Source organism: Nocardiopsis algeriensis (genome assembly GCF_014203695.1).
GTDB lineage: Bacteria > Actinomycetota > Actinomycetes > Streptosporangiales > Streptosporangiaceae > Nocardiopsis > Nocardiopsis algeriensis.
The window spans coordinates 1-115,343 of the sequence record NZ_JACHJO010000007.1 but is presented as its reverse complement, the minus strand read 5'-3'; the positions used below and the strand labels follow the sequence as shown (position 1 = coordinate 115,343).

Below are 115,343 nucleotides of genomic sequence, written 5' to 3'. Positions count from 1 at the left end.
GCGCATGTGCTGGAAGACCACCTCCGCGGTGCCGATGCGGGGGTAGAGGGTCAGTGCCCACCGCTTGTGCGAGGACGTCGCCTGGTCCCAGGTGCGCAGGAAACAGCTCGTCTCGGTCCCGTCCCCCCAGTGCAGGGAACCGCCGAGAGCGGTCCAGCCGTCGATGAGGGCCAGGACCGCCCGCGCCTCCTCGGGCGAGCGGCTGTCCAGCAGCTGTTCGCGGAAGCCGTGCTCGCGCTCCACCGCCTTGTCGATGTCCAGACCCAGCAACTCGGCCAGCGCGGCAGCGGAGACGAAGCGGTCACGGAGCATTCCGGCCCGCTCGGCGGCGGAGGTGTCCGGGAAGACGCGGTGCCGATGCGCCGTGCCCTCGTGCTTGCCCAGATAGGCGACCACCGTCGCGGTCCTGGCCCCGGCCAGCAGCGCCAGTTCCCGGTGCGTGGTCCAGTTCCCCGAGGACACCATGGCCAGGGCCTCGCCTATGCGCTCCCCAGCCGATTCCTCCAGCAGCCCGGCGTCCTGCTCGGCACCCAGCGGGGCCGGCCACAGAGACAGGGCCCGCTCCGCCAACCGGGCCTTCCCGTCTCCTCTGCTGCCAGGTCGGTGGCGGTCTGCTCGGTCAGATCGTCCCAGAGCCGCTCCAGCTCCTCCTTCCCCCACGAGTAGGGGCGCTGGTACAGCGGGACCTGGAACTGCTTGGAGCCCTCGACGAGTTTCTGGAAGGTGGTCTCGCTTGCCTTCATACACACGCATTCTCTTGCAGGGGCGAACCGGGGGATTCAGTCGGCGGCCAGCCTGTTTCGGGGAAGCGGCACCGGCCACCACAAGCGACGAGGAACTTTTCCCGCAGGAATGTCGAGGCCGGACCGGAACCGGTCCCGACATTCCTGAGGCCGCCCGGAGCCTCAGACGACCTCGCCGACGAAGTAGACGGTCTCGCGCACGTAGTCGTCCATCTCCTCCCAGTCGCTGAGGGTCAGCTCCACCTGGAGGTAGGACTCCTCCTCCGGGAGCGCGCAGCCGTAGCCGGCGGTGGCGGTGCGCCCGTCCATCACCGCGGAGGTGAACCCCGAGCCGGTGTCGTCGGTGTAGACGTCCTCGGCGGTGCGGCCCTCCTCGCCGACCTGGCAGTACACCGAGACGTAGCTGAGGTCGACGGGACCGCCGGTGCCGTTGTCGAACTGGATGTCGAAGTACACGTACGGGGAGTTCTCGGGGATGTCCCATTCGCCGGTGACGCGGCGCTCGACGCCCGACAGGCGGACCTTGAGACCGTCGGCATAGGTGTACTCGGAGTCGAACTCCTCCTCCACGGCGCTGGGCGCGGCCTCCTCGGCGGTCTCCTGCGGGGCCTCTCCGGCGGCCTCGGACTCCTGGACCGGATTGAGCTCCACGACCTGGTCGGGGTCGGGCGCGGAGGCGCAGCCGGTGGCGAGAGCGGCCAGGGACAGGGCGCCGGAGAGGGCGGGCTTGATGCTGTTCACGGGGAGATCCTCCGTCGGTGGGAAGTGGCGGCCGGCCGGCTGTGGCCGTCGGGCTCCGGGAGCGCTGCGGCGGTGCCCGGCGGAGTTCAGCATGCGCCTGCGCACGCGAGAGGCACGACATCTCCGAACGACAAGAGGGGTTGTCAGATGTTCAAAGGCCAGGAGAGGGCCTTGCGCGCACATGCGCGGTGCTGAGAGCAGTGCGCATGTGCACGAACCAGAATCTGTCGGATCGCCGCTGCCGACGCCGTCGGCAGTGTCCCTGAGGTGCCTCGAAGCCTTCGGAGAGCGTCCCCTGCCGGTGCTGATCGGTATTTTTCGAAGGGACGGCAGGTTCTGGGAGTGCCAAGGTCGCAGTCCACCGCGGCGGGTGTGTCGGGGAGCGCAGGAGAAGGGCGTCGGGCCGACTTCCTTCAGGAAGGTTCTGGACCGTGGTCGAAGGCCCCGGCGGTTCCTCTCGGGACGGGTGGCACACCCGCGCTTCCCGGGTGACCGACGTAACATCGAGCATCCGTTGTGGAATGACAGGACGACCCGATGCGGCGGGCTCTGGAACAGCTTCTTCGGGAACCCGCTGCCACGGGGGCGCGCGGCGGGAGGACCACCGCGAGGCTGCGGCCGGACTCGATGGCGCGCAGCCCCGATGGGAACATCTGTGTGCCCCGACCGGCCGCGGGCACCTCGGCCAGGTCAGAGGACGGTTCCCGGGCGGTTCCCCGCGCGGGCCCGCACCGGGGTTTCGTGCGGCTCTCCCGAGACGGCGGGGTCGTTGAAGCGGAAGCCCACGCCGCGGACGGTGACAATCCAGTGCGGCGCCCCGAGCTTCTTGCGCAGGCTGCTCACGTGGGTGTCGATCGTTCGACTGGCCAAGGGGGTGACCTCTTCGTGTACGACGGTGAACTGCCATACCCGGCGGAGGAGCTCGGCGCGGGAGAAGAGGGAGTCCGGGTGGGACGCCAGCAGGTGGAGCAGCTCGAACTCCTTGCGCGTCGCCTTGACCGACCGGTCGCCCACCCGCACCTCCCGGGTCGTGGGGTGGATCGACAGCTCACCAAAGGCGAGCACCGACGAGGAGGAGACCCGGGAACGCCTGAGCAGGGCGCTGACCCGCGCCACGAACTCCCGACTGGAATAAGGCTTGTCGATACAGTCGTCGCATCCTCCTTCCAGTGCCAGGATCCGGTTCATCTCCGACGACGTGAACCCGATCATGGGAATGTCGCTCGCTTTGCGGATCTCACGGCAAAGGGTCAGGCCGTCGAAATCCTCAAGATCGAAGTCGACGAGAACCAACTGGGATTCTTCATGCCTGGACATGGCCTCTTCGCCGGTCGAGACCAATTCGCTTTCAAATCCGTGTCTTCGCAGATCCTTGAGTATCTCATCGCGGCCCTCGCAGTCCGAGACCACCAGGACAGGAGGGCCGCCCAGGATCGTGTTTAACCTTTTCCCTGTCATGAAAAACGTCCATTCAGTTCAACTACACCGACGCGAGCAAAGGGTGAACTGACGACATCAATTGTAATTATATTATATATAATTCTTTCGCAGCGGAAGGCGGGCCTTACTTTTTTACCATGGTGCACGGTCGGCTGTAAAGGGGCTTTCGGCAGGCTCGCTGTCATAGCTTCACAGCAATACCCCAGCTCAAAGGTTTACCGACTCGCAGGGCCGCGGCTTTTGTCGATAGGCCTACAGGAGGGCCGGGCGCAGGTGCGCGTAGGCCCAGGCCGCCAATGGGCTGGGCGTCGTGGTGACCACGTCCCGCGGCTGCTCGGGAACCAGATCGCGGGTGCCCGCCGTCATGCCCACGATGCCCTCGACCGCCCCATCCGGCAGACCGGCCGAGCGCAGCACACCGCGCAGATCGTCATCGTTCACGCACCGCACCCGGATGTCCCGTCCGAGGACCTCGCTGAGGATCGCGGCGATGCTCCGGTAGCTCAGGTCCTCCGGGCCGTGGACCGCCTGGATTCCTTGTCCTGCCCACTCGTCGTTGAGCAGACGAGCCGCGGCGACCTCCCCGATGTCGCGGGGATCGACCCAGGGCATGGGCCGGTCGGGGTCGGCCGTTGTGGTGAGTACGCCGCCCGCCAGCGAGTCGGCGATGGCCAGCAGATTGGTGAAGAAGTAACCACAGCGCAGGTGGAGCACGTCGGCCCCGGTGGCCTCGAACCGTTCCTCGATCGCGGCGAGGCCGTCGATATGACCGGCGCCGCCCCGCTTCTCGGCGCCCACACTACTCAGCAGCACGATCCGGTCGACCTCGCCCGACTCCGTCGCCCGCGCGACCGCTTCGGCGGTCCGCAGTGAAGCCGTGACCGGTTCCGGACACGTGTGCGGCGTCGGATCGACCCACAAGACGCTCCGGGCTCCTGCGACCGCGGCGCGGACGAAGGCGGCGTCGGTGAGGTCGCCCTGCTCGACCTCGACACGCCGGCGGGTCTCCTCCCCGAGCCGGCCCGGCTCGCGCACCAACACCCTGGGACGGACACCGGCCTGTATCAGCAGCCGCACCACGTGCGAGCCGACATGCCCCGTGGGCGTTGTCACAACGATCGTCATACCAGTGAACTTTCTTTGAAGAGCCGGCGAGGAGTCCGTCCTCGTAGTCGTGCGGGCCGGGACCGAGCAACGTCCTCCGAACCACCGGACAAACACGTCAATTGTGTGGAAACTCGGTTGACGGAGGTGGCTGAGCCGGTCAGAATCCTACCGATTGACCTGCTGATTCGCTGGGATATCAGTGAAGTCGAGCCACCCCATTCGGGGCAGGGTGGTACTGCTGTGCACACCGGTGCGACAGGCTTCAACCGAGCCCTCGGCGCCGCTGTCGCTCCGGGCTCCTTCGAGTGATCGGTGAGGGCCGGCGGCCAAAAGACTTTAAAAACAGTTTGAGAGCATCTGAGTGTCTCCCATGTCCCTGCCCGGATATTATTCGCCGGGACCAAGGAACGGAAATCTTCTCGAAGAGGATTGCATGCTGGAGACAAATGCCAGTTCATCCGATGAGGTCATCGGATTTGATTCGTCCACGAGAAAATGGATGACCGCTGAATCCGATAAAGGGGGCCCGGGGTTCGCCCCGATTCCTCCGCTGGAAGGTGTCCTGGCGGTCGACGACGCGTCCCGGAACGCGGTTGCCGTCGATCTGGGGAACATCTCCTACGAGAAACCGAGCGCGGTCCTGCGCCCCCGATCGGCACACGACGTGGCCGCGATGGTCGCGTTCTGCCGGGAGCAGGGAATCTCGGTGGCCGGCCGCGGCCAGGCGCACACCACCTTCGGCCAAGGGCTCTCGAACGGACTGGTGATCGAGAACCGCTGCCTGGACCGCATCCGCTTCCTCAGTCCGGACTCGGCGGAGGTCGATGCCGGTGTTCTGTGGAAGGACCTGACCAGAGCGGCATACGAGAGCTCGCCGAGACGGACGCCCCCGGTTCTCACCGGCTACACCGGACTCACCGTGGGCGGGACCCTGTCGGTGGGCGGGGTCGGAGGAATCTTTGGCGGTCTGCGCACCGGGCTGCAGATCGACCACGTGCGTGAACTGGAGGTTGTCACCGGGACCGGGGCCGTCGAGCGCTGCTCCCCGGGGCAGAAGAGCGACCTGTTCGAGGCGATGCTCGGCGGACTCGGCCAGTGCGGCATCATCACCAAGGCGACCGTCGACCTCGTTCCCGCCAGGGAGCGGGCACGCACCTACGTGTTCGGCCACACCGACGCCGGCGCGTTCTTCCGCGACCTTCGCGCGGTCATCGACCGCGACGGCGTCGACCACGTCTACGCCGAGTTTGTCGCGCCCGGCGCGTCCCCGAGTTTCACACTGTTCGCGACGACGTTCTACGACCTCTCCGCTCCACCGGACGACCAGGAGATCCTGGACGGTCTGGAAGCGGCGCCGGAGGTCAGGGACCGGGACTACATGGACCATGTGCTCTCGATCGACAACGTCATCGACCCGCTGTGCGAGACCGTGGGCTGGGACCGGCTCGTCAAACCGTGGTTCGACACCTGGCTGCCGGGATCGAAGCTGGAGGACTTCTTCGCCGACGTCCTCCCGACCCTGACCCCCCGCGACATCGGCCCCTACGGAGCCGGACTGATCTATCCGCAGCGGCGAGCGCACGCCAGGCGTCCCCTTCCGCGCGTGCCCGAACCCGACGGATCGGAGTGGCTGTTCGCCGTAGACATCAACACCGTCTCCGAGACCCCCGACCCCGAACCCGGCTTCGTCGATTCCATGCTCGCGCGCAACAGGCGCTTGATGGCCCGGACACGGGAGCGGCACGGCGGCGTGCTCTACCCGATCGGTTCGGTGCCCCTGACCCGACAGGAGTGGCGCGAGCACTACGGCGATGCGTGGGAGGACTTCCACGCGGCGAAGGAACGGTACGACCCCGACCGCGTCCTCACGTCCGGCCCCGGCATCTTCGAGGCCCCGGAAACCGCCGGGGAGGTGTGAGGGCATGGTTTCCCGACCGGAGCTCATCGGGGACCTCGGAGCGGTCTCCAGCACCTCACCGCTGGCCTCCAGCGCCGCGATGGCCGTCCTGGAGCAGGGCGGCAACGCTTTCGACGCAGCTGTCGCGGGCGGGCTGGTCCTCCAGGTGGTCGAGCCGCACTCCAACGGTCCCGGCGGCGACGTCGCGATCATCGCTCAGCGCTCGGGTGAGGAGAACGCCTCCGTCATCTGCGGGCAGGGGCCGATGCCGGGCAAGGCAGACCTGACGCACTTCACCGGCCTGGGCCTGCGCCAGATCCCGGGGTCCGGGCTTCTTCCGGCCACCGTCCCCGGCGCCATGGGCGCCTGGCTGCGTTTGCTCGCCGACTTCGGCAAGCTCCCCCTGGAGACGGTGGCCGACCCGGCGATCGGATACGCCACACGCGGTTACCCGGTCATGGCCGACACGGCGAAGGCGATCGGCGCGCTCGTGCCGCTGTTCGAGGACGAGTGGGCCTCCTCCGGCAAGACCTACCTGGTCGGCGGCCGCGCCCCGGCGGCCGGGGAACGACTCGCCAACCCGGACCTGGCCTCTGTGCTGCGCCGGCTCGTCAGCGAGGCCCGGGCGGGGAGCGCGGATCGGGACGCGCAGATCGAAAAGGCCGGACGCGTGTTCTACGAGGGCTTCGTGGCGGAGGCCATCGACGGGTTCGTCACCTCGACCGAAGTACTCGACGCGTCCGGGCATCGGAACAAGGGGCTGCTCACCGGCGACGACCTCGCCGCGTGGCGGGCCGACGTCGAGCCCGCGCTCCGCGGTGACTACCACGGACTGACCGTCAACAAGCCGGGCCCCTGGTCCCAGGGGCCGGTCTTCCTCCAGCAGCTGGCCCTCCTGGAGGCCCATGACCTGCGCTCGTCGGCCCCGGACGGCGCCGAGTACGTCCACCTGCTGACGGAGGCGGCCAAGCTCGCCTTCGCGGACAGGGAGGCGTGGTACGGGGATCCCGCCACCCATCCCGACCCGCCGCTCACCACTCTGCTCTCGCCGGAGTACAACGCCACCAGAAGACTGCTCATCGGAGACCGGGCGAACCCGTCCCCCGCCCCGGGTGTCTTGGGAGGCCGGACCTCCGAAGTGCCGGTGGTCGAGCCCGATCCGGTTCCGGACTGGGGCGGCGACTGGATGGACCAGTTGCAGAGCGGGATGCCCACGGTCGTCCTGCGGGCCACGCTGGACCCCGGCGACACGTGTGCGCTCGTGGTGGCCGACCGGCACGGGAACCTCGTCGCCGCGGTTCCCAGCGGGGGCTGGCTCAAGAGTTCCCCCGTCATCCCCGGTCTCGGCTTCCCGCTCGGTACGCGGGGACAGACCATGTGGCTGGTGGAGGGACACCCGAACGCGGTCGCCGGGGGCAAGCGTCCCCGCACGACACTGAGTCCGACCCTGGTCTCCCGGGACGGGCGTCCGTACCTGGCCTTCGGCACCCCCGGGGGCGACCGCCAGGACCAGTGGACCCTGGAAACCTTCCTGGCCGTGGCCGAATTCGGGGCGGACCTCCAGCAGAGCACAGAGGTACCCCTCTTCCACACCGACCACTTCCCGTCGTCGTTCACCCCTCGCAGCCGCCGGCACGGGACCTTGGTGGTGGAGGCCGGGATCGGATCCGAAGCCGTGGCCGAGCTCCGGCGCCGGGGACACGTGGTCGACGTGGTCCCCGAGATGTCCATGGGCGCCAAGGCCTGCATCGTGGGCGTGGGGCGGGACGGGTTCTTGCGTGCGGGCGCGGGGCCGCGCGGGCGCCAAGCCTACGCGGTGTGCCGCTGACGTTCCCCCGGTCGACCGCGGTCTCGAAGCGCAACGGGGCGGTGGGGACGGTCACCCGTCCCCACCGCCCCGCGCCTGCGCAGCCCGCTTCGCCCGGGCGGTCCCGGTTACCGAGCGGTCAGCTCATAGAAACACGTGCGCGGCCCGGCAACGGCGTTGGTGATGACGCGCTTGCAGCGCAACCGCGACCTTCGGAACACGTCCAGCCATGCCGTCCGGTTCCGCGGGATGCCCTGGCCGGTCAGCACGTGCACGAGGAAGAAGTCGGAGTCGTTCTCCCGGTTGTCGTAGCGGAGTTCCGGTTCTCCGAGCAGGAACACCTTGTCCTCGGTCAGCACGTCGGCGAGCCGGTTCAGAACCTCGATCACCGCGTCCTCCCCGTCCCGGAAGAGCTCGTGCATCACCCCGACCCCGACGAGCACATCGGCGGCCGCCGCCTTCTCGGACCAGGTGTCGGGTGAGAAGGCGTCGGCCACCTCGAAGCTCGTGCGGTCCGCGAGCCCGTCCCTTGCGCTGTCGGCCCGAGCGTTCTCGATGGCGGCGGGGGAGATGTCGATTCCCACGCCGGACAGCTCGGGCAGCCGTGCGCACAGACGAAGGATCAAGGATCCGTCCCCGCACCCGATGTCCAGGATCCGGCGCGGTTGCCGCTCCGCGATGGCCTCGGCGACGAGCCCGACGTAGGACACCGTGGCGACGGTTCCGGAGTGCCGGCTCAGCGCACCGCCCGCTCGGACCACGTCCCGCCCGTACTCGGCCTTGTTCGTGATCAGATCGGTGATCCGGGCGGTGACGGGTGCGTAGGCCTCGAGGTAGAAGCCGAGCCGCGCCAGTGAGATCTCGCTGGTGAGCAAAGTGCCTTTGGGAGAGAGCCGGTAGCGCCCGTCCCTCCGGTCGAGGACACCGCACAGCCGCAGATACTCGATGAATCCCTGGCCGGTATCGGTCGCGCTCCCGCCGAGGATCTCCGCCGCCGACGCCCACTCCTCGGCGCGCAGCCGTTCGAGGCATCCGGATTCGACAAAGGCGTAGAGTGACATGCACAGATGCATCGAGCTTATCAATTCCGGCATGCCGGACATGTGATAGGAATGCCACGAGTCGACCTGGTCTTCATTCCATATTTCGACGAGATCCGGCGCGTCCAATTGAAACTCCTCAAGGGAAATGCGAGTCGGGTTTCCACCCTTCCGCCAATGGCTGCTGGGCTCGATGGTAGTTTTCGCAGAAAAAGAGGACAAGCAGAGATCCGAAAAATAAAATTCATCGATTCTTGAAAAGCGTGTGTAGGTCCTCGGGGCCGCCGCCGTCGCATCTCAGGAGAACACAGTTCTCCGAGCGCGGGGTCACACGGCTCACCTGGCCGGACCGCGGCCGAAGGAATCCTTGAGAATATCTTCAGTTCCCTTGATGGAACCTGCCCGGCCGGAAAGGAAAGGATGGCCCTGTGGTCCACCCCTTCGATCCCCTCTGAGGAGGTCCTCGACCGATGAAGGCTCTGGTGCTGGCCGGCGGGTCGGGATCGCGACTGCGCCCCATCACCCACACCTCTGCGAAACAGCTTGTCCCGGTCGCCAACAAACCCGTGCTGTTCTACGGTCTGGAGTCGATCGCCGAGGCCGGTGTGCGTGAGGTCGGGATCGTGACCGGCAGCACGGCCGTCGAGATCAAGAACGCCGTCGGGGACGGGAGCGGTTTCGGTCTCGATGTCACCTATCTGCGGCAGGAGGCCCCGCTTGGGCTGGCACACGGTGTGCTCATCGCCCGCGAATACCTGGGCGACGACGATTTCGTCATGTACCTGGGCGACAACTTCATCGTCGGCGGCTTCGCCGAGCTGGCCGCCCGATTCCGGCGTCACCGTCCCGCGGCCCAGCTCATGCTGACCCGCACCAGCACGCCCCAGGCGTTCGGGGTGGCCGAACTGGACTCCGCCGGGCAGGTGGTGGGCCTGGAAGAGAAACCGGTGCGTCCGAAGAGCGACCTCGCGCTGGCCGGGGTGTACATGTTCACGCCCGCCGTGCACGGAATCATCGAGAACCTCAAGCCCTCGGGGCGCGGCGAGCTGGAGATCACCGATGCCATCCAGGGGCTGATCGATGCGGGCGAGCGGGTGGACTCCGCCATGATCACCGGTTACTGGAAGGACACCGGGAACGTGGACGACATGCTGGAGGTGAACCGGAAGGTGCTGGAGACACTGGAGCCGCGGAACTCGGGTACTGTCACCGACAGCGAACTGGTCGGGAGAGTGACGGTGGCCGAGGGCGCCCGGGTGGTCCGCTCACGCATCGTCGGTCCCGTGATCGTGGGGCCGGACACGGTCGTCCGCGACTCCTACATCGGGCCGTTCACGTCCGTCGAGGGCGGTTGCCGGATCGACGCGAGCGAGATCGAGTACTCGATCGTTCTCCGCGGTGCCTCGATCCAGGGGATGCGCCGCATCGAGCGATCTCTGATCGGCCGGGAGACGCAGATCGTCCCCGCCTCTCCCACGCCGAGAGCCCACCGGCTCGTGCTCGGCGACCACAGCCAAGTGCGAATCAGCACCTGAGCCGTCTCGGTCCCTTCCCCACCGCCCGCCCCGTGTCACCGGGCCGGCCCCTGCCCCAACAGAGGAGCGAAGAAGAAGCGATGAGAATTCTGGTCACCGGCGGCGCGGGTTTTATCGGCTCACACTTCGTGCGCATGCTGCTCGATCCGCGATCCGAGTTCCGCGTCCGGGGCCCGGTCACGGTACTCGACAAGCTGACCTATGCGGGGAGGAGGTCGAACCTGGACGCGGTCACGGAACGGATCGACTTCGTACAGGGCGACATCTGCGACGCGGACCTGCTCGCCCGGCTCCTTCCGGGACACGATGCGGTGGTCAACTTCGCCGCTGAGTCGCATGTGGACCGCTCCATCGCGGACGGCACGGAGTTCGCCCGCACGAACGTGCTCGGCGTTCAGACGCTGATGCAGTCCTGCCTCGAAGCCGGGGTCCGCAAGGTCGTCCATGTCTCCACGGACGAGGTGTACGGGAGCATCGCCGACGGGAGCTGGAGCGAGGACGCGCCGCTCGACCCCCGTTCCCCCTACTCGGCGACGAAGGCGGGGGGAGATCTCGTCGCCCTGGCCTACGCCCGCACCCACGGCCTGCCGGTGTGCATCACCCGCTGCGGCAACAACTACGGTCCCCGCCAGTACCCGGAGAAGGTCGTCCCGCTCTTCATCACCAACCTGATCCAAGGCCGCCCCGTCCCTTTGTACGGGGACGGGCGGAACGTCCGCGACTGGATACACGTGGACGACCACTGCCGGGGCATCCGCGTGGTGCTGGAGCGCGGCTCCCCAGGCGAGGTGTACCACATCGGCGGCATCGCCGAACTCACCAACCTCGAACTCACCCAGCGGCTGCTCACAGCCTTCGGTGCGACCTGGGACCGGGTGGAGTGGGTCCCCGACCGCAAGGGCCACGACCACCGCTACTGCCTGGCGGACGACAAGCTGCGCGCCTTGGGCTACGCGCCGACGATCGACTTCGAGCGAGGGTTGGCCGAGGTGATCGACTGGTACCGCGCCAACCCCTCGTGGTGGGAACCGCTGCGGAGCGCCATGGCGGCGCCGCGTCACCGGCCGGCCGTCGGTTCGCCGTAGTGGCGCAGGCACGTCCGGTACTCGGGCAGGAGCCCCTGCTGTCGTGCCGAGCGCAGGCCGGGGGCCAGCGCGTCCTTGTCCGACAGGATCGGTTCGACGTCGTCAGGCCAGGTGATCCCGATCTCCGGGTCGAGCGGGTGCACGCCGTGCTCGCGCTGCGGGGCGTAGGCCTGTGAGCACAGGTAGACCATGGTGCTGTGCTCGGAGAGTGCGACGTAGGCATGCCCGAGCCCTTCCCTGAGGAAGACACCCCGGTAGGCTCCCTCGCCCAGGCGCACCGACGCCCAGTCCCCGAACGTCGGCGACCCCGTCCGCAGGTCCACGATCACGTCCAGGACCGTCCCCGAGACACACACCACGTACTTGGCCTGGCCTGGGGGGACGTCGGCGTAGTGGATGCCGCGCAGGACGCCGCGGACGTTCGTCGCGCAGCTGGCCTGCTCCAGGCGGAACCGGACGCCGGTGTGCTCAGACAGCTCCTCGCTTCTCAGCAGCTCCAGGAAGTCCCCCCGCCGGTCCCGGTGCACGTCGGGGGTGAGGACGAAGGCGCCGGATATGCCCAGGCTCTCGATCACCGGACACCGCCCGGCTGTCGGGCAGCGGTGCCGGACGGGCTGAGTCCGCCCTCACGGACTCTGGCGTATTCGCCGATGATCTGCTCCCTTTCCCGGTGGAGGTCGCGCCCCGCGCACAACCCGTCCAGCACCGCGTTCGACTCGCGGTACATGCGTCGGGCCTCGTCGTAGGGGACGGACGTGAACGCCACCAGCTGGTAGAGCGGCGTATACAGATCGGGATGCTCCTCGTGGAGACGCCTCTCCAGCGATTTGCGGGCCAGGAAGGCCGGATCGTCGACGTGGGAGGACAGTTCCGCCAGGTTGTCCAGGGACAACCGGGCGAGCGCGTGCCCCGGCGCGACCCGCGCTCTGCTGTACTCCTCGGCGACGAGTTCCGTGACCGCGGCGATCTCGCTCTCCCCGGTGACGCGGAACTTCCCCAGGAGGGCGGCCAGGGTCGCGGCGTCCTCGAAACTGCAGTTGACCCCCTGGCCGTAGAACGGGACGACCGCGTGGGCGGCATCTCCCACGAGCACCGTGCGGCGGTAGTGGTAGGGCGAGCAGTCGACCGTGTACAGCCGTGCGGGCAGCCGCGCCATGAGGCCGCTTCCGACCCGGTTCATCCGGTCGAACACGTCCGGGAACTCGGTGGAGCAGTAGCCGCGGACCGCCTCGGCCGAGTCGAGCCCGGTGAAGTGGGACCGCCGCTCACTTCCGACCATCGGTTTGAACAAGCTCGTCGTGAACGTCCGATCGCGGTTGGGCATGGCCTGGAGGAAGTGGTCGCCCCGCGGCCACAGGTGCAACCCGCTCGGGTCCGCGTCCGTGTAGTCCATGGTGATCTCCGCGTGCCCGTGCGCGATGGACCTGCGGGTGACCTGCATGTGCCGCGGAGCGGAGGCGGCGATGGCGCCGCGGACGGCGCTGTTGGCGCCGTCGCAGCCGATGAGGAGGTCCCCCTCGTGCCGGGTCCTGCGGCCGTCCTTGTCGCGGACCGTCACCGCAGGTCGGACCGCGTCCACACCGACGCACTCGCGCCCGTAGTGGATCCGGGCCCCGGCCCGGACCGCCTGGTCGCGCAGCAGCTCCTGGAGGACCTGGCGGGGGATGGACAGCAGGTGGTGCGCGTCCGCCGTCCCGTACCGCTGGGTGGAGATCGCACCGTCGCGGTGGTGGATGATCCGCTTGGTCAGCACCGTGCCCCGGTGGTAGAGGCGGCGCTTGACCGGGTGGGGAAGTCCCGAGAGCCCGCGCGAGGTGAGGGTGAGATTGAAGGAGTGGCCGGAGCCGACCGGGCCGGAAGCAGACGTCCGCTCGAAGAGGTCGACCTCGATCCCCTGGCCCCGGAGCAGGACGGCCAGAGCGCATCCGACCGGCCCCGCGCCGACGATCACCACCGAGTACTCGCGTTCCTCAGCCATGCCTCTCCTTCCGCCGGTCCTTCTCCGGCAAGGGGACCGCCCCATGGGAGCGGAAGTACGCGAACATCCGGCTGATCCATCCCGTGTCCTCGACGGGTACCGAGCACCCCAGGTCGGTCAGGCGCCGGCGTGTCCTCTCGTTGCCGAAGGCGTGGTCGCCGAGTCGCATCACACCCTCGCGCATGAACGGCACCAGCGAGCCGAGCCCCTCCTCGCGGGCATCGGATTCGGCCCGCTGTTCCAGAGCGGCCATCCAGTCCGCGCGGGTGACCGGCTCGACCCTGTACCCCTCCGCGCGGACGGTCTCGATGATCGCCGGCCACGAGAGCCCTCGGTCGTGGAACAGGTGCCAGTTGGCGTTGTCGGGCCCGGCGGACGAGAGGCGCACGATCGCCCGGGCCACGTAGTCCACCGGCAGCAGATCGACGTGCGGCGCCTGCACGATGTCCTCGGGGTAGCGGCCGAGAAGGGCGAAACTCTTCATCTGGAGCCAGAAGAAGTCGTCGTGCCGACAGGCCCCGGTGCCTTCGTGGCCCCCGATGCGGCCGACGCGGTGCAGCGTGACCGGTAGTCCGGCCTCCCTGGCCCGCAGAGCCAGGTGTTCGGCCACCCACTTGCTCTGCGAGTATCCGATGCCCAGCGACTCGGGGTCCCCGGGGACCGCGTCCTCGGTCACACGGCCGGAGGTCGAGTCGGGGGGAAAGACCCCCATCGTCGAGACCAGCCGCAGCGGTGTGCGGTTGACCGCGCAGAGGCCGAGCAGCGTCCGCAGTCCGTCGACGTTCGCGCGCCTGACCGTGTGGTAGGGAACGGCGAAGTTGATGTGCGCGGCGGCGTGGTAGACCTCGTCCACCGAGCGCGCCAACAGTTCGTACCCCTCTCCCAGTCCGAGCCAGGGCTTCGACAGGTCGCCCAGGACAACCTCCACCCCGTCGATCCCGGAGGTGTCCAGGGCGAATTTCTCGAACGCCGCGGACAGGCGCCACCGGGCCTGCTGTTCCGTGTCCGCGCGGACGAGGCAGCGGACCCGCCGTCCGGCCCGCTGCAGTTCGCCGAGCAGATGGCTGCCGAGGAATCCGGTGGCACCGGTCAGCAGGACCGTCCCGTCGGTCGGCCCTCGCCCGGGCGGGACCGAGAAGTCGCGCAGGCGCGCGTCGTCGCGCAGCACCGCCCCCGTCGTCCGGTCGCCGGTGCCTTCACCGTCCACCAGGCACCCCGCCATGCCGCGCAGGGTGGGGGTGCTGAGCAGAGCCGACAGAGCGATGTCCGCGCCGAAGCGACGCCGGACCAGCCGGTGCAGGCGGGCCGCCAGCATCGAGTGCCCGCCGAGCAGGAAGAAGTCGTCATCCGGGGTCTCGGGTGGGAACCCGAGCAGTTCCGTCCACACCTCGGCCATGGCGAGCATGTGCCGGGCCATCGGGGTGTCCCTGCCGACCGCTTCCTCCAGAGTCGGGCGCGACCGGTCGGAGCCCATGGCGGAGTTCTCGGCCTGCCGGTCCTGCCATTGCTCCAGGGCCCGGCGGTCCATCTTCCCGGTCGAGGTCAAGGGGATGCCGTCGATTCGGGTGAGGGTGGCCGGGACCATGTAGCCGGGGAGCACCTTCCCGAGCCTTGCCCGCCAGTCGGGCGGTGGTTCGGCACCTGATTGCACGAACGCGTGCAGCCTCCGCTCGCCTCCCGACGTCCGGGCCACCACCGCGGCCATGTTCGTGTCCAGCACGCGTTCGATCGCGGACTCCACCTCGCCCGGTTCGACCCGGTACCCCCGGATCTTGATCTGGTCGTCGACCCGGCCCCGGTAGTGCAGGCGTCCATCGGGCGCCAGCACCACCACGTCGCCGGTCCGGTACATCCGCTGCCCGGCCGGCCCGAAGGGGTCGGGCCGCATCGCCTTGTCGGTCCTCTCGGGCAGGTTGAGGTAGCCAGGCGAGACCACCGGCCCCGCGATGCACAGCTCCCCCTCGACACCGAAGGGGGCCAAGCGGTCGCCGTCGACGAGGACGCGGGCGTCGACCCCGGGAACGAGGCCCCCGATCGGCGGCATCGTGGGCCATGTGTCGGGATCGGGGTCCAGGGTCTCGGCCGTGCACCAGTGCGCCTCGGAGGGGCCGTAGGCGTTGATCAGCCGCGCGTGCGGCAGCGCTCGGAACATTGCCCGCAAGTCGTCGGTGACGACCAGACGTTCGCCTGTGACGTACACCTCGCGCAGGTCCGGCAGCGGAACGGAGGAGGCCCGCAGGACCGCGGCGAGTTCGCGGAGCGCCACGTAGGGGAAGAACGCCCGCTCGATCCGCTGTTCGGCGAGCTGCGCGGCGAGGGTGTCGAAATCGGTCCTGGCATGGGCGGGCGGGACGACCAGGGTGCCTCCCGTGCACAGGGAACCGACGAGTTCCAGCGCGAAGACGTCGAAGGCGGGAGACATGTACTGGAGCGTGCGCATCCGCCGCCGGGAGGACATCCACTCCTGGCAGTGCACGAGATTGGCCAGCGTGGCCTCGGTGATCACCACGCCCTTGGGTCGGCCGGTGGAGCCCGAGGTGTAGACGATGTACGCGGTGTCGTCGGGCCCCTTGCGCCCGGGGCCGACGAGGCCGTCGGGACCGCCGTCGAGGTCGTCGGGGGCGAGGATCTCCAGCTCCGCGGGAAGGTCCGTGCCGGACAGGTCGATGCGGGGGTCGCGGACGAGGATCGCGGCGCCGCTGTCGCCGATGGCGAAGCGCAGCCGTTCCACCGGGTTCCCCGGGTCGAGGGCGACGTAGCTTCCCCCGGCCCGCAGAATCCCGAGGACCGTTGTCACCAGGTCGGCCCCGGGGTGCAGGAGGACAGCGACCGGCGTGCCCGAACGCACTCCTCGCGCGACCAGGCCCGCCGCCGAGGACCGGACCCGGTCGTCGAGTTCGGCGTAGGTGAGGACGACACCGTCGGCGACCAGGGCGGGCCGGTCGGGGCCGGCCTTGGCGGCCGCGGCGAAGAGGCCGTCGGTCAGTTCGGTGCCGAGCTCGGGGGCGTCGTCCTGTCGCGAGCAGGCCGCGATGACCGCGGCCTCCTCTTCCTCGCCCATCCACGGCAGCTCACGGACCGGTGCGTCCGGCCCGGCGAGCACGTCCTCGACGAGCCGCCGGAGCCGCTTGGCGAGGTGGTCCACGAACGCGGCGCCGTCGTCGGTGGTCGAGGTGTGCTCCAGGACGAGCGTCTTGCGGTCGGGAGCCTCGTCGACGATGAGCGCCAGGTCGTACTTGGCACCACCCGAGGTGTACTCCCACGTCGTCACCCCCCATTCGCGGAGGTCGAGGCCGCGCGCGTCGGCCGGCATGACGGTGATCATCGCGTTGAACAGCTCGCCGGTGCCGTCCCGGTGGCTGCCGCTGTCGCGGAGGCCGGCGACCACGGACTCCAGTGGGGTGTAGCGGTGCCGGAGCACGTCGAGCACCTCGTCTCTGACGGCTCGGAGCACGTCGTGGACGGTGTCCCGGTCCGTCAGGCGGTGGCGGAGCACGACGGTGTTGGTCAGGTGTCCGACGACCTCGGCGGTCTCGCTCCCCTCGCGCACGGAGAGCGGCATGCCCAGCAGGACATCGTCCCGGCGGGTCTGCCGATGCAACAGCAAGAAGTACACGGCGATGAAGAACATGCTGGTGGTGAGGCCCTTCGCAGCGCAGAGCGCCTGGACCCGCGTGATCAGCTCCGGGCCGAGGACCGTCCGGGCAGAGGTGCTGTAGAGCTCCCGTTCCCCCGTCAGGGTGATGGGCGCGGCCGCGGGCGCGTCGGCGAGTTTCTCCCGCCAATGGTCCAGGGTCTTGGAGGCCACCCCCGACTCCGCGGCGTCCGCCAGGCGCTCACGCCACCGGGCGTAGGCCTCAACCGACTGCCGCAGCACCGGAGGCCGGGGCCCGTGGCCGTGCGCCAGGGCCGCGTAGGCCGCTTCGACCTGGCGCAGGTAGGGCTTCCACGACATCCCGTCGAAGACGGTGTGGTGGACGTTGAACACGAGCAGGCTCGTCCCCCGGGAGAGGAGGCGAAGGTGGCGGACGCGCGCAAGCGGTCCCGCCTGCAGGTCGAAGACGGTCCGGGCGACCTCGTCCACCTGCGCGTCGATCCACTCCTGCGGATCGGGTTCGTCCGAGTCCCGCAGTTCGATGATCGGATCCAGGCGGTCGTGCACGACCTGCCGAAGATCGCCGTCCGGGTCCATCTCGAATGTCGTACGCAGGGAGAGCTGCTCGCCGTGGACCGCGCGCACGGCGGCCGCGAAGTGCTCGTCGTCCAGCAGGACGGGGAGCCGCAGAATCAGGGGCTGGTTGTACGCCGTGGGGTCGTCGGTGCCGTAGGTGCTGGCGAACCACAGCCCGGCCTGTACCGGCGACGGAGGGAACGTCTGTCTTCCGATGCCCGTCATCTGGAGCCACCTCCACGGCGCTCGGCCCGGATCCGGTCGGCGATACCGGCCACCGTGCCGGCGTCGAGGAGATCGCCGGGAGACAGCGCGACACCGACCACGTCGTCGAGCCGGGACCCGAGGTCGATCAGATGCAGCGAGGTGACCCCGGCGTCGAGGAGTGCGTCGTCGATGCCGAGCTGCGGGTGGTCCATCACGGCGGCCAGCGTCGACCGGACGGTCTCGGCGAGTTCGTCACGCGGGACCTGTTCCGTGCTCCGCCCCGCCCCCTGCCCGGAGGCGAGCCGTTCGCGCAGCTCGCTCCGGTCGATCTTGCCGTTGGCGTTGAGGGGGAAGGAATCGAGGACCGTCACGGTCGACGGAACCATGTGGTCGGGCAACTTCTCCCGGAGGTGAGCCGTGAGGGCGTGCTCATCGACACCGCCCCGGCCGCCGACTCCGGAAACGGCGGTGCACCACAGCACGAGCCGTTCCGCGGCCTCCTCGCCGGCGGGGGCCTGGACGACCGCTCGGGCCACGCCCGGGAAGGCCTCGGCGGTCAGCTCGACGTGGCGGGGCTCCACCCGGAACCCCCGGACCTTCAGCATCTGGTCGGCGCGCCCGCCGAGCACGATCTCGCCCTCTTCGGTCCACTTGGCCAGATCCCCGGTGCGCAGCAGCCTCCGGCCGCCGTGCCGAACGAACTTCTCCTCGGTCAGCTCACGGTCGCCGAGGTAGCCCAGGGCGAGGCCGTCTCCGGCTATGCAGAACTCACCGATCCGACCGGGCGGGCACTCCTCGAAGTGCTCGTCGCGGACGGACAGCTCCACGGTGGGCATCGGACGGCCGACGGGGACCTCTCCCGTGGACAGGTCCGCCTCGGTGACCCGGTGCACCGCTGTGAGCGCGGAGTTCTCCGTGCAGCCGAAGGCGTTGAACAGAGCACCCTCCATCACGCCGAGGGCGCGTCTCATGTGCTCGGCGGACGGGAAGTCCCCGCTGACGATCACCCACCTGGCTTGGGCCAGGGTCTGCGGATGGTGTTCGACCAGCAGGTTGAAGAGCCCGACGGGCAGGTTCAGCACCGTGGTCCGGTCGCGGGTGATCAGCTCGGCCAGCTCCCGCAGGGCGGGAAGCTCCTGCGGGGCGACCATGAGCCTTCCGCCGCGCAGGAGGCAAGTCCAGATATCGGTGGTCGACGCCGCGAAGCTCGGTTGTGCGAGTTGCAGGAACCGGTCACCCGGGCCGGGGGTGTACTCGGACAGATACCGGGAGACCCGGGCGATCCCCCGGTGCGCGATCACGACGCCCTTGGGCACCCCGGTCGATCCGGAGGTGAACAGGACGAAGGCCGGGGCGTCCGCACCCAGCTCGACCGGAGGCGCCCCGGCCGGGAGCTCGGCGGCCTCGGCCAGCAGGTCGGCGGCCGACAGCGTCTCCTTCCACGGTGCCTCCTCCGGGTCAGAGCCGACAACCATGAGCACGGGGTCGGCGGCCTCGTGCATCCGCGCCTTGTAGTCGTGCGGGTGGACGGGGTTGAAGGGGACCACGACGAGCCCGGCCTTGAGAATGCCCAGGAAGAGCTGGTACGTGGCCAGGCTCCGATCGAGGTGGACGCCCACGTGCTGTCCCGGCCGCAGGCCGCGGTTGGCCAGGGCTCGGGCGATCCGGTCGGTGCCCGCGTCCAGTTCTCCGTATGTCAGAGTCCGCACGCCGTCCGTGATCGCTTCGCGGTGCGCGTGGTCTCGCGCCGTCCGTACGAACGCATCGGTGATCGTCTCCGCGGTGAGGTTCTCCGGCGGTCCGGACACGGTCGTCGAAGGCATCCCCACTGCTTCGTCACGGCTCTGCTCGACTTCGTCCATGCGATCAGCTCAGCTCCTTGGCCAGATACCGTCCGGTCAGGCTGTCCTGGGCATCGGCCAGATCCTCCGGCCGGCCGGTGAAGACGATGCTGCCGCCGTCGTGCCCCGCCTCCGGGCCCAGGTCGATCACCCAGTCGGCGAGCCGCACGACGTCGAGGTCGTGCTCGATGACGATCACCGTGTTGCCCGCGTCGATGATCCGGTGGAAGAGGGCGACGAGGTTGCGCACGTCGGCCATGTGCAGGCCGGAGGTCGGCTCGTCGAAGACGAAGATCCGCCCGTTGTCGGTGAGGCGGCTCGCCAGCTTCACGCGCTGGCGCTCACCGCCGGAGAGCTCCGACAGCGGCCGGCCGAGGGTGAGATAGCCCAGCCCCACATCCACGAAGGCGTTCAACCGATCCCGGACCGTTCCGCCGATCTGCTCGACGGCCTCCTCCACGGTCGTCTCCAGCATCTGGGTGATCGTGCGGCCGTACAGCCGGTACTGCAGCACGTCGGGGTGGTAGCGCCCGCCACCGCACGTCTCGCACGTGACGGTGACAGGGTCGAGATAGGCCATGTCGCTGGTCACGGTCCCGCGCCCCTTGCAGGTGGGGCAGGCACCCTCCGCGTTGAAACTGAACAGGCCGGGGCTGACCCCGTGCACCCGCGCGAATTCGCGGCGGATGTGGTCCCAGATCTTGGCGTAGGTCGCAGGGGTCGACCGGGGGTTGATACCGACCGCGCTCTGGTCGATGACGACGACGCCGGGGTGCTGCTGGGGCAGCACCTTCGTGGCCAGTGAGCTCTTCCCCGACCCGGCGACCCCGGTCACGGCCGTGAGGACCCCCAGGGGGAAGTCGACGTCGACGTCGCGCAGGTTGTGCAGGTTGGCCGACCGGACCGCCAGGCAGGCGTCGAAACGGCGCGATCTGGAGGCCGGGAGCGGTTCACGCAGACCCCGGCCGGTGGCGGTACCGCTCGCGGCGAGTTCGGCCGGCGTGCCCTCGAACACGACCGATCCGCCGTGCTTGCCCGCGCCGGGGCCGATGTCGATCACGTGGTCGGCGGCCTCGATGACCGCGCGGTTGTGCTCGACGACGAGAACGATGTTGCCCTTGTCCCGCAGCTGGTACAGCAGCGCGATCAGCCGCTCGACGTCACGCGGGTGCAGGCCGGTGCTGGGCTCGTCGAAGACGTAGGTCATGCCGGTCAGGCTCGATCCGAGGTGGCGCACGGTCTTCAGACGCTGCGCCTCGCCGCCGCTGAGGGTGAGAGAGGACCGGTCGAGGGAGAGGTAGCCCAGCCCGACCGTCTCCATCCGCCGCAGCGCCGCGATCGGCTGCGCCAGGAGCGAGGCGTCGCCGATGGCGGTCTCCATCGCGACGAGCGTGTCCAGCAGGTCGGTCACCTGCATCGCCGACAGGTCGGCGATGTTGCGTCCGTCGATGCGCGAGTCGAGGGCCGCCCGGCACAGCCGCGTGCCTGCGCAGGCGGTGCAGACCGCCATGTCGACGACCCTCTCGACGTGCTTGCGCTCCTTGGCCTTGAGCGAGTCCAGTCCGGGCTTGACGAACCGCCGCGTGAAGCGGTCCACCAATCCTTCGTAGTCGTTCACCGCCACGTTGCCGAGGTCGTCGAGCCGGTCGGTCCGGAAGCCGCCGCCGTACAGCAGGAGCTCCAGCTTCTCCTCGGGGTAGTCCTTCAGTGGGAGGTCGGCGTCGAACAGGGGCTCACCGAGGCGGGAGCTGGGCTGCTCGACGTGGAAGTGGGCCGTCGCGTAGCGCTTCCAGTAGTTCGTGCCGACAGCGAAACTCGGGTGCTGGATCGCCCCCTCGTTCAGCGATTTGGACCGGTCCAGCAGCCGGTCGACGTCCAGGGTCAGCACCTGGCCCAGCCCGTCGCACTCGGGACACATCCCCTCCGGTGCGTTGAACGAGTAGGCGGTCGACTCGCCCGCGCTGGGGCTCCCGTGCCGGGAGAACAGGACGCGCAGCATCGGCTGGACCTCGGTGAGGGTGCCGACCGTGGAGCGCGCGTTGCGGCCCAGGCCGCGCTGGTCGACGACGATGGCCGGGGCGAGGTTCTCGATGTACTCGAAGTCGGGGCGCTCGAACTTCGGCAGCCGGTTGCGGATGAAGAGCGGGAACACCTCGTTGAGCTGCCGCTGTGATTCCTTGGCGATCGTCTCGAACACCAGCGACGACTTCCCCGACCCCGATACCCCGGTGACCACGGTCAATGCGGGGGAGGGGATGCTCACGGTGACGCCGTTCAGGTTGTTCTCACGGGCTCCGTGGACGACGAGCGGCGGCCTCGTACCTTTCACCGCGTTCCACTTCCTTTCCTGGGTTCTCACTGGCTGTTCACCGGGTCGGTGGCTCCGAACCCGGTCGTCACGGTGGGGTTGACGTTCCGCCGACACGTCCGAAGCGCCCTCCCCTCGTCAGAAGACCCGCCGCGAAGCGGCTCAGCGGCAGGTCGAACACATCGTCCACCCGGGAGAACCATTCGGCGCTGATCCTGCCCAGGCCCTGGAACTGCTCGACGACCGGCCGACGGGTCTCCTCGTACAAGGAAAGGGCCCGGTGGAGGCTGCCGGCGGCGGCCAGGCTCTCCACCAGGACCACGGCGTCCTCGAAAGCCAGGTGCGTACCGCTGCCGATCGAGTAGTGCACCGTGTGTGCCGAGTCGCCGACCAGCACGATGTTGCCGCGGGACCACGACCGCACCGTCCGTTCCCGGAACCTCCGCCAGACGGAGTTGTCCCGCGCCGGATCGGGGCGAACGGGAAGGCCGAAAAGGGCCGTGAGGTCGGTCGGTGTGCGCGCTCGCCGCCCTTCGACCAGAAAAGTACCGGCGGAGTCACTGAAAGGATACGCGTGCGCCATGTAACAGCCGTCGACAGTCGATTCGGCCAGGAAGGTCAGCGTGTCGAGGGACTGGGCGGTGCCGAGCCAGGCATAGGGCGGGCCGATCTCTTCGACAGTGGTGACGAAACCGGCCTGGTGTGCCTGCGAGCCCGCGCCGTCCGCGCAGACCACGAGATCGTACGAGCTCGCAAGAGCGGGCAGTTTCGGCGCCTCACGTTCGCGGAGAACCACCCCCTGCGCGTCGCATTCCCGCCACAGAAGCCTGTTCAGGGTGGAACGCGCGATCGCCGCCATCGGCGGGGTCGCCGTCATCCACCGTTCGCGGTTCCGGCTGACGCAGGTCTTCTCCCAGCGGGCCAGATGGGGGGAGACTGCGTCCGCCAGGCGTGGCACGGTGCGGCGGAGGAGGTCGAGCACTTCCGGGGGGAGGATGACGCCGAAGCCCGCGGTACCTTTCCGGTTTCGCTCCCATACGACGGCGTGGTCCGCCACACCGCGCTGCTTGAGCAGCAGCCCGGTGAGCAGACCGGCGGGGCCCCCGCCGATGATCGCGACTCTCACGGCCTTGCCCCGCTCCGCTCACCGACGACGGCCGAGAGCCGTGCGGCCACGTCGGCAGCCGACGGCATCTTCTCCATCTCGTGCCGGATCGCGACCGCGGCCTTGCGCTTGGCCGAGGAGGAGAGCACGTCGGTGGCCGCCCGGGTGAGTTCCTCGGTGTCCAGCGCGTTCAGGTCGAGCACCGTGCCCGCGCCGCACGCCTGCACCGCTTGGCCGTTGCTCATACTGACCGTTCCGGGCATGGGGATCGCCACCTGCGGCAGGCCCGCGGCGAACGATGTCAGCACGGTCCCCGAGCCGCCGTGGTGGACGATCGCGTCCGCGTGGTCGAGGGTGAACTTCAGCGGCAGCCACCGCTCGATCCGCACCCAGGGGGGGAGCGGCTCGGGCAGGCGGTCCAGGACCGCGCCGCCGGAGAGGATCACCGCTTCGCAGCCTGTCCCGTCCAGGGCCTCGATGATGCGGCGGTAGGTGTCCCCGCGCCGGGCCTGGGCTTCGGTGGACCCGCAGGTCAGTACCACCCGCGGCGCCTCGCGTTCGCCGAGCAGCCACGGGGGCACGTCGGCGGCGCCGTTGAAGGACCCGTACCTCATGTCCAGCCGGTGACGCGGGGTCCCGTTGGTCCAGGGCAGCTCGGCGAAGTTCGGCAGCGACGGCGGCAGCACGTCCACCTCGACCTCCGCCTCCGGGACGCGGTCGGGAAGGTCGTCGCGCTCGGCCAGTATGTGCTCCAGGGCCGGGGCGAACGTGGGGAGCGGGGTTCCGTAGCCGTGCAGCACCCCCACGGCCCCGAGCGCGTGGGCCGCGACCAGGCCGCAGGCGTGGATACCCGGGTACACGACGGCTTGCGCGCCCCACCGCCGGCCGATCCGGAGCAGGTCGTCCAGCATGCGCAGCCCCACATCGCCGAAGTGGGCGCCGTGGACCCGCAGGGCCTCCGGGTCGTCCGCCGCGTGCCCGGACCCTCCGCTCACGATGACGTCGAGCAGCCGGTCGTAGGGCTCTCGGGCGTCGAGCCGCCCGCCCGCGTCGATGGTGGTGAGACCGGCGCGGCGGGCGGCGTCGGCGGCCGGGCCGGTGGTGGCGACCAGGACGTCGTGGCCGTCCAGGACGAGCTGCTGGGCCAGCGGGACCAGCGGCAGGACGTGGGCCACGACCGGCATTGACGTGAACAGGTACTTCATGAGGGGGAGGTCACCCTTCCTAGGTGATCCAGGCTGAGCCGACCGAAACCGGTCGCGGGGTCGGCCAGGTCCAGCGGCAGGTCGAAGTGGTCCCGGTCGGGGACGACGTGGGAGGCGACCGGGAGGGCCGAGGAGGCGAGGTGGGCCTCGTAGGCGCTCTGCTGGCGCAGGTAGGTGCGGGTCTCGTGCCGGCCCGCGGCGAGAAGGACCGAGTCGCACCGTGGTGCGGGCATCCGCAGGGGACTGCACTCCTCCGCGGTCGCACGGGTCAGCCCGAGGGCGTCGTTGACGTAGGTGTCCGGGATCTCCGTCAGGTCGTACAGGCCGCTCATCAGCAGGGCGCTCCGTGCGCGGGGCGTCGCGGGGTCGGCCAGCGCGCACGCGAGCAGGTGCGCGCCCGCGCTGCTGCCCGCGACGTGGACCCGGCCGGGGTCCACGCCGTAGGACCGCCCGCGGTCGGCGATCCAGGTCAGGGCCCGCCGCACCGAGAGAATCATGTCCGGCAGAGTCCGCTCCGGTGCCAGGCCGTAGCCGACGGCGACATAGGCGAAGCCTTGGGACACGGCGTTCTCGGCGGCGAAGCACGCGTCGTCGATGCCGGATTCCTGCCAGTGCCCGCCGTGCACGAACACGAGGGCGGGGTTGCCGGAACCGTCGGCCGGGAACACGTGGCACGTCTCGCCGGGCCGATCACCGTACGGTACGGACTCCTCGGCCCTGAGCCTGCGCCGGGCGGTGTCCCCGCGCTCCCGGTACAGGCGCAGGGACCGCTCCGGTTCGCGCGCGGCCGAACTCGGGGAGTATTCGAGGTCGAGGCGGTCAGACGGCATCGGGCTTGCGTCCCTCGATGACGCCGTGCGGCGTCCAGCCGTTGCTGCGGATGCGCATGATGTCGACGAACCCCGTCTCCTTCAACCAGGCCTCGTGCTCGCACCACCGGTAGATGGTCGCCTCCTCGGTGGGCAGCGTCGCGAAGTAGACGCTGTCCAGGGCCGCGTAGAGCGGTCCGCGTCCGTCGTCGTCGGCGAACGCGTTGAAGACCGCGACCCTTCCGCCGGGCCGCAGTGTGTCGTGCGCCTTCTTGAGCAGTTCCCGGTTCTGCTCCGGGGACCAGATGACGAACTGGTGCGCGAACAGGACCAGGTCCGCCCCGCTCGGCAGGGGGTCGGAGAACATGTCGCCGACGACGACGTCGATGCGGTCGGAGAGCCCGGCGGCCCGGATGTTGTCCCTGGCCACCTCGATGGCGCCCTCCAGGTCGAAGACCGTCACCCTCAGGTGGGGGTGGGAGCGGGCCAGCGCGATGGCGTTGACCGCGTCACCGCCGCCGACGTCGAGCACCGTCGCCGTGTCGCGGTAGTCGACCTGGTCCAGCAGCACCGGGTTGGACAGCTCGGACCACGAGTGCATCCCCCGGAAGAACAGGTTCTCCAGCTCGGGGGACTGCTCCAGCCGGGTGTACAGGTCGTTCCCCGTACCGGGCAGGTGCTTGAGCCCCTCGTTCTCCCCGCTGCGCAGCGATTGCGCGTACTCCGTCGCCGGAAGGTAGGAGAGCCGCTGCTGGAAGTCGAGGATGTTGCGGATCAGCGGCCACGTGCCGTCCTCGATCGCCTCGCGCAGCGGAGCGCTCGGTGTGTACACCCCGTCCGCGCGGTCGGTGAGTCCGAGCGAGGTCGTGCCGAACAGCAGCTTGCGCGCCGATCTCACGGGCAGGCGCAGCCCTTCGGCGACCTGCTCGCAGGTCGACGGGCCGTTCAGGGTGAGATACTCGAACAGCTGGAGTTCGGAGGCCGCGTGCAACTGCTGGAACGCGGAGAACCCGAAGATCAGCGGAACGAGGGACTTGAGGTCGGCCTTTCCGGTCATGCCTCGGCTCCGATCAGTTCGACACTCTCTTTCTCGCCGACGAGCCGGGGCTCCGGGATCGGGACGAGGAACCGTCCGCCCTTCGCGAGGAAGTCGCTCTCCTTGAGGAGGATCTCCGCGCAGTAGTTCCACGCGAGCATCACGTACACGTCCGGTGGCCGCTGGGCGGCCTCCTCCGGCGAGATCACCGCGACACCGAGACCGGGGATCAGGGTCCCCTGCTTGGCCGGTGTGGTGTCCGTGCAGTACGCGAGCGAGGAGGCCGGGATCTCGCTGGTCGTCAGCAGCGTCACCCCCTTGGCCGACGCTCCGTATCCGGCGACGACGCATCCGTCGGCCACCAGCTCCTCGATCGAGGTACGCAGGGAGACCCGGAGCCCGTCGACGGCCGCGGCGAACTCGTCATAGGTTCCATCGCGGCCCATCCCTGCGGTCTCTTCGAGCCGGAGCATCGACTCGACGCACTCGGTGTCCGTCTCCCGGGCAGAGTCCGCATGCGTCGCCGTGACAACGATCGAGCCGCCGTGCACCTCGAACCGATCCACTCCCACGATCCGCAGCCCGCCCCGCTCCAGCAGCCGGCGCAGGGTGCCGACGAGGAAGTACGACAGGTGCTCGTGGTACACGGTGTCGAACGCCCGGCGCGACATCAGTTCGACGAGATAGGGCACTTCGAAGGCGAAGATCCCGTCCGGAGCCAGGAGCTCGCGCACCCCGCGCACGAGGTCTTGGACGTCGTCGACGTGCGCGACGACATGGCGGGCCAGGATCAGGTCCGCGGGGCCCCGCTCGCCGCGTACCTCCCGGGCCACGTCCGACGTGAAGAAGTCCGTGCGGGTGTCGATGCCTCTCGCGCGAGCCTGCTCGGTGATGTTCCGCGCTGGGTCGATCCCCAGCAGCGAGCAGCCGGACCCCTCGAACTTGGCGAGCTGGTCCCCGTTGTTGCTGCCGATCTCGACGACGAAGGAGGCCGGGCCGAGCGCGAGTTCACGCCGGAAGCGCTCGGCGAGCTCCTCCATGTGCTCCTGGATCGTCCGCGAGGGCGAGCTCACGTAGTAGTACTGGTCATAGAGGTCTCCCGCGTCGATCACGTGGGTCAGCGACGTGAGGCGGCATGCCCGGCACGACCTCAGAACGAGGGGGAAGACCTGCTCCGGGGCCGAGGGGTCCGTCACGAACGCGTTCGCCGGCGGGACCCGCCCGAGGTCGAGGAAGGTGTGCCAGTCCTGTGCGCCGCAGACCCGGCACACTTCCACCGAAGATGAACGGCTCGATGTCATTGTCTCTCCGCTTCTGGAGGTCATGGCGTGAAGGACATGACCGCGTCGATCACGCGGCGCTGGTATTCCGGTGTCATCCCCGAGTGCAGGGGGAGGCGGGCGAGTCGCCGGGGGAGGGCGGCGGCGACCTGGCACCCGTGGGGGGCGATCCGGCCGAAGCGGCGTCCGGCCGGGCTGTCGTGCAGGGCGCGGTAGTGGACCGTCGCGGTGACCTGCCGGCTCGCCAGGTGATCCAGGAGGGCGTCCCTGGCCTCCTCGGTGGGCAGGACGAGGTAGTACACGTGCGCGGAGTGCGTGGTACCCGGCGGAACGTGCGGTGTCTTCACCCCGTGCCGCCCCGCCCAGTCCGCCAGCTCCTCGTCGTAGGCCCGCCAGTACCGGTGCCTGCGGGCCTGGACCTGGTCGAAGGTCTCCAACTGGGCGGCGAGCAGTGCGGCCGACAGCTCGTTGAGCATGTAGCTCGACCCGAGGTCGACCCACTGGTACTCCTTGACGAGCCCCTGGAACAGGCGGTGCCGGTCGGTGCCCCGGTCCTGGATCGTCCGCGCCCGCTCGACGTCCTCGGGGTCGTTGACCAGCAGCGCCCCGCCCTTGGCGCAGTGCACGTTCTTCGTGGCGTGGAAGCTGAGCGCTCCGAACCGGCCGAACCCGCCCGCGGGCCGTCCGCGGTAGGTGCTGCCCAGGGCCTGTGCCGAGTCCTCCACCACGGAGAGGCCGTGCCTTTCGGCGACGGCCAGGATCGGTGCCATGTCGCAGGGGACCCCGGCGTAGTGCAGCACGGCGATCGCCTTCGTGCGTTCGGTGACCGCCGCCTCGATGTGATCGGCCCGGACGTTGAGGGTGTCGGGGTGGCAGTCGGCGTACACCAGGCGGGCGCCGCGCAGGGCGAAGGCGCTTGCGGTCGGAGCGTAGGAGAACGCGGGGACGACGACCTCGTCCCCGGGTTCGAGGTCGAGCGCGAGCGCGCTCATCTCCAGCGCGTGCGTGCACGAGGGGGTGAGCAGGATCGAGTGGGCACCGGTGACCCCGCGCAGGAAGGCCGTGGCCTGCTCGGTGTACCGACCGTTCCCGTCCAGTCTTCCCGTCTCCAGGACGTCCTGGATGTAGGCCAGCTGGTTCGGCGCCACGTGGGGTTCGCTGAAGGGCGGTGCCCCGGTGGAGATCGCGTTCATCGGACGAGCTCCATCAGGGTGAAGTCGATGGTGATGTTCCCCTGGTCGTCCGAAGCGCGCTGGAACACCGTGCCGGCCCCGATCTGCTCGTAGGGGGCCGCGAAGCTCGCGTCACGGAACAGCCGGAGGGTGAAACCGCGGCGGGCGGCGATGCTCTCGACCTCGCCCACGTCGCCCATCGCCGCGCTGAAGCCGAGGAAGGCCCGGCCGTCCTCGGCCAGATGCTGCCCGAGGCCGAGGAAGAAGCGGTCGTGGAGCCGGTAGCCGGGGTCGAAGAAATGGTCGGTGAGGTAGTCGTCCTCACTCGTGCGCGAGATCGGGGCGTTGATGAAGGGCGAGTTCCAGAAGACCAGGTCGAACCGCTGCTCCGGTTCGACCTCCGCGAAGAGATCGCTGCGCAGGGCGGTGACCCGGTCCGCCACGCCGTGCCGGGAGGCGTTGAGCCGGACGCTCTCCACGGCGTGCGGATTGATGTCGACCGCCAGTACCCGGGGGCATCCCGACAGCGCGGCGCTGATCGCGGCCACCCCGCAGCCGGCGCCCATCTCCAGCATCGATGCGACCCCGGCGTACGGGAGCCAGTCGGTGAAGAGCTCGGTGGCGGTGTTGTACTCGCTTCCGACGACGCCGGCGAGCTGGTGCCACTCCCTGCCCCCCAGGGTGAACACCCTGTCCTCCATGCACTGCTCCCGTGCCTTGTGCAGCGCGTCGATCGCCATCTCCCTGCCGAGCTCGTTCATGGCGTCCTTCCTTGCTCGGGGTCCTCCAGACGGGTCCGGAACGTCCACAGCTCCGGGAAGAACCGGTGCTCGTTGACCTCCCGCAGCCAGGCGGCACCGTCCGTTCCGCCGGTACCGCCCTTGCCGCCGAGCATCCGCTCGACCACGAGCAGGTGCGTGGCCCGCCATCGCGAGAACTGGTAGGCGACTTCGAGCAGGCACTCCGCTAGTCGGTGGGGGCCCCGGTGGCGCCGCGGATCGCCGTAGACCTCCAGCCACACGTCCTCGACACCGGTGCTCGGTTCGTGCTGCCGGTCCGGCGGCCGTCGCAGGCAGGGCTCTGGCACCGCGAAGCCCTGCCGGGCCAGGTGGCCCAGTGCCGCGTCGTACAGCGACGGCTTCGCCAGTTCCGCCCGCACCTGCTCGGGCCCCGCGCGCAGGGCGGCCCGGGTGTGCCGCTCGGGCCGGTTCCCCATGACGAACTCCAGGGTCCGGTAGACGAAGGACTGCACGCCCGAAGCGTCGTTGAGGACGTGCCGGAACGCGACGAACTCGTCCGCGGACATCCCGTTCATGGACTCCCAGCAGGCCGTGAGGACGCCCTGGCTCCGGACCGCTCGCGCCAGGGCCGAGCAGGCGCCGTCGAGGTCGTCGTCACCGAGCGCGGTCCTGGCCGCGTCGAGATCGCTGATCACCACGCGGAAGAGCAGTTCCTTGACGTGGCTGATCAGGAGGAAGCTCAGCTCACCCCGCACATCGCTCCGCGGACGCTGGAGCTCGTGCAGCTCCTCCATGCGCGCGTACGAGACGTACTCGGGTACTGCGGTCATCGTGATCCCTCCAGGACGTGAACGAGTTCCCGAGCCGCGTGCCACACCTGGACGTGGCTCACGTACAACGGGGCGAAGGCGATCCGGATCAGGTCGGGCGGACGGGAGTCGAGGAGCAGGCCGCGTTCGGCCAGCTCGTGCTCGACCTTCGCCGCGTCGGGCACGCTCAGCGCCAGGTGTCCGCCGCGGCGGGAAGCGTCTCTGGGAGAGACGAGCCGCGCGAGGAGACCGGGGGAGCGTTCCCCGACACACGCGAGGAAGAAGTCCGACAGCGAACGGCTGCGCCGGCTGAGCGCCTCGATCCCCGCCCGGGTCAGCGGCCCCAGGGCATGATGCAGCGCGACGAGACCGAGCAGGGGCGGCGTTCCGGTCCGGGCGCGGTCGATGCCCTTGGCGGGAACGAAGTCGGGGGACATCTCGAAGGGCGCCGCGTGGCCGTGCCACCCCGACAGGGGCAGGTCCACGGCGGAGTGCAACCGCTCCGCGGCGTAGAGGTAGGCCGGCGCTCCGGGGCCTCCGCCCAGGTACTTGTACCCGCAGCCGACCGCCAGGTCGACGCGGTTGTCGTCGACGTCGGTCGGCAGGACCCCGGCCGCGTGGCTGAGGTCCCACACCGACACCGCCCCCGCGGCACGGCAGAGAGCGGTCGTCGGTCCGATCTCGCGGAGTTCGCCGGTGCGGAAGTCCACCGGGGCCGCGATCGCGGCGGCGATCTGCGACCCGCGGGTCCTGAGGGCCTCGTCGAATCCGGCCGTCGGCTCGACGAGCAGCCGGCGGCCGAGCAGGCGCGCCACGGACCGCGCGACGTACAGGTCCGTGGGGAACGCGCCGGCCTCGATCAGCAGGACCGGCCGGTCCTCCCGCAGGCGGCAGGCGGCCGTCACCGCGTTGAACAGCGTCGTCGACGTGGTCTCCCCCGCGACGACGGTCTGCCCCGGCCGGGCCCCCAGCAGCTCTCCGATCGCGTCGCCGACGGTGCGCGGCAGGTCGAGCCAGCCGTCGGCGAACCACCCCTGCACCTGCCGGGGCGCCCACTGGCCGTCCACCACCCGTCCGAGCTCATCCAGCAGGCCTGCGCGGGGAGGTCCCAGCGAATTCCCGTTCAGGTGCACAAGGCCACCCGTGAAGAACTCGTGTATACATTCTGAAAGCGGATCCTGGATATCTCGACGTTCGGCCTCGTCGAGTCCTTCGCGCATGTCCCCCCTTTCAGGGTTTGCCCCGGCGGCAGATTTCTTCCCTGCCGTACGAACGTAGCCTCTCAAGAGGAGAAGGCGCCATCAAAGATTGATCAGCCCATTGTCAGAGATTCCTTGAAGCTCTGGGCAGGGGCCGGCTCCGCGGATGTCCGGTCAGCGGGAGCTCCGACCTGTACGGATGTCCGGGGGTGGAGCCGGACGCCGTGCGAGGGGAGGCCGTGGGGCCGGCCTGACCTGGCAACTCCCCTCTGTGCTCGGAAAGTTTGAGGTCCTCTGAATATCTTCTGATTGCCGACCCGGTTGGGCTCGTCGAATATGAGACGGGAGCATCTCCGACCATGGGAGCTTCATGAACGGAAGCGAAATTGCACCGAAGTTCAACCACATAGCCATCCAGACCGATGACGTCGACTCGACGATCCGTTGGTACGAGGATTTCCTGGGTGTCACCGTGGAATGGGAAATCGACACGTTCTCCTCGCTCACCCTCGAACGACTCCCCGGGATCAGGAAGCTGGTGGAACTGAAGGCGGGGGAGGTTCGGTTCCACGTCTTCGACCGGAGCGATCACTCGCGGAGCGGACCGCCGCCCCTGGACTTCCAGTTCCAGCACGTGGGGATCGAGGTGGACGAGCCGGCGCATCTCGTGGAACTGCGGGAGCGCTGGCTGCGGGTCCGTGAGTCCGACACGGGGATCCGCTGGAACCGGGACGAGCCCCCGTCGGAGATCGTGGTCGACTCGGACGGGATGCAGAGCCTCTACGTACTCGATCCGAACGGGCTCGAGATCGAGTTCATCCACTTTCCGAAGAGGAAGACATGAGAGCACCGGACGAACAGGGAGCCTTCCTGCCGCGGATGCTCTTCCTACCCCCGACCGGACACGGCTACGGCGAGGACGACGGCGCCCCCGCTGCCGTCGGTGCTCTCGCGGGGGAGGAGTACGACCTGTTCGGCCCCGCCTGCGAGGACGGGACCGGCCTTTTCTGGTACCGGTGGATAACGGGGCACCAGGTCTCGTTCCTCCTGTGGAGGCTGCTGGGCGACGCTCTCGAACGCAGCACCCACAGGGCGCCGACGCACCGCGAACGCGAGGCTATGGCGGCGTGCGTGGACGGGTACAGCGCGATGCTGCTCTACTCCGCCACCGTCCCCCGCGAGCACTACCACACGCACATCCGCGTGCGCATGGCGCTCCAGCATCCCGCCTTCAGCGGGGCCTGGGCCTCCGACTACCGTCCGCTCCGCCCGCTCTTCCGGGCGAGGTTCCCCTGGCAGTCGGACCCCTCGTGCAAGGCCCTGCGCGAGGCGATCGCCTTCAACCACGCGATGCACGCCCGTATCGCCGACCACCTCGTTCCGGACGGGCAGTCACTGCTCCAGCAGCACCCTGGCGGAACCGGCGTGTCGGGGGAGGCGGAGGACCTGTTCGACAACTTCTTCATGACCGTCCGGCGCCCGGTCGGCCGCTCCGCCCTCATCCGCCAGCTGAACTCGCGGATCGCGGGGATCGCCGCCGACCTCGCCCGCAACGGCCTGTACCCCCAGGTCGAAGGAGAGCATCACCCGGTCGTTCCGGAGTCGTCGGGCGACGCGCTGGAGCACCTGGCCGTGAGCGTGCTCCGCCTCTCGCATCGGGCCGCCCTGCTCTCGGTCGGCACGGAGAGCCCGCTGGAGGAAGCCCACCTATGAAGCACGGCATCGTACTGCTGCCCGAGCACGAGTGGAAGGTCGCCGCGGAGAGGTGGCGCGCCGCCGAGGAGATCGGGTACCACCACGCGTGGACCTACGACCATCTGATGTGGCGCTGGTTCGCGGACCGTCCGTGGTACGGCTCGGTGCCCACCCTGGCCGCGGCGGCCACCGTCACCGGCACCATCGGGCTCGGGACACTGGTGGCGACGCCGAACTTCCGTCACCCCGCGGTCTTCGCCAAAGACCTGGCGACACTCGACGACATCGCCGGGGGCCGCCTCGTCTGCGGGTTGGGGTCGGGCGCCCCCGGGTTCGACGCGGCCCTCCTGGGCCGGCCCGAACTCTCCCCGCGCGAGCGGGCCGAGCGGTTCGAGGAGTTCGTCGGCCTGCTCGACGCGCTGCTGACCGGAGGGGACCTGGATCGGACCTCGCACTGGTACACGGTGAGCGGGGCGACCTTCCACCCGCGGGCCGGGCAGCGGCCCCGCCTGCCCTTCGCCATCGCGGCGGCCGGTCCGCGGGGCATGGCGCTCACCGCCCGGTTCGGGCGGTACTGGGTCACCAGCGGACCACCGAACGATTTCCACTCGCGTCCTCTGCGCGAGATCGTCCCGGTGCTCCGGAAGCAGATGAGCCGCCTCGACTCGGCCTGCGAGCGCGAGGGGCGCGACCCCGCGGACGTGCGCCGGCTGTTCGTGGCCGACGCGTCGGCGGGTGGCGTCACCGCTTCCCTGACGGCCTACGAGGACGCCACGAGCGCACTTGAGGCCCTGGGGTTCACCGACCTCGTCGTCCACTGGCCCCGGCCGGACCACCCCTACCAAGGTGACGAACGGGTGGTCCTGGACTTCGCCCGCAACAACCTGGGCGGGAGGCCGTGATGGCCCGCGCCAGGGTCGACATGTTCGGCTCCTCCCCCGGCATGGGGAGCGCGCTGGACGTGCTCGTGCCGGACGGGTTGCAGCCCTGGGACGAGACGGCGGTGGCCGCGCACGCGCGCGACACCGACGCGCACGAGACCGCGCTGGTGACCTCGTGCGCGGAACGCACCTTCGAGACCAGGATCTTCCACCCTGACGGGGAGAGCCCCTTCGGCACGCACTCCCTGGCTGGGGTGGCCGCCCACCTGGTCGCGAGCGGCCGGCTGAGGCCCGGTTCCGATCCGGTGGCGCGGAGCACCCCCGACGGCCTCCAACGGGTCTGGACCGACGGGCACCGCGTCCGGGTGCCGTTCCACGGGCCTGCGGTCCACCACGGCGTCTCGATCGGCCCCGGCCTCGTCTCCCGGTACGCCGACCGGGCGATCGAGTCGGGGGTCGGGCGCCGGTTCACCCTCGTCCGCGTCGACGAGGACCCGCGGAACCTCCCCGCCCCCGACCTGCGGCTGATGCGGGAATCGGGCCTTTCCGATCTCACGCTCTTCCGCTGGGACCGCGACCGCCGGCACGTGTCGGCGCGGGTCTTCGCACCCGGGTTCGGATTCCCTGAGGACTCCGGCTGCCTGCCCGCTGCCAGTGCCCTCGCGGTCGCCGTGCTGAGCCTCGACCCCGCCTCGCACGGAGTGCCCATGGTGGTGACCCAGGTGACCGCGCGCGGCACCGCATCGGTCTTCGACTGCGTGGGCTCTGTCGTCGGCGGCACCGCCGACCTGGAGGTGGCGGGGAAGGTCTGGGCCGTGGACCGGTGGTGACCCCGCGGCCCGGAACTGGGGCCGGCCGCGAGGGCGCCTTCCCTCGCACCTCGACCCGAGCTCTTCCGCTGCCGCCGCACACGGGTGCGGCGGCAGCGGGGGCCTCCGGCGATGGCCCGGGGCAGGGCGGGGGCGTCCGAGGGGGCGCTCCGGGCCCGGCCCGGCCGCACGCTGCCCGCACGGGGAAACTCCGCGACGGCCTGGCCGAGACCGGCGATACGGCCGGAGCCGTCCCCGCACAGCGGGGCAGAGGACCGGACACGTACAGCAGGGCCTTCAGACCGGTGCCGGGGTCGTTGCCGGACACGGCCAGGAGCGCCTTCCCGCCGGACCCGACGGCCTCCCGGCCCCGCCGCGCGGCGCTCGCGCTCGTCCTCCCGCGGTGGGCGCCGCGGTCCCCGCGAACTTCTCCATCTGCCGGATGACGTCCTCGATCGCCTTCTTCTCCTGGTCGGGCGGGTAGTCGAACTTGGCCAGCAGCCGGTGCACCCGGTTGCGCAGCTTGGCCCGCACCGGCTTGCGCGAGAGCCAATCGGTGCTCAGGTTCCTCTCCACGTCCCGCACCAGGGCACGGGCGATCTCGGCGAGCACCTCGCCCTCCATCAGCCTCTTGGTGCTCCCGACGGCACACACCGCGTCGTAGAAGGCCAGCTCCTTGTAGTTGAGCGGCGGGTCGAACCGCTCACCCCGGCTGAACTCGGACATGGCCTCCTGCGCCAGCGCGAACAGCTCGGCCAGCACCCGGCGCTGGTGAGCTGCTCGCGCATGTAGCGCAGCATGAGCGCCTCCAGGCGCTCGGTGAAGCACTCACGGCTGATCGCGTTGTGCCGGGTGGCCTCGCGCGTCTTCTCCTGGGCCAGGCGGTGCAGCGCCTCCACGACCAGATGGGGCGTCTCCGACTCCTGGAGGCGTCGCAACTGGACCTCGTTGAACCGGGTGACGTTCAGCCGCCCCAACCCCGCCTCCGCGTACAGGTCGGTGATCTCCTCGGCGTTCACCGCCGAGGCCGCCAGCTGCGACAGGTACCGGCTGATCTCGGCGGGCAGGGCCTCCCCGCGCGTCTCCCGGTCGGCGGCCTCGATCTTGACCACCCAGGCGCGCACCTCCACGAAGAAAGCGATGTCGCGCCGCCAGTGCTCCACCTCCACGAACCGCTCGGCCAGTTCCGCGCTCATCGAGCACAGCTGGTAGTAGCGCTCCAACCGGGTGGCGCTCTCGCGGAAGCGCTCCGACAGCGACTTCCCGTCCCCGTCCTCCGGTTTGTGCCGGGCCGGGGGCGAGACGAGGTGGTCGGCGACCGTCTTCAGGGCCCGCAGCCGCGCGCCCTTGTCCTCGACCTCCAGCAGGCGCCGCCACCCCACCCCCGACAGCAGCCCGCAGATGACCTCGGCATCGACGAGTTGCGCGAGGAACAGCAGGCGATCATCGAGCTCGGTGAGAGCATGCCCGGCAGCGCTTTCGCGAACCTTGCCGCGGAGGTGCGCCGAGGTGGCTTGTGGCCCCGGAGCGATCTGCGCACCCCCATGGTGCTCGACACGGACATCGGCGGGGACCCCGATGACGCCATCGCGCTCGCCGCAGCAGCACGTGTGGTCCCGGATCTCTCTTTGGTCCTGATCAACGACGAGACCGGCGGAGACATCCCCTACGGGGGAAGGGCGCGTTTCGCCCGGGTCCTCCTGGACGAACTGGGGCGGGGAGACGTCACCGTGGTGTCGGGCCACAGTGTCGGTGGTACTCGGTACTTCTGCGTCGACCCCCTTGTGCCAGCAGCGGTTCCTTTCCGGCCCGCAGGCGTCGTGGCCTCGTGGAAGAGCTTCTGAACAGTACTCAGGGGCCTTTTCGCTGGGTGGGTATGGGAGCGTTCAGCAACCTGGCCAAGGTGCTGGAAGAGATCCCTGGAGCAGGGGAGAGGCTGCTGGTCACCCAGATGGGTGGTGCTGTCGACTACCGCGATCCCTCACGTGCCGAACACAACGTGCGCATGGACGTCGCCTCCGCTCACACGGTGTTCAAGGTAGTGAGGGAGGGACTGCTTCCGGAGATCAGCCTGGTGACATCGGATGTCACGTTCCGGAGCGAGATCCAGGTGACCAGGGAGAGCACGCTCTACTCGCTCCTGTCCGCAGGAACGGGCTGGAAGCTCCTGTTTCGGGAACACTTGGACCTCTGATTCTCCGCGTTCCACCCGGGGAGCATCCAGCACGATTCCCTCACCTTCACGGCGGCGCTCCGCACGCCCTTCGTCAACCTCGACCTGGCCACTGTCTCTCTGGACGACGCGGGGCGGATGTCCCTGGACGACACAGGAACCGAGATCTGGATGAGTTCCTCGGCGAAGTACCCGGCTTTCAACTCCTGGCTCGAGAGAGCTCTCTTCGAGACGGAGTAGAAGATTGCCATGCTCCGACGGCCCCCCGGTTGAGATGCCTTGCCCGTAGGCATCTGAGTGCCATTAGGGTGAGGACGGCACAGAGCAGGAGGGAAGGGATGGCGTGGGGTCGATGAGCGGTACGCCCTCACAGATCGGTGAGTACACGGTCGACCGCGAGCTCGGCTCCGGCGGCATGGGCGAGGTCTACCTCGCCTACTCGCCCGCCGGCGACCCCGTCGCTGTCAAGTTGATCCGTGCCGACCGCCTGGACCCCGTGGCCCGCAAGCGCTTCGAGCGGGAAGCGGAGATGGCCAGGACGGTTGTGGGCACCAACCGGGTGGCGCGCTTCCTGACGGCCGACCCCTACGCGCAGCGTCCCTGGATGGCCATGGAGTACGTCCCCGGCCAGACCCTGCTCGACCACGTCGGGCAGCACGGCCCCCTCTGTGTCAGGCTCAAGTGGGACACAAGGGGATAAAATTCGCTAACTAGCACAAGTAGGGCGAGGACAGGTAGCAACCACGGTGACGATGACCAGCCACGACCTCCAGGCCGCAGACGAGGGGCCACGAACCGACCGGCCCAAACGCCGGACCTTCACCCCCGCCTACAAACTGCGGATTCTTCAGACCTACGACAGCACCCCCGCCGGTGAGAAGGGTGCGCTGCTGCGCCAGGAAGGGCTCTACGACTCCAGCATCCAGTTGTGGCGCCGACAGCGCGATGCCGGCGAACTGACCACCTCCTCAGCAGGCAAGCCGGCCCCCGCGAAGAAGAAAACACCCGAACAAGCTGAGCTGGAACAGCTACGCAAGGAAAAAGCACGACTGGAGCGCGCCAACGCCCGGATGTCCAAGAAGCTGCAGCAGACCGAGGCCGCCATGGAAATCCTGGGAAAAGCACACGCGCTCTTGGAAATGGTGTCCGAGAGCGCGGATTCGGAGAACTCGTAGCCGAGATCCGCCAGGATGTCCGCACCCAGCTTGAACCGCTTGTCGGAACCAAGGCCTCGTGCCGCCTGTCAGGAATCAACCGCTCGACCCATTACCGGCACCGCACCCCCGCACCGAAAGCACCGGAAAAGACGCCGCGTTCCGTACCGCCGAACCGGCTCTCACCTGCTGAAGTGATCTCAGTGAGTTTGCTTCTCGATATTGGTCAGAGCCAGCGCGGCTTGCACGATCGCGCCGATTTTGGACGGGCTCATCGTGGTGTGGCGCAGCACTCTCCACCGTCCGGTCAGGACCGCCATCGCGCGCTCGCCGATGCACCGCAGGCCGCGTAGCAGCCGGTTGTAGGTCCGGTCATCGACGTGCCAGCGATGCTCGTCGACCTCGGGCGGACGTTTGATCGGCGTGCGCACCCCCACACCAGCGCCCTCGTAGCCGGGGTCGGCCAGCACTACCACCCCGTCGGCCGTGGCCTTGTGCATGAGCGGGAACACGTGCCGGCGTGCGGCGGTGATGTCGGGCGTGGACCCGGGCTCGACGTCGGATACCCATAGCGGTTCTCCTCGGGCATCGGAAAGGAACTGGATATTGCCGCCGTGGCGGTGTTTGTGGCCGCTGTACCAGAGGTCGCTTCGGCCGGTGGGGCCAGGCTCCGAACAGCGGTCGGAAGGAAACAGTTTTCCGTCCAGGATCAGGGGGTCGTCGGGGGTGGTGCGGGCGTGTTCGAGGACCTGGTGCAGGTCGGGGGCTTGGTCGGCGAGCACGTCGATGCCCTCGTCGACGTAGCGGTAGCCGGTGGCCCGGGAGATGCGGTTGTCCCTGGCCAGGGCGTCGATGGCGGTGCCGTCGCGAAACCACCGCAAGACCAGAACTGCCTGTTTGTAGCAGGTCAGGGCGCGGGTGCCCGTGCGGGTGCCGCGGCGTTGGCGTTCGGCGTTCAGCAGGGCTGAAAGGTGCCAAACGGTGGTCTGGTCCACGTCGAGGGTGGCAGTATAGGGAACCACGTGGAGCCTTTCAGGTGGTCCGGTGGAGATTCGACACCTCGCCTTCTACCTGGGGCTCCACGTCTGTGTCAGGGGAACGGAAATTCACCCATGGATGCACTTCTCGTCTTTATTGCCGGTTTTCTACTGCTTCCCGGCTGCTGAGATCACCTCGCTGAGAGCCAACACATCATCGCAGTGCTCAACAGCGAGCGGTTCCGGGACAAGGCGCCCCGGCAGGTATGGGCCGCACTGCTGGACGAGGGCGTCTACCTGTGCTCGGTCTCCACGATGTACCGCCTGCTGCGGGCCCAGGGCCAGACCCGGGAGCGCCGGGCCCAGGCCAGCCATCCGGCCAAGAAGAAACCGCAGCTGATGGCCCGCGTACCGAACCAGGTGTGGAGCTGGGACATCACGAAGCTGCGCGGTCCTGGGCCGGGGCGGTTCTTCGACCTGTACGTCATGATCGACATCTACTCCCGGTACGTGGTGCACTGGGAGGTCCACTCCAGCGAATCGGGAGAGATCGCCAGAGAGTTCATGGAGAACTCTATCCGCGCCAACGCAGGGATCGCGGCCGAGACGATTCATTCCGACCGCGGCAGTGCGATGACGTCGCAGTCGGTGGCTGAGCTGCTGTCCATGCTCGGGATCACCAAGTCGCATTCTCGGCCGAAAACCAGCAACGACAACCCCTACAGCGAAGCTCAGTTCAAGACGCTCAAGTACTGTCCGGTGTTTCCCGGCAGGTTCGGGTCCATGCAGGATGCCCGGCAGTTCTGTCGGTCCTTCTTCGAGTACTACAACTTCAAGCATTACCATTCTGGGATCGGGCTGCACACGCCTTTCACGGTCCATATCGGTACCGCGCATGCGATCCAGCACAAGCGGGCCCAGACGGTCGAGGTGTTTCGGGCGGCCAACCCGCAGCGGTTCACCAGCCGGCCTGTGTTGCCCGGTCTTCCCCCGGTCGCGTGGATCAACGAGCCCAGCGAGCAGGACTCTGCTGAACAGCGCGCTTCTGACCTGCGGGAAGCTGCTTAGAGATCACTGCTCCGTGTCCGATTCGACTTGACACATTCCGGAACCCCGTGGAGGAGGAGAGGGCCGCCAACACCGATTTCCGGTCGGTGGAGCTGTCTTCGCAGCGCCTGGTGGACGTGGTGCTGGACCGGTGCCGGTTCAGGGGGGCACGGCTGACGGGGGTGTCCTTGGTCCGGGTGTCGCTCTGGGACGTGCCCTTCGAGGGATGTCAGTTCGACTACGCCACCTGGGCGCAGGTCAGGGCCATGGGTGATGTGGCGTTCGCGGGCTGCTCTTTTGCGGAAGCGGTGTTCGAGGGGTGAGACCTGCGGAACGCGGTCTTCGACGACTGCGCTCTTGGTGTGGAGCTGCAGGGAACCTTCGTGACTGGCGCTGACGTGCGGGGGTGCGACTTGTCGGTGCCGGCGTCGCTGCGGGGCACGACGGTGGCGGTGGGACAACTGCGCCAGCTGAGCGAGGTCATGGTTCGCGACTTGGATCCGACGGTGACGGAAGTACTGTTCCAGCCGCTCGTCGGGAGTGGCGAGGACCTTGTCCAGGGGCAGGTGGGGTTGTGCCAGATCGGTGGGAACGGCGCTTCCGCTGCGGTCCTGGCTGTTATGGCGACAGGATGCTCTGACGGCAGAGCCCGGTCGTGGTCTACGGGGACTACAACCGGGCTCTGCTGGTGTGCGGGGCTACTGGAGAGCGGCGTGGAGGAAGCCGGCCCACTCGTCGGCAGGGAAGGGGAGGTGTCCGGCGTTGGGGTGCTTGGAGTCGCGGATAGCGGCACCACAGGGCAGGTCGGCGACTTCGACGCAGTTCTGGTTCTGGGCGCTGTAGCTGCTCTTCCGGAAGTTGGCGGGGATGTGGGCGACTTCGACGCAGTTCTGGGCGTGCCCGCTGTAGCTGCTCTTGCGGAAGTTAAGGACGGTGGTCATGAGGGCTCTCTAGGGACTTCATGATGCTGGTGATGAGATCAGCGGATTGCACTGTGCTCAAGGCTGAACCTTGGATGTCACTGAAGGTAACACTGTGCGCCTCCACTTCATCTTGCTCCTCCAGGAAGAGCCCGTTGGAGGCTGTGTCGATATACACGATGGGAAGGTCTAGAGGGTCAGGGAACTCAAGGACGGTGAAAGGGGCGCACAAGCCAGCATGAGAGCCGGCGTTGGCAGGAAGCACTTGGACATCGATGTTGGGCATCTGTGCCATGTGGTGCAGATGCCCAAGCTGTGCCTTAAGGATCTCCTTGCTGCCGATTTCCCTGCGAAGAGCGTTCTCCTCGATGATCGCTCGGAACCGAGCAGGGTTGTGCCGGACCAAGATCTCTCTTCGGGCCATGCGAGCTTCAGCTTTCTTCCTGAGGATCTCGGAGTCTGTGAAGCGTCCTCCTCTCAGCAGGGCCTCAGCGTACGCAGGTGTTTGCAGCAGACCTGGGATCATCTGTGTCTCAAAGGTGCGGATCACGGATGCTTCGGCTTCGAAGTCAGGTAGGGCCCGCTCCGTGAAGACCTCCTTGTACTTGGACCACCAGCCGCGCTGGCGGGCGTCCTTTGCGAGCGCCTGCATGGCTGCACGTTTGTCTCGATCGATGATCCCGTAGAGATCCATCAGCTTGTCGAGATCGTCTGCTTTGATGCGCTTAGTCTCTGTTGTCTCCATTTTGGAGACTTTCCCAGAACTCCACTTCAGCTGATTGCCAACCTGGGTAGCGGTGTAGCCAGCTGATTCTCGAGCTTGACGGAGCATCGTTGCCAGGCGGCGCAAGCGAAGAGTGGGACTGTTCGGAGGGGTCATGGCAGCACTCTAACGAAAATTTTTGGGAAAGTAGAGATCTCGCTTGAAAACTCTACGATTTCTAGTTAGCTTTGAGGTGTAGCAAGTAATCATCTGGTCACACAAAGTCTGTGCTGGTCAGGCTACGCCTTGCCCGTTCCGCGCATCACGGCAACCGTGAGACTCCTTCAACGGGCCTGTTCAACCCCTGTTCATGCATGCCAAGGAGTGCATACGCCATGCCTTTGACCACCCGTGCCCCGATGCCCGAGCTGGGCCAGGCCACCGTCCCGCTCTCGTGCTTCATCCGCTCCGCGCACCGCCACTACTTCTCCGGGCGGGCGGAGCGGCCCGGTTACCGGATGCGCCACTACGAGTTCGCCGGCACCCCCGCGGTGATGCCGCTGGTGCGCGCGTTCCTGGACACCTGCGCCGCCGACCAGAGCAGCGACTACCGCTACCTGTTCACCCTGCTGGGCTCGGAACTGGCCACGAACGCCCTGCGGCACTCCCTCTCAGGGCGGCCGGGCGGCAGCTACGTCCTCAAAGTCGAGCGCAACCGCGAAGGTCTGCGTCTGACCTGCCGTGACCTGGGCGGGCTGTGTGAGCGCGATGTTCACCTGGCCCCCAGCCCCGACGGTCTGGACCTGGGCGCTGAGTCCGGGCGGGGGCTGGCTCTGGTGGACGCCCTGGCTTCCGAGTGGGGTGACAACGGCAACGCCCAGTACCGCAGCGTCTGGTTCTACCTGGCCTACGACCTGGCCGGAAGTTCCTGGAACACCCTCACCACCAGCTGAGCTGCTCACGCTGCACATGTCGATGACATGAGACGGGCCCAGGAGAGCGCGGCAACGCTTCTCCCGGGCCCTGAATCCCCCAAAACCCAAACCACACATACAGGATGGAAAAGAGGATCTGATGCAGAATCCTATCCCCGCCCCGCGCCCGGCTGTCGACCCCCGGCCCGAGCCCACCCAGCTGCCCTGGCGCCGCCCCCTCCCCGGGCCCGTCTGCCCGGTGTGCGGCCACCCCTCCTGCCGGCGCCGACGCGCCCAGCAGCTGCCCCGCCTGGGTGGCCACCGCGCCGAATACGCCCGCGAACACGCCCACGCTGCCGCGCTCCAGCGCCAGTACCGGCACCTGATCGTCTACTACGGCGAGGCCACCCAGTCCTTCTGGGCCATCACCCCCACCGGTCTGATCGAAGGCCGTGACATCGATGCCCTCCTGTTGGCGCTGTGGCCGCACATTCAGGGGTCTGCTGTTCGAGGTGGTTTCCAGAGGCAGGTGGCAGGAGGGGCCGGGGTGGTGGCCGCCGCCTGACAAGAAAAAGCAGCCTGCGGCGGGGAGTAGGTTCTGGGGGCGTGGAGCCTTTTAGACTGGTCAGTGGCCGGGTCGGCGGGTAAGTCTGTGGGGCTTGTCGTGCTTTATTCCTTTTGTTTGTTGGTGTCTGTTTTTCGCAAACTTGCAAAATCAGGCATCCTGGCGGGGTAAAGGCGCAGGTCAGCAAGACTGCTCCCCGCGCACACGGGGATGGACCCTCGACGTCCTGCTCAGACACCTGGGTGTTCTCCTGCCCCCCGTGCACGCGGGGATGGACCCGTGGCGGTGAACGACTACGAGGGATTGGTGGACTGCTCCCCGCGCACGTGGGGATGGACCCAAGCCGGCCGAGTATGTAGAAGAGATGGTCGAGCTGCTCCCCGCGCACGCGGGGATAGATCTGAACCTGCCTGGAACAGGGAGTCCCCGGCTCTCGTCTAGGTCGGGACTTGCATGGGATCGGCGAAGTGGAGGAGAAGGAGCCGGTACGCCCTCATGAAGTGCTGTCTCCAGCAAAGGCCCAGCTCGCCGGGCCGTGCCTCGGCAGACGGCGGAGAGGCTTCTGGGCTGGAACCAGAGGAGATTCCCTCGGAGTCTTGTGCGCGGGTGGAATTTTCGGGGTCTTTCCGGAGCAGGAGGAAGAACTGTGCGCGCGGAGGAATGACGGCTTTCTTTTCCTTTGCGCATGCTTTCGGTCCGGCGGGAACCGATGTTTGGTGTCCGGCACATGTGGAGGGCCGGGGCGTCGGCGTGTTCGACCAGGTGCCGCGGGCTTCCCAGGGCAGTCTGTTTCCGGTGGGGATAACCGTGGTTTCGGTCCGCGCCTATGTCAACGTGGTTTGTGGTGTGCCAGGGGAATTGGTAAATTCCCTGGAGTCGCTGCGGGGCGAAAAAGCCCCGCTCGAATTCCTTTTGCGGAAATGGACAGGCACCCCCCGTCATGCGTCGTTCCCTGACCCGTGCGACGGCGGCTTGTGCAGCTTCGGCCCTGGCCCTGGCGCTGTGGGCGGCTGCCCCCGTCGCGGCAGCCGAGGAGCCCCCCTCGGCCGGCGCTCCCATCGCGGCCGCCGAGAGCCCTCACGGGCAGCACCCGGGGAACGGTGCGGGAACGACCCCGGCCGACGACCGGCCCGGCCCCGCGCACGCGGACGGCGAAGCGGTCGAGATCGGCAGCGACTCCTGGACCTACGTGGACCGCGCCTTCCCCGACAAGGCCTACGACGGCACCGAGTCCGCCAGCGTGGGCACGGGCCGCCTCGCCTGGGACCGCGTCTACACCCGCCGCGCCCTGTTCCGCTTCCCGGTCGACGCCGGCGCCCCCGTCGACTCCGCCGTGCTGCGCGTCGAAACCGTGTGGTCCTACGACTGCCACAGCGACGCCCACGTCCAGCTGCACCAGGTCGAACCCTTCGGCAGCGGCACCACCTGGAACGACCAGCCGGCCGAACGCGCCCTGCTCGACACCCGCAGTGTCCGCGGCGGCCGCTCCTCCTGCCCCGTGAGCGGCGGGGTGGAGTTCGACGTGACCGAGGCCTACCGGCAGGCCGCGGCAGAGGGCGAGTCCTTCCTCCACCTGCGGCTCAAGGAACGCGACGAGTCCGGAAGCGCGGGCTGGCGCCGCTTCGGCGCCGGAGACACCGGACCGGTACTGGTGATCGAGCCCGGAACGGCTCCGGCCCCGGACCCCGGCGCGTCCGCCGAATCCTCCGACGCCCCCCGACAGGTCGCCGACCGACCCCAGGAGCTCGCCACCGCAGGCCCTGCAGACCGGACCCCGGCCCAGCCTGCGACGACCCCTCCCCGCCGGGGCACCGCCCCTGGGTTCACCGGGACCGAGAACGTCCACATCCGCCCCCCGGCCCCCGCCGACCCGCACCGGAACGGAGGTGGGCAGGCCCGTTCGACAAGGTGGGATCGGACCGGCAGCCCGACCGCTCCGGAGCACGGCCGGCAGCAGGACGGGGACGTGCCGCACAGGCCCCGCGGCCCTCCGGCACCTTCCCGGTCGGGCACCGCGCAACGCTGCCCTGACCACACGACACCGGTGGAACGGCGACGTCACCGTCTCCTCCCGGTGCGGCCTTCGGCAGGGCGAAGGAGCGCACCGGCGGCAACCCGAGGGGATGCGGGTGAGCCGATCCCGGAACGTCGAGGTGAGCGACGCTTCGAGGACGGCCGGCCGGGGAGCCGCAGCACGCCGCAACGGCCGAGCAGGGCACTGGGCCGACAGCGGCGGCAGCGCGGCACCCGAGAGGAAGGTCCGTCCGCCGCCGACACCGGGAACGTCCGTACGGCAGGGCCGGGCGGGGCCCTGCCGACGGAGACCGCGGCGGTCCGGATCCCCCCGTGTGGGTGGGCACCACACGGGGGACCGGGCCGCCGCCGACCACCGCACCCCAGGTGCGGTGCTGCCCCGAACACGGGCACCTGTCCGCCACACCCCGTCGCTTACGCAGGTCACGGGCCTTCCCTCCCTAGGCTGGGCGCTGAGCCCCCTCGTCTACCGGGAAGGCTGGAGTGGCGGAGCGAATGAACGACGACAACATGCTCTGGACCGGTTCGGACCTGCCCTCCGAGGAGCAGGAACGGCTCCTGCCCGCGCACATCGGACTGGGCGCGGAACCGGACGAGGCCATGGAGCGGTTCGCCCGCCTCGCCGCACGCCTGCTCGGAGTCCCGGCGGCGCTCGTCTCGGTCGTAGAAGGCCACGGCCAGATCGTCCCCGGAGCGGTGGGGCTGAAGGAACCGTGGGCCTCCTCCCGGCGGATACCGCTGCCCCGCGAGGCCAACTCGGGCGCCCCGATGGACGAGGAGACCGGCCGGGCCGTCCTCGCCCGCATGTGCCGCTCGGCCCGCGAGAGCGGAACGGCCTCCTGCACGGGAGCACCGCTCACCGACGGGGAAGGACACGTCCTGGGCTTCCTCATCGCGGTCGGCCGCGCCTCGCGCGCCTGGAGCAAGGAGGAACGGGACGCACTGGACGACCTGGCCCAGGTGTGCAGCGCCGAACTGCGGCTGCGCATCCTCACCAACCAGAGCAGGGAGGCCCGGCTGCGGGCCCGGAGCGCACTGGAGCGCTCCCGGACCCTCCTGCGCACCGCCGACGACCTGGCGGGGGCCGCCGACCCGGTCCAGGTGCGGCGCAGCGTCAGAAAACTGATCACCGACGACCTCGACCCCGTCTACGTGGAACTGCTCCTGCGAGAGGACGGCATACTGCGCCGCGTCGTCGACGCCGCCGACCCCCAGCTCGTGGGCGCCCTGTACACGGAGTTCCGCCTGGACAGCGCCTGGCCCCCGGCCCTGGCGGTCCGCACCGGCACCGTCGTGGAGGTGCTCGGCCCGGCCGAGATCGCGGAGCAGAGCCCCGAGGTACGGGAGGCGTTCGCGCAGACCGGAGTACGCAGCCTGGCGTGCATCCCCCTGCCGGGGGATGCCGAGGCCGTGGGTGTGCTCGTGCTCGGCTGGAGGACCGAGCGCCGGATGGACGTCGTGGAACGCGCGCTCCTCCGCTCCCTGGCCGAGTACACCGCCCGAGCCGTGCAGCGGGCGGCGTTCGTGAACCGGCGGGTGCAGGCCGCTCGGTCGATGCAGCAGGCCATGCTGACCGAGCTCCCCGACGTCGGGGGCCTGGAGGTGGAGGTGCTCTACCGTCCCGCCGCCCAGGACGAGATGGTCGGCGGTGACTGGTACGACGCCCACGCCCTGTCCCGCGACCCGAACGGCACGGTGGTCTTCACCGTCGGCGACATCACCGGCCACGACATCCACGCGGCCGCGCTCATGGGGCAGGTGCGCAGCATGCTGCGCCAGGCCAGCAGGGACCACCCTGACGGGGGGCCCGCACAGGCGCTCACAGCCTTCGAACGGGCCAACCGGGCCCTGGGCGTCGGCGCCAGCGGCACGATCGTGCACGTCCACCTCAGGGCGCACCGCGGTGGATGGCTGATGACCTGGTCCAACGCCGGCCACATGCCGCCCCTGGTCGTCTCCCCGTCGAGACGGGTGTACCGGCTGGAGGAGCACGACCTCTTCATCCACCCCGACCTGCCCGACGAGCCGCGCACCGACCACCGGATGATGCTGGAGGCGGGGAGCACCCTGCTGATGTTCACCGACGGCCTGGTCGAGCACCGGGGCCACAGCATGGACGCGGCCGTGGGCCGCGTCGCGCAGATGCTCGCGGCCGGCGTACGCAGACCGCTGCCCGCCCTGCTGGGCGGCATCGCCGACGAGGTCGCCGGGGACGCGCACGACGACGACATCGTCATGCTCGCGGTACGCCTCGCGGACCGGAGACCCGGCTGAGCGGATCCGGCGGCCGACAGGTCCGTCTCCCGCTACGGTGGGGGAGCGGGGACCGCCACCCGGACACCCCGCCGCCCCGGTCCCACCGCCGGCCTCCGCCGCGCGGCCCGGGAGGACACGGCAACCGCCCGCCACATGAGCAGGAGACGACGATGAGCGCCCGCTTCCAGGAGCTCGACTGGCGGCCCACCCCTCTGGGGGAACTCAGCCTGCGCCGCCGCTACGACCCCTTCTTCCGCACCGAGGTGCACGAGATCAAGCTCGACGACGAATTCCTGATGTCGAGCCTGTTCACCGCCGCCGAGGTCGAGATGGCCCGGCTCGCCCTGGCCGAGCTGGACGGGACGGACCTGCGGGTGGCCGTGGGCGGCCTGGGCCTGGGATACACCGCGCACACGGTGCTGGAGAGCGAGGCGGTCGGCACCCTCGTGGTGGCGGAGGCACTGGCGGAGGTCATCGACTGGCACTGCCAAGGGCTGATCCCCTCGGGGCGGGACCTGGTCCGAGACCCCCGCTGCCGCTTGGCGCACGGGGACTTCTTCGCCGCGGTCGGCGCGGGCTCGGGGCCCGCACCGGACCTGGGACCGGAGCCGTTCCACGCCGTGATCGTCGACATCGACCACTCTCCGCGCCATGTGCTCCACCCCGCCCACGCCGGCCTGTACACGGCCGAGGGGCTGCGGCGGCTGAGGGACGACCTCCTCCTGCCGGGAGGGGTCTTCGCCCTGTGGTCCGACGACGCCCCCGACGAGGAGTTCACCGGCCTGCTGGAGGAGGTGTTCGCCCGGGCGCGGGCGGAGGTGGTCAGTTTCCCCAACCCGCTTCAGGAGCGCGACTCGTCCAATACCGTCTACATCGCGACGGCGGCGCAGTAGCGCCGCGGCCTCCTTCCAGAGGGGATGCCCGGTGCCGCCGAGCTCCGCTGTTCGGCGGTGCCCTGACCTCGGGCGCTCACACATGATGCTGCGAGCCCCTGCCGGAGCAGCGCGAGGGGTGACGCTGCTGCTCCGGCGTTCGAGAACGGCAGGGCCCGCGGCCGGAACGGTGTTCCGGTCGCAGGCCCGTCTTGGAGAGCGCGTCAGCTCTTGGGAACGCGGAGTTGGTCCCACGTGCTCTTGCCGGGCCAGCCGTCGGCGTCCGCGCCGGAGTACCCCAGCTTCTCCTGCCACTTGGCATAGGAGGTGCGGTCCGCCTCGGACCACTGCGGACCGGGACCGAACTGGTACGTCCCGCATCCCTCGGCCACCAGGCGCCGACCCATGTTGGTCACGATCGCACTGCTGGGGTTGGAACGGAACCAGTCCGCCCCTGGGTAGGGCTCGTACGCGGTCGAGTACCGGGGCACCCGGAGCTGGTCCCAGGAGGTCTTTCCGGGCCAGCCGTCGGCGTCCGCCCCGCTGAATCCGAGCTTGCGCTGCCAGGCGGCGTAGGACTCGCGGTCGGCTTCCGTCCACTGGGGGCCGGCACCGGAGGTGTACTTGCCGCAGCCCTCGGTGATGAGGCGGCGGCCCATCTCGGTGACGATCGAGCTGTTGGGGCTCGCGGTGAACCAGTCGGCACCGGGGAAGGGCTCGTAGGTGCTACCGGAGGCACCTCCCTGCTCGTAGGGCCCCGAACCCTGGCGCGGGACCTTCAACCGGTCCCAGGAGGCCTGGCCGGGCCAGCCGTCGGCGTCCGCCCCGGAGAAGCCCAGCTTCTCCTGCCAGTTGGCGTAGGAGGCGCGGTCCGCCTCGCTCCACCGCGGTCCCGGGCCCGACAGGTACGCACTGCACCCCTCGGCGACCAGTCGGACGCCCATCGCCGTCACGATCGGGCTGTCCGGGTTGGAGCGGAAGAAGTCGGCTCCCGGGAACGGCTCGTAACCGGGGGCGCCGGCCGAGACACCGCCTTCGGCGGGCACCCTGAGCCGGTCCCAGGAGGTGCGGCCGGGCCAGCCGTCGGCGTCCGCCCCGGAGAAGCCGAGCTTGCGCTGCCACATCGCGTACGCGTCGCGGTCGACGTCGGACCACTGGTTTCCGGGACCCACGCGGTAGGGGTTGCAGCCCTCTTGGACGAGCCGTACGCCCATGGCCATGACGATCCGGCTGTTCGGCCGTCCCTGGAACCATTCCGTACCGGGGAAGGGAACGTAGTCGCCGATGGGGCCGCTGCTGCCGCCATGGGGGTCCAGGCCCGAGCTGAGGGCCGGGATGATGAGAGTGACGCCCGGTCCGAACGTGTAACTCTCGAGGACGATCAGGGGCAGGTTGTTCGCGCTGGCCAGGGCCGACCAGGGGATGTTGAACTTGGCGGCCACAGAACCGAGGGTCTCGCCGATGCCGGTGACGTACTCCATGGGGCCGCTGTTGCTGCCCGGCTCGAGTTCTCCGCTGCGGACCATGTTGTACAGGGCCGGGCCCGGGCACGCGGTGGCGTAGCCGTCCTTGTGGCCGAGGATCTCCGAGCCGGCGCCGCCGTAGTGCCTGAGGTAGGCGATGGCGTCGCGGATACCCTGCTTCATCTCGGCGGTCGGGTTGTAGTTCCAGTAGTCCCGATAGATCTTCTGCCACCAGCTGGGCTCGGTGCCGACCATTCCGAGGATCGCGTAGTGGTTGCGGTTCAGGCTCTGGTTGCCGTTCGCGGCACACTGCCGGTTCTTCCCGCGGCCCTCGAACACGTAGCCGTGCCGGCACACGACCAGGCTGTACCCGATGTCGGCGTAGCCGCGCCCGTTCATGTGCTCGTTCTGGACGGAGCGGACCTTCGCCGCGCAGTGGCTGTGGTTGACGAGTTCGTAGAGCGATCCGAGGTAGTGGATCTTCACGCCCCGGTTGGAGGTGATGGGGGCATCGCCGTTGGGCTGATAGGGGCGGCCGCCCCACATGGCCTTGGTGACGAACTTCATGGAGGGGGATTCTTTCTCTCGACTGGCCGATGAGCGGGAACGGGCGGTCGGTGCCGCTACAGGGAGTAGGCGAGCTCGCCGAGGCCCAACTGGTCGAAGCCGCCGCCCTCGGCACGGGCCCGGTCGGCGAGCTCGGCCGTGTTGGGGGCGGACATCCCCTTGCGTGTCACGTAGTGGTTGTGGATGAGAGCCCATGCGGGACTGGTCGCCGAGGTACCCCAGACGCCCAGGGGCGGGACCTCCGAAACCGCGATCTCGTACCGGGCGATTTCCTCGGCTGCCGAGAGCAGACGGTTGCCGTGACTCGCGTAGAGGTCGGTGCCCTGGCTCCAGGCCATCTCGCAGACAGCCGCGAGCAGGCCGAGGCCGGTGAGCGAGTGCCGGTCCGAGGCGCCCCCGTCCCACACGTAGGGGACGGAGTTCATGAGGCGGGGCGTGTCGGCGACGAGCGCGGTCGCCCGCTCCGCCTGGGTGGTGTCGTCGCAGAAGATGCCGATCGCCAGCACCGAGGCGATGTGGGACAGCTCCCAGTTGGAGCCGTAGGCACTCGCGCAGGTATCGGGACCCGCGGTCAGGTACGCGTCGCTCACCGGGCGGAGGACATCGGTCAGCATCGCGGCGAACCGGTCCTTGTCGAATCCCGTGTGGTCCCGGACGAGTTCGGCGGCGTTCGCCAGCACGAAGCCGTAGATACCGGAGGTCTGCCCGATCAGCGGGTCACCGGAGACCGAGGCCAGCGTTTCCGACCACGTGTTGAGGATGTCCGCTGCGGTGTCCGCGTGCGCGGTGTCGCCGGTCAGCCTTCCCACCAGTGCGTTCTGGTAGGCGGCGTGTGCGTCGTCGAGCAGACGGCCGTAGTTCTCCTCGGGTCCACCGGTGTTCAGGTCGGCCACGGGGTCGGCCGACCAGCCGACCTGGGAACGTTCGTCCGCCAGCAGGGCGTCCCAGCCGGACGACCAGGGGTCCTGACCGCCGCCTGCTTCGGCGGCCATGTCCGTGAGCGTCGCATCGGTGTGCAGCAGGCCGGGGTGCGAGAAGGTTGCGGCGTGGGCCGGTACCGCCGCGAACGGATCCATGAGGCTCGCGGCACTCGCACCGGCGCCGACGAGCGCGGCGTATTGAAGAAACGATCTACGGCTCGTGACCGGATCGGAGGGCATGATCATCCTCTCAGCGGGGGCACGGCGCAGGCAGGGCACGACAAAGCCCGCCAACACGCAGTGGCGTAGGGGGATCCTCGGGACAATCAGGACCTAAGGTCACAAGTGTTTCGTTTTGATGTTCAATGTCAAATTGATTGCGCTTCATTCCGGTCAGGGGAGATGGCAATTTCCTCTTCGAAATAAATAGGACGCTGCCCCTGTGTCAGGATGCGGAAGGCTGGCGAAGCCGGGGGGAGCAGCGGCCTGGCGAGGTGCCCGCGACGGGGCCGTTTCGGGGGGACCGGTAGGGGCGGCCTGCGCCGGAGCGTCGCGTCGGTCGGCGCATTCGGGCGGCGCGCAGGGTCCCGGACGAGGGCCGGGACCCTGTCGTTCAGAGTGCAGAGCGGTGACTGTCCGTGCGGACAGACATGGTCCGGAACCGGTTCTGCCGGAATGCCGGCCCTTCCGGGCCGGATCTCAGGCGGCTGTGGACGCTCCGGGAGAATCGCCGGAATGCGGATCTCCTGCACGCCCGAACCACGGTTTGCCCTCGGCGGCGATGCCTTCCAGGACACGGAGGGTGTGGGAGAAACCGGCGGTTTCCAGGTTGATGTCCGGCGCATCGCTTTGAAGCTCCTCGTCCGGCGGCGCGTCGAGATTGGGGGCCTCGGACACCACGATGCTCTCTGACGGGCCGTTGTTCAGTGTGATGTTCAAGGTGTAGCGACGTGTGCTCGCTATCTCCACATGCACCGAGGAGAGTGCGTCGAACCTGTAGTTCTTCCTTGAGGTGACCCGCCACCGGGACCGCAAGAAATCAAGGACGACGGTGGCCTCACGGACACCTTCCCCGGTGACCAGGAAGACCCTGACCTCGTATCTCGAATAACGCCAGGGACCCTTGCTCACGTGAGCTGATTCGCAGGGCCGTTTCGGGGTGGGGAGAAAAGCGTGGGCGACCACCTCGCGCCAGGCCAGACGGTGGCTCTTCAGGGTCTCGGCGAGGATCAGCGTCTTGTCCGCGTTCAGCCAGGCCTCCATCTCCTTCTCCTCGGGGCGCAAGGAGTTGAGCTTGCTCTTCCACCGGTGGTACTCCGCCTCGCGGGCAGCTTTGGTAGCGGAGTGCTCCTGGGACTCCTCGGTGAAACGTCGGCGTTCACTGTGGATCTTCAACCACAGGGGAACCGAGAATCTCGCGGTGACCGCGGTGAGCACCAGGCAGGCCGCAGTGGAAAAGGGAGCCTGCTGGAACGCGATGGCTGCGACCGCAGCCATCGCGGTGGCCGCAGCCAGGCACAGGACCGTGCACCGTGCCATGACCGCCGGATCCACTCGGTGGACCTCGTGCGGTTCCACGGGCTGCCCCTCCTGCAGGCGCCGGCGCACGTCCCTCACCAGGAACCGGATCAACCACGTCACCCGGTCGGCTCCGATCCCGCTCTCCCGGTAGACCCGGACAACTTCGTCACGCAGGGCGCGGCGTACGCCTCTGGTCCGGTCCAGCCAGGCATTGCGAGTCAGCGGGTCGGGGGCGTACTTGGCGAAGTAGTGGTCGAACTTCCGTTCCACCTGATCGGCGAAACCACCCTTGGGAGGTGGTGAGGGTGACCACCCGTAACCGTATGCGCGCTCCAGAGCGCGCCTGCGCCGGTGCCGGTGATGCCAGGCGGTGACGTACCAGCCTGCGGCCGGAAGGAGGACCGGTAGGCCGAGGCAGGCGAGCAGTGCCACCAGGCTTTCCTGTGCCAGGGAGAGACGGGCCATAACCACCACGGGCACCAGGGTCGCTACTGCCAGGGGCAGCCCGATGAAGAGGTCCTGGCGACCGGTCGACGGCGGCTGCGGACTTCCGGCCCTGGCACCTGCGGGCTCGGCCTCGAAGTAGGACCAGACGCGGTCCAACCGCCCGTTGGAGAATCGCTCCTTCTCGGCGTTCTCCCGCACCTGATGCCACACGGACTGCTTCATGCCTCCGCTGAGGACCAGGTCGAGGTGTCGCAGGATCAGATCGCGCTGTGCTGTGGGTAAGGCCTTCAGGGCAGCCATCGCGGCCTCGACGTCACCGCCGGAGCCGTCCACACAGGACAGCAGTGCGAAGACGGTGTCCAGTCCTCGTTCCCATGTGTTACGGCCGGTGGAAGCAGTGACAGCAGACAGGTCTTCCAGGACCGCTCGCTCCTCATGCGTGAGGTCTCGGTGGGAACGCTTGCTGAGGATGGCCAGAGCTCGGTGGAAGTGGAGCTCGGGACGATCGAAACCGCGTGCGTAGGCCTTCTCGAGGTGCTCCCTTGCCTTGCTGGGGACACCGCCGGCGAGGTAGCGGCGTCCGACTTCGTAGTCGTGCTCGGGCGGGTCGTCGGGGCCCACCACATAGATGTGGGAATTGTGCACCTGGCCGGCCTGAACCCCGACGTAGGAACCGGATTCGGCGGTGTTGGAGGTCTCGGCCCCGTTCACGAGAGCCCCCTCACCGCGGTGATCAGCGCCCCGACCTTCGCTGCCAAGGAGGCAAGTTCGCCGATGAGGCCCCGCAGACGCTTCAAAGCCAGGAGGGAGTTCTTCCGGCTCTCGGCAGTTCCCTCATCGATCCCTTTGTCAGCGATGTCGAGTTCGGCCGATGCCGCTTCGTGGGTGTCCCCGTCGATGTTCCCCGCAGAGTGTTCCCGGGTCAGTTCCTCCCGCAGGGCAACGAGCCGGTCCGCCACCTCACCGCCCGGCCTCTGTTCGAGGGAGGAGAAGGACACATGGAGCGTGCTGCCGCTCACCTGGCCTGCCTGGACTCCGACGTTCCCGTAGGCGGTGTTGGTGACACCGCCGCCGTACCGGATGGGGTCGTCCTTGTGCATTGCGGGGGGTCCCTCCTGTTCGATGAGTTCTGAGGTCAGTGCCAGGGCGAAAGCCGCGGCGTGCGCGGCGGCAACCGGCTGCCATCTCCGGTCCGCCTCGGTGGCCTTGGTACCGTCGGCCCGGTCACTGATGCCGCGCACGATCGCCACCGGGGCACCGCTCAGGTGGCCAGCCTGGGCGACACCGGCGCCCTCCATCTCGATGGCCAGTGCGTCGTTGTAGGTCTGGCGGATCCATGCTGCCTCCCGTGAGATGCGCGAGTTCTGCACAACCTCCCCGGCGGCGACGGCTCCCAGGTGGGCCCGGGGGCCGGGGCGCTCCGAAGAGACGGAACAGGCCCAAGTGCCGGTCCTGGCCAGGTGGGCTGCCGTCTGCCCGATGCCGTGCGGGGACTCCCAGACGCGTGGACGTGCTTTGAGACCGTCGTCCTCGCTGGTTCCGCCGTGGTAGGCGTACACGTGCGTCGCCACTACCACGTCGCCCAGCGGCGGTGTGTCCCACAGGGCCCCGGCCACACCGACGAAGAGCAGTGCAGCGGGGGAGAACTCCTGGATGGCCCGCTCGGCCAAAACTGCTGAGGTCTGGTTGCCCTTGCCGGTGAGCCCCAAGACCACACGTCCGCGCCCTTTCGGTAAGGTGCCGACCTCGAACCGTGTGCCCCGCGGATGCCAGTGCACCTGCGGTGAGCGGAGCCGCGTGCGCACAGCCTGGTATTCCAGGTTCAGAGCGGTCAGGACCACCACGAGGTCGTTGCTCGTCATACTTCCTCGTTCCGGGAGGGGGACAGGGGGCGGAGGATTGGTGGGCGCAGTCCTTGCCAGGGGTCGGCCCGGAAGAGGCGGGCGGGGCGGCCCTTGGTGGTGCGGCGATCCGCGCCGACCGGGACGAGGAAACCGGGCACCGACTGGACCTTGCGGTAGAAGTTGCGCGGGTCGAGTTCGAATCCCCAGACTGCCTCGTAGACCCGCTGGAGTTCGGCGATGGTGAAGGACGGGGTGCAGAAGGCCGTGGCCAGCGCGGTGTGCTCGATCTTGGCGCGGGCGCGTTCCAGTCCGTCGTCGAGGATCTGTCGGTGGTCGAAGGCGAGGGGCCGGTGGCCGGAGGCAACCTCCGCGACGGGGCACCAGAAGGCGGCGGAGGCGTCGGTGCCGGCCTCGGGCTCGGGCAAGCCAGGGGCGATGGCGAGGTAGGCGACAGAGACGATCCGCCCTCGCGGGTCACGGTCGGGACGGCCGTAGGTGCCCAGTTGCTCCAGGTGGAGCTTGGCGGCATCGAGGTCGGCCTCTTCTCGGAGCTCTCTGCGAGCCGCGTCGACGATGTCCTCGCCGACGTCCGCGATGAATCCGCCGGGAAGGGCTGCTTCGCCCTTGTAGGGCTCGATGCCCCTCTCGACGAGGAGGACGTGCAGGGCCGAGCTGCGGAGAGTAAAGATCACCAGGTCGACGGTGAGCAGTACGGAAGGTGGCTGCCAGGTGTCGTTCGGCATGGGGCCGAGCGTATCTTTTTGTCAGATCGACAGGAAGGGTTTTCGGGAAATTGGTGCAGGTGAGCGCTGGTTTTCATAGAGTGCCGGAAGTGGTCTTGTGAGGTTGATGAGCAAAAAACGGCACAAAGATGAACACCACGCACGAGAACAAGCGGGGCGGAGGAGCCGATGAACGTATTGGCCGACGTGGAAGGCCATCCCACATCTGAACAGGGTTGGGGGCAGGCGACCGGGCCCTGGCCTGCCGACGCGACAGCGGCCGGTCCGCCGTTGGTGCGGTGGGTGGGGGCGTCGCGGTCGAGAGTGCCCCGGCGCCCCCTGGCGGACAGCGCGTTGGCTATGCGCCGACCTGGTACTCGTACGCCTGCCGTACAAGGCCCATGACGTAATTGAGGTCCGACTGTTCGTTCAGATCGATCTGAACGTTTCCGTTCCCCCACTTCCCCTTGCCCGTCACGTCCACAGCGAGGCCGCGTTTATCGTGCAGTGCCTCGAACGGCATGTTCAGGACAAGCTTCAGCCGTTCGGTCTGCGGGATCACGTCGACGAAGTTGGTCTCGGTCTTGTAAGCAACATAGTTCTTCAAGAACGTTTCACTGACGGCCTCGTCAAGGGCGAGGACATCGCCCCTGAACTTCTCGAAAAGCGCTCGGGTGGCGGGCCGTGACAGGTTCGGGTGGTCCTTGATGGTGTAGCTCGACTCCGGCTTGGGACGGCCAGGCACCGCGACACCCTCAGGCGGGACGGGGCGGGGCCAGATCTTCACCGCCCATGCGGCCAGCCTCTCGGCGCGCCGCACGATCTCTTCCTCGTTCCAGGTGTCCAGCGTGCCCAGCCCCTGGTTCAGCCGAAGCGGGCTCTCCCGGAAACCACCGCGCATGTCCCGTTTCCGGGCGAACGGAAGATCACCGTACTCGGAGTTGTAGCCGGTCAGCGTCAGGTTGCCGAGTGTGTGAAGGTAGTGCGCGTGGACCTGGCCCCAGTCCTTGCCGAGGGCCTCGCGCCACTCCTGGGAGAGGTTCTCGTTCTGCGGCATGATGTGTTCGATCGTGTAGTCCTCGATCGACACGGCTTCCTTCCGGCCGAAGTTCTCCAGCCGCCGCAGGAGATAGGACCTCCGCTGGAAGTTGTACATGTTGCCGCTGGTCAGTTCGTCGATGAACTGCTTGTCCGTGGGGAACGCACGGTAACTCTTCAGACTCAAGAAGTGCGCCTGGACACTCGGGACGTATCGCTCCTTGTCGATCGCCTTCGTGAAGGTGCTGAACGTCCGGTTCAGGGAGTTGGTGGGTATACGGCAGACCGCACGGCGGAAGATGTAGGACGTGACCATGCCGACGATCGAGATGAGTTCGCTCCGGGACAGAACCTCGTCCTGGTAGTCGGTGTAGAGCTCCAGCAACAGCGGGTAGACCACGTCCGCCTTGATTTCGCGCAGATCCCGGAACGCTGCGGCGAGCTCCTTGTCCTGCTCGTGGCCCAAAGCCACGGCGCAGTACCGCGAAGCATAGGAGCGGAGCTCCTTGATCAGCGACTCGATCGTCCCACCGTTGTCGCTGTGGCGCCGCCAATACGCTTTGAAGGCCCCGTAGACGTCCCCGATACGGGGGATCTCCCCGGTCACCACCGTGAGGTAGTGGCGAACGAAGTCGTCGAACTGCTTCTCGTAGGCGGCCTGGCCGAAGTCCTTCTCCATGGGGCGCCAGTAGGTTGTGTACAGGAGTTCCTGGACTTTGGGCTTCAACCCCATCAGTACGAAGTTGCGGATCAGGTCGGCCTGGGTCAGTCGCAGCCCGGTCGAGTTCATGGACTCGAAGATCAACTGCGGATTGTCGTGGGTACGGTCCAGCCGGATGTCCACGACGACCAGCTTTGCCAGCCCTCGGCAGACGGCTGCGAGATCCGTGCCCGGCTTGCCCAGGTGCTTCAGGAACCTTTCGAAGTTCTCGTGCACGCGCTCGGACGGTTCCGACGGCAGAGGGGTGTCGCCGACGACCGCCTTCAAGGTGTCCTTGTCCTTTTCCGAGAGCAGGAGCTTGAAGTACTCCTCGCCGTCCTCGTCGTCGTTGACCAGGTACCGCTTGCGCAGCTTCTTGGGTGAGAACCCCTTCCACGGCTCGCGCTCTTCCTCGGGGTATCCGTCCAGGACACGGGCCAGGGCGGTGATCAGCAGCGTCACCGTGGTCATCCGCTGCTGCCCGTCGATGACCAGGTTCGGCTCCTGCGTGGTCAGGTTCGACAGGCCCTTCTCCACGTGCACGATCGATCCGATGAAGTGGGACTTGAGCTCGTCATCGCCTCCCGCACGCTCGATGTCGGCCATCAGCTGGTCGCATTCGGCCGCGGACCAGGAGTACGCACGCTGGTAGATCGGAATCACGAACTGGTTGCCTTGTTCGAGCAACTTGAGAAGCGGGGTCTCGGAGGCTTTCACGGTGTCGAGATGCCTTTCTGGTCACCAGGAGGGGCCGGAGAGGGATGATGCCTGCCGCCACCCTGCCACAGGCCAGAGTTCCGGTCGATGCTGATGAGGGGGTCGTTCTTCCGTTTGCGCGCGGGAGAAGCAGTGCGACCGTGGCTGTGGAACTCTATGGAGGGGAGGGAATTCGACATCGCTGACCACAGCATCTCCACGGGGTTGAGTTCAGGGGCGTAGACGGGTAGCAGGCTTCAGAGTCCGCCGGCCCTGGGCGTCTGCTCAGGCGTGCATGGCCCGGCTCGAGAATGCGCAAGAAGGTGGAGGTCATGCGTCTCCGACGCACATTCGGCCTCCAGTCGTGCCTCGACCCTGATGCGCCAGGCGCTGATCTGCTCTCCTGGTCCGGCGCTTTGCCCGTGAGCCCTTGTCATCTCGCTTCGCGGAGTTGAAGGACCGGTAAGGAGCGAGTGAGCTCTTCGGCTCGTTGCGGGCAGAAGAGCAAGCGGCGCAGGATGTCCCAGTTCCTGAGCTGCGCGATCGCGCGTTCACCCAGTGAGCGGAGCCCGGTGTGGGTGGAGTGGGTGGCCTCCTGGCCTTCTTCCGCTGCGGCTTGCCACGACCCTTGAACGGACAGAACAGCACGCCGGGCAGGCCGACGCAGCCCTTGCCGCCCGGCCCGACGAGGCCGCCGACCTCGACGTGTTCGGTGATCGTCCACACCCGGGGCGACTCGGGTGCCATGCAGCGCCTCAGGCCCCCACACCCCGCCCGTGTCCGACCGGACGGGCACGGGCGGTCCCCACGTCACAGCCAGCGGGTCAGCTTCTCCCGCGGGGTGTCCGGCTGCACCCACCACAGGCGGGCCTTCCCGTCCCATCGGGCCTTGACCTCCTTCTTGGCCACGTCCTTCTCGCCGAAAGGGACCTTGAGATACAGGCGGCCGTTCACCACTTCCCCGACGGCGGGGGAACCCGTTGCGGTCGATGCGCGGTCCGCCGAGTTCTGCACGGCCCGTGCTTGTCGAACGTGCTGGAGGGGCTGGTCTCGGCGGGCCCGGTCTACGATACGGCGGACCCGCTCGCAGGAGTCGGGGTCGGTCAGCCGCATCATCAGGTCGGTGGGACCACTGCTGGACAGCAGGTTCAGTGAACCGTGCCAGAGCACACGGCTGTCCAGGATCACCACCTTCTCGTGCATCCGCTCCCGCGGCCGCACCTCGCACCCCCGCTCTTCCAGCAGGGACACCAGTGCTCGGTGCCGATCCACCTGCTGGTCCTGATAGTCGGTGGCAGGACGGGTGAACACGGTGACCTTCACCCCCCGCGCAACGCACTCCGACAGGTGCTTGAGCCACCGCTGGACCGGGGTCCTGTTGAGGAAGGCGCAGTAGATCTCGACGCTTTCGGTGGCCCGCTCCAAGTCCCACTCCAGGGCCCTGTGCACCTCGTCGGCAGGAAAGAAGGCAGGCCTACGCAGCTCCTCCTCACTCAAGCCGGTGAGGTCTCCAGCGCTGCGCACCGGGACCAACTCTTGGGCCGGAATGCGCTGGGCGGTCCGTTCCAGGACGTCGAGCATGGCCACCGTCTCACTGCCCGCGCGAAGATGCTCGCGCAGGTAGCCCACATCGGCGACCACCACCAGGTGGTCCTGGGCCCGGCTCAGCGCCACATTGAGAAGGCGGGTGGTGGTCGAGGACATCCCGGTGCCGTCGTAGAAGCGGCCCGGCTTCTTCCCCGCTCCGGCCACGGTGTCCACGACGACCAGCGGACGCTGACTGCCCTGGAAGCGGTGCACGGTGTCGGCCAGACCCTCGAACGCCGTACCGAAGCGGTACTTCAGACTGCTGCGCAGGTGGGTGACCTGGTCCCGGTAGGGGGAGATGACCGCCATGCGCTGGTCCGGCGTCACGGAGTCGTCGTGCCTGCGCCCGGGCAGCACCCCGTCGTACTGCAGACCACGGACCAGTTCGTGGATGACGGCCTCGTGCACCTTGTTGGACTTGTGCCGGCCGGCGCCCTCGACCGGCACACGACTCTCAGTGGTGTCCACCAGCACCACCGCGCCTTCTACCAAGGGTGAGTACGGCAACCGGGAGGTGTCCTCCTCGCGTCCGGTGGTTAGGGGCGCGTCCCGGTAGGCGACCCGGTTGACGACCGCGCAGATGTCAGGGCGCATCCGGTACTGCGTTCCCAACCTGACCAGGTGCGGATCGTCCACGACCCGGCCGGCCGAGTCGACCAGCCCCGCGGCGTGGAAGGCGTCCCTGTCCATCCAGTGGCGGGCGTGCTCTTTCTCCTGGGGGCTGAGCGCATCCGATCCCGATGCCTGGGTGATGGCGGGCAGCTGCCGGAAGTCCCCGGCCACCACCACGCGCTTGCCGGCCAGGCCCGCCGCGCACCATGCGGAAGGGAGGTCGACCATGCCGGCCTCGTCTATGACGACGGTATCCACGTCGTCCATGAGACTGCGCGACTGCAGGGCCTTGGCCAAGGTCGTGCCCAGGATCCGGCACCGGGAGCGGATCATGGCCAGGAGACCGTCCAACTTCTCGCGTACCTCGGCGAGTTCGTTCTCGGCCCGGCCGATGTGTTCCTCCACATCCTCGGAGGAGGGCAGACCCCTGGTGGCCTCCCGTGCACGGTCCCGCTCGCGAACGTCTTTTCCGATGGTGCGGCCGAGCTTTTCGAGGCGCGCGGCAGCCGCGTCGCGATGCTGGAGCGACCGCTTCAGGGAGGCATGCAGACGGTCCCGTTCCTCCAGGAGCCGGGCGAGCCGATCGGCCTTGCGCTTGGCGAAAACACCCGAAGGGGGACCAAGAACCCGGATGCTCTCGTCCACCTGCTCCAGATCCGCCAGGGCCCGCGCCGAGTCCGCCTGATGCCGGGAGGCCTGCGCGGTGAACTCGCGTTCCCTGGAACGGGCCTCGGCCAGCCGGGCCTCGGCACTTGCCAACCGCTCGTGTGCCGCGCGATGCTCGCCCGCGACCCGTAGGGAGTCCTCGATCTCCCCGGCCCGCTCGGACAGTTCCGCGCCGAGGCGCCCGGCGATCATCTCCGGGACGATCACGGAACCGAACCGCTCCCGCAGTGAGGCCACCTCGATCTCCCCGGCCCGCTGCACCAGCCCCGTGTCGAAGTTTTCCTCGCCCTCCAGGCGTTCGCACACCCGCTCCAAGGCCTGGTCGACGGCCACCCGGGTGGGCGCCAGGAACAGGATGCGCTCGCCGAGCCGGTAGGCACCCTCGGTGATCAGGGACACCACCTCGGTCTTACCGGTGCCCGGCGGTCCCCAGATGAAGGTGATACCGCTCCCGAGAGCCTGCTTGACGGCCCTGCGCTGCTCGGTGTTCAGGGACATGTCCTGGTAGCCGCTGATGAACCGGCGCGGCTTGCGCAGGGTGCCTAGCGGGGGATCGCCCTCGCCCAAGAGCCAGCCGGCGGTGGTCGGGTTCACCTGTCCCGGGTCGTGGCCGCAGTCGCGGATGCGGTCGGCCAGGGCGATCAGGGAGCGGGTCTCGTCCTCACGGAGCTGGACGTTGCCGGGCCGGTCACCGAGGTCGGCCTCGGTGGTGACCAGGACACGGCCGCCGGGCTGGGCGGCGGCTGCCGCGTACTCCCAGGGGCCGCGTGATCGGGAAGATCGGACGAGGAGCCGATCGGACTCGAAGGAGTCCTTCCATCGGGAGCAGGAGAACAGGTACTCATGAGGTGTCTGCTCGTCACCGATCCGGACGCGTTCTCCGTCCTTGAGGGAGATCTTCTCCTTGCCGGTGGCATGGTCGGCCAGGTGCGCCCTGATCTCGTACTCCAGGGCGATGAGAAACTGCTCGGCGGGTTCGGGGAGTGTGCTCGGGGAAGTCACTGGACCCTTTCGGTGTCGTCAGCACTGGGAGCCGGCGGAAAGGAGTATGCCCCACCGCGGTGACGTCCCGGAAGGAGACAGGTGCACAGGGTGGGCGCAGTCTCCGGGTGCTTGACCGCCCCGCCCCCGTGAAGCCGTGAGTCGCCCCGGGCCCTGTGCGCGGTCCGCCTGCTTCTGCCCCATGACCGTCTCCGCCGCTGGGCAGCGCCCTCCCGGTGTCAGGGCGCTTCCGGCTCCGTGCCCGCGACGAACCGCTGCCCCCAGCCGCGCATGTGGTCGACGGCCTCGGGCGGGCCGTGGACGACCAGGGGAGCCCCGATGGCGCCGAGGCAGAACGCGGCCCAGTCGAGGGAATCCGCGGGCAGGTGGACCTCGCACGAGGCCTCGTCGACAGGCTCCACCGTTCCGTAGTGCGCGATCTGCCGCCTCACCAGCTCCGCCGGGGCCCCGACCGTGGCGCGGATCGGATACCTCGGAGGCACCGACCTGATCCGGCCGCGCACGTACTCCACGGGGTCGGAACCGGGCAGCGGCCGAGGGGAGAACCTCGTCCCGCTGCGGCGCGGACCGCCGATGCGGTCGATGCGGAAGGTACGCCAGTCCGCGCGGTCGAGGTCCCAGGCGATCAGGTACAGGCGCCGGTCCACACCCACGATCCGGTGGGGCTGGACGGCGCGCTCGGAGACGCGGCCGTCGTGCGTGCGGTAGGTGAAGTCCAGGGCCTCGCTGTCGCGGCAGGCCAGGGCGACGGTCGTCAGCGAGGTGACGTCGGTGATGCGCGCACCCCCGGAGGCGACCTGCGGCACGGCGACGCCGCGCAGGCTGTCGATACGCCGGCGGATACGCGCCGGGAGCACCTGGACGATCTTGGCCATCGCGCTGACAGCGGCGTCCCCCGACGCGGGATGGGCACCGGAGGCGATCTCCTGGAGCCCCATCACGACAGCGGCGGCCTCGTCCTCGTTGAGCACCAGCGGCGGGAGGCAGGCCCCCGAACCGAGCTGGTAGCCGCCGCCCGTCCCCCGCGTCGTGGTGATCGGGTAGCCCAGCTCCTGGAGGCCGCTGACGTCGCGCCGGAGTGTGCGCCGGCTGACCCCCAACCGGTGTGCCAGCTCGTTCCCGGACCAATGGCGCCGACTCTGGAGCAGGCCGAGAAGTTCGAGGGCCCGGGTGCTGGTGGACATGGCCCCAACCTATGACGACTTGCGGCCATATACCGGCCGCAAGGCCGATGAGGATGGGGACGCCACCGAACGCAGAAGCGGAGCACAACCGGAACATGATCAGTACCGACGGCCTCTCGCGGAGCTTCCGCACACCGGACGGCGGGGAATTCCCCGCCGTCCGGGACATCGACCTCTCCGTCGCACGGGGGGAGAGCGTCGCCGTGCTCGGCCCCAACGGGGCGGGCAAGAGCACCCTGATGCGGATGCTCTCCACGCTCCTGCCACCCACCCGCGGATCCGCCCGGGTCGCCGGTTTCGACGTATCCAGCCAGAGCCGGTTCGTGCGGGAGCACATCGGGTACGTCGGCCAGGGCAGCGGAGCCGGACACCACCAGCGCGCCGTCGACGAGCTCGTCACACAAGGGCGTATCCACGGACTCTCCCGGGCAGCAGCCCGGGGGAGAGCCGCCGAACTGCTGTCCCTGCTCCAGCTGGAACCACTCGCCCGACGCAAGACACAGGCGATGAGCGGAGGCCAGCGCCGACGGCTCGACCTCGCCCTCGGACTGGTGAACCTCCCACCTCTCCTCTTCCTGGACGAGCCCACAACGGGTCTCGACCCGCAGAGCCGGGGCCACCTCTGGGATCACGTCGTCCGGATCCGGCAGAAAACCGGCATGACGATCGTCTTCACCACCCACTACCTGGAAGAAGCCGACCACGCGGCGGACCGCGTGGTCGTCGTCGACCGCGGGCGCATCGTCGCGGACGGCCCACCGGAACTGCTCAAACAGCGCTCCGCCGGCCACACGGTCACCCTGGCGGTACCGGACCCGGTTGCCGCGCGACGTCTTCAGGCGCTCCTGGCCACAGCGGACCGGGTCCGCGCCGCGACCGCACACGGCACGGCCGTCACCGCCAAGGTGGACGACGGCCGCACCGCGCTCCCGGCACTGATCACCGCGGCCCGGGATCACGGCATCGACGTGGTGGCCGCAGAAACCCGGACCCCGACCCTCGACGACGTGTTCCTCGAACTCACCGGATGGAGCCTGCGCGAAGCGGGCGCGTTCTCCACCGGCGAGGCCGGGCAGAGCAGCGGAGCGCAGGAGGACAGCGCATGACCCCGGACACGGCGCCCCGCCGCCGCAGTGTGACCGGTGACGTCCTCATCGTGATGGGACGCGAGCTGCGTCCCGTGGTGAGCGACCCCTTCTCCCTGGTCGTCGGTCTGGTCCAGCCGGTCTTCTTCCTGGTGCTCTTCGGACCGCTGGTCGCGACCGACGCGGCACCCGAGCCGTCCCCGTGGGCCTGGTTCGTCCCGGGCATCCTCGTGATGATCTCGCTCTTCGGAACCGCGAGCACCGGATCCAACCTTCAGTACGAACTCCACAGCGGCTCCCACGAACGGCTCCTCGTCACCCCGCTGACACGCTCCTCCCTGTTCGTCGGGCGGGCGCTCAAGGAGTTCGTGCCGCTCGTCGCCCAGGCGGTCGTGGTCGTCCTGGCCGCGGTCCCGTTCGGATTCCGCCCCCACGTCGGTGGCGCGGTCCTCGGACTGCTCCTCCTGGGTGTCCTCGGTGTCGGCATCGGCTCACTGAGCTACGCCCTTGCCATCGCGGTGCGCGAGCAGGACTGGGTGTTCTGGACGGTGCACCAGACAGTGCTCTTCCCGCTGATGATCCTGTCCGGAATGCTGCTCCCCCTGGACGACGGCCCCCGGTGGATGCGCGTGCTCGCGCAGTTCAACCCCCTCACCCATGTCGTCGAGGCCGAACGCGATCTCTTCGCCGGCCACATCGCGACCCAGGACACGGCACTCGGTCTCCTCGCGGCGACCGCGACCGCCCTCCTCGGCCTCTTCCTCGGGATCCGCGCCCTCCGGGCCGGAACCAGCTGAACCGACCGCCGACCATCGAAAGGACCGATGAACATGCACATCCTCGTCACCGGGGCGACCGGCAACGTCGGGCGCCACCTCGTCACCCGGCTCCACGGAGCGGGCCACGAGGTCAGGGCACTCACCCGCAATCCCTCGAAAGCCGGATTTCCCCCTGGTGTCCAGGTGGTGGCGGGAGACCTGAACGACACCGGCACGCTCGAGGCCGCCTTCGCCGGAGCCGAGGCGGTCCACCTGATCACCTTCGGCGGAGACGGCTACGCCGACCTCACCAACGGCGCGGAGATCGTCGACCTCGCCGAACGCAGCGGTGTCCGGCGCGCCACCGTGCTCGGCGGCTGGTCCCCGACCAGCGTAGAGACCGCACTGATGGCCAGCGGTATCGAGTGGACGATCCTGCAACCGGTCGAGTTCATGGGCAACGCCCTCGAATGGGTGGACGAGATCCGCTCCCGCCGCACCGTCTCGATGCTCGCCGCCTACCCCAGCGCGGTGGTGCACGAGGCCGACATCGCCGACGTCGCCGCCACCGCCCTCACCGAGGGCGGGCACGGCGGGCGCAGCTATCCCCTCACCGGGCCCGAAGCACTCACCCCCGAGGAGCGCACGCGGATCCTCGCACAGGCCACCGGCCAGGAGATCACCTTCGTACAGCTCACGGAGGACGGCGAACGCGCCCGCCTGAGAGGCTACGGATACGACGACTACGTGGAGTTCGGCATCCAGCTGGCCACCGACCCACCGGATGCGGCCGGGACCGTCCTGCCCACCGTGGAAACCGTCACGGGCAAACCCGCACGTACCTTCGCGCTGTGGGCGCGGGAGAACGCGGAGCGGTTCCGGCCCGCGACCTGAGACGGACGTCCGCCGTGCCCGTGAGGACATGGCGGACGTGCGCCGGAGCTCCTCGGAGCCGCCGACCGGGGACTTCCCGAACCCGGCGACTCCGAGGAGGGGCGGGGGCACCGCGGACGCCGACCCGGGGCCGCGATCCGGGGCGGGGAACGGCCGGGAAGGCAACCGGAGAGGGAACCGGTGCGGCTCGCCGGGGCAGGGAGATGCCGGAGCCCGTGTCAGGCAGCGCAGACTTCCGCGCCCGACGTCACCAGGGGACGGCGCCCCCGTCGTCGAAGAAACCGCCGCTCGGCCCGCCGTCCGGCAAAGTGGCGAGCCGGATCGCGATCGCGGCCCCCTGCTCGGGTGTCCGCGGGGCATCGAAACCGGTGAAGTCCGTGGCCACATGGCCCGGGCATGCGGCATTGACGATGATGTTCGTGTCGGAGAAGCGGCGGGCGTACTGGACGGTGATGCTGTTGAGCATCGTCTTCGACGACGCGTACGCGGCCAGCAGCGGCCCTGTCCGCAGCGCCAGAGATCCCATGTTGCTCGACATGTTGACGATGCGCGGCGCGTCCGAACGGCGCAGCAGCGGAAGCATCGCATTGGTGACCCGGACGACCCCGAACACGTTGGTCTCCAGGACAGTGCGCACGACGTTGAGATCGAGTGTCGTCGGATCCTGCCTGCCGCCGTCGACCCGGCCGGCGATACCCGCGTTGTTGACGAGCACGTCCAGGCTCCCCGCCGCCCTCTCGACGGTCGCCGCCGCCGCGGCGACGCTGTCGTCCGAGGTGACGTCGAGGGCGACCCCGAACGCGTCGGTGCCCGCGGCCCGCAGACGCTCCACGGCCTCTTTCCGCCGCGCGTCGTCACGGGCCCCTACCGCGACCCTGAAGCCGATATCCCCGAGACCCCGGGCGATGGCGAATCCGATCCCCTTGTTTGCGCCGGTGACCAGCGCTGTCTTCGCAACGTTCACGCACCTCATCCTCGGAGGCCGTGCTCCGGGCGTCCAACACCGATCCGGTCCGCTGTGATACCTGTCCGGTACAAGCCGCTAGGCTGCCCGCGTGGACCATGTCGAGACCCGCGAACTCCGGTACTTCGTCGCCGTTGCGGAGGAACTCCACTTCGGACACGCCGCCGAGCGGCTCGGGATCGCACAGCCTCCGCTCTCGCGCGCGATCCGCCGGTTGGAGCGCCGGATCGACGCCAGGCTCTTCGACCGGAACCGGCGCGGCGTAACGCTCACCCGAGCCGGCGCAGTGCTGCTGCGAGAGGCCCGAGCGGCACTCGACGCGGTCGAGGCCGCAGTGCACCGGACGAGGCGCGCCGCGAACCCGCAGCAGCCGCTGGTACTCGCGACGAAGGCCGGAGCCTCCCACGACATACTGCGGCGGCTCCTCGACGCGGTCGCGGTCGAACCCGATGCCGTACCGGTCGACGTCCTCCTGTGCGAGGTCGGCGAGCAGGCAGGACTGCTCCGCAGCGGACGCGCCGACGCGGCACTCATGCATCGCCCGTTCGACGACCTCGCCGGATTCGACACCGAAGACCTCCACACCGAAGGCCAGGTCGCGCTCCTTCCGGCAGACCACCCGCTCGCCTTACGCAAGACGCTTTCCCTGGCGGAGGCCCAGAACGTCCCGGACCTGCCGATCGCCAGATGGCCGAGGCTTGACGGCTCGTATCCGGACGGGCCCGGACCGGAGGTCCGCACCCAGTCACAGCTCGCCCAGCTCGTGGCACTCGGCAAGACGCTGCTCGTCATTCCCGCTTCCAGCCGTGCCTGGCAGTGGCCCGAGCACGTCGCGGTGCCCGTCGTCGACGCACCGGAGGTCACCACGGTGATCGCCTGGCCTCCCGGCAGCCGCTCCCGAGCGGTCGCGGCACTCGTCCGCACGGCATCCGCGCTCGGCGACACCGTGCTTGCCGCACCCGAGGGATGACCGTTGCGTGCGGCGGTGGCGGGCGCATCCGCCGGCGGGGCGGGTGTTACGTCCGATGTGGAGCTCGCCTGCCGGACATCTGGCCGGATCGTCGTCCCTGGTACATCCCCGGAAACCCGAAAGCCTTGACCACTGAGCCTTTTTATCCTGCTTCTCGGAGCTGGAGGATCAGCACCGCGCGGGTGATCTGGCCGGCGCGTTGCGGGCAGCAGCGTAGGCGGCGCAGGATGTCCCACTGCTTGAGCTGGGCGATCGCGCGCTCCCCGGGCGAGCGGAGCTTGGCATGGGCGGAGTTGGCGTCCATCTTCCACTGCGGCTTGCCGCGCCCCTTGAACGGGCAGAACACCACGTCGGAGGGCCCGACGTAGCCCTTGTCGCCCAACCCGATCAGCCCGGCCGCCTCGATGCGCTCGGCAATCCTCCACACCCGGGCGGCTCTGGTGTCGTGCACCGCCCCGGGCAGCGACCAGGAGGCCTGCAGGGGTTCGCCGTCGAGTGCGGACACCACTTGGATGTTCATGCCGTGGTGTTGGTGCTTGCCGGAGTAGAAGGGGCAGTCGACCGCGACCCGGTCGCAGGCGATCAGGGTGCCGTCGATGATCACGTACCCCCACCCCTTGCGGCGGGCGCGGCGCAGCCCCTGTGCCAGGGTGGGCGCCTGGCCGGCGATCAGGGCCGTGGTCTCGCGCACGTACCTTCAGGCGGTCGTGGTGCCGATGCCGAACCCGGCCACGACCTGGGCGAAGGGCTCACCTTTGTACAGGTGGACCAGACCAGCAGGGCCTGCTGCGCCGGCTCCAGGCGCCGCCATCGGGACCCGGTCTTGGTGCGGTGGGCACAGATGGTGCGGGCGGCCAGGTTCAGGGTGCGACGTGACAATGGCAGCGCGGCAGGGTAGAACAGCATGCGAAGCCTCTGGTATTGGGTTTTCTTCGTCGTTAACTCCTCCACCAGGGGCTTCTTGCTGTTCAGAAGAGGCGCGGAGAGACCGGTACAGGGCTGTGACCTGCACCTTCAAGATGAAAAGGGCTCGATCTCTCTTCGCGCCTCAAATCTTCTTGTTCGCCTCGATCTCCTCCAGGGAGACAATCCTGGCGCCTCGGCGTCGCCGCGTCACAGGCTTCTTGTCCTGCTTCTCAGGGAAGGGCAAAAGCCGTTCCTTGTGGGCTTCTGGAAGGGACGCTGGAACGGGCTTGAGCCTGTCCCTGTCCGGGACGAGCGCCCAGCCGCGACCACATCAGTAAGGAGACGGCGGGCCGGCGATGAACACCTCCACCACCCCGCCGTCCTGCGCATTACGACGGCTGATCATGTCCGAGCCCGAGTAACTTTCACCCTCTCCCGGGATCGGGCCTATACTCCCCCCGGTCGGCGCCGTGGCGGTGATCTCCACCTCGTAAACCTCTGCGGGAGGGGCATCCAGGTTGACGGGCAACAGGCACAGATCACCGTCCAGGATCTCGCCCGCCGCGGTCCCGTCGGCCCTGTCGGCCGGGACATCTCCCACATCCAACACGGTGCCCGCCCCGTCCCGGAGCACGTAGGCCGGGGTGTGCCATACGCACGTGCCGTCGTCCCTGCGGCCTGCCAGCCAGTGATTGTCCGTGGTGACCTCTACGGCCAGCGTCACCAGATCGTTCGAGCCGCTTTCGATGTCTCGCGTGTCATGGACGGGGTGGTGGGGAGCCGCGCAGGCGACCAGGCAGACCGCGGCGGCGACGGCTGCGACGGGCACAAGAGCACGGGACACAGGGCCTCCAGGATTGAGGGCAGGGAGCGGTAAAACCGTATCCCTGGCGTGATTTCAGGGCGTCGGTATCGCGGTAGCGGAGCGGGTCCGTGTGAGCCTTCACGGGCGGCGTCCGTGCCGGTCACCTCTTCCGCAGCGGCAGGTATTGTCCGAGCGTTTTGAAGTGGTGCCGGTGCGCCCATGCCGTGTGGTCACCGATAACGTAGAGCCTGCGCTTGGCCCGGCTGGCCGCCACGTTCAGCAGGTTGGGGGTTCTGCTGGCCCACTCCAGGGCGCCCTCCCGGTCAGGGGCCCCGCCGAGGACGAAGACCACCACTCCGGCCTCCTTGCCCTGGGAGGTGTGGATGGTCCCTGTCCTGTCCCAGCGGACCCCTAAATCCGTGGAGATCTTCCGGACCTTGTCCGCCACGTCACGGAATGGTGCGAGTACGAACACCTCGTCCATGGGGTGGCCGTGGTTGTCACGCAGGCCCTTGAGAAGCCACTTGAGCCTGTCGCCCTCCAGAGGCCGCCAGTGTCCTTCGGCGTCGGACGCGGGTACGTGCACCCACTGGCTGGGCGGCAGGGCAAGCTCTTCCCGCTCGGGGGTTCCGAACACCATCATCCCGCTGTAGGCGACCGTGTTGGAGACGGTGAACATCGGATCGTCGCAGCGTCGGTGCACGCGCAGCGGACACCCCACCCAGAGCGGTTCGCCCTCCCCCCGTTCAAGTAGCGTTCCCAACGGGGTGACCGAGTCCGCCAACGTCTGCACCGAGGTCCAGGCGGGTAGCCAGCGCTCCTCGACCTCGAAGCGCCTGCGCAGGTGCTGCTGAGCGGGAAGAGTCAGGGTGGTGACGGGTTCGAGCTGGAGCGGGTCGCCGACGACCACGGCGCGCTGCGCACGCCACAGGGCCCCCACCACCTGCTGAGGGGTGGCCTGGCCCGCCTCGTCGACCAGCAGCCACCCGAGGGACTCGGAGTCGAAGGCCCCGAAGGTGCGGGAGAAAGAGGCGAAGGTCGACGACACCACCGGCACTACGATGAACAGACCGCGCATCGCTTCGCGTACGGCCTCGTCGTCAGCCTGTTTGGCCCTGCCGTCCAGCACATCCATGGCGGCGCGCAGGACCCTGAGCATTTTGCCGGGGACCGCGCGGATGAATGCCTCATGCAGGGCGAGCGCTGAGAGGAACACCTCGGTACGTGCCCGGGCCAGCTCGGCGTCGTTCCACGGGGCGCTGAGCTCGCGTTCGCGATCGCTGGTGACCGTGTCGCCGACCGGTACGTACCCCGGCCACCGTTGCTCCGCGGCAGCTACCGCCCTCTCCAGCGCGGTCAGGCGGGACCCGGCGGTTTGCCTGTCGTGGTCGGCCGCAGTCAGGTCCCGGTCGGCGTTCTCCCTGGTCTGCCGCGCCTCCCCCTCCGCCGCAGCGCACTCGCGGCTGTGGGCCTCCGCGGCGCGCAGCCGCGAGACGATCCCGTCGTCGGTGTGCTGCCACTCCCTCAGGCGGCGCCCCAAAGAGAACAGGACGTCCCAGAAACCCGGTTTGAACTCCCAGTGCCGTGCGCGCTCGGCCTCGATTTTCTGGAGGTCGGTGGTCGCCTGATGGCTGTACCGTTGGCGCACTTCATGTCCGGTGCGGGCATCATCCGCTGAAAGCTTCCGATCCTGGTACAGGCGTTCGGCCTCCTGGAGGAGACGGCGCGCCGAAGGGATCTCTTGCAGCTTCCTCGCTACAACTGCGCGTTCGGCGACCAACCGGTCCCGCTCGCGTACGGCCGCGTTGAACGCCTCGACGGCCTCGCGCCAGCGGCGCAGCCCCGGCTGGGAGTCGGCCCGGTCGGCTTTGTCCAGCGCGGCGAGGAGTGTGCGCATACCGTGTTCGGTCTGAGTGCGGTCGGGACGGTTGCCCCACCAGAATCGGCTGACGAAGTTGCGGCGGTTGCCGGTGTTGCCCAGCTGCGCGGCCAGTGTCCCCCAGGCCCCCTCCGCGTCCTCGATCATGTTCGACGCGGTCGCGGCGAAGTAGTCGGCTTCCGCCCACCGTTCATCGACGGCTCTGCGCCCGGGGATCTCCTGGGTGACGTTGTTCACCGCGCCGTTGTTGGCCGAGGCCACCACGATCTCGAATCCGGTCAGCTCGGGGACCAGCCGAGGGAAGGAGGTGCGGCCGCGCTCGTGGTCCCAGCCGGTCGACTTCCTGGTGAAGGCCTCCCAAGGTTTGGTGAAGCCCGCCAGGACCGTGGCCCGTTCCACGACGATGTGGGCGACCAGGTCGCGCAAGAGGGTGGTCTTGCCTGTGCCGGGCGGACCGTTGACCGCGAACACGCCAGAACTCCGCCCCAGGGATTCGGTGATGGAGTTGATCGCGATCTGTTGGCTCAGCACCAGCGGATGGATGTCCTTGGCCGGCCACCGGCCCGCGGGTGTCAGCTCGGGGTGGACGCGGTGGACGACGGCGTTCTGTTCCCGGCGTATGTCCGTGCGGCGTAGTGCCGCGATCTCCGCTGAGGAGGACAGGTAAGTGCGCAGTGCCGCGCCGTACCCGCCCTTGCGGATCGCTTCGGAGACGGTAGCCAGGTCCTCGGCGATGAAGCTGTTGAGGAGCGGGGCGTCGGTGGTGTCCCCGAAGGGATCCCCTGGAATCTCGGTCTCGCCTCGTTGCTGGGCGAGGAGGAACTCCTGGTGCTCCTGTTCGGCCTCGTCGTCCTTGACGGAAACAGTGTGGCTCCGGATGCGGATGTTGAGCACCAGATGGCGGTCCACACCCAGGAGGGAGGCCACCACTCGTTGGAGGGCCTCCAGTTCCCGGAAGTGCAGGACGCGGCCGTCCTCTCCCGTCGTGCGGAGTCGGGGAAGGGAAGCACCGGGGTCGTCGGAAGAGAGTTCCGCTCCGACGGAGGCCGATATCTCCATGTCCGCATCCGGAACCGACAGTGCCCCCGCCGCCTCCGCGGACAGTTTCAGTGATGCGCGCACGGCCTCCCAGAGATCGACCAGAGGTCCGGAGACCAGACCTCCGTCCACCGCGGTGAGGAGAGCTCTGGTCGGTTCGGGGCCGGGGTCGGAAACGAGCCAGTTGTAGAGTTCACCGAAACGCTCCTCGGACCGGTTGAAACCCTCCAACCAGTGCCGTGACCGGGGCCCGGGGGAGATGGTCCGCCCGAGCGCCCATCCGCATGTGGCCAGGGCTTGGGTGGCCAGCAGCGCCTGGCCTCGCTCGTCGACCTCGAACGCCGCCAGCGCGGCCTCTCCCACCGGGCGTTCGTCACCACGCGTCGGATCGGCGCCGAAGGCGTCGGTGAGGATCGCGTGCATCTGTTCGATCTTGAACACGCCGAGGTAGACCGTGTGCCGCCAGACCCTGTTGCGGGGCGCAGGACGCCGGCGGACCGGATGCCCCCGTTGCCAGGGCAGAGGGCGGCCGGGCTCGACCGGGGAGACGGGGGCGTCACCGCGCAGGTTCGGTCTGTCCACTTTCTGCGGTTCGAACAGTTCGACGGCCCGCCAGAAATCAACGACGCGTGCACGTTCCTGGTCGCCTCTGTTCACATGTTCCCTTCCCGGACTCGGAGTGCGGCGCTCCCAGCGCGTCCACGGGGCACCACTCGTTGTTGATACCAGTCTCTGGTGCGGGTGCCGCCGGAAAGAGTCCCTAATCGGACATCGGGGTCAGGGGAGAGAGTGGTGGGGCACGAGAAGGTGTGCTGCCGCACCTTCATTCCCACGGGCTTGGCGAAAGCTCCTTCGCTTTTTCCGGTCCGGCGTACTCTCAGTGTGTTTCGAAGGGCCTCGGTCGATGAGTTCTGCTGTCGAATGGCGCCCGGGAAGGTTCTCAACGAGTACGAGTTGGCCCAGGCATTCGCGCGGTGGGGGGACCTGCACCGCTACGAGCTCCCGACCTCTTCCAGACCGGCCGGGACGGGGAACCTGGTGCGCGTCTGGTGGCGTTGGGTGAGGACTTGTGGACACAGCTCCGCCACTGTAAGCGGCAAGGCGGGACCGGTGCTGTGTTTCCTGGGGAGGGGTCTTGCCGACCCGTGCCGCTTTCCTCTGAGACGCTGCCGCGCGCCTGGTCGGGATGGGACATGTGCCTGTACGCGGCGGCATGGTCCTGCCCGGCGGATTCTCCGCCGTTGTGCACCCCCGGCAACGCGAAAGCCCCTGACCAGGGTACGTTTCCGCTGGTCAGGGGCTTAAGCCTCTGGGGTGAGTGACGGGACTTGAACCCGCGACATCTTGGACCACAACCAAGTGCTCTGCCAGCTGAGCTACACCCACCACGTGCGCCTGGCCTCTCGGCCCTGCGTACGTATGAAAGCTTAGCGGATCCCCGGGAGTGCTTCGATCAGTTTTCCGCCCCGTCCTCTGTCGGCTGCGCCACGGTGCCCAGGCGGCCGGTTCCGCCGGCGACGACGTCGGCGGCGATGGCGCGGGCGGTGGTCGAGCTCGGGCCGGGTTCGGGGACGAACGCGGCGGCGCGGTAGTAGCGCAGCTCCCGGATGCTCTCGGTGATGTCGGCGAGGGCGCGGTGGCCGCCGTTCTTGTCCGGGCTCGCGTAGTACACGCGCGGGTACCAGCGGCGCAGCAGCTCCTTGATGGAGGAGACGTCGACCATCCGGTAGTGCAGGTGCTGGTCGAGGCGCTTCATGTCGCGGGCGAGGAAGGCGCGGTCGGTGGCGATGGAGTTGCCGCACAGCGGCGCCTTGCGTTCCTCGGGGACGAAGCGGCGGATGTACTCCAGGAGGGCGTCCTCGGCTTCCTGGAGGGAGATGCCCTTGTCGAGCTCGGCGAGCAGGCCGGAGGTGGTGTGCATGTCGCGGACGAAGTCGCCCATGTTGTCCAGTGCGGCCTGCGGGGGCTTGATGACCAGGTCGATGCCCTCGTCGAGGATGTTGAGCTCTCCGTCGGTGATCAGGCAGGCCGCTTCGATCAGCGCGTCGTTCTCGAAGTCGAGGCCGGTCATCTCGCAGTCGATCCACACCAAACTGTCATTCATACCGGTCAGCTTAGGGCGTTTTCCGCGGTCGATGCCCGGGAGCGGTGCGGGCGGTGGCCGCGCACACGGCGAGGGGCGGCCGGAAGTTCCGACCGCCCCGGTGCGGGTGCGTCACCAGACGTAGTCGTCGGCGATGCCGTTGGGGGCTCCCATGCCGAAGATGTCGTACATCCAGTCCCACACGCCCCAGAACTGGAGGTAGAAGGGGACCGCGAGGATGAGGAGCAGCAGCAGGACGAAGAACAGGCATCCGCAGGAGCAGCACCCGCCCCTCTTCTTCTTGGGCGGCTGGGGCTGCGGCGGAGGCTGCGGGAACGGGGGGCGGCCGGGCTGTCCACCGGGGCCCCACTGGGGCGGCTGGGGGCCGCCTGCGGGCGGTCGGCCGCCGGGGGCGGAGGCGTACGGGTGCGGCGGGTAGCCGGGGCGTCCGGCCATCTGGTTCGGCGGTGCCGGAGGCAGGGGCGGCTGTCCCGGGGGCGCCTGCGGAGGGCGGGGCGGGTAGTACGGGGGCGGCGCCTGCTGCGGTCCGGAGGGCGGCATCGGGGGCGGAGGGGTGTGCTGGGGGCCCGAGGGCGGGGAGAACCGCGCCTGCTGCGGCCCGGAGGGCGGGACCGGAGGCGGCGGTGCGGGCTGCGCACCGGTGCTGGGCCGGGGGCCCGTGCCCGGCTGGGCGCCGGTGTTCGGTTGTCCGGGCCAGGCCGGGGGAGCCGGCGCGGCGGGGGTCTGCTGGTCGGCGGCCGGGCGGCCGGGCGTCCAGGGGGTGCCCTGCTGCGGGCCCTGCTGGGCCTTGGCGCCCTCCTCCTCGGCGCGCTTGCGGGCCTCCTCGGCCTGCTTGGCGGCCTCGGCCTCCTTGCGGACGCGCTCCTCCTCGCGCTGCCGGGCGGCCTCCTCCTCGGCCAGGCGGCGCTGCTCCTTGCGCTCCTCGGAGAGGTCGGACCAGCCCTCCTTGAGGTCGCCCAGGAACTTGCCGAAGCGGCCCTTCTTCCCGCCCTCCTCCTCGGGGGCGGCGCCGGAGTGCGCCTCGTCGCCCGGCTGGAAGACGGCGGTGCCGGGGGTGTCGCTGCCGGGGGTGAACACGGCGGTGCGCGGGGTGTCGCCGAGTTCGCCCGGCTGGAACACCTTGGTGCCGGAGGTTCCGCTGTCCCGTTCGGCGCTCAGGTCCGCGGTGGGGAGGCCGTCCTCGGTCGGGTCGGCGGGCTCGTTCTCGGGGGTGGTGCGGCCGGGGAGGTCGGCGGGGTCGACGCGTACGGTGGCGCCGTCGGCGGGTTCGTCCTGGGGGGTGGTGCGGCCTGGGAGGTCGGTGGGGCTGACGCGTATGGTGGCGCCGTCGGCCGCGGGCTCGTTCTCGGGGGCGGTGCGGCCGGGGAGGTCGGCGGGATTGACGCGTACGGTGGCGCCGTCGGCCGGTTCGGCCGCGGGCTTCTCCTCCGCCGCGGGGGTGGCGGCCCAGGTGGGGCTGATCCGGACGGTGCTGGGCTCCTCGTCGACCGGGGCCGGACCCAGGCGCATGGTCCCGGGGTCCTCGTCGGCGGCGGGCTGCTCCTGGCCGCCGAGGACGGCGGTCGGGGAGTCCTCTTCGGCGGTGGAGCCGCCGTCGGCGCCTCCCCGCAGTTCGTCGAGGGAGCGGGTGTGCCGCGTCCACTCTTCGCCGTTCCACCATCTGAGCGTCTGTGCGTCGCCCTGCGGGTCCGCGTACCAACCCGGCTCGATAGATCCACCCATGGGCGACAGACTAAGGGGTTGTGGTGCTCCGCTTAACCAGAGCTACCCCGTTTTCCGAGTGTGCGCGGTTTTTGTACAAACCATCTTGCTTTGTGTGTCTTCCGTATCACGGAACGTCGCTTTTCCCGGTTCCGGAAACAGGAAAGGGGGGAGGGGCGCCGTCCGCGCCCCTCCCCCCTTTCCGGAGGGCTTCGCCCAGGTCAGTCGGCGATGCGCAGGGAGAACGCCTTGATGAAGATGTCACCGATCTCCATGGGGTCCTCCGTCATGTAGGCGGCGCCGCCGGTGGCCGCCGCGATCTCCTGGAGCGGTTCCAGGTTCTGCACGTCCGGGCCGAAGGCGATCGTGATGATCGGAATGGGCCGCGAGGGGCTGGCCAGTTCCTCGATCTGCGTCAGCAGTTCGTCCAGCTCCATTCCGCCGGGGTTGTCGTTGTCCCCGTCGGTCATCATGAGGATGACGTTGTTGTGGTCGGGCTGGTAGGTCCTGGACATCTCCTGGTAGGCGGCCAGGTAGGTCTCGTACAGCGCCGTGTCGCCCTGCGGCAGCGGCTGCATGGACGACAGCGCCTGCGACATCACCTGGCGGTGCTCGGTGCCGTCGTCCCCGGTGGCCTGGAGCTCGCGCACGGGCGCGACCTCCTGGTAGTGCAGGCCGTCGTTGACGTCGGTGGAGAACTTCCACAGGCCCAGCTCGGAGGAGGGCGTGAACATCTCCAGGCCCTGTGTGGCCGCGGCGGCGGTCACCTGCATGCGGGTCATCCCGGAACCGGGGACCTCGGCGAGCATCGACCCGGAGACATCGACGATCGCCAGGACGCGCGAGTCCATCTTCATCTGGTTCCAGGTGCGGGTCAGTTCGGTGACCACGCCCTCGGAGGGGGCCGCGAGCTCGGCGGGGGCGCTCTCCCGGAATCCCGCCTCGGCGCTGAGCACGGAGGTGTCGACCTGCCCCTCGGGGCCGCGGAAGCCCTCGGCCAGGATGTGCTCCTGCGCCGGCTCGGAGCGGACCGCGTTGCGGAACTCCTCGGCGGCGCGGGTGATCTCGCTGTCCTCGCTGCGGACGATGTAGGGGTAGTCGAGGTAGTAGGTGTTGCTCTCCAGGTAGCTGACCTCGACGGGGGTGTCGCTGTGGGCGGTGTTGTAGCGCCAGGCGGCCTGTTCCGACATCACCATGATCGGCGGGGTCTCCGCGCCGCTGCCGCTGAGTGCCAGGAAGGCCGCCTCCTCGTCGGCGGAGGTGCTGCGGTGCAGGGTCTGGAGGGCGGCCGTCATGTACGCGTTGTAGGTCTCGCCGTCGGGGCTGGCCTCCTCCAGCGCGTTGTTGAGCAGGTAGAGGGTGCCGAGGCCGGTGGAGCTGCGGGTGGGGTCGACCACGCGCATGCTGTTCTCGGCCCCGTCCTCGGGGGCGCCGGTGGGCAGGATGTCCGTCCAGGTCGGCGCCTCGCCGCTCTCGGAGGCGAACTCGGCGAGCTCGGTCAGGACCAGCGGGGTCCGGGCGACGGAGGTGCCGGTGTCGGTGATGATGGCGTCGCCCGACTGGTGCTTCACCATGGACGCCCACATCGAGGAGTCGGGGATCCAGACGTGGGAGTCGGTGTCGCCCATGGTCGCGCCGGCGCCGGTGATGCCGAAGGCGACGTTGGCCGAGTCCACCTGGCGGACCTCCACGCGGACGCAGCGGCCGTCCACGGAGGTGTCGGCGAGGTTGAAGTCGCGGGCGATGTCGTCGACCGCCGGGGCGATCTCGGGGGCGGCGGCGACGTCCAGCAGGATGTCGGAGCCGCCGCAGCCGTCGGAGCGCCCGAACATGTACACGCCCGCGGCGGCGAGGCCGACCACGATCACCAGGGCGGCGGCCAGGGCGGCGAAGGCGCCTCCGCGTCTGCGTTTGCTCCTGGACCGGCGGGAGGGTTCTTCTGCGTATCTTCCGCGGTGACGTCCCACAGCTTTCCTCACGGGTCGTGTACGAGCCAGTGGCGTACAGGGGGGATGGGTGTCGGGGAGGGGACCGGATGCGGACGGTACGGGAAGAACCCGCGCGTTCCGGTCGGTGTGCAGATCAAACTGCCATGCGGGTGTTACTGGTGGGAAAGGTACTCAACAGTGCGGGGACGGCGCATGTGCGTCCGTGGGGCACGGAGACCGACAGGACCAGCACGTTCCGTGTTTTCACGTGTCCCGCCCCCGTTGACCTCGGGGAATCCGGTCGAGGACGGCGGTGACCGGCTGTTGAAAACGGACAGAACAAAACCCGAGTTCGATACCTAATCGATATCGTTCGAGGGGCGGTGCGGCCCGGGGGGACCGGGGCCGCACCGGGCGCGGGTCAGTTGTCGCAGTCGGGCACGCACAGGCGCCGCGAGATCGAGCTGAGGAAGATGTCGCCGATCTCGTCGGGGTCGTCGGTGACGAACAGGGAGCCGCTGGTGGCGGCCGCGACGGCCCGGAGCTCGTCGCGGTCGGCCTGGTTGCCGAAGGCGATGATGAACATGCTCACCGGGCGGCGCGGGTCGAACCGGTCCTGGAGGGCCGCCACCAGGTCCTCGTGGGAGAGGTCGCTGGACCCCCCGTCCTGGCCGGCGGTCAGCAGGATGACGCTGTTGATCTTGTCCTCGTGGTAGTTGTCCTGCACCTCGTCGTAGGCGGACAGGATGTTGTCGTACAGGCGGGAGCCGCCGCCCTCCACGTCCACGCCCTGGGCCAGTTCGACGAGCTCCTGGCGGCGGGTGGACTCCTCGCCCTCCTCGGCCGCGCCCAGCCGGTGCATCTCGGCGGACTCCTCGCGGCCCGTCTCGCCGAAGGAGTCCGACATCAGCCACAGGCCCATGTCGGTCTCGTCGGGGAACAGGGACAGGCCCAGCATGGCCGCGTCCACGGCCGTCTCCATGCGGGTGGGGCCGCCCTCGTCGGAGAGGTCCTCGGCCATGGCGGCCGACACGTCGGCGAGCACCAGGGTCCGGCTGGGCATGGACAGGCGGTTCCAGTCGGTGACCGAGGCCAGCAGCGCGTCCCCGGTGAGGTCCTCGTGGGTGGCCGGCTCCTCCGCGATCACACCGGGACGGGAGGCCAGGGCGGTGGGGGCGCTGCCGTCGGGGTCGCGGAAGCCCAGCTCCCGGAGGCGGTCCCGGTAGGAGTCGTCCTTCAGCACCTCGTACAGGTCGTCGGCGGCCTCCCGGAGGGAGGGGGTGTCGGTCGTGGTGACGTAGGGGTAGTCGAGGCCGACGGTGCCCTCGGAGGGGTAGTGGGCGACCAGCTCCGGCGCCGACTCGGGTCGCGTGCTGTTGTAGGAGACCACGGCCTGCTCGGGCACGACGACGACCGGGTCGACGCGGCCCTGGCGGTCGGCGCCCGGGAAGAAGGACCTGAGGTCGATCTCGCCGAAGGCGCTGTCGGTCTGCACGTCGCGGACGAAGTCGGTCATGGCGGTGTCGGCGGCGTCACCGCTGCCCAGGTGGCGGCGGACGGCGTGCATGACGGTCATGCCGTCGGCGCCGCGGTTGGGGTCGACCATGACCAGGGGCCGGTCGGGGTCGCGCTCGCCGGGCAGGACCAGGGTCCAGCTGGTGTCGCCGGGGTCGGGCATGCCCTCGGTGCCCTCCGGTGCGGCCAGGACCACCGGGGAGCTGGCCAGGGACGGAGGGTCGGTCGTGATGCTGTGCGTGCCGCCGGCGGAGACGCGGGCCAGTTCGACCCAGGCGGAGGACTCGGGCACCCACACGTCGGGGGCGATCGTGGAGTCGCCCGGGCCGCCGGCGATGGCGGTCATGATGCGGTGCGGGGCGATCTCGTCCACCTGTGCGTAGACGCAGTCGCCGTCGTAGGAGGGCCGTTCCCCGTTGAACTCGGTCGCGGCCTCGCGCAGGATCGGCGCCAGGTTCTGGGTGGCCGAAACCCGGAGGTAGCGGGTCTCACCGCACCCCAGGGCGTTCATGCCGACCGGAACGGCGACGGCGGCGGCCACGATCAGGGTGACGGCGACGGCGCTGATTCCCAGGGGGGATCCGGCCAGGCTGCGGGTCCTGGCGACGGCCTGGGAGGGGAGGCGGTGGCGTCCTGTGGACACGTGTACTCCGGAACGTAGCTGCGGCCGTTCCCCGCGGGGGTGCCGGGGGCTGCGGGGAGGTCGGCGGATGTACGGAAGCAGGAAGGGGCGCGGGCGCCGGCGGGGCGCGAGGGGAATGCGTGTGAACCACTGTCCGGGTGGCGGCGTCTCACATGGTGAGTGAGGCCGACCAGCCATATATGACCTATATGACGTGAAACACTCCCGAGCAATCCTTCTGGGACCTTACTCGTTGGTAACGCAAGAGTGGAAGCGGTACCCGCGGGCGGACGCGTCCCCTGCCGCACGCGGGACACGCCCCCGGACGCGGCGGAGCGGTCCGCCGGTGGGAGGTGACCGGTTTGTTACGGTCCCTGCGGGGGAGTGCATCCGCCTCCCCGCTAGGCTGGGCCCGCCCCAGGAGTCCGTCGCCCCTCCCGCGTCCCCGACGCGATGGCAGAGCGACGGTCTGTAACGACGACCCCCGAGGGTTTTGGCATGTCCCCATCGCATCGTGACCACCGTGGCCGAGGTTCTCTCGGTACCACACTGCTCGCCGGAGCCTGCTGCGCCGGCGCGGCCGCCTACGCCGTGGTCGTCGGTCCCTCGATGCTGCCCGCGCAGGAAGACGTGCAGACCACCTCCGCGCTCAGCCCCGACATCGCCGGTCTGGACCCCGAGCCCCAGGACACCGGGCAGGAGGCGGCCCCGCGCGGTCCCGTCGGCCGGCTCCAGATCCAGGTCAGCGACCGGGACCGCGCCTGGGTGCAGACCCTGGAGTGCACGGGGACCCCGGAGGAGGACCCGGCCGCCTGCGCGGAGCTGGCCCGGGCCGCCGCCGAGTTCCAGGGCGAGGGCGCAGGGGCGGCGGAGCAGGCCGCCACCGCCTCGGAGCAGGCCGCCCTCGACGAGGGCGGGGCCGCGGCGGAGCCGACGGCCGCGTCGGCGACCGGCAGCGGCTACCTGTTCACCGAGGTGCGCGAGGGAACCGTGTGCACCGACAAGGTGTACGGCCCCCAGGAGGCGACCGTCACGGGCACCTGGGAGGGCCAGGAGGTCGAGACCACCCTCAACCGCAAGGGTTCGTGCGAGGAGGCCCGCTGGCAGCGGCTGCGGGCCATCACCGACCAGGTCATGTGACCGCGGTCCGGCGCCTGCCGGACAGCAGGAGGGCCGGGCCCTCCGGCGGGGAAGGCCATCGGCGCCGTCTGCCGTGACCGGGCCCCGGGGGTGCGCCCCCGGAGCCGGGCCCGGGGCAGGAGCAGGTGCGCGGCGGGCCGATAATGGACGTCCATGGACGTCATCAGGGTCGACGACCCCGCAGATCCCCGGCTCGCCGACTACACGCGCCTGCGGGACGTGAACCTGCGCCGCCACCTGGAGGTCGAGCACGGGCTGTTCATGGCCGAGGGGGACAAGGTCATCCGCCGCGCGGCCACCGCCGGGTACATCCCCCGGAGCTTCCTGCTCACCGAACGGCGGGCGCGGGCGCTCGACGACGTGGTCGCCGGCTCCGGCGCCCCGCTGTACGTGGTGGATGAGGAGACGGCCGAACGGCTCGTGGGGTTCGACCTGCACCGGGGCGCCCTGGCCGCCTTCCACCGCAAGCCCCTGCCCGCGCCGGCGGAGGTGCTGGAGGGGGCGCGCAGCATCGTCGTGCTCGAGGACCTGGTGGACCACACCAACGTCGGCGCCATCTTCCGCAGCGCGGCCGGGCTGGGCGTGGACGCCGTCGTCCTGGCGCCGCGCTGCGCCGATCCGCTGTACCGCAGGTCGGTCAAGGTGTCCATGGGCTCGGTGTTCACCCTGCCCCACGTCCGCCTCGACGACTGGTACGGCGGGCCGGACGCGCTGCGCGGAGCGGGCTTCCACCTGATGGCGCTGACGCCGGGCCGGAACTCGGTGCCGCTGCGCAGGGCGATGGCGGAACTGGACCCCGGCGCGAAGGTGGGGCTGATGCTGGGCAGCGAGGGCGACGGGCTCTCCCCGCGCTGGCTGGAGCGCGCCGACGCGCGCGTGCACATCCCCATGGCCGCCCGGGACGTGGACTCCCTCAACGTGACGGCGGCCGCCGCGGTCGCCTGCTACGAGCTCACCCTGCGCGGCGGGCAGCCCCGGTAGGGTGGCGCCCGACGCGCGACGGAGGAGGGGCATTGGGCGGTCGGGCACTCGTGCAGTGGGAGCAGAACCGGCGCAACGCGCCGGAGGGCGTCGAGGCCGACCTCTACGCCGGAGGGTCCGCGCCGCGCGACCTGGCGGGGATCGGGTTCTACCAGCTGCCCTACATGCCGTCCATGGCGGCTGTCTCCGACGAGCACCTGGAGATCATTCCCCGGATGCCCGATCTGCGGGTCCTCCAGCTGGTGTCGGCCGGGTACGAGCACGTCCTGCCGTACCTGCCCGACGGCGTCACCCTGTGCAACGGGCGCGGGCTGCACGACGCCAGCACCGCCGAGCACGCGCTCGGCCTGATCCTGGCCGCCCAGCGCGACCTGCCGCGGTGGGCCCTGGACCAGCGCGAGCACAGGTGGGCGGCGGTGCCGCAGCGCTCCCTGGCCGACCAGCGGGTGGTGATCGTCGGCTACGGCAGCATCGGCCGCGCGATCGAGGCCCGGTTGCTGCCCTTCGAGACCGAGGTCGTGCGGGTGGCGAGCCGGCCCCGCCCGGACGAGGGCGTGCACGGTGTGGCCGAACTGGACGGCCTGCTGCCCGGCGCCGACGTCGTCGTTCTCGTCACGCCGCTGACGGAGAGCACGCGCGGGCTGTTCGGTGCGTCCCGGTTCGCGCTGCTGCGCGACGACGCGCTCGTGGTCAACGTCGGACGGGGCGCCCTCCTGGACACCGACGCCCTTCTGGCGCAGAAGGGGCGGGTGCGCGCGGCCCTGGACGTCACCGATCCCGAACCCCTGCCGCCGGGCCATCCCCTGTGGGACGCCCCCGGCGTGTACATCACCCCGCACGTGGGGGGCGGGTCCGCCGCGTTCCACCCGCGCGCCCGCGCGTTCGTCGACGCCCAGCTCGCCCGCTGGGCCGCGGGTGAGCCCCTGGCCAACGTGGTCCGGGAAGGCTGACCGGCGCCCCGGGGCGCCCCGGCCGGTGCCGGCGGTCCGCGGGGGCGGGAACACGGTGGTGCTTCGTCCCGTTCCTCCCCGGTTCTGTCGTAGGCGGCGGAAAGAATGGGGGGATGCGGATCGGGGTGGTCGCCGACGGCGAGGGCGGCGGCTGGATGCAGGAGTTCGACGGGCCCGGCCCCGTACGGCGCGTGGACGACCTCGCCCGGGCGGTGGGGGAGGCCGAGCGCGACGGGCCGCGCTGGGTGTGGGGCGCCACCGAGGACGTCTACCCCGCGTTCCTGCGCGCCGGGGTGCGCCTGGGGCGCTGCCACGACACCGCGCTGACCGAGGCGCTGCTCCTGGGCCGGGAGGGGCGCCACGGCGAGCCCTCCTCCCTGGGGGCGGCCTGGGCCCGGCTGCACGGCCTCCCCGTCCCCGAGGACCCGGTGCATCCGCTGGGGAAGGGCGTCCTCGCCCAGCCCGCGCTGTTCGAGGCCGACCGCTCCACCCTGCCCCCGGGCACCGACCGGCTGGCCGCCCTCGCCGAGGTGCACGCCGACCAGGAGCGCCGCCTGGCCGCGCTGCCCGCCGGCATGCGCCTGCTGGCCGCGGTGGAGTCCGCCGGCGCCCTGGCGGCCGCCGAGATGGGTCACGACGGCCTTCCCTGGCGGCCGGACGTCCACGACCGGATCCTCACCGAGGTGCTCGGGCCCCGGCCTCCGGCGGGGCAGCGGCCGCCCGTCCTGGCCGAGCTCGCCGCCCGGATCGGCGAGGCCGTGGGCCGCGAGGTCAACCCCGACTCCCCGGCGCAGGTGCTCAGGGCGATGGCGTGGATCGGCCATCCCGTGGAGTCCACGCGGGCGTGGGTCCTGGAGCGGGTCGACCACCCCGTGGTCCCCCTCCTGCTGCGCTACAAGGAGCTCGCCCGGCTGCACTCGGCCAACGGCTGGGCGTGGCTGGACACGTGGGTCGAGGAGCGCGAGGGCCCCGGCGGGCTGCGTCTGGGCCGCTTCCATCCCGACTACGTGGTGGGCGGGGTGGTCTCGGGACGGTGGGCCACCCGGGGAGGCGGCGCCCTGCAGATCCCCAAGGCGGTGCGCGGCGCGGTGCGGGCCGATCCCGGGTGGGTGCTGGTGCGCGCCGACGCCGGGCAGCTCGAACCCCGGGTGCTCGCCGCTGTTTCCGGTGACGCGGCCCTGGCCGCCGCCGCGGCGGAGGACGACCTGTACGCGCGCCTGGCCGCGCGGACCGGCGGCGACCGCGAACGCGCCAAGATCGGCATGCTCGCGGCCATGTACGGGCAGACGGGAGGTGTGGCCGCACCCCTGCTGGCCGCCATGCGCCGCTCCTTTCCCCGCGCCCTGGAGTACGTGGACGCGGCCGCGCGCCGGGGGGAGGAGGGCGGCACCGTCCGCTCCTGGCTGGGCCGCACCTCTCCGGTTCCGCAGGGCTGGGGCGCGGCGGTCGCGGGCCCGGACGGGGAGCGCCGCCGCCGGGCGCACGGCAGGTTCACCCGCAACTTCGTCGTCCAGGCCACCGCCGCGGAGTGGGCGCTCGTGCTGCTGGCCTCGCTGCGCCGGCGTCTGCCGCCCCTGCCCGAGGGCGCCGGCATCGTCTTCTTCGTCCACGACGAGGTGGTTCTGCACGTGCCCCGGGAGGATGCGGCCCGCGTCGTGCGGGCGGTCGCCGAGGCGGAGGAGCACACCCGCACGGTCCTGTTCGGGGACACCCCGGTGCGGTTTCCGCTGGCCGTCGCGGTGGCGCGGGACTACGCGTCCGCGCAGGGCCCCGCGTAGCCCCGGAGCATTTGTGTGGACGTCCGATATCGGTCGGCCGGGGTGCCTTGCAAAGTCGTCCGGCTGCGCCCATTCTTGGACGCGGACAATACAGACATGGCGCTCGCCGCAGGGGTCCCCCATGCCCCGGCAGGCTCATGAGAAAGGGTGAGAACTCCCCGTGCGGAGCCGTAGAAGTGCGTGCACCACGGCGGCCCTCGCAGTCGCCTTCACCGCCCTCGGAGCAGCCCCCGCCTGGGCGGAGCCGGTCGTCGAGGACCGTCCCCCCCTCAGCGAACAGGTCTCCGGCAGCCCCAGCGGCGCGGACCCCGAGCAGGAGGCGACCCCCTCACCGGAGGTCGCCGACCCCGAGGACCTGCGCCGCGACGCCTACGTGGCCCCCTTCCGCGAGGCGCGCAGCATCGAGTACTTCGTGGTCGCCCCCACCACCATCCCCCGTGACGCGGCCGGAGAGGTCCGCCGCATCGACGGGGTCGAGCACGTCCTGACCGTCGACGCCGCGCGCGTCGAGATCGAGGGCGAGCCCACCTCCGTGCTCGGCGTCAACCCCTCCAGCTTCCGCAACTACGCCCCCGAGCCCTCGGCCGAGGCCGACGACATCTGGCAAGGCGTCGCCGAGGGGCGCATCGCCCTGTCCAACGACGTCGGCACCGAGCGCGGCCTGGAGGTCGGCGGTGAGGTGACCGTCGCGGGCGGCCGCGGCGAGGTGCCGCTGGAGGTGTGGACGCACGCCACGTCCGGCATCGCCGGCATCGACGCCCTGGTCTCCCGGGAGACCGCCGCCGGGCTCGGCATGCCCGAGGGCAACGCGCTGGTCGTCTCGGCTCCCGGCACGGATCTGTGGGAGCTGTACGAGACGCTGACCGAGACCCTCGGCGAGGACGTCTCGGTGCAGCTGGTGGCGGACTCCCCGGAGCCGATGACGGAGGGCGAGGCCGTTCCGCCGAGCGTGGTCGAGGAGGTCATCGCCAACGCGGAGTCGCAGCTCGGGGTTCCGTACGTGTGGGGCGGTACCACGCCGGGGGTCGGCTTCGACTGCTCGGGGCTGCTCCAGTGGGCCTTCGCCGAGGCGGGGGTGAGCATTCCGCGCGTCACCCACGACCAGTGGAACGCGGGGGACCGCATCGCCTACGAGGACATCGAGCGCGGCGACCTGCTGTTCTGGCGCTCGGACCCCACCGCGCCGGACTACATCTCGCACGTGGCGATCTACCTGGGTGACGGGATGATGCTGGAGGCACCGCGCACGGGCCTGGACGTGCGTGTCACGCAGGTGCGGACCGCCAACTACGCGGGTGCGGTGCGGGTCCACGTGTGAGCGGACCCGGCCGCCCGGCGGCCTGTGCGTGAGGGCCTTGTCCGATACGGACGGGGCCCTCACGCACAGGGATCGCGGACCGGGGCCCGGCCGGGGACACCTGCGGTCAGGGGAAGTCCGGAACCGGCACGCCTGCGGTCGCGGACGCCGGGGACAGGGGAAAGAAGCGGGCCGTGGTACCACCGCGCCCGGTGACACCACGGCCCATTTCTCCTTGTCCGAAGAACCCGGCCGGGAGGGGAAGGCAGGTATCGGTCAGGAGGGAGGCAGGAGCGGTGCTGAGGGAGGGGGAGACAGCGGCCGACCCTGCGGATGGTCTATGGAGTTCTCGGCGCGGCCGCCGTTTCCGTTCCGGGGCGCCGCACAAGGACTAGGTAAGCAGCGACAGGTTGATTTGGCAAGAGGTGTATTCAAGGCAGGCAAGTAGTCCCAATTCCGGCTTATCGAACATCTCGGCTGACTCCGCTCGCCTTTCGTCCGCGTTCGTCTCACCGGCCCGCCGCGTACCCCTGGGCGCCCCGGGCGTCGGCCGCCGCCCGCAGTTCGCCGGTGTCGGGGTCGCGGGCCACCGCGGCCAGGCGGCCCAGCGACCACGGGGCGACGACCCGGACGCGGTGGCCGCGCCTCTCCAGTTCCGCGACGACGTCCCCGTCCACGCGGGACTCGACGACGAGGTCGCCCGGAACCGTCTCGCGCGGGTGGAACGAGCTCGGGAAGGCATTCGTGTGGAACATGGGGATGTCCAGCGCCTCCTGGAGGTCGTCGACGCCGTTGAGGACGCGCAGCAGCGCCGTGGTCGTCCACTGGTCCTGCTGGTCGCCGCCCGGCGTGCCCATCGCCAGTACCGCCTGGCCGTCGCCGCGGGTCACCAGGGTGGGGGAGAGGGTGGTGCGGGGGCGCTTGCGGGGCTGGAGCCGGTTGGGGGAGGCCGGGTCGAGCCAGAACATCTGTGCCCGGGTGCCCAGCGGGAAGCCCAGATCGGGGATGACGGGGGAGCTGCTCAGCCAGCCGCCGCTGGGTGTCGCCGACACCATGTTGCCGCGGGCGTCGACGACGTCCAGGTGGCAGGTGTCGCCCCGCAGCGAGGCCCTCGAGGCGACGTCGCCGGCGGTGGGCTCGCCGACGGTGCGGTCGGCGGGGGCCTCCCCGGCCAGGAACACGGGCGGGACGAAGGGGGTGCGGCCGTCGATCCGGCCCGGGCGCTGCCGCGTGCTCGCCCGGGAGGCGTCGACCAGGGCGGCGCGCTCCGCTGCGTACTCGGGGGAGAGGAGCCGGCCCAGGGGCACGTCGGTGAAGTCCGGGTCGCCGTACCAGGCTTCCCGGTCGGCGAAGGCGAGCTTGGCGGACTCGGTCACCAGGTGCACGAAGTCCGCACTCACCCCGTCCCGGACGTCGGCACCCGTGCCCAGGGCCTCGGCCAGGTGCAGCTGCTGCAGCATGGCGGGGCCCTGGCCCCACGGGCCGGTCTTGTGCACGGTCCGGTCACCGTGGGAGACGCTGACCGGGTCCTCGTAGGAGGCGCTCCAGTCGGCCATGTCCTGGGCGGTGAGCAGCGCCTGCCGGGGCGTTCCGGCGGCGTCGGGGACGGGTGAGGCCAGGAAGGCGCCGACGGCCTCGGCCACGAAGCCCTGCGACCAGGCGCGGCGGGCCGCCTCGATCTGCGCCTCGCGGTCGGGGCCGGCGGCCTCGGCCTCGGAGACGATCCGGCGGTAGGTGGCGGCCAGGGCGGGGTTGCGCAGCCGGGAACCGGCCGCCGGAACCGCGCCACCGGGCAGGTAGACGCCGGCCGAACCGGCCCAGTGCCGGGTGAGGACGGGGGCGACGGCGGCGATCGCCCTCTCGATCTGCGGCAGTACCGGGTAGCCGCGCTCGGCCAGGCCGATGGCGTGGTCGAGGACATCGCGTACGCCCAGGGTCCCGTGGTCGCGCAGGAGCAGCATCCAGGCGTCGAAGGAGCCGGGGACGGTGGCGGCGAGCACACCGCTGCCGGGGATGCGGTCCATGCCCTCGAAGGCCTCGGGGACCGCTGCCGCGGGGGAGACACCCTGTCCGCACAGGACGCGGGGCGCGTGCCCGGCGGCCTGGAAGATGACGGGGACCTCGCCGCCGGGGCCGTTGAGGTGCGGTTCGACGACCTGGAGCGTGAAGCCCGCGGCGACGGCGGCGTCGAAGGCGTTGCCGCCGCGCTCGAGCACGGACATGCCGGTGGCGCTGGCGAGCCAGTGGGTGGAGGCGACCATGCCGAAGTCGCCGCGGAGCTGGGGGCGGGTGGTGAAACCGGGCATCGGGGGTGTTCCTCCTCGGTGCTGCGGGGGAGGCGGCCGGTGGGCCGCCCAGGGAGGGCGCCCCTGGTGGGGGCGTGCCAGGCGACGCTACAGGACACCGGGGGAAGGAGCCGGAGGAGGCTCCCCGGGCGGAGAGCTCCCGGAGAGGGAGCGGCACGGGGCCGGGGCCGGCGCGTACGCCGACCCCGGGTCCTTCCCGGGTCGGGAGAGGCCGAAGACCCCTCCCGACCCGACTGCCCGGGGGTCACCCCCGGCCGGGGCTTTCTCCGCGCCCCGGCCGGGCCCGCGGCAGTCCGGCACCGCCACCGGGTCAGGGGGTGACGGTGTAGCTCCAGGGCAGGGAGAGCCAGAGCTCCTCCCACTCCTCGGCGGTGACGGCGTCGAGGTCGCCGTCGGCGCCGTCGGTGTCCGTGCCCTCGGAGGGCTCGGCTGAGCCTGCCGCCAGATCGGCGAGCTCGTCGGAGATCTCGTCGGCGACCTCCGCCTCCAACCGGGCACGGTCGATGCCGTGCTCGGCGGCGCAGTCGTCCAGGGCCGCCTCCGTGGCGGCCTCCTCGCCGTGGTGCCAGGCGATGGCGAGCAGGAGTTCGCGCTCGTCCCCGTCGGGTTCCTTCCCCGCCAGGACCTTCTCGAGGAGGGCCGCGGCGTCCTCGCCCAGCTCGGCGTCGCCGAGGCTGCTCCGTCCGGTGCCGGTGTCCACGAACCGTCCGACGAGGCACTGCTCGACCTCGCGGGAGAGGACGTCGTCCGAGTCCTTGCCGGGGGCGTAGCCGTCCGGGCCGGAACCGGAGGGCCCGCCCTCGGCGGGCGTGTCCTCCGCGGGCTCCTGCCCGGTGGCGGGCGCGTCCTCCGCGGGCGCGTCCGGGCCGGACCCGGTTCCGGTCGGCTCGTCGGTGGGCTTCCGCTCGGCGGTCGGCTCCCCGGCCGCGGGTGCGTCCTGACCGGATCCGCCGTCGCTGGGCCCGTCCTCGGTGGCCTGCTCCCCGGCAGCGGGCTGGTTCTCCTCGGGTGACTCCTCGACCGGAGACGTGTCTCCGGTGGGCCCGTCCTGTCCGGTGGCGGGCGTGTCCTCCGCGGGCGCGTCCGGGTCCGGCCCGGTTCCGACGGGCCTTCCCTCGACGGGCTTCTGCTCGGCGGCAGGTTCGTCTGCGGCAGGTTTCTCGGCGGCAGGTTCGTCTGCGGCAGGTTTCTCGGTGGCAGGTTTCTCGGCGGCGGGCCCGGCCTGTCCGCCTTCCGGCGCCGCGACCTCGTCCCCGGCGGGCTTCCCCGTGTCCTCGGAAGGCTCCCCCTCCGGGGATGCGGAGGCCTCCTGCGGGACACCGGAGTCCTCGGGGACCTCCGCCGCCTCACCGCTTTCGGGCCCCTCCGACGCCTCGGGGGACTCCTGCCCCTCTCCGGCCGGTGCCACCGACTCCGCCACGCGGACCAGCTCCCCCCGGTCCCAGCGGTCGGGCTGGAGGTGGGCGGTGACGGCCACCCCCGGCTCCTCCAGCCAGAAGAGGTCGCCCGTCTCCTCCGCGAGGTAGGCGCCCTCCCCGAAGGCCTTCCCGTCCTTCCCGGTGTCCAGCAGCTCCAGCTCCCCCTCCTCGAGGTGGGAGTAGTGGTCCTCGTACAGGTCGCGGAGCTCCTTCAGGTGCTCCGACCGGATCACGGCGACCCTGCCGTACATCTGGTCGGGGCCCCGCACCCAGGAGATCTGCGAGTACGTGCCCCGTCTGTTGCTGACGCTGGTGGCGTTGATGCCGTACCGCTCCAGCTCGGCGGGCAGGTAGCCGATCGTGAACCCGTCGACGCTGTACGAGGACTGCGCCTGCCGGATCACGGGCCAGGCCGGTGCCTGCTTCCCCCCGTCGTCGGCGGAGGACGTTCCGGCCAGGCAGACGGCACCCGTGGCGGCGAGTGCGGAGGCCCCGAGCAGCGCGACCCACTTCGTGGGGTACGTGCGCATGAATGCTCCTTCCCATCAGCTGCTTTATGTGATGGTGTCAGCACTCTGCGTATTCTTGAGGGGTTATGGGGTCAAAGCTGTGGCACTAAGCAACAAAAATGCCACATCGGGTGATGTCCTCCGGGTCAAGGGTCCGTGGAGCCCCGGGGTGTCTCCGGCCTGCCGCCCGCCGTCCGACCTAGCGTTTCCCCCTGGTCACCGAACGTACTCACCCTGCAGAAGCAGCCGACCAGTCCACACGCCCTTGGGAGGCCTGGTGCACCGCATCGGAATCGTCGTCGGAGCGGTTTCGCTCTTCCTCACGGTCGGCGCGGCCGCCGTACCGGCCGAACCGGTGGGCGGGCCCCCGGATCCGCCTCCGGAGCAACCCGCCGTCGTGAGGCAGGCGGCCTCTCCGAGGGTCCCCGTCGCCGTGTCCCACCGCGGAGCCGCGGGACACGCGCCGGAGAACACCATCGCCGGTATCGAGACCGCGCGGGAGCTGGGCGCCGCCGTCGTCGAGGTCGACGTCCAGCGCACCGCGGACGGCGAGCTCGTCCTCATGCACGACGCCACGCTGACGCGCACCACCGATGTGCGCGAGGTCTTCCCCGACAAGGACTCCTACGAGGTCGGCGACCTCACCCTGGAGGAGATCCGCGAGCTCGACGCCGGGTCGTGGTTCTCGCCCTCCTTCGAGGGGGAGCGGGTGCCGACCCTGGAAGAGGCGCTGGAGCGTCTGGAGGAGCTGGAGCTCGGCCTCTTCCTCGAGATCAAGGAGCCCGAGCGCCACCCCGGCATCGAGGAGGACGTCGCCGACGAACTGCGCGACCACGGCGACCGGCTGCACGGAAGCACCCCGGAGGGAGAGCGGGCCCTCGTCGTCCAGAGCTTCGACTGGGAGGTCGTGCGGCGCTCCCACGACCTGTTGCCGTCCGTCCCGCACGCCCTGCTCGGCCGGGTCCCCGAGAACCGCATCGCCGAGTTCACGTGGGCGGAGATGATCAACCCCGAACACACCAGCATCGACGCCTCCTACGTCGAGCAGGTGCACCGGCACGGCCTCGAGACCATGCCCTACACGGTCAACGAGCGCTCCGACATGGACGCCGTCCTGAACCGGGGCGTCGACGGCTTCATCACCGACTACGTCGACACCGCCCAGGAGGCCATCGCCGACTTTGTCGGTGCGCGCCGGGCCCACCGCAGCGTCGACGAGGTCATCGCGCCCCTCGTGGCCGTCCACTGACCCGGCCTGGCGCGGGAGCGGCGCGGATGGCAGGATCGCGAAGGACCCGCCCCGCTTCCGCGGGGCACCGTGCAGAAGGCGGAGGACACGTGAGCGACCGGCCGACCCTTCCCGAGGAGCACGTCGACTGGCGGACCAAGGGGCTGTGGTGGCCGGGGGACCCGATCGGCCTGGAGGAGTTCGCGGCCCGCCGCGACTCCCTGTTCGAGGGTCCGTTCACCTGGCCGCTCATGGTGCTGCGCGCCTCGGCCCTGGAACGCAACGTCGCCGCGCTCGCCGATTTCACACGCCGCCGCGGACTCCTGTTCGCCCCGCACGGCAAGACCTCCATGGCCCCCGTCCTCGTCCGGAGGCAGCTGGAGGCGGGCGCCTGGGGGATCACCGCGGCGACCGCCAACCAGGTCCTGGCCTTCCGGCGCTTCGGGGTGGAGCGCATCCTGCTCGCCAACGAGCTGCTCGACCCCCGGGCACTGCACTGGATCGCCGGGGAGCTGAACGCCGACCCCGGTTTCGAGTTCCTCCTCTACGCCGACTCCCCCGAGGGGGTCGGGGCAGCCTCGGCCGCCGCCGGAGGCGGCAGACCGCTGCGGATCCTGGTCGAGCGCGGCGTTCCCGGCGGCCGCACCGGCGGCCGCACCCGGCAGGAACTGCTGGACACGGCCCGCGCCGTGGCGGAGGCGCCCGGGCTGGAACTGGCGGGCGTGGCCGGCTACGAGGGCCCGTTGGGTGAGGACGCCGACGGTGTCCGCGGCTTCCTGCGCGACCTGGTGGACGACGCCGCGGCCCTCACCCGGGAGCACGCGGTGGAGCGGCCGATCGTCTCCGTGGGCGGCAGCGCCTGGTTCGACCTGGTCGCCGAGGAGATCGGCGGCCGGCCGGACCTCGTGCCGATCCTGCGCAGCGGCGCCTACGTCGCCCACGACGACGGCCTGTACCGGCGCACCACCCCCTATCGCAGGCTCGCGGAGGGACCCGACTCCCTGGCCGGGGCCCTGGAGCTGTGGGCGCAGGTCACCTCGACCCCGGAAGAGGGCCTGGCGATCGCCGGCATGGGCCGCCGGGAGGCCAACTCCGACCAGGGGCTGCCGGTTCCCCGTGTGCTGCGCCGTGCCGACGGCACCTCGACCCCCGCGGCGGGCGTGGAGGTCACGGGGCTCAACGACCACCACGCCTACCTGAGGGTCCCGCCGGAGCTGGGCGTGCGCCCCGGCGACCTGCTGTCCTTCGGCATCTCCCACCCCTGCACGGCCTTCGACCGCTGGTCGGTGATCCCCGTCGTCGACGACGGGGACACCGTGGTGGAGATGGTCGCCACCTACTTCTGACGGCTCTGCTCCTTCGGGGCCTCCGCTTCGCTTTGGCCCGCCCGTCGCCCGCCACCACCCTCAACGGACGGCCTTCGGCCGCAGTCCCCTTGCTCGGGCGCCTTCAAGGCGCGGTTCTTCGTCGCTGCGCTCACATCCTCGTGCCTCGGATGTTCGCTCCACTCCTGCAGAACCCCGCCGGCGCCCTCACGGCACACCCCCTGGGGCTCGGCTGTGCTGGCGGGTGACCGGTGCTTCGGCCTGCCCGTCGCCCGCCGGCGCCCTCACGGCGCACCCCCGGGGGGCCTGTTTCGCTTCGGCCTCCAGGCGGGGGTGCTTGTTCCTCGCCCGCATCTCGGGGCCTGCGGAACCCGCCGGGGTCCTCAGCCCCAGCCTTGGACGCCGGGGCGGGTGTGCCAGGGACGGGGGCCCTCCAGAGGGCGGTACTCCACCCCGGCGGCGTCCAGGCGCGCCAGGTGGCCGCGCAGTCGCGGCTCGAACTCGGCGTAGTCGCGCGGGCCGCTCGACCACACCTTCTCGGCAAAGGCCGACAGGCGGGGGAAGAGCATGTAGTCCAGGCGGCGCGGGGTGTCGATGTGCTCGGTCCACACGTTCACCTGTGCGCCCAGTACGTGCTCGGCCTCCTCTTCGGTCAGGCCCTGCGGGACCGGCTCGGCGAGGTAGACGTCCTCCGGCCGCAGCAGCGTGCCCACCTTCACGGGCTCGTCCTCCGCATCGGACTGCCGGTAGTCGAGGTAGGACGTGGCGGTCGGCGACATGACCACGTCGTGCCCGGCCCGGGCGGCGGCGATCCCGCCCTCCTCGCCGCGCCAGGACATCACCGTCGCACCCGGGGCGAGTCCGCCCTCGAGGATCTCGTCCCAGCCCACCAGGCGGCGCCCGTGCGAGGCCAGGTGCTCGCCGAGCCGGCGGACGAACCAGCTCTGCAGTTCGTCCTCGTCGGCCAGCCCCTCCTCCTCGATGCGCCGCTGCGCCGACTCGCTCTTCCGCCACTGGTCCTTGGGGCACTCGTCGCCGCCCACGTGGACGTAGGGGCCGGGGAAGAGCTCCACGACCTCGTCGAGCACGTTCCGGCAGAACTCCAGGGCCTCGTCGGTCACCGCGAGCACCTCGTCGAAGATGCCCCACTGCGTGCCCACCGGGATCTGCCCGGCCTCGCCCAGCTCGGGGTAGGCGTGGATGGCGGCCTGGGTGTGGCCGGGCACGTCGATCTCGGGGACCACGGTGATGTGCCGGGCCGCCGCGTAGGCCACGATCTCGCGGATGTCGTCCTGGGTGTAGAACCCCCCGTGGGGGCGGCCGTCGAACACCGGCGGTTTTCCGGCGCCCACCTGGCTCTGCGTCCGCCAGGAGGCAGCCTCGGTGAGCCGGGGGTAGCGGCGGATCTCGATCCGCCACCCCTGGTCGTCGGTCAGGTGCAGGTGCAGGACGTTGAGCTTGTGCATCGCCATCAGGTCGATGCAGCGCATCACCTCGCGCTTGGGCGCGAAGTGGCGGGCCACGTCCAGCATCATGCCGCGCCACCGGAAGCGGGGTGCGTCGGTGATCCGCACCGCGGGCAGTGTCCACCGGGCCTGCCCGAGAGGGGCCTTCCGGTAGGCCGCGGCGGGCAGGAGCTGGCGCAGGGTCTGCGCGCCGTAGAAGACCCCGGCGGGGTCGGTGCCGACGACGATGGCTCCCTCGCCGTCGACGATGAGGCGGTAGCCCTCACGGCCGAGACCGGCCCGGGGGTCCACGCTCAACCGGATCTCGCTGGCCTCGTCGCCGGACGCCAGGGGCAGACCGGTCGCCGCGCCGAGCTCGCGCTGGAGCCACATCAGAGTGCCCCGCGCCTCGGGGTCGGCGGACATTCTGGTCGATGCGGTGAGGGTGAGGCCCTCCCCTTCGCCCGGCACGGTCTGCGCGGGCCGGGGGACCAGGGGATGGGCGGAGATGTCAGGCACGAGTGGCTGCTCCTGTCCGGTCTAGACCAATGAACGACATGGTGTCATGGGCGGCGGCGCGGCAACACCCCTTCGGGGGCGGCCGTCCGCTTCCGGCCTTCCGCGCCGGAGCGAGGTCCGTGGTGGCTCCCGGAAGGCGACGTCCAGAGGAGTGTGTTTTGTGGTGATATGCCGGAAAGAGATGCTTTATCTACTTTGTTGCTTTCCGCATTTTTTGCGTAGCAAAAAGTGATCTGCGCGCCTCTCCGGAAACGTGAGAGGTGTGTGGTTCGAAGGCATCAGTGGACAGGTCGGCCTCGGCCGGGCCACCCGCGGCGACAGCGCCGCGGAGACCCTCGCCGATCGGCTGCGCACCGCAGAACGCGAAGTGGGCCTCCACGAGCGCGACATGTCGGAGTTCGAGAGCGAACGCATCGACCTGGAGCACCGGGTGGCCCGGATGGAGGCCGAGCTGGAGTCCCTGAGAAGACGAAGACTCGAAGCGTACGCCCGATGGTGGAACGCCCGCGACGACCGTGACCGGGCGCTCCACACCTGCCGCAGACTGCGTCGCCGCATCGACAAGGCGCGCCGCAGGAGCGGTGAGACATGACCGACGACCGATCCGTTCGCGACACCCTGCGGCCCGGCCTCCTGCCGGGCCGCAGCCGTGTCCGCCGGGTGCGCCCCGGTGAACCGGTCGGAGGCGTCGGCGGTGCGGTCGAGGGGCCGCCCGCGACGACGGGTCAGACCAGGTCCTCCAGCTGGGCGGAGACCTCCCGGGCGGCCTCGCGCAGAGCCTCCAGGGTCACCTGGACAGCCGGGCGGCGCAGGGAGGGCGGCCGCAGCACCGCGTACACGTGCCGGACCGGAACGCCGCCGGGCAGGGGGCGGCAGACCAGACCCGCCGGCGCTCCCACCGTCGCCAGGGCCGGCACCGCGGCGATTCCGATCCCCCGCGAGACCAGGCTCAGGATCGTGCCCAGCCCCTCGAACTCCCACGCCGCCGCGGGCAGCCCTCCCACCTCCGCCAGCAGGCGGTCGGTGCCGCGGCGGGAGGGCTCGCCCTCGGGCGCCACGATCCACGACTCCCGCAGCAGCCGCTCCAGCACCACCGGCCGGGCGGGGTCGGCCAGGGGGTGGTCGCCCGGTACCGCCAGCACCAGGGGATCGCGCAGCAGGTGCACGTGGCGCAGGCCGCTGTCGGCCCCCCGGCCCGGGTGCTGGCCGGTCCAGTCGTCGACCAGGGCGATGTCCACCTCGCGCGAACGGACCTTCTCCGCGCCCTTCGACAGCGGGGTCTGGCGCAGCACCAGCTGCATCCCCTCGTGGCGGCGCAGCGGAGGGGCCAGCAGGGGCGCGAGCGCCACCGCCGCCGTCGGGAAGGCCGTGACGGTCACCACGCCCATGGCCTTGCCGGCCTGCTCGGCCAGCACCGACTCGGTGACCTCCACCAGGGCCAGGATCTCCTCGGCGTGGGAGACCAGGAGGCGTCCCGCGTCGGTCAGTTCCGCCCCCCGCGCGGTGCGCTCCAGGAGCGCGACCCCGGTCTCCCTCTCCAGGGTGGACAGCTGCTGGGAGATCGCCGAGGGCGTGTAGCCGAGGACCGCGGCGGTCGACGCGATGGTGCCCTGGACACCGAACTCGCGCAGGACCTGGAGGCGGCGCAGATCGAGCATGGGAAAAGCTTACGCTCACCATCGAAAAGACTCGCTTGTACTGAGCCTGGATTTGGGCAGAGGGTGAGGGGAGGCCGCCGACCAGCGGCCGAGCGCCGAACGATGAGCCGGAGATGAGTCGTCCATGACCGTCACTGTTTCCGCGACCCTTGCCGTCAACGAAGCCCTCGCCGAGAAGCGCCGCCAGGGGGTCCGGGTCCTACCTCTCGGATTCGGGGAGGCGGGCCTACCGGTCCACCCCGTCCTACGCGACCGGCTCACCGCGGGCAACGGGGCCAACGCCTACGGGCCCGTGGCCGGGTCGGCGGCCCTGCGCGAGGCCGCCGCGGGTTACTGGGGGCGACGGGACCTGCCCACCGACCCCGACATGGTCGTCGCCGGGCCCGGCAGCAAGCCGCTCCTGTACAGCCTGCTCCTGGAGATCGGCGGCGACCCCGCGATCGCCGCCCCCAGCTGGGTCAGCTACGCCGCCCAGAGCCGCCTGCTGGGCCACAGGCCCATCATGGTCCCCACATCCCCCGGTGAGGGCGGAGTCCCCCAGCCCGACCTCCTGCACGCCGCTGTCACCGCCGCGCGCGCCGAGGGGCGCACCGTGGGCGCGGTCGTCGTCACCCTGCCCGACAACCCCACCGGGACCGTCGCGAGCCGCGACACCGTACGCCGCCTGGCCGAGGTCGCCCGCGAGCTCGACCTCGTGATCATCTCCGACGAGATCTACCGCGACCTCGTCCACCCCGCCGAACCCGGCGGGGAACCGGCCCACGTGCACAGTCCCGCCGAATTCGCGCCCGAGCGCACCGTCGTCACCACCGGACTGAGCAAGAACCTTGCCCTCGGCGGATGGCGGATCGGCGTCCTGCGCCTGCCCGACTCCGAGACCGGCCGGCGCCTGCGCGGCGGACTGCTCGGCGTGGCCAGCGAGATCTGGTCCAGCCCCGCCGCCCCCGTGCAGGAAGCGGCGGCCCACGCCTTCGGCGAGCCCGCCGAGCTCCTGGACCACATCGATCGCAGCCGCCGCCTGCACGGCATCGTCGCCCGCGCCGCCGCCGAGGCGTTCACCCGGGCCGGGGCGTCCGTGGCCGCACCGCGTGCCGCCTTCTACCTGTACCCCGACCTCGGCCCCGTCCGCGACCGGCTCGCCTCCGTGCACGGCGTCACCACCGGCCCCGCCCTGGCCGGCCTGCTGCTGGAGCGCTTCGGGATGGGGGTCCTGCCCGCCGCCGAGTTCGGCGAGAGCGCCGACTCGCTGCGGCTGCGTGTCGCCACCAGCCTGCTCTACGGCGACAGCGAGGAGCGCCGCTACGCGGCCCTGTCCGCCACCGACCCGCTGGCCCTGCCGTGGATCCGCGCCCACCTGGACCGGCTGTCGGAGGTTCTCGACGAGTTGCTCGCCCCGCGCCGGGGGCCGCTCTCCGTTCCCCAGCCGGGGACTCCGGTGGCCGAGCCGGTCCGCTGAGGCGCGGTCCCTGCCGCGGACACGCACCAGGGGAGGAAGGGGAGAGCCCCCGGCCGCCGGCATTCACCCGCCGACCGGGGGCTTCGCCGTGCACGGTGTCAGCGCACCGGGGCACCGCGGTCGGCACGGTCAGGGCCGGCCAGGTCCCGGCTGGGGGTGACGACCGCGCGGTAGTGGTCCAGGAGCTGCCCGTTGACCGACTCCCACGTGCGGTGCTCCACCGAGGCGCGCGTGTTCACCGCCAGGGCCTCCCGCACCCGGCGGTTGTGGACCAGGCGGCCGACCCCCACCCGCAGCTCGCGCACCGAGCCCGGGGCGTACAGGAACCCGTTGTGCCCGGGGACCACCAGGTCCAGCGGGCCGCCCGCGGCCGGTGCCACCACGGGCACCCCCGAGGCCAGGGCCTCCTGGACGGTCTGGCAGAAGGTCTCGTCGGCGCCGGTGTGCACGAACACGTCGAAGGACGCGTACAGACGGGACAGGTCCCGGCCCGTGCGCGGGCCGGTGAGGACCGCGCCCCGCAGGCGCCGGCGCAGCCGCGGCAGCTCCGGCCCGCCGCCGACGACGACCAGCCTGGCCCCGCGGAGCCGGGCCACCTCCTCCAGGAGACCGACGCGCTTGTCCTTGGCCAGGCGGCCCACGTAGCCGACGATCACCTCGCCGTTCGGGGCGAGGCGCCGGCGCAGTTCCCCGTCGCGGTGCCGGGGAGAGAAACGCCGGAGGTCCACCCCCCGCCGCCACAGGGCGAGTCGGGGGAAGCCGCGCGAGGACAGGGCCTCCAGGGTGGCGGAGGAGGGAACGAGGGTGCGGTCCACCGCGGAGTGGACGCGGCGCAGCAGCTCCCAGATCCTGTCGGCTCCGGGCAGCCCGTAGCGTTCGGCGAAACCGGGCAGGTCGGTCTGGAACACCGCCACGGTCGGCAGGGCCCATCTGCGGGCGGTCTCCACCGCGGCCGCGCCGAGCAGGGCGGGGGAGGCCAGGTGCAGCACGTCGGGGGAGAAGGCCCGGATCGCCGCGGTCAGCGTACGGCGGGCCGGCAGACCGACGGCGAAGTCCCGGTAGAAGGGCAGGGGCAGGGAGGGCAGGCGGACGACGGGGAAACCCGCGTGCACGGCGGGGCCGTGCCCCGGGGCCAGCACCAGGGCCTGGTGCCCCTGCGCCGCGAGATGGTCGGTGACGCGGCAGACGGAGTTGGTCACCCCGTTGACCTGCGGAAGGAAGGACTCGGCCACGATCGCCACGCGGAGCGGGCGGGACGCGGGGGTCGTGTTCTCGGTCGGAGACATGCGGACGGCTCCCAACGCCGGGGGGACGGCTGCCTCCGACGTTAGGCTCGGCGGGTGAACCCCGATCGGGGCCGGGGGGAACCGTGCCGGAAGGCCGGGGGTGCACCTGCCGATCGGGCGGTGACGGGCCCGGGGCCGGGGAGTGGCTTCCGGGTGTCCCGGCGATGGCTAGGATCGCCTGTCGTAACCGTCGTATTGCTCTAGGGAGTCTTTGTGGTGACCCTCGTGGAATGGGCCGAAGCGGTCCGCGGAGAGTTGGGCCTCGCGGACGGAAAGGCGTTCGGCAAGGAGGACGTGGACCGGATCCTGGACCTGGCCAAGGACGCCGCGCACTCGGTCGCACGCCCCGCCGCGCCGCTCACCACCTATCTGCTCGGCATCGCCGTCGGCCGGGGTGCGGACCCCGACGAGGCGGCGGAGATGCTGAGCCGGCTCGCCCTCGCACGGGCCGGCACCGAGGCGGGCGACTCCTAGACCGTGTCCTGTGGACCGTCTCGGCTGCACGGCTGCCAGGCGCCCCCGTGCCGCGTCGGAGGAGCGTGCGAGGCCGGGCCGAGCTGCGCTTCCCGCCTCGCAAGGAGACGCCTGGCCGGCCGTTCGCCGGGGATCGGCTCCGCCGATGCGGCGAGAGCGTCCACAGAACACGGCCTGACCGCGGACCCGCGGGTGGTGGTTCCCGGTGAGATCTGCATGTGGAACACATGTGACGTTCCTGTAATGAACCACTGCAATTCTTTGCCGATACCGCGAAAGCGCCCAAAGGTGCCGAAGCGGCACCTGGGAGCACCGTCCCCGCACCGCAGCACCGCAGGTGTCCCCGACCCCACACACTGACCTCTAGGGAGGGCCTCCGTGGACCAACTCCTGGAAATGGCCGGCCTCGTCAGCAGCATCATCTGGGGGCCGTTCGTCCTCATTCCGCTGCTGTTCGTCGTGGGCCTGTTCCTGACCATCCGGCTCGGCCTGCTCCAACTGCTCCGCCTTCCCCACGCCCTGTGGCTCGCGCTCGTCCGGCGCAAGGAGGACGAGTCCGTCGAGGGCGACATCTCCCACTACCAGGCGCTGAGCACCGCGCTGGCGGCCACGGTCGGTGTCGGCAACATCGCCGGTGCCGCGCTCGCCATCGGCACCGGCGGCCCCGGCGCGCTGTTCTGGATGTGGGTCGTCGGCTTCCTGGGTATGGCGACCAAGTACAGCGAGGCCCTCCTGGGCGTGAAGTTCCGCCGCACCGACGCCAAGGGTGAGCAGAGCGGCGGCCCGATGTACTACCTCAAGTACGGCATCGGCGGCGGCCTGGGCACCACTCTGGGCGTGCTCTTCGCGGTGTTCGGCACCATCGCCTCCTTCGGCATCGGCAACGGGTCCCAGGCCAACACCGTCGCCCAGCAGGTGAACAGCATCACCGGGATCGACGCGTGGATCATCGGCCTCGTCCTCATGGTGCTGGCCGGCGCCGTCATCCTCGGCGGCATCAAGAGCATCGGCCGGGTCGCCTCGGCGCTCGTGCCGATCATGATCATCGGCTACGTCGGTGCCTGCCTGCTCGTGCTCGCCCTCAACTGGGACGGGATCCTGCCCGCGCTCCAGCTCGTGGTGACCGACGCCTTCACCGGCACCGCCGCGACCGGCGGCTTCGCCGGTGCGGGTCTCATGCTCGCCATCCAGCAGGGCTTCGCCCGCGGCATCTTCTCCAACGAGTCGGGCCTGGGCACCGGCGGCATCGCCGCGGCGGCCGCCAAGACCAAGCAGCCCGTCCGCCAGGCCATGGTCTCGATGACCCAGACCTTCATCGACACCATCATCGTGGTGACCATGACCTGCCTGGTCATCATCACCACCGGGGCCTGGACCTCGGGTGAGGCCGACGGCTCCCTGATGACCACGCTGGCGATGACCGAGGGCCTGAGCCCGCTCGGCCCGGTCGCCTCCGAGGCCGGCAGGTACATCGTGGCGATCGCCGTCGCGGTGTTCGCCTTCACCACCCTGCTGGGCTGGTCCTACTACGGCGAGCGGTGCATGGAGTTCCTGGGCGGGCGCAAGCTGGTACTGCCCTACCGCCTGGTCTTCATCGCCGTCATCTTCGTCGGCTCGTCCGCCGCCCTCGACTCGGTGTGGCTCTTCAGCGACATCGCCAACGGGCTCATGGCACTGCCGAACCTGGTGGGCCTGCTCATCCTGTCGCCGCTGATCGCGTCGGAGAGCAAGAAGTTCTTCTCCCACCCGGACTGGCGCAACCCCGACGTCCTCATGGAGGACGTGTCCAAGTAGGACCGGCGGGACACCTGTCGAACGCGGAGGGGACCGGCATCGCGCCGGTCCCCTCTCGCGTGCGCCCTCACCACCACCGGTGGAAGTGGTGAACCGGTCCCTGCCCGCCGCCCGCGTCGATCTCGTCGGCGCGGCGCAGGGCCTCGGTCAGGTAGGCCTTGGCGTCGGCGACGGCCGAGGCGGTGTCCGGGCGCTGCGGCAGCAGGGCCGCAATCGAGGAGGACAGCGTGCAGCCGGTGCCGTGGGTGTTGCGGGTGGCCACCCGCGGGGCGGTGAACTCGACCGGGTCGGCGTCGCGGGAGACGAGGACGTCGATGCTCTCCGGGCCTTCCAGGTGGCCGCCCTTGACCAGCACCTGGCGCGGGCCCAGCTCCAGCAGGCGGTACGCCTGGTCGCGCATTCCGGCGAGGTCGGCGGCCTCCTCGCAGCCCAGCAGGTCGGCGGCCTCGGGCAGGTTCGGCGTGACCAGGTCGGCGCGGGGCAGCAGGACCTTGCGCAGCGCCTCGGTCGCCGAGGCCTCCAGGAGGCGGTCGCCGCTCTTGGCGACCATCACCGGGTCCACCACGACGCGGGGCAGCGCGTGGCGGGTGAGCGCGTCGGCGACCGCCTCGGTGGTCTCCGCGGTGCCGAGCATCCCGATCTTGACCGCGTGCACGGGGGCGTCGGCGAAGAGGGTCTCCATCTGGTGGGTGACGAACTCGGCGGGGACGCCGTGGACCCCGGTGACGCCGCGCGTGGACTGGGCGGTGAGCGCGGTGACCACGCTCATCCCGTAGGTTCCGTGCGCCGAGAAGGCCTTGAGGTCGGCCTGGATGCCGGCGCCCCCGCTGGGGTCGCTCCCGGCGATGGAGACGACGTTGTACACACTGCTGCACGCACTCATACGGGGCGTTCCTTCGCTAGTGCTAACTAGGGCAGGTTCGACGGGTGTGCTCTCAGCCGGAAAGGCAGTGCCTGCGGAAGGCAGTGCTCGCCGGCACCCCGCGCCTCGGGGCCGTGCGGCCCCCTCCCAGTATTGCGGCCCGCGTTCCGGGAGGGGAACGCGGGCCGCGATGACGGGATGCCTCCGAGGTCAGCCGGTACCGTCCGGCCTCCGTGCGCGCAGCAGCCTGCGGACGCGTACGACGACGAACCACAGCACCAGCAGGCCGATGACGGCGAGCACGGCGTTGCTGAGTACGCTGCTCCAGCGGGACAGAACGGGTTCGACGGCGGGGCCGAAGACGAAGCCCAGGCCGATCCAGATCGTGTTCCAGACCGCGGAGCCGATGATCGTGTAGAGGGAGAACTTGAACAGCGGCATCCGCGCGATGCCCGCGGGGATCGAGATGAAGCTGCGGACCACGGGCACGCACCGCCCCACCAGCACGGCGGTCCCTCCGAAGCGGGAGAAGAACTTCTCGGCCTTGAGGAAGTCCTCCTCCTCCAGCAGCGGGGTCCTGCTCACGAGCCGCATCGTGCGTTCGCGGCCGAGCAGGCGTCCGACGGCGTAGAAGCCCCAGCCGCCGACCAGGGCGCCGGCGGTGGCCCATGCGATGGCGAGCCACACGTTCATCTGGCCGTCGTAGGCCAGGAAGCCCGCGCTCGGCAGGACCGCCTCGCTGGGCAGCGGGGGAAAGAAGGTCTCGATGAACAGGGCCACGCCCACGCCCGGTTCGCCCAGGGCCGTCATCAACCCGAGCACCCAGCCGATGAAGCCCCCGTAGTCGCCGCTGCCCCCGTCCGCCGCGGCTGCGGCGGAGACGGCCCAGGAAGATGTCGGCATCCGGTTTCGGTGTCCTCTCCCGGCGGCGCGGAGCCGCCCTGTGTGCGGTCAGGCGGAGACGGTGTCCTGCTGGTCGTCGGCGGCCGCCATCTGGTCCAGCTTGCGCCTCTCCCAGACGATCGCCGCGACGATGACGGCGAAGCCGACCACCATCAGCACGACGGTCAGGGGCACCTCCGTGGGGGCGACGAAGGCGCGGTCTTCGTCCTGCCAGGGCCACAGGGCGCGCAGGGAACCGGCCATGAGGCCGGTGAGCACGACCAGGGTCATGTGGTGGAAGTTCTCCAGCAGGTACTGGAGCAGCTTGACGAAGAGGGACAGGCCGGTCAGGGCACCCAGCGCGAACACCGCGAGGTAGGCGATGTCGGCCTCGCGGACCGCGTTGAGGGTCGGCTCGTACAGGCCCACGGTCAGCAGGAGGAAGGAGCCCGACACGCCGGGCAGGACCAGGGCGCAGACCGCCACCCCGGCGGCGAAGAAGACGATCACGGGATGGGCGGGCAGGTTCGCGCCGGGCAGGCCGGTCAGCGTGAAGGCCGCCGCGGCCGCCACCAGGGCGAGGAGGTAGTGCCCCGCCCGCCACTTCTTGCCCGAGGCGGTGTAGGGCACCCACAGGCAGGCCAGCACCAGGCCGAAGAAGACCGCGTAGGCGTACTGGGTGTGCTCCTCCACGACCGGGGCCAGGACGACGGCCGCCAGACCGAGGAAGAGGGCCATACCGATCAGCGCGGGGATCAGCACACTCCAGTCCACGAGCCGGAACTGCTCGCGGGCACGCTCGTTGCCGCGGCCGCGCGGGACATCGGTCACCCACCGCTTGATGCCGCTGACCATGTGGCCGGCGCCGCCGATGAGCTTGTCGTACAGGCCGACCATGAGGGCGACGGTGCCGCCGCTGATGCCGGGGAGGGCCTCCGAGGTGCCGACGGCACCTCCGCGCAGCGCGTTGAAGAGATAGGAGCCTACTGATTTGGCCATCTGGTTGTGGGCGCCGCTCCGGCAGGGGGGCGCCGTCCTCCGTCCTAGTGGTGTCCCGAACGCACCCGTGACGGGTGGAGGGTGGGGGCGATGCAGTCGATCCGGCTGCCGTGCCCGGGCCGCGGGCCGGGCCGGCGGGGGAGTCCAGGGGGAGATGCTCCGGAACCGGGTGCAGTCAGTCTAGTGGGGGTACGGCGGATCGGAGGATGTCCCGAAGGCGCTCCCGCCGTGGTCCCGGTCGTGCGGGGAAGCCTCGAATCCCGGTCCGGAACGGGAGGAGCCCCCGCCGTCGTGGCGGGGGCTCCCCGGTTCGGAGGGCCAGGGTTCACCCGCGCCCGCCCCTGGCGACCGACGCCGCCCAGCGGTAGTCCTGCTTGCCGACCGCCGTGCGCCGCACCCGGTCGACGAAGTGCACCGTGCGGGGCACCTTGAACCCCGCCAGCCGCACCCGGCAGAAGGAGCGCAGCCCCGCCGCGTCCAGGCGGGAACCCGCGGCCAGGGAGACCAGGGCGGTCACCCGCTGGCCGAGCAGCTCGTCGGGGGCGGGCACCACGATGGCGTCCTCCACGTCGGGATGGGCCTTCAGCGCCGCCTCGACCTCCTCGGGGTAGACCTTCTCCCCGGCCGTGTTGATGACGACGCTGCCCCGGCCCAGCAGCACGATCGAGCCGTCCTCGCCGCGCGTCCCGTAGTCGCCCGACAGGGCCCAGCGCCGCCCCTCGGCGTCGGTGGGGAACGTGCGCGCCGTGGCGATCGGGTCGTTGTAGTAGCCCAGCGGGATGCGCCCGGTGCGGGCGATGCGCCCCACCACCGGGGAACCCGGGGGCAGGGGGCGCAGGTTCTCGTCCAGCAGGGCGATGCTGCCGCTCATCGCGAAGGTGCGGTTGTCGGCCGAGCCGGTCAGGGGTTCGGCGTCACCCGCGGTCGCGGAACCGCACACCCCCGTCTCCGAACCCCCGTAGGAGTCGGCCAGCGCGACGTCCTTGCGCCAGGCCCGCCACAGGCCGCGCACGGCCGGGGTGAGCGGGGTGCCGCCCGAGCGGACCGAGCTCAGGTCCGGGCACATGCCGGGCTCGGTGAGCAGGTGCCGGGCCAGCGGCCGGGCCATGGCGTCGCCCACCACCTGCAGGGTGTGCACGCGCTCGCGGTGGATCAGCTCCGCCACGCGCTCGGGCCGGAAGCTGCGGTCGGTGGACAGCACCACCTGCTTGCCGCACATGAGCATGCTCAGCGCGTTCCACTGGCCGGCCGCGTGCATCAGCGGTCCCAGGACCAGCATGCGCTCGGAGAAGCACCGCGCGGCGCGCTCGGCCACCTCCTCCGGGGAGGCGGCGCGCGCGGACCCGGGGGAGCGGCGCTCGATCGCGGCCCGGAAGATGTCGGCCTGGCGCCACAGCACCCCCTTGGGGTAGCCGGTGGTGCCGCCCGTGTAGAGGAGGTAGTGGTCGTTGCCGCTCGTGGGAGGCAGGGCGGTCCGCGGATCCGCCGAGGCCAGGGCGTCCTCGTAGCGGACCGCGCCGGGGTAGGACCCGCTGTGCGGACTGCGGTCCTCCAGCAGCAGCACGTGGCGCAGCCGGGGCAGGTCCGGTCCGGCCACCGCGGCCGTGGCGGCCAGGGACTCCTCCGCGACGAGGGCGACGGCCCGCGAGTCGTCCAGCACGTGCCGGAGCTCGCCGGCGACGTAGCGGTAGTTCACGTTCACGGGGACCGCGCCGGCCTGCAGCACGCCCAGGAACGCCTCCATCCACTCGGTGCGGTTGAAGGACAGGATCGCCACGTGCTCGCCGGGCCGCACGCCCGCACCCACCAGGTGGCGTGCGAACCGCAGCGAGCGGTCGAGCAGCGCGGAGTAGGTGAGCCGCCGAGGGCCGGCCACCAGTGCCGTCCGCTCGGGGACGGCGGCCGCCACGGCGGCGAAGAGCCGTGCGAGCGACAAGGGCTCGTCGGCGCGGACGGAAGGCGCGGTATGCACGTCTGACCTCCCTGACGTGGAACGGAGCCGTCCACGGCTGAGCTCGCGGAGGCGGGGAAAGGGCGTTCGGGGGTGGGAACGCGGTGCGGCTGGTCCGGCTGTGTGCCGACCGTATCCCTCGAAGGCCCCGCAGACCGATGCCGGGGGCTGTGGACCGCGTCACCGACATACTCCCCGCAGCTCACAAAGGGTGCGGAGGGCGCGCTCAGAAGGGGTCGAACGGTCGGATTCCAGGCATGTCCCGCGCCTGTGAGAAGGACCACCCCTTGTGGGACCGCCCGGCGTCTGTTCAACTTTTGACCATTGCCCGCGCGGGGGTGCCACCCGCCCCGGCGATGGGTATCTACCTGTCTGACATCGGTCAATGGTGATCGGAGTGGCTGGATGAGCACGACCCAGAACCTGGGACAGCAGCACCCTTCCGGGGATCCCGGAGGAATCGCACCCGCAGACCGCGCCGGAGCCGCCGAGGGGGCACCGCTCTCCGGTGAGGAGCACATCGCCCTCGCCCGGGCGCACTCGGCACACAACTACTCCCCCCTGCCCGTCGTCGTCGCCGAGGGAGAGGGCGCCTGGGTGACGGACACCGAGGGCAGGAGATATCTGGACTGCCTGGCCGGATACTCGGCCATGAACTTCGGGCACCGCAACCCCGACCTGCTGGAGGCGGCGCACCGCCAGCTCGACCGGGTGACACTCACCAGCCGCGCCTTCCACAACGACCAGTTCGGGCCCTGGGTCGCCGCGCTCTCCGCCATGGTCGGCAAGGAGAAGGTCCTGCCGATGAACACCGGCGCCGAGGCCGTGGAGACCGGCATCAAGGTCGCCCGCAAGTGGGGCTACGAGGTCAAGGGCGTGCCGATCGGCCGGGCGACCATCGTCGTGGCGGGGATGAACTTCCACGGCCGCACCACCACCATCGTCTCGTTCTCCTCCGACCCCGAGGCACGCGGCGGCTTCGGCCCCTACACGCCCGGCTTCCGCTCCGTTCCCTACGGGGACGCCGAGGCGCTGGAGGAGGCCGTCGACGACACCACCGTCGCCGTCCTGATCGAGCCGGTCCAGGGCGAGGCCGGGGTGATCGTGCCGCCCGAGGACTACCTGCCCAGGATCCGCGAGATCTGCGACCGCAACCGCGTGCTCCTCATCGCCGACGAGGTGCAGTCCGGGCTCGGCCGCACCGGTACCGTCCGGGCCTGCGAGCACACCGGGGTGGTCCCCGACGCCTACCTGTTCGGCAAGGCCCTGGGAGGAGGCATCCTGCCGGTGTCGGCGATGGTGGCCGACGAGGACGTGCTCGGGGTCATCCAGCCCGGCCAGCACGGCAGCACCTTCGGCGGAAACCCGCTCGCCGGGGCGGTGGGCCGGACGGTCGTGCGGATGCTGACCGAGGGCCCCTACCTGGAGAACGCCCGGCGCCTGGGCGATGTGCTCGCCCGGAGGCTGAGGGGGCTGGTCGGCGACGGCGTCGTGTCCGCGCGCAGCATCGGCCTGTGGGCGGGGATCGACGTCGACCCCGCGCTGGCCACCGGCAGGGAGCTGTGCGAGCGGCTCGCCCGCAAGGGCGTCCTGGTCAAGGACACCCACGGCTCCACGGTGCGCATGTCACCACCGCTGGTGATCTCCGAGGAGGACCTGAACTGGGGTCTGGACCGCTTCGCCGAGGTCGTCGCCGACCTGCGGGCCGGGCGCTGACACGGGTCGTGCCCCGCCGGAGGGCGGGGCACGACCGCCGGCCTCAGGAGGCGTCGGTCTCCCGGACGGGGTCGAGCGGACCGCCCAGCTCCGAGAGCAGCAGCTCCTCGTCCACGCGCTCCAGGGTCTCCCGGGAGACGTGGAGCACCCGCTCGGGCCCCTCCTCGATCTGTCCGCGCACCCGGTCGGCGATGGAGAGCTGGCCCTGGGCGGTCGGGTGGAAGCTCGCCCGGTCCACGCGCAGCCCCCCGCCGAACGGCCCGAGCACGATCCCGTTCAGCCAGGCGTCCTCGGCACTGACCTCGTGGCCGCTGAGCGCCGAGAAGGTGTTGACGTACTCGACGCTGCCGGTGGAGCGCGAGCCGTAGACGCGGCCGTCGACCCGGTAGGCCACGTCGCGGATGCGGTCGTTGAACTCCTCGGCGACCTCGTTCAGCCACAGCTGGTCGCTGACGGTCAGCGTGTAGTACATCGTGGGCGGTTCCTCGGGAAACATCCGCGGATAGCCGAGCACGAGGACGCGGGCGTCGGGTGCGCGGTCGCGGATCTCCTCCAGCACCGTGGTGAGCGTCTCCTCGAACTTGTCCATGCGCTTCTCGATGTCGCCGTCCTGCTCGGTGCAGACACCGCTGTCCAGCAGCGGCATCCGCACGATGCAGGTGCGCAGGACGGGGATGAACCCGAGGTCGTTGCCGCCGATCCCGAGGGTCACCAGTGACGTGTGCTCGGTGACCCGCTCCAACTGGGACTCGGGGGTGCCGATCTCGCCGAGCAGGTCCGAGCCCTTGTGGCTGCTGCACGCGTAGAAGGCCAGTGTCCCGGCGAACGCGAACTCCTCCTCGATGATGCGCGGGTAGGCGTTCTGCGAGCGCCAGCAGCCCCCCTTGACGGCGGTCTCCGGGTCGTAGTCGCCCGCGCCGTCGCCGGAGGAGTAGGAGTCGCCCAGGGCGACGTAGTTCCCCCACAGGGCGGCTTCCTCGGGGGCCAGGCGCACGCGCCAGTCGGTCTCCTCCTCCTCGGAGATCGGAGGAAGCTCGTCCTCGGGGCACACACCGCCGACGACGCCGCACCACAGGGACTGCAGCCCCTCGCGTGAGGAGGGGACGGCCAGGGCGGCGACCAGGACCAGGACCATGGCCACCGAGACGAGGGTGGCGATGCGGGGACCGCGGCGCCTCCGGCTGGGGGCGGCCTCCGGCTCCTCGGCCGCAGGGGCCTCCTCGGGGCTCTCCTCGGGCGCCTGCTCCGGCGCCTTCTCGGAGATCTCCTCCGGCTTGTCCGGTTCGTCGCCACGAGCTGGCACGGCCCACCCCTCCTGGCAGTTCGGACGGCTTTCGTCCCGAAAGCCTACCGTTGGGAGGCCGCGGAGGGACCGGCCCAGCGGCGGCCAATCCCGCTGGGTCGGTCCCTTCCTCCGGTGCCGGGGAAGCGCTTCCACTCTGCCTCGCCCCGGGGCCCCGCGTCATGAGGGAGATTCCACAAAGATGTGCGGCCTCATCTGGTGGGACCTGTACGGAAGCGATGAACCCCGGCCGGGAGAGTAACGGGGGAGACCAGAGTGAAGGCACGCGGTCCGGGGCCGGGCGCCTGGCGTTGTGACCAGGCGAGAAGAAGCGGCGCCGCCCCCGAAGGGGCGGCGCCGCTGTGCTTGCTCGGGCGCCTTTCGGGCGCGGTTCTTCGTCGCTGCGCTCACACGCTCGTTCCTCGCGTGTTCACTCCACTCCTGCAGAACCCCGCCGGCGCCCTCACTGTGCTTGCTTGGGGCCTCCGCTTCGCTTCGGCCCCGGTTCGGGCGCCTTCAGGGCGGGGTTCTTCGTCGCTGCGCTCACATCCTCGTTCCTCGGATGTTCGCTCCGCTCCTGCAGAATCCCGCCGGCGCCCTCACGGCACACCCCCTGGGGCGCGGGTGGGCTTGCGGGTGACCGGTGCTTCGGCCCGCCCGTCGCCCGCCACCACCCTCAACGGATGGCCTTCGGCCACAGGTTTTTTGTTCGGGGCCTCCGCTGCGCTTCAGCCCGGCTCAGATGGGAGCTAGCCGATCTGGACCTTGCGGGCGGCCTCGAAGCGCTCCTGGACGTCGGCCCAGTTGATGACGTTCCAGAAGGCCTTGACGTAGTCGGCCTTCACGTTCTGGTACTGGAGGTAGAAGGCGTGCTCCCACATGTCCAGCATGAGCAGCGGGACCGTGCCGACGGGGACGTTGCCCTGCTGGTCGTAGAGCTGCTCGATGACCAGGCGGCCACCCAGCGAGTCCCAGGCCAGGATGGCCCAGCCCGAGCCCTGGATGCCGGTCGCCGCGGCGCCGAAGTGGGCGCGGAAGGCGTCGAAGGAGCCGAACTGGTCGTCGATGGCGGCACCCAGCTCACCCTCGGGCTTGTCGCCGCCCTCGGGGGAGAGGTTCTTCCAGAACACGCTGTGGTTGACGTGGCCGCCCAGGTTGAACGCCAGGTTCTTCTGGAGCAGGTTCACGGTGCCGAAGTTCCCGGCCTCGCGGGCCTCCGCCATCTGCTCCAGGGCCGTGTTGGCACCGGCGACGTAGGCGGCGTGGTGCTTGTCGTGGTGCAGCTCCATGATCTTGCCGGAGATCCACGGCTCCAGGGCCGCGTAGTCGTAGGGCAGTTCAGGAAGCGAGTACGGCGCAGACATCCTCTGACGCACCTTTCCAATGACGGGATTCGTCGTGTTCAGCAGCGATGGGATCGCTAGCAGCAAGCTATCAGTCGAGCGTCTCGCTACCCGATGCCAGGCACTCGACACCCGGGCGCGGAGAGAAAAGGCGCGCCGCCGACACCGCCGGGAGCGATCTCCGGTCCGGCGGCGCGCACGCACGGCGGCCGACGGCAGGAAAATCGTTTCGATGTGTTTTCGGGGTGTTCTCCCGGTCTTCACCGAAGTTCTCGATGTGCCAGGGAAAATCCGGCCCCCGCGTCATCGGAAGACACCCTTCGGGGGACTGTCCCGTGCCGCCTTGTCCGGCGTCTTGAGAGGCTCATAGGTCACAGGACGATTCCCGCGTTGTCCAGGGAGGACACCCGTCCCGGCGAACACCGGAGATCGGAACGCGGAGGTTAGGGTGATGTGTCGATGAACAACGGGGGAATTGCCGCCGCTCCGGTTTTTGGATGTCCTTTCTGGGTGTTTCCTTGTTCGGGAGAGCCGCTGTGTTTTCCCGAACCCTTTCCTGCCCCGCCGGACGACCCCGGTCGGGTGTGCGGGCCGCGGCGCCTCGCCGTCCCCCGGCCGGCGGCCCCCGCCGGTTCCGAGTCTCCCGTGGAGGTATTCCGCCCATGCGCTCCCTTCGCCGCCGTCTCCTCCCCCTGCTGACGGCAGCCGCAGCGGTCGGTGCGGTTGCCGTCCTCGTCCTCGTCGTCCTCGCCGCCCGGGGCGCCGTGACCTGGATGGACGCGCTCACCCTCGCCGCCGTGGCAGCGGTCGGAGCCCTCGTGTGCGCCCTCGGGGCGGGGACGGTGACGCTGCGCCGGGCCGTGCGCGACCTGCAGAAGGAGGTCGAGGAGCACGCCCACCGGGTCACCGAGGCGCTCGGGCAGAACCGCGTGGAGACGGTCGAGGTGATGGAGGGCGTACGCGGGCACATCACCCGGGCCCGGGACACGGCGGTCTCCGAGATCGGCAGAGGCGTCCGCCGCGCCGTCGAGGTCCAGGGTCGCAACGACTACGAGCAGCAGGTCGCCTGGACAGAACTGCGCGACCACCTCGGAGCCGGCCCTTTCCTGCCGCCGCTGCGCGGCTGGGCCGCCTCTCCCGACGTGCTCCGGATCCTCGTGGGCCACATCGAACGCATGCGCCCCGGGACGGTCGTCGAGTGCGGCAGCGGATCCTCCAGCGTCTGGATCGGTCACGCCCTGCGCCGGGTGGGGACCGGCCGTCTCGTCGCCCTCGAACACGACGCCCGCTATGCCGAACTCAGCCGCGCGATGGTGGCCTCCCACGGGCTCGGTGACATCGTCGAGATCCGCCACGCCCCGCTCGTGGAGATCGATCCCGCCACGGTCACCGTCGACGGCGAGGAGCGCACCACCGCCGACCGCTGGTACGACACCTCGGCCCTGGCCGACCTCCAGGGGGTCGGTCTGGTGTTCGTCGACGGTCCGCCCGCCGCCACCGGCCTGCAGGCCCGCTACCCCGCGGTGCCCCGGCTGCTCCCGCACTGCACCGAGGACGCCGTGTTCGTCCTCGACGACGCCGACCGGCCCGACGAGCGCGCCCTCGGCGAACGCTGGCTGGCCGAGTACCCCGAACTGCACCGCACCGAGGAAGCCGCGGAGAAGGGCGCGCACGTGTTCAGCCGCAAGAGCATCTGAGCCCCGCTCCCGGACAACCGAGCCACTCCACCCCGAGGTCCCCGATGATCACCACCCTCCTTCGGGGCGCCCTGCGCGCCCGAGGCACAGAGGTCGCCCTCCTGTGCCACACCGGAACCGAGAGCCGCGCCGCCCTGGACGGCCTGCCCCTGGGTCCCCTCGACCGGATCCTGGATCTGGACTCCCTGGCGGTGTCCGGCTCCTTCGAGGTCGAGGGTGCCTGGGAGCGCGGCCTGGGCGCGGAGGTCGGGCTGGTGGCCGTCGTCGCGGCGGCCCCGACCGATCTGCACCGCGCCCTGACCGCCGCCGCAGGCCTGCCGCGCGCCGCGCACGTCGTCGTCGCCCTGCTCGCGACCCCCGGGCACCAGGAGCCCCCGCTGCCGGCCTCCCCCGGCATGGGGCAGTGGCGGGACCTCCAGGAGGCCCGGGTCCGGCGGCTGGACCGCAGCGGCTGGGTGTGCGAGCTGTTCTTCCCCAACGGGGTCGAGACACCGCAGGTCCTCGACGCCGTCGTACAGGGCACCCGGGCCCGCCGCCGCGGCCCCGCGACGGCGCCCCTGGCCGTCCTCCACGGCCCCGAGGCCGCCCTGTGGCGTCCCGGCGACACCGGTGTCCGCGGCGTGGAGGAGGCCGGACCGGTCCCGCTGCGCAGGGTCACCCCGGTCGGGGACCTGGCCCTGCGCGTGGGCGGCACCGGACCGCGCGCCGGGTGGACCGACGAAAGGGTTCCCGTGCTGGACCGCGACACCACCGCGGCCGATTCCTGGGAGCACATCGGCGGGAACGACGGGCTCGCGGCGGCCCGGAGGTGGAGCGAGCGGCCCGACCCGGTGTCCGCCGTCGCTCCGATCGACGAGCTCACCGTCAACCCCGCCGGCTTCCGCAAGGCCGAGGACGGGCCGCTGGGCGAGCTCACCGTCCACGGGGACCGCGCGGTCGTCCGGGAGGGCGGCAAGGACCTGGTGGCCGTGGCGCCCGACGGCACCGTCACCGATGTGGACCTGTCCCGCCTGCGCCACCTGCGCGGGATCAGGGTGGACTGGTCCGGGCACACCGGCCCCTCGGCCGCCGTGCGCGCGGTCGCCTCCCTGGCGGCCGGCGGGGTGCCGCTGATCGGCGGAACCGTCCCCGCCTGGGCGGCCGGGCTCGGCCGCCCCCTGGCCGACCTCCTCACCGGGGCCTCGGACGAGGACCTGACCGACCGGCTGCGTCGTGAGGAGCACAGTGTGCGGTTGCGTCGGGCGGCTCTGCGTGCGCACGGGGTGCGTGCGCGGTGGCGTGCCCTGGGGGTCGAGGTCGGTCTTGCGGTGCCGCCGGAGCCGCGGGTGTCGGTGGTGCTGTGTACGCGGCGTCCGGGGATGGTGGGGTTCGCGTTGGCTCAGATCGCGCGTCAGCGGCATGTGCGCCTTGAGGTGGTGCTGGCTCTGCACGGCTTTCCGGTTTCTTTGCCGGAGGTGGCTTCGGCGGTGGCCGAGTTCGGGGAGACGGGGATTCCGCTGGTGGTGCACGAGGCCGACGGCGGCACCGTTTTCGGTGCGGTGCTCAACGAGGCGGTGGACCGGGCGTCGGGGACGCTGGTGGCCAAGTGGGACGACGACGACTGGTACGGGCCCGAGCACCTGGCCGACCTGCTGTTGGCCCGCACCTACTCCGGAGCCGAGCTGGTGGGCACCGGCCAGGACTTCGTCCACCTCCAGGAGGTGGACGTGACCGTCTGGCGCAGCCGCGAGTCCGAGACCTCCACGCGCTTCGTCGCGGGCGGCACCATCCTCACCGACCGCGGGGTGCTGGAGGAGACCGGGGGCTTCCGCCCCCTTCCCCGCGCCGTCGACACCCAGCTGCTCCTGGCCGTCGTCCGCGGCGGCGGCCGGGTCTACCGGACGCACGGCCTCGGCTACGTGCTGCGCCGCACCGGAGGCGGCCACACCTGGTCCGAGGACATGGCCTACTTCCTGCACAACTACGCCCGGCAGTGGTTCGGCCGGCGCTTCAGCGCCCTGCTGGAAGGGGAACCCGCCCCCTTCGGCCGGCCCGCGGCCCAGAACACGGGAGAACACCGTTGACAGCCCTGGACACCTCGACCGCCCCGACACCCGCAGACGGCGACGCCCCCGCCCTGCCGCGCGGTGATGTCGACTTCACCGACCGCGGGGTGCTGGAGGAGACCGGGGGCTTCCGCCCCCTTCCCCGCGCCGTCGACACCCAGCTGCTCCTGGCCGTCGTCCGCGGCGGCGGCCGGGTCTACCGGACGCACGGCCTCGGCTACGTGCTGCGCCGCACCGGAGGCGGCCACACCTGGTCCGAGGACATGGCCTACTTCCTGCACAACTACGCCCGGCAGTGGTTCGGCCGGCGCTTCAGCGCCCTGCTGGAAGGGGAACCCGCCCCCTTCGGCCGGCCCGCGGCCCAGAACACGGGAGAACACCGTTGACAGCCCTGGACACCTCGACCGCCCCGACACCCGCAGACGGCGACGCCCCCGCCCTGCCGCGCGGTGATGTCGACTTCACCGACCAGCCCCGGGCCGTGCGCAACGACCACGCGGTACTCACGCCTCCTCCTCTCGGGGGGTGGAGTCCGGTGTTGTCGGTGTCGGTGGTGGTGCCCGCGCATGGTCAGCCGGAGAAGTTGGCGTTGGTGTTGGCGTCGTTGGC

General features: G+C 70.2%; 86 protein-coding genes, 1 tRNA gene and 4 pseudogenes (1 of these 91 running past the window's edge). 39 read left to right on the top strand and 52 right to left on the bottom strand.

Annotated elements, in window-relative coordinates; translation table 11 throughout:
* The 5 genes from FHS13_RS12615 to FHS13_RS12595 form a co-directional block, all read right to left on the bottom strand.
* Positions 1–570: the 5' portion of a hypothetical protein gene (locus FHS13_RS12615; RefSeq protein ID WP_221442842.1), read on the bottom strand. It extends 210 nt beyond the left edge of the window; the window shows 570 of its 780 coding nt (coding positions 1–570); its start codon is at positions 568–570; its stop codon lies off the left edge, out of view.
* Positions 480–743, bottom strand: coding sequence for a DUF262 domain-containing protein (locus FHS13_RS12610; protein WP_184291816.1), 264 nt, complete (start codon positions 741–743; stop codon positions 480–482). Before FHS13_RS12610 ends, FHS13_RS12615 begins: the two co-directional genes overlap by 91 nt.
* 162 nt (positions 744–905) lie before the next feature.
* Complete coding sequence (locus tag FHS13_RS12605) at positions 906–1,484, bottom strand: hypothetical protein (protein ID WP_184291814.1); 579 nt, start codon at positions 1,482–1,484, stop codon at positions 906–908.
* Positions 1,485–2,174: 690 nt separating this feature from the next.
* Entirely contained in the window at positions 2,175–2,942 is a 768-nt protein-coding gene (locus FHS13_RS12600) for a response regulator transcription factor (protein ID WP_184291812.1), read from the bottom strand.
* 234 nt (positions 2,943–3,176) lie between these two features.
* Positions 3,177–4,049: an NmrA family NAD(P)-binding protein gene (locus FHS13_RS12595; RefSeq protein WP_184291810.1), complete on the bottom strand. Its 873-nt coding sequence runs from the start codon at positions 4,047–4,049 to the stop codon at positions 3,177–3,179.
* Positions 4,050–4,530: 481 nt separating this feature from the next.
* On the opposite strand from FHS13_RS12595, the gene FHS13_RS12590 reads away from it, so the two are divergent.
* Together FHS13_RS12590 and FHS13_RS12585 are read left to right on the top strand one after the other, a co-directional pair.
* Positions 4,531–5,949 (top strand): FAD-binding protein, encoded by a 1,419-nt coding sequence (locus FHS13_RS12590; RefSeq protein ID WP_184291808.1) that lies wholly within the window; start codon positions 4,531–4,533, stop codon positions 5,947–5,949.
* 4 nt (positions 5,950–5,953) lie between these two features.
* Positions 5,954–7,756 (top strand): gamma-glutamyltransferase family protein, encoded by a 1,803-nt coding sequence (locus FHS13_RS12585; protein WP_184291805.1) that lies wholly within the window; start codon positions 5,954–5,956, stop codon positions 7,754–7,756.
* 107 nt (positions 7,757–7,863) lie between these two features.
* Here the strand turns inward: FHS13_RS12585 and FHS13_RS12580 are convergent, their stop codons facing one another.
* The gene (locus FHS13_RS12580; RefSeq protein WP_221442841.1) at positions 7,864–8,796 is read right to left on the bottom strand and encodes an SAM-dependent methyltransferase; all 933 of its coding nucleotides are present in this window, start codon (positions 8,794–8,796) and stop codon (positions 7,864–7,866) included.
* 449 nt (positions 8,797–9,245) lie between these two features.
* Here FHS13_RS12580 and FHS13_RS12575 point away from each other — a divergent pair, with 449 nt between their 5' ends.
* Positions 9,246–10,310, top strand: a complete 1,065-nt coding sequence (locus FHS13_RS12575; protein ID WP_184291801.1) for a glucose-1-phosphate thymidylyltransferase — start codon at positions 9,246–9,248, stop codon at positions 10,308–10,310.
* Between the two features lie 80 nt (positions 10,311–10,390).
* Positions 10,391–11,395, top strand: a complete 1,005-nt coding sequence (gene rfbB / locus FHS13_RS12570; RefSeq protein ID WP_184291798.1) for a dTDP-glucose 4,6-dehydratase — start codon at positions 10,391–10,393, stop codon at positions 11,393–11,395.
* Here rfbB and FHS13_RS12565 read toward each other — a convergent pair.
* From FHS13_RS12565 to FHS13_RS12500, 14 genes are all read right to left on the bottom strand, one after another.
* Positions 11,368–11,970 carry a dTDP-4-dehydrorhamnose 3,5-epimerase family protein gene (locus tag FHS13_RS12565; protein WP_343065005.1) on the bottom strand — a complete coding sequence of 201 codons (603 nt, stop codon included), beginning with the start codon at positions 11,968–11,970 and terminating at the stop codon, positions 11,368–11,370. The genes rfbB and FHS13_RS12565 overlap by 28 nt on opposite strands.
* The gene (locus tag FHS13_RS12560) at positions 11,967–13,373 is read right to left on the bottom strand and encodes an FAD-dependent oxidoreductase (protein WP_184291796.1); all 1,407 of its coding nucleotides are present in this window, start codon (positions 13,371–13,373) and stop codon (positions 11,967–11,969) included. Before FHS13_RS12560 ends, FHS13_RS12565 begins: the two co-directional genes overlap by 4 nt.
* On the bottom strand, positions 13,366–17,769 hold the full coding sequence (locus tag FHS13_RS12555; protein ID WP_184291794.1) for a non-ribosomal peptide synthetase: 4,404 nt from the start codon (positions 17,767–17,769) through the stop codon (positions 13,366–13,368). The genes FHS13_RS12560 and FHS13_RS12555 overlap by 8 nt, the downstream gene beginning before the upstream one ends.
* Complete coding sequence (locus FHS13_RS12550) at positions 17,766–19,613, bottom strand: non-ribosomal peptide synthetase (protein ID WP_246405261.1); 1,848 nt, start codon at positions 19,611–19,613, stop codon at positions 17,766–17,768. The genes FHS13_RS12555 and FHS13_RS12550 overlap by 4 nt, the downstream gene beginning before the upstream one ends.
* A gap of 4 nt (positions 19,614–19,617) precedes the next feature.
* Positions 19,618–21,921, bottom strand: a complete 2,304-nt coding sequence (locus FHS13_RS12545) for an ATP-binding cassette domain-containing protein (RefSeq protein ID WP_184291792.1) — start codon at positions 21,919–21,921, stop codon at positions 19,618–19,620.
* 67 nt (positions 21,922–21,988) lie between these two features.
* Positions 21,989–23,026 carry an FAD-dependent monooxygenase gene (locus FHS13_RS12540; protein WP_184291790.1) on the bottom strand — a complete coding sequence of 346 codons (1,038 nt, stop codon included), beginning with the start codon at positions 23,024–23,026 and terminating at the stop codon, positions 21,989–21,991.
* A complete protein-coding gene (locus FHS13_RS21745) occupies positions 23,023–24,210 on the bottom strand; it encodes a glycosyltransferase (protein ID WP_184291788.1) in 1,188 nt (395 codons plus the stop codon). The genes FHS13_RS12540 and FHS13_RS21745 overlap by 4 nt, the downstream gene beginning before the upstream one ends.
* A complete protein-coding gene (locus FHS13_RS12530; RefSeq protein ID WP_184291786.1) occupies positions 24,207–25,040 on the bottom strand; it encodes an alpha/beta hydrolase in 834 nt (277 codons plus the stop codon). Before FHS13_RS12530 ends, FHS13_RS21745 begins: the two co-directional genes overlap by 4 nt.
* On the bottom strand, positions 25,030–26,076 hold the full coding sequence (locus FHS13_RS12525) for a methyltransferase (RefSeq protein ID WP_184291784.1): 1,047 nt from the start codon (positions 26,074–26,076) through the stop codon (positions 25,030–25,032). The genes FHS13_RS12530 and FHS13_RS12525 overlap by 11 nt, the downstream gene beginning before the upstream one ends.
* On the bottom strand, positions 26,073–27,356 hold the full coding sequence (locus tag FHS13_RS12520) for a class I SAM-dependent methyltransferase (RefSeq protein ID WP_184291782.1): 1,284 nt from the start codon (positions 27,354–27,356) through the stop codon (positions 26,073–26,075). Before FHS13_RS12520 ends, FHS13_RS12525 begins: the two co-directional genes overlap by 4 nt.
* Before the next feature lie 20 nt (positions 27,357–27,376).
* Complete coding sequence (rffA, locus tag FHS13_RS12515) at positions 27,377–28,528, bottom strand: dTDP-4-amino-4,6-dideoxygalactose transaminase (protein ID WP_184291780.1); 1,152 nt, start codon at positions 28,526–28,528, stop codon at positions 27,377–27,379.
* A complete protein-coding gene (locus FHS13_RS12510; RefSeq protein WP_184291778.1) occupies positions 28,525–29,268 on the bottom strand; it encodes a methyltransferase in 744 nt (247 codons plus the stop codon). The genes rffA and FHS13_RS12510 overlap by 4 nt, the downstream gene beginning before the upstream one ends.
* The gene (locus tag FHS13_RS12505; protein ID WP_184291776.1) at positions 29,265–30,077 is read right to left on the bottom strand and encodes a tryptophan 2,3-dioxygenase; all 813 of its coding nucleotides are present in this window, start codon (positions 30,075–30,077) and stop codon (positions 29,265–29,267) included. The genes FHS13_RS12510 and FHS13_RS12505 overlap by 4 nt, the downstream gene beginning before the upstream one ends.
* Positions 30,074–31,276 (bottom strand): aminotransferase class V-fold PLP-dependent enzyme, encoded by a 1,203-nt coding sequence (locus tag FHS13_RS12500; RefSeq protein ID WP_184291774.1) that lies wholly within the window; start codon positions 31,274–31,276, stop codon positions 30,074–30,076. Before FHS13_RS12500 ends, FHS13_RS12505 begins: the two co-directional genes overlap by 4 nt.
* A gap of 349 nt (positions 31,277–31,625) precedes the next feature.
* Here FHS13_RS12500 and FHS13_RS12495 point away from each other — a divergent pair, with 349 nt between their 5' ends.
* From FHS13_RS12495 to FHS13_RS12480, 4 genes are read left to right on the top strand one after another with little or no spacing between them, the layout of a single operon-like run.
* Positions 31,626–32,099, top strand: a complete 474-nt coding sequence (locus tag FHS13_RS12495; RefSeq protein WP_184291772.1) for a VOC family protein — start codon at positions 31,626–31,628, stop codon at positions 32,097–32,099.
* Positions 32,096–32,968 carry an L-tyrosine 3-hydroxylase gene (locus FHS13_RS12490; RefSeq protein ID WP_184291770.1) on the top strand — a complete coding sequence of 291 codons (873 nt, stop codon included), beginning with the start codon at positions 32,096–32,098 and terminating at the stop codon, positions 32,966–32,968. The genes FHS13_RS12495 and FHS13_RS12490 overlap by 4 nt, the downstream gene beginning before the upstream one ends.
* Positions 32,965–33,852, top strand: coding sequence for an LLM class flavin-dependent oxidoreductase (locus FHS13_RS12485; protein ID WP_184291768.1), 888 nt, complete (start codon positions 32,965–32,967; stop codon positions 33,850–33,852). The genes FHS13_RS12490 and FHS13_RS12485 overlap by 4 nt, the downstream gene beginning before the upstream one ends.
* Positions 33,852–34,661 carry a PhzF family phenazine biosynthesis protein gene (locus FHS13_RS12480; RefSeq protein ID WP_184291766.1) on the top strand — a complete coding sequence of 270 codons (810 nt, stop codon included), beginning with the start codon at positions 33,852–33,854 and terminating at the stop codon, positions 34,659–34,661. Before FHS13_RS12485 ends, FHS13_RS12480 begins: the two co-directional genes overlap by 1 nt.
* A gap of 276 nt (positions 34,662–34,937) precedes the next feature.
* Here the strand turns inward: FHS13_RS12480 and FHS13_RS12475 are convergent.
* Positions 34,938–36,022 (bottom strand): annotated as a pseudogene (locus FHS13_RS12475) (DUF3387 domain-containing protein).
* A 39-nt stretch (positions 36,023–36,061) separates the two neighbouring features.
* On the opposite strand from FHS13_RS12475, the gene FHS13_RS21485 reads away from it, so the two are divergent.
* The 4 genes from FHS13_RS21485 to FHS13_RS21165 all read left to right on the top strand — a co-directional run bounded on the left by FHS13_RS21485 (position 36,062) and on the right by FHS13_RS21165 (position 37,988).
* Positions 36,062–36,484 (top strand): hypothetical protein, encoded by a 423-nt coding sequence (locus FHS13_RS21485; RefSeq protein ID WP_246405260.1) that lies wholly within the window; start codon positions 36,062–36,064, stop codon positions 36,482–36,484.
* 59 nt (positions 36,485–36,543) lie between these two features.
* On the top strand, positions 36,544–36,834 hold the full coding sequence (locus FHS13_RS21480) for a hypothetical protein (protein ID WP_343065004.1): 291 nt from the start codon (positions 36,544–36,546) through the stop codon (positions 36,832–36,834).
* A gap of 331 nt (positions 36,835–37,165) precedes the next feature.
* On the top strand, positions 37,166–37,513 hold the full coding sequence (locus FHS13_RS12465) for a protein kinase domain-containing protein (protein ID WP_221442840.1): 348 nt from the start codon (positions 37,166–37,168) through the stop codon (positions 37,511–37,513).
* 52 nt (positions 37,514–37,565) lie between these two features.
* Positions 37,566–37,988: a transposase gene (locus FHS13_RS21165; protein ID WP_221442839.1), complete on the top strand. Its 423-nt coding sequence runs from the start codon at positions 37,566–37,568 to the stop codon at positions 37,986–37,988.
* Positions 37,989–38,167: 179 nt separating this feature from the next.
* Here FHS13_RS21165 and FHS13_RS12455 read toward each other — a convergent pair whose 3' ends face one another.
* Complete coding sequence (locus FHS13_RS12455) at positions 38,168–38,989, bottom strand: transposase family protein (RefSeq protein ID WP_184291763.1); 822 nt, start codon at positions 38,987–38,989, stop codon at positions 38,168–38,170.
* Between the two features lie 168 nt (positions 38,990–39,157).
* Here FHS13_RS12455 and FHS13_RS12450 point away from each other — a divergent pair, with 168 nt between their 5' ends.
* Both FHS13_RS12450 and FHS13_RS21475 read left to right on the top strand, forming a co-directional pair.
* Positions 39,158–40,012, top strand: coding sequence for an IS3 family transposase (locus FHS13_RS12450; RefSeq protein WP_343065021.1), 855 nt, complete (start codon positions 39,158–39,160; stop codon positions 40,010–40,012).
* 47 nt (positions 40,013–40,059) lie between these two features.
* Positions 40,060–40,314, top strand: a complete 255-nt coding sequence (locus tag FHS13_RS21475) for a pentapeptide repeat-containing protein (RefSeq protein ID WP_246405257.1) — start codon at positions 40,060–40,062, stop codon at positions 40,312–40,314.
* A 375-nt stretch (positions 40,315–40,689) separates the two neighbouring features.
* Here FHS13_RS21475 and FHS13_RS12440 read toward each other — a convergent pair whose 3' ends face one another.
* Together FHS13_RS12440 and FHS13_RS12435 are read right to left on the bottom strand one after the other, a co-directional pair.
* On the bottom strand, positions 40,690–40,932 hold the full coding sequence (locus tag FHS13_RS12440) for a DUF397 domain-containing protein (protein WP_184291759.1): 243 nt from the start codon (positions 40,930–40,932) through the stop codon (positions 40,690–40,692).
* A complete protein-coding gene (locus FHS13_RS12435; protein WP_184291757.1) occupies positions 40,916–41,791 on the bottom strand; it encodes a helix-turn-helix domain-containing protein in 876 nt (291 codons plus the stop codon). Before FHS13_RS12435 ends, FHS13_RS12440 begins: the two co-directional genes overlap by 17 nt.
* A gap of 218 nt (positions 41,792–42,009) precedes the next feature.
* Between FHS13_RS12435 and FHS13_RS12430 the strand changes: the two genes are divergently transcribed.
* The 5 genes from FHS13_RS12430 to FHS13_RS12410 all read left to right on the top strand — a co-directional run bounded on the left by FHS13_RS12430 (position 42,010) and on the right by FHS13_RS12410 (position 48,276).
* Entirely contained in the window at positions 42,010–42,567 is a 558-nt protein-coding gene (locus FHS13_RS12430) for an ATP-binding protein (protein WP_184291755.1), read from the top strand.
* 121 nt (positions 42,568–42,688) lie between these two features.
* The gene (locus FHS13_RS12425) at positions 42,689–43,093 is read left to right on the top strand and encodes a hypothetical protein (protein ID WP_184291753.1); all 405 of its coding nucleotides are present in this window, start codon (positions 42,689–42,691) and stop codon (positions 43,091–43,093) included.
* 940 nt (positions 43,094–44,033) lie between these two features.
* Positions 44,034–45,626 (top strand): DNRLRE domain-containing protein, encoded by a 1,593-nt coding sequence (locus FHS13_RS12420; RefSeq protein WP_184291751.1) that lies wholly within the window; start codon positions 44,034–44,036, stop codon positions 45,624–45,626.
* Positions 45,623–47,401, top strand: a complete 1,779-nt coding sequence (locus tag FHS13_RS12415) for a SpoIIE family protein phosphatase (RefSeq protein ID WP_184291749.1) — start codon at positions 45,623–45,625, stop codon at positions 47,399–47,401. The genes FHS13_RS12420 and FHS13_RS12415 overlap by 4 nt, the downstream gene beginning before the upstream one ends.
* Before the next feature lie 152 nt (positions 47,402–47,553).
* Positions 47,554–48,276, top strand: a complete 723-nt coding sequence (locus FHS13_RS12410) for a polyamine aminopropyltransferase (protein ID WP_184291747.1) — start codon at positions 47,554–47,556, stop codon at positions 48,274–48,276.
* Between the two features lie 203 nt (positions 48,277–48,479).
* Here the strand turns inward: FHS13_RS12410 and FHS13_RS12405 are convergent, their stop codons facing one another.
* The 8 genes from FHS13_RS12405 to FHS13_RS12370 all read right to left on the bottom strand — a co-directional run bounded on the left by FHS13_RS12405 (position 48,480) and on the right by FHS13_RS12370 (position 63,224).
* Positions 48,480–50,285: a peptidoglycan-binding protein gene (locus FHS13_RS12405; protein ID WP_184291745.1), complete on the bottom strand. Its 1,806-nt coding sequence runs from the start codon at positions 50,283–50,285 to the stop codon at positions 48,480–48,482.
* A gap of 56 nt (positions 50,286–50,341) precedes the next feature.
* A complete protein-coding gene (locus tag FHS13_RS12400; protein WP_184291743.1) occupies positions 50,342–51,445 on the bottom strand; it encodes an alginate lyase family protein in 1,104 nt (367 codons plus the stop codon).
* A gap of 459 nt (positions 51,446–51,904) precedes the next feature.
* Positions 51,905–53,884, bottom strand: a complete 1,980-nt coding sequence (locus tag FHS13_RS12395; RefSeq protein WP_184291741.1) for a hypothetical protein — start codon at positions 53,882–53,884, stop codon at positions 51,905–51,907.
* On the bottom strand, positions 53,881–55,035 hold the full coding sequence (locus tag FHS13_RS12390; protein WP_184291739.1) for a 5'-methylthioadenosine/S-adenosylhomocysteine nucleosidase family protein: 1,155 nt from the start codon (positions 55,033–55,035) through the stop codon (positions 53,881–53,883). Before FHS13_RS12390 ends, FHS13_RS12395 begins: the two co-directional genes overlap by 4 nt.
* On the bottom strand, positions 55,032–55,760 hold the full coding sequence (locus FHS13_RS12385) for an NUDIX hydrolase (protein WP_184291737.1): 729 nt from the start codon (positions 55,758–55,760) through the stop codon (positions 55,032–55,034). The genes FHS13_RS12390 and FHS13_RS12385 overlap by 4 nt, the downstream gene beginning before the upstream one ends.
* Positions 55,761–56,097: 337 nt before the next feature.
* Complete coding sequence (locus FHS13_RS12380) at positions 56,098–58,194, bottom strand: GmrSD restriction endonuclease domain-containing protein (protein WP_184291734.1); 2,097 nt, start codon at positions 58,192–58,194, stop codon at positions 56,098–56,100.
* 789 nt (positions 58,195–58,983) lie between these two features.
* Positions 58,984–62,040, bottom strand: coding sequence for an AAA domain-containing protein (locus FHS13_RS12375; RefSeq protein ID WP_184291732.1), 3,057 nt, complete (start codon positions 62,038–62,040; stop codon positions 58,984–58,986).
* Positions 62,041–62,258: 218 nt separating this feature from the next.
* Positions 62,259–63,224: a helix-turn-helix transcriptional regulator gene (locus FHS13_RS12370; RefSeq protein WP_184291730.1), complete on the bottom strand. Its 966-nt coding sequence runs from the start codon at positions 63,222–63,224 to the stop codon at positions 62,259–62,261.
* A gap of 95 nt (positions 63,225–63,319) precedes the next feature.
* Here FHS13_RS12370 and FHS13_RS12365 point away from each other — a divergent pair, with 95 nt between their 5' ends.
* From FHS13_RS12365 to FHS13_RS12355, 3 genes are read left to right on the top strand one after another with little or no spacing between them, the layout of a single operon-like run.
* Entirely contained in the window at positions 63,320–64,330 is a 1,011-nt protein-coding gene (locus FHS13_RS12365) for an ATP-binding cassette domain-containing protein (RefSeq protein WP_184291728.1), read from the top strand.
* Positions 64,327–65,106, top strand: coding sequence for an ABC transporter permease (locus FHS13_RS12360; protein ID WP_184291726.1), 780 nt, complete (start codon positions 64,327–64,329; stop codon positions 65,104–65,106). The genes FHS13_RS12365 and FHS13_RS12360 overlap by 4 nt, the downstream gene beginning before the upstream one ends.
* Before the next feature lie 27 nt (positions 65,107–65,133).
* Positions 65,134–65,961 (top strand): SDR family oxidoreductase, encoded by an 828-nt coding sequence (locus tag FHS13_RS12355; protein WP_343065003.1) that lies wholly within the window; start codon positions 65,134–65,136, stop codon positions 65,959–65,961.
* Between the two features lie 247 nt (positions 65,962–66,208).
* Here FHS13_RS12355 and FHS13_RS12350 read toward each other — a convergent pair whose 3' ends face one another.
* Entirely contained in the window at positions 66,209–66,934 is a 726-nt protein-coding gene (locus FHS13_RS12350) for an SDR family oxidoreductase (RefSeq protein ID WP_184291724.1), read from the bottom strand.
* Positions 66,935–67,016: 82 nt separating this feature from the next.
* On the opposite strand from FHS13_RS12350, the gene FHS13_RS12345 reads away from it, so the two are divergent.
* The gene (locus tag FHS13_RS12345) at positions 67,017–67,895 is read left to right on the top strand and encodes a LysR family transcriptional regulator (RefSeq protein WP_184291722.1); all 879 of its coding nucleotides are present in this window, start codon (positions 67,017–67,019) and stop codon (positions 67,893–67,895) included.
* Positions 67,896–68,037: 142 nt separating this feature from the next.
* On the opposite strand, the pseudogene FHS13_RS12340 reads toward FHS13_RS12345, so the two are convergent.
* The 8 genes and pseudogenes from FHS13_RS12340 to FHS13_RS12305 all read right to left on the bottom strand — a co-directional run bounded on the left by FHS13_RS12340 (position 68,038) and on the right by FHS13_RS12305 (position 80,414).
* Positions 68,038–68,801 (bottom strand): annotated as a pseudogene (locus FHS13_RS12340) (transposase family protein).
* A gap of 331 nt (positions 68,802–69,132) precedes the next feature.
* Positions 69,133–69,630, bottom strand: a complete 498-nt coding sequence (locus FHS13_RS12335; protein ID WP_184291720.1) for a hypothetical protein — start codon at positions 69,628–69,630, stop codon at positions 69,133–69,135.
* Positions 69,631–69,766: 136 nt separating this feature from the next.
* The gene (locus FHS13_RS21880; RefSeq protein ID WP_184291718.1) at positions 69,767–73,105 is read right to left on the bottom strand and encodes an AAA domain-containing protein; all 3,339 of its coding nucleotides are present in this window, start codon (positions 73,103–73,105) and stop codon (positions 69,767–69,769) included.
* A gap of 728 nt (positions 73,106–73,833) precedes the next feature.
* A tRNA-His gene (locus tag FHS13_RS12325) sits at positions 73,834–73,909 on the bottom strand.
* 67 nt (positions 73,910–73,976) lie between these two features.
* Positions 73,977–74,627 (bottom strand): oligoribonuclease, encoded by a 651-nt coding sequence (gene orn, locus FHS13_RS12320; RefSeq protein ID WP_184291716.1) that lies wholly within the window; start codon positions 74,625–74,627, stop codon positions 73,977–73,979.
* A 111-nt stretch (positions 74,628–74,738) separates the two neighbouring features.
* Positions 74,739–76,349: a DUF2510 domain-containing protein gene (locus tag FHS13_RS21735; RefSeq protein ID WP_184291714.1), complete on the bottom strand. Its 1,611-nt coding sequence runs from the start codon at positions 76,347–76,349 to the stop codon at positions 74,739–74,741.
* Between the two features lie 200 nt (positions 76,350–76,549).
* The gene (locus tag FHS13_RS12310) at positions 76,550–78,295 is read right to left on the bottom strand and encodes a substrate-binding domain-containing protein (RefSeq protein WP_184291712.1); all 1,746 of its coding nucleotides are present in this window, start codon (positions 78,293–78,295) and stop codon (positions 76,550–76,552) included.
* Between the two features lie 382 nt (positions 78,296–78,677).
* Entirely contained in the window at positions 78,678–80,414 is a 1,737-nt protein-coding gene (locus FHS13_RS12305) for a substrate-binding domain-containing protein (RefSeq protein WP_184291710.1), read from the bottom strand.
* 477 nt (positions 80,415–80,891) lie between these two features.
* Between FHS13_RS12305 and FHS13_RS12300 the strand changes: the two genes are divergently transcribed.
* The 5 genes from FHS13_RS12300 to FHS13_RS12280 all read left to right on the top strand — a co-directional run bounded on the left by FHS13_RS12300 (position 80,892) and on the right by FHS13_RS12280 (position 86,560).
* A complete protein-coding gene (locus FHS13_RS12300; RefSeq protein WP_184291709.1) occupies positions 80,892–81,533 on the top strand; it encodes a hypothetical protein in 642 nt (213 codons plus the stop codon).
* A gap of 153 nt (positions 81,534–81,686) precedes the next feature.
* Complete coding sequence (locus FHS13_RS12295; RefSeq protein WP_184291707.1) at positions 81,687–82,514, top strand: TrmH family RNA methyltransferase; 828 nt, start codon at positions 81,687–81,689, stop codon at positions 82,512–82,514.
* Between the two features lie 32 nt (positions 82,515–82,546).
* Positions 82,547–83,464 carry a 2-hydroxyacid dehydrogenase gene (locus FHS13_RS12290; RefSeq protein ID WP_184291705.1) on the top strand — a complete coding sequence of 306 codons (918 nt, stop codon included), beginning with the start codon at positions 82,547–82,549 and terminating at the stop codon, positions 83,462–83,464.
* A gap of 113 nt (positions 83,465–83,577) precedes the next feature.
* The gene (locus FHS13_RS12285) at positions 83,578–85,242 is read left to right on the top strand and encodes a bifunctional 3'-5' exonuclease/DNA polymerase (RefSeq protein ID WP_184291703.1); all 1,665 of its coding nucleotides are present in this window, start codon (positions 83,578–83,580) and stop codon (positions 85,240–85,242) included.
* 160 nt (positions 85,243–85,402) lie between these two features.
* Positions 85,403–86,560 (top strand): NlpC/P60 family protein, encoded by a 1,158-nt coding sequence (locus tag FHS13_RS12280; RefSeq protein WP_184291702.1) that lies wholly within the window; start codon positions 85,403–85,405, stop codon positions 86,558–86,560.
* A 488-nt stretch (positions 86,561–87,048) separates the two neighbouring features.
* Here FHS13_RS12280 and FHS13_RS12275 read toward each other — a convergent pair whose 3' ends face one another.
* Positions 87,049–88,845 (bottom strand): gamma-glutamyltransferase family protein, encoded by a 1,797-nt coding sequence (locus FHS13_RS12275; protein WP_184291699.1) that lies wholly within the window; start codon positions 88,843–88,845, stop codon positions 87,049–87,051.
* A 310-nt stretch (positions 88,846–89,155) separates the two neighbouring features.
* Positions 89,156–90,793 carry a hypothetical protein gene (locus FHS13_RS12270; RefSeq protein ID WP_184291697.1) on the bottom strand — a complete coding sequence of 546 codons (1,638 nt, stop codon included), beginning with the start codon at positions 90,791–90,793 and terminating at the stop codon, positions 89,156–89,158.
* A gap of 256 nt (positions 90,794–91,049) precedes the next feature.
* Between FHS13_RS12270 and FHS13_RS12265 the strand changes: the two genes are divergently transcribed.
* Positions 91,050–92,021 (top strand): glycerophosphodiester phosphodiesterase family protein, encoded by a 972-nt coding sequence (locus FHS13_RS12265; RefSeq protein ID WP_343065002.1) that lies wholly within the window; start codon positions 91,050–91,052, stop codon positions 92,019–92,021.
* An 89-nt stretch (positions 92,022–92,110) separates the two neighbouring features.
* On the top strand, positions 92,111–93,346 hold the full coding sequence (locus FHS13_RS12260; protein WP_184291693.1) for an alanine racemase: 1,236 nt from the start codon (positions 92,111–92,113) through the stop codon (positions 93,344–93,346).
* Positions 93,347–93,708: 362 nt separating this feature from the next.
* Here the strand turns inward: FHS13_RS12260 and FHS13_RS12255 are convergent, their stop codons facing one another.
* Complete coding sequence (locus FHS13_RS12255; RefSeq protein ID WP_184291691.1) at positions 93,709–95,289, bottom strand: family 20 glycosylhydrolase; 1,581 nt, start codon at positions 95,287–95,289, stop codon at positions 93,709–93,711.
* A gap of 262 nt (positions 95,290–95,551) precedes the next feature.
* On the opposite strand from FHS13_RS12255, the gene FHS13_RS12250 reads away from it, so the two are divergent.
* A complete protein-coding gene (locus FHS13_RS12250; protein ID WP_184291689.1) occupies positions 95,552–95,881 on the top strand; it encodes a hypothetical protein in 330 nt (109 codons plus the stop codon).
* Between the two features lie 133 nt (positions 95,882–96,014).
* On the opposite strand, the gene FHS13_RS12245 is transcribed toward FHS13_RS12250, so the two are convergent.
* A complete protein-coding gene (locus FHS13_RS12245; protein WP_184291687.1) occupies positions 96,015–96,947 on the bottom strand; it encodes a LysR family transcriptional regulator in 933 nt (310 codons plus the stop codon).
* A 124-nt stretch (positions 96,948–97,071) separates the two neighbouring features.
* Between FHS13_RS12245 and FHS13_RS12240 the strand changes: the two genes are divergently transcribed.
* A complete protein-coding gene (locus tag FHS13_RS12240; RefSeq protein WP_184291685.1) occupies positions 97,072–98,403 on the top strand; it encodes a pyridoxal phosphate-dependent aminotransferase in 1,332 nt (443 codons plus the stop codon).
* A 98-nt stretch (positions 98,404–98,501) separates the two neighbouring features.
* Here FHS13_RS12240 and FHS13_RS12235 read toward each other — a convergent pair whose 3' ends face one another.
* Positions 98,502–99,689 (bottom strand): glycosyltransferase family 4 protein, encoded by a 1,188-nt coding sequence (locus FHS13_RS12235; protein WP_184291683.1) that lies wholly within the window; start codon positions 99,687–99,689, stop codon positions 98,502–98,504.
* A 216-nt stretch (positions 99,690–99,905) separates the two neighbouring features.
* Here FHS13_RS12235 and FHS13_RS12230 point away from each other — a divergent pair, with 216 nt between their 5' ends.
* Both FHS13_RS12230 and FHS13_RS12225 read left to right on the top strand, forming a co-directional pair.
* Positions 99,906–100,163 carry a DUF6457 domain-containing protein gene (locus FHS13_RS12230; RefSeq protein ID WP_184291681.1) on the top strand — a complete coding sequence of 86 codons (258 nt, stop codon included), beginning with the start codon at positions 99,906–99,908 and terminating at the stop codon, positions 100,161–100,163.
* Positions 100,164–100,541: 378 nt separating this feature from the next.
* A complete protein-coding gene (locus FHS13_RS12225) occupies positions 100,542–101,957 on the top strand; it encodes an amino acid carrier protein (protein WP_184291679.1) in 1,416 nt (471 codons plus the stop codon).
* Positions 101,958–102,024: 67 nt separating this feature from the next.
* Here FHS13_RS12225 and thiD read toward each other — a convergent pair whose 3' ends face one another.
* From thiD to FHS13_RS12205, 4 genes are all read right to left on the bottom strand, one after another.
* Entirely contained in the window at positions 102,025–102,840 is an 816-nt protein-coding gene (gene thiD, locus FHS13_RS12220) for a bifunctional hydroxymethylpyrimidine kinase/phosphomethylpyrimidine kinase (RefSeq protein ID WP_184291677.1), read from the bottom strand.
* 189 nt (positions 102,841–103,029) lie between these two features.
* Positions 103,030–103,722 carry a DedA family protein gene (locus tag FHS13_RS12215; RefSeq protein ID WP_184291675.1) on the bottom strand — a complete coding sequence of 231 codons (693 nt, stop codon included), beginning with the start codon at positions 103,720–103,722 and terminating at the stop codon, positions 103,030–103,032.
* Between the two features lie 48 nt (positions 103,723–103,770).
* Positions 103,771–104,700, bottom strand: coding sequence for a DUF368 domain-containing protein (locus FHS13_RS12210; protein WP_184291673.1), 930 nt, complete (start codon positions 104,698–104,700; stop codon positions 103,771–103,773).
* Between the two features lie 325 nt (positions 104,701–105,025).
* Complete coding sequence (locus FHS13_RS12205; RefSeq protein WP_184291671.1) at positions 105,026–106,672, bottom strand: AMP-binding protein; 1,647 nt, start codon at positions 106,670–106,672, stop codon at positions 105,026–105,028.
* 384 nt (positions 106,673–107,056) lie between these two features.
* On the opposite strand from FHS13_RS12205, the gene rocD reads away from it, so the two are divergent.
* Positions 107,057–108,367: an ornithine--oxo-acid transaminase gene (gene rocD / locus FHS13_RS12200; RefSeq protein WP_184291669.1), complete on the top strand. Its 1,311-nt coding sequence runs from the start codon at positions 107,057–107,059 to the stop codon at positions 108,365–108,367.
* A 43-nt stretch (positions 108,368–108,410) separates the two neighbouring features.
* On the opposite strand, the gene FHS13_RS12195 is transcribed toward rocD, so the two are convergent.
* Together FHS13_RS12195 and FHS13_RS12190 are read right to left on the bottom strand one after the other, a co-directional pair.
* The gene (locus FHS13_RS12195) at positions 108,411–109,670 is read right to left on the bottom strand and encodes an SGNH/GDSL hydrolase family protein (protein WP_343065001.1); all 1,260 of its coding nucleotides are present in this window, start codon (positions 109,668–109,670) and stop codon (positions 108,411–108,413) included.
* Positions 109,671–110,398: 728 nt separating this feature from the next.
* The gene (locus FHS13_RS12190; RefSeq protein WP_184291667.1) at positions 110,399–111,013 is read right to left on the bottom strand and encodes a superoxide dismutase; all 615 of its coding nucleotides are present in this window, start codon (positions 111,011–111,013) and stop codon (positions 110,399–110,401) included.
* Positions 111,014–111,654: 641 nt separating this feature from the next.
* On the opposite strand from FHS13_RS12190, the gene FHS13_RS12185 reads away from it, so the two are divergent.
* The 4 genes and pseudogenes from FHS13_RS12185 to FHS13_RS12170 all read left to right on the top strand — a co-directional run.
* Positions 111,655–112,689, top strand: coding sequence for a class I SAM-dependent methyltransferase (locus FHS13_RS12185; RefSeq protein ID WP_184291665.1), 1,035 nt, complete (start codon positions 111,655–111,657; stop codon positions 112,687–112,689).
* 44 nt (positions 112,690–112,733) lie between these two features.
* A complete protein-coding gene (locus tag FHS13_RS12180; protein WP_184291663.1) occupies positions 112,734–114,752 on the top strand; it encodes a glycosyltransferase family 2 protein in 2,019 nt (672 codons plus the stop codon).
* Between the two features lie 62 nt (positions 114,753–114,814).
* Positions 114,815–115,120 (top strand): annotated as a pseudogene (locus tag FHS13_RS12175) (glycosyl transferase family 2); the annotation flags it as partial.
* A pseudogene (locus FHS13_RS12170) lies at positions 115,117–115,343 on the top strand (glycosyltransferase family 2 protein); the annotation flags it as partial. The pseudogenes FHS13_RS12175 and FHS13_RS12170, both read left to right, overlap by 4 nt.

Bases quoted from the DNA above. Each gene is read 5' to 3' on its own strand.
- FHS13_RS12610 (WP_184291816.1), bottom strand. From the start codon at position 743: ATGAAGGCAAGCGAGACCACCTTCCAGAAACTCGTCGAGGGCTCCAAG.
- FHS13_RS12600 (WP_184291812.1), bottom strand. From the start codon at position 2,942: ATGACAGGGAAAAGGTTAAACACGATCCTGGGCGGCCCTCCTGTCCTG.
- FHS13_RS12595 (WP_184291810.1), bottom strand. From the start codon at position 4,049: ATGACGATCGTTGTGACAACGCCCACGGGGCATGTCGGCTCGCACGTG.
- FHS13_RS12590 (WP_184291808.1), top strand. From the start codon at position 4,531: ATGACCGCTGAATCCGATAAAGGGGGCCCGGGGTTCGCCCCGATTCCT.
- FHS13_RS12585 (WP_184291805.1), top strand. From the start codon at position 5,954: ATGGTTTCCCGACCGGAGCTCATCGGGGACCTCGGAGCGGTCTCCAGC.
- FHS13_RS12580 (WP_221442841.1), bottom strand. From the start codon at position 8,796: ATGTCACTCTACGCCTTTGTCGAATCCGGATGCCTCGAACGGCTGCGC.
- FHS13_RS12575 (WP_184291801.1), top strand. From the start codon at position 9,246: ATGAAGGCTCTGGTGCTGGCCGGCGGGTCGGGATCGCGACTGCGCCCC.
- rfbB (WP_184291798.1), top strand. From the start codon at position 10,391: ATGAGAATTCTGGTCACCGGCGGCGCGGGTTTTATCGGCTCACACTTC.
- FHS13_RS12560 (WP_184291796.1), bottom strand. From the start codon at position 13,373: ATGGCTGAGGAACGCGAGTACTCGGTGGTGATCGTCGGCGCGGGGCCG.
- FHS13_RS12555 (WP_184291794.1), bottom strand. From the start codon at position 17,769: ATGACGGGCATCGGAAGACAGACGTTCCCTCCGTCGCCGGTACAGGCC.
- FHS13_RS12550 (WP_246405261.1), bottom strand. From the start codon at position 19,613: ATGGACGAAGTCGAGCAGAGCCGTGACGAAGCAGTGGGGATGCCTTCG.
- FHS13_RS21745 (WP_184291788.1), bottom strand. From the start codon at position 24,210: ATGAAGTACCTGTTCACGTCAATGCCGGTCGTGGCCCACGTCCTGCCG.
- FHS13_RS12530 (WP_184291786.1), bottom strand. From the start codon at position 25,040: ATGCCGTCTGACCGCCTCGACCTCGAATACTCCCCGAGTTCGGCCGCG.
- FHS13_RS12525 (WP_184291784.1), bottom strand. From the start codon at position 26,076: ATGACCGGAAAGGCCGACCTCAAGTCCCTCGTTCCGCTGATCTTCGGG.
- FHS13_RS12520 (WP_184291782.1), bottom strand. From the start codon at position 27,356: ATGACATCGAGCCGTTCATCTTCGGTGGAAGTGTGCCGGGTCTGCGGC.
- rffA (WP_184291780.1), bottom strand. From the start codon at position 28,528: ATGAACGCGATCTCCACCGGGGCACCGCCCTTCAGCGAACCCCACGTG.
- FHS13_RS12510 (WP_184291778.1), bottom strand. From the start codon at position 29,268: ATGAACGAGCTCGGCAGGGAGATGGCGATCGACGCGCTGCACAAGGCA.
- FHS13_RS12505 (WP_184291776.1), bottom strand. From the start codon at position 30,077: ATGACCGCAGTACCCGAGTACGTCTCGTACGCGCGCATGGAGGAGCTG.
- FHS13_RS12500 (WP_184291774.1), bottom strand. From the start codon at position 31,276: ATGCGCGAAGGACTCGACGAGGCCGAACGTCGAGATATCCAGGATCCG.
- FHS13_RS12495 (WP_184291772.1), top strand. From the start codon at position 31,626: ATGAACGGAAGCGAAATTGCACCGAAGTTCAACCACATAGCCATCCAG.
- FHS13_RS12490 (WP_184291770.1), top strand. From the start codon at position 32,096: ATGAGAGCACCGGACGAACAGGGAGCCTTCCTGCCGCGGATGCTCTTC.
- FHS13_RS12485 (WP_184291768.1), top strand. From the start codon at position 32,965: ATGAAGCACGGCATCGTACTGCTGCCCGAGCACGAGTGGAAGGTCGCC.
- FHS13_RS12480 (WP_184291766.1), top strand. From the start codon at position 33,852: ATGGCCCGCGCCAGGGTCGACATGTTCGGCTCCTCCCCCGGCATGGGG.
- FHS13_RS12465 (WP_221442840.1), top strand. From the start codon at position 37,166: ATGAGCGGTACGCCCTCACAGATCGGTGAGTACACGGTCGACCGCGAG.
- FHS13_RS21165 (WP_221442839.1), top strand. From the start codon at position 37,566: ATGACCAGCCACGACCTCCAGGCCGCAGACGAGGGGCCACGAACCGAC.
- FHS13_RS12440 (WP_184291759.1), bottom strand. From the start codon at position 40,932: ATGACCACCGTCCTTAACTTCCGCAAGAGCAGCTACAGCGGGCACGCC.
- FHS13_RS12435 (WP_184291757.1), bottom strand. From the start codon at position 41,791: ATGACCCCTCCGAACAGTCCCACTCTTCGCTTGCGCCGCCTGGCAACG.
- FHS13_RS12430 (WP_184291755.1), top strand. From the start codon at position 42,010: ATGCCTTTGACCACCCGTGCCCCGATGCCCGAGCTGGGCCAGGCCACC.
- FHS13_RS12425 (WP_184291753.1), top strand. From the start codon at position 42,689: ATGCAGAATCCTATCCCCGCCCCGCGCCCGGCTGTCGACCCCCGGCCC.
- FHS13_RS12420 (WP_184291751.1), top strand. From the start codon at position 44,034: ATGCGTCGTTCCCTGACCCGTGCGACGGCGGCTTGTGCAGCTTCGGCC.
- FHS13_RS12415 (WP_184291749.1), top strand. From the start codon at position 45,623: ATGAACGACGACAACATGCTCTGGACCGGTTCGGACCTGCCCTCCGAG.
- FHS13_RS12410 (WP_184291747.1), top strand. From the start codon at position 47,554: ATGAGCGCCCGCTTCCAGGAGCTCGACTGGCGGCCCACCCCTCTGGGG.
- FHS13_RS12405 (WP_184291745.1), bottom strand. From the start codon at position 50,285: ATGAAGTTCGTCACCAAGGCCATGTGGGGCGGCCGCCCCTATCAGCCC.
- FHS13_RS12400 (WP_184291743.1), bottom strand. From the start codon at position 51,445: ATGCCCTCCGATCCGGTCACGAGCCGTAGATCGTTTCTTCAATACGCC.
- FHS13_RS12390 (WP_184291739.1), bottom strand. From the start codon at position 55,035: ATGACGAGCAACGACCTCGTGGTGGTCCTGACCGCTCTGAACCTGGAA.
- FHS13_RS12385 (WP_184291737.1), bottom strand. From the start codon at position 55,760: ATGCCGAACGACACCTGGCAGCCACCTTCCGTACTGCTCACCGTCGAC.
- FHS13_RS12370 (WP_184291730.1), bottom strand. From the start codon at position 63,224: ATGTCCACCAGCACCCGGGCCCTCGAACTTCTCGGCCTGCTCCAGAGT.
- FHS13_RS12365 (WP_184291728.1), top strand. From the start codon at position 63,320: ATGATCAGTACCGACGGCCTCTCGCGGAGCTTCCGCACACCGGACGGC.
- FHS13_RS12360 (WP_184291726.1), top strand. From the start codon at position 64,327: ATGACCCCGGACACGGCGCCCCGCCGCCGCAGTGTGACCGGTGACGTC.
- FHS13_RS12355 (WP_343065003.1), top strand. From the start codon at position 65,134: ATGAACATGCACATCCTCGTCACCGGGGCGACCGGCAACGTCGGGCGC.
- FHS13_RS12350 (WP_184291724.1), bottom strand. From the start codon at position 66,934: ATGAGGTGCGTGAACGTTGCGAAGACAGCGCTGGTCACCGGCGCAAAC.
- orn (WP_184291716.1), bottom strand. From the start codon at position 74,627: ATGAATGACAGTTTGGTGTGGATCGACTGCGAGATGACCGGCCTCGAC.
- FHS13_RS21735 (WP_184291714.1), bottom strand. From the start codon at position 76,349: ATGGGTGGATCTATCGAGCCGGGTTGGTACGCGGACCCGCAGGGCGAC.
- FHS13_RS12300 (WP_184291709.1), top strand. From the start codon at position 80,892: ATGTCCCCATCGCATCGTGACCACCGTGGCCGAGGTTCTCTCGGTACC.
- FHS13_RS12295 (WP_184291707.1), top strand. From the start codon at position 81,687: ATGGACGTCATCAGGGTCGACGACCCCGCAGATCCCCGGCTCGCCGAC.
- FHS13_RS12285 (WP_184291703.1), top strand. From the start codon at position 83,578: ATGCGGATCGGGGTGGTCGCCGACGGCGAGGGCGGCGGCTGGATGCAG.
- FHS13_RS12275 (WP_184291699.1), bottom strand. From the start codon at position 88,845: ATGCCCGGTTTCACCACCCGCCCCCAGCTCCGCGGCGACTTCGGCATG.
- FHS13_RS12270 (WP_184291697.1), bottom strand. From the start codon at position 90,793: ATGCGCACGTACCCCACGAAGTGGGTCGCGCTGCTCGGGGCCTCCGCA.
- FHS13_RS12245 (WP_184291687.1), bottom strand. From the start codon at position 96,947: ATGCTCGATCTGCGCCGCCTCCAGGTCCTGCGCGAGTTCGGTGTCCAG.
- FHS13_RS12240 (WP_184291685.1), top strand. From the start codon at position 97,072: ATGACCGTCACTGTTTCCGCGACCCTTGCCGTCAACGAAGCCCTCGCC.
- FHS13_RS12235 (WP_184291683.1), bottom strand. From the start codon at position 99,689: ATGTCTCCGACCGAGAACACGACCCCCGCGTCCCGCCCGCTCCGCGTG.
- thiD (WP_184291677.1), bottom strand. From the start codon at position 102,840: ATGAGTGCGTGCAGCAGTGTGTACAACGTCGTCTCCATCGCCGGGAGC.
- FHS13_RS12215 (WP_184291675.1), bottom strand. From the start codon at position 103,722: ATGCCGACATCTTCCTGGGCCGTCTCCGCCGCAGCCGCGGCGGACGGG.
- FHS13_RS12210 (WP_184291673.1), bottom strand. From the start codon at position 104,700: ATGGCCAAATCAGTAGGCTCCTATCTCTTCAACGCGCTGCGCGGAGGT.
- rocD (WP_184291669.1), top strand. From the start codon at position 107,057: ATGAGCACGACCCAGAACCTGGGACAGCAGCACCCTTCCGGGGATCCC.
- FHS13_RS12190 (WP_184291667.1), bottom strand. From the start codon at position 111,013: ATGTCTGCGCCGTACTCGCTTCCTGAACTGCCCTACGACTACGCGGCC.
- FHS13_RS12185 (WP_184291665.1), top strand. From the start codon at position 111,655: ATGCGCTCCCTTCGCCGCCGTCTCCTCCCCCTGCTGACGGCAGCCGCA.
- FHS13_RS12180 (WP_184291663.1), top strand. From the start codon at position 112,734: ATGATCACCACCCTCCTTCGGGGCGCCCTGCGCGCCCGAGGCACAGAG.